This is a genomic window from Streptomyces sp. 3330 (assembly GCF_031456635.1).
Taxonomy (GTDB): domain Bacteria; phylum Actinomycetota; class Actinomycetes; order Streptomycetales; family Streptomycetaceae; genus Streptomyces.
The window spans coordinates 228,992-341,182 of record NZ_JAVDVA010000006.1; the positions used below are offsets into that span (position 1 = coordinate 228,992).

Annotated in this window: 104 protein-coding genes and 1 pseudogene (2 of these 105 only partly in view); 62 read left to right on the top strand and 43 right to left on the bottom strand. The window is 73.7% G+C overall.

Going from position 1 to position 112,191, the window contains the following annotated elements; all coding sequences use genetic code 11:
- Positions 1–279, bottom strand: the start of a protein-coding gene (locus J2X68_RS13045) for a ferric reductase-like transmembrane domain-containing protein (RefSeq protein ID WP_310432659.1). 1,074 nt of this gene lie to the left of the window's left edge; 279 of the gene's 1,353 nt are visible here — the first part of the coding sequence; it begins with the start codon at positions 277–279; its stop codon lies off the left edge, out of view.
- 235 nt (positions 280–514) lie between these two features.
- Here J2X68_RS13045 and J2X68_RS13050 point away from each other — a divergent pair, with 235 nt between their 5' ends.
- The 4 genes from J2X68_RS13050 to J2X68_RS13065 all read left to right on the top strand — a co-directional run bounded on the left by J2X68_RS13050 (position 515) and on the right by J2X68_RS13065 (position 4,497).
- Positions 515–1,264, top strand: coding sequence for a response regulator transcription factor (locus tag J2X68_RS13050; RefSeq protein WP_310432660.1), 750 nt, complete (start codon positions 515–517; stop codon positions 1,262–1,264).
- Between the two features lie 86 nt (positions 1,265–1,350).
- Positions 1,351–2,802 (top strand): sensor histidine kinase, encoded by a 1,452-nt coding sequence (locus J2X68_RS13055; protein ID WP_399039894.1) that lies wholly within the window; start codon positions 1,351–1,353, stop codon positions 2,800–2,802.
- Between the two features lie 388 nt (positions 2,803–3,190).
- Positions 3,191–3,391, top strand: coding sequence for a hypothetical protein (locus J2X68_RS13060; protein WP_310432662.1), 201 nt, complete (start codon positions 3,191–3,193; stop codon positions 3,389–3,391).
- A gap of 191 nt (positions 3,392–3,582) precedes the next feature.
- A complete protein-coding gene (locus tag J2X68_RS13065; RefSeq protein WP_310432663.1) occupies positions 3,583–4,497 on the top strand; it encodes a universal stress protein in 915 nt (304 codons plus the stop codon).
- Positions 4,498–4,844: 347 nt separating this feature from the next.
- On the opposite strand, the gene J2X68_RS13070 is transcribed toward J2X68_RS13065, so the two are convergent.
- From J2X68_RS13070 to J2X68_RS13080, 3 genes are all read right to left on the bottom strand, one after another.
- Complete coding sequence (locus tag J2X68_RS13070; protein ID WP_310432664.1) at positions 4,845–5,501, bottom strand: CBS domain-containing protein; 657 nt, start codon at positions 5,499–5,501, stop codon at positions 4,845–4,847.
- A 208-nt stretch (positions 5,502–5,709) separates the two neighbouring features.
- Positions 5,710–5,931, bottom strand: a complete 222-nt coding sequence (locus J2X68_RS13075; protein ID WP_310432665.1) for a hypothetical protein — start codon at positions 5,929–5,931, stop codon at positions 5,710–5,712.
- Between the two features lie 61 nt (positions 5,932–5,992).
- Positions 5,993–6,718 (bottom strand): CBS domain-containing protein, encoded by a 726-nt coding sequence (locus J2X68_RS13080; RefSeq protein WP_310432666.1) that lies wholly within the window; start codon positions 6,716–6,718, stop codon positions 5,993–5,995.
- A gap of 194 nt (positions 6,719–6,912) precedes the next feature.
- On the opposite strand from J2X68_RS13080, the gene J2X68_RS13085 reads away from it, so the two are divergent.
- From J2X68_RS13085 to J2X68_RS13110, 6 genes are all read left to right on the top strand, one after another.
- Positions 6,913–7,785, top strand: coding sequence for a universal stress protein (locus tag J2X68_RS13085; protein WP_310432667.1), 873 nt, complete (start codon positions 6,913–6,915; stop codon positions 7,783–7,785).
- 28 nt (positions 7,786–7,813) lie between these two features.
- Positions 7,814–7,990 carry a hypothetical protein gene (locus J2X68_RS13090; RefSeq protein WP_310432668.1) on the top strand — a complete coding sequence of 59 codons (177 nt, stop codon included), beginning with the start codon at positions 7,814–7,816 and terminating at the stop codon, positions 7,988–7,990.
- Positions 7,987–10,356, top strand: a complete 2,370-nt coding sequence (locus J2X68_RS13095) for a glycosyl hydrolase family 65 protein (protein WP_310432669.1) — start codon at positions 7,987–7,989, stop codon at positions 10,354–10,356. The genes J2X68_RS13090 and J2X68_RS13095 overlap by 4 nt, the downstream gene beginning before the upstream one ends.
- Positions 10,357–10,477: 121 nt before the next feature.
- A complete protein-coding gene (locus J2X68_RS13100) occupies positions 10,478–11,380 on the top strand; it encodes a universal stress protein (protein ID WP_310432670.1) in 903 nt (300 codons plus the stop codon).
- Positions 11,381–11,410: 30 nt separating this feature from the next.
- Positions 11,411–12,307, top strand: coding sequence for a universal stress protein (locus J2X68_RS13105; RefSeq protein WP_310432671.1), 897 nt, complete (start codon positions 11,411–11,413; stop codon positions 12,305–12,307).
- Between the two features lie 38 nt (positions 12,308–12,345).
- Positions 12,346–13,350 carry an Acg family FMN-binding oxidoreductase gene (locus tag J2X68_RS13110; RefSeq protein ID WP_310432672.1) on the top strand — a complete coding sequence of 335 codons (1,005 nt, stop codon included), beginning with the start codon at positions 12,346–12,348 and terminating at the stop codon, positions 13,348–13,350.
- 45 nt (positions 13,351–13,395) lie between these two features.
- Here the strand turns inward: J2X68_RS13110 and J2X68_RS13115 are convergent, their stop codons facing one another.
- Positions 13,396–14,313, bottom strand: coding sequence for a DUF1918 domain-containing protein (locus J2X68_RS13115; protein ID WP_310432673.1), 918 nt, complete (start codon positions 14,311–14,313; stop codon positions 13,396–13,398).
- A 430-nt stretch (positions 14,314–14,743) separates the two neighbouring features.
- Between J2X68_RS13115 and J2X68_RS13120 the strand changes: the two genes are divergently transcribed.
- Positions 14,744–15,568 (top strand): universal stress protein, encoded by an 825-nt coding sequence (locus J2X68_RS13120; RefSeq protein WP_310432674.1) that lies wholly within the window; start codon positions 14,744–14,746, stop codon positions 15,566–15,568.
- Between the two features lie 187 nt (positions 15,569–15,755).
- On the top strand, positions 15,756–18,119 hold the full coding sequence (locus J2X68_RS13125; RefSeq protein ID WP_310432675.1) for a heavy metal translocating P-type ATPase: 2,364 nt from the start codon (positions 15,756–15,758) through the stop codon (positions 18,117–18,119).
- Positions 18,120–18,206: 87 nt separating this feature from the next.
- Here the strand turns inward: J2X68_RS13125 and J2X68_RS13130 are convergent, their stop codons facing one another.
- Positions 18,207–19,232 carry an Acg family FMN-binding oxidoreductase gene (locus tag J2X68_RS13130; RefSeq protein WP_310432676.1) on the bottom strand — a complete coding sequence of 342 codons (1,026 nt, stop codon included), beginning with the start codon at positions 19,230–19,232 and terminating at the stop codon, positions 18,207–18,209.
- A 291-nt stretch (positions 19,233–19,523) separates the two neighbouring features.
- On the opposite strand from J2X68_RS13130, the gene J2X68_RS13135 reads away from it, so the two are divergent.
- The 4 genes from J2X68_RS13135 to J2X68_RS13150 all read left to right on the top strand — a co-directional run bounded on the left by J2X68_RS13135 (position 19,524) and on the right by J2X68_RS13150 (position 23,158).
- Entirely contained in the window at positions 19,524–20,342 is an 819-nt protein-coding gene (locus J2X68_RS13135; protein ID WP_310432677.1) for a universal stress protein, read from the top strand.
- Positions 20,343–20,447: 105 nt separating this feature from the next.
- The gene (locus J2X68_RS13140; RefSeq protein ID WP_310432678.1) at positions 20,448–21,800 is read left to right on the top strand and encodes a nicotinate phosphoribosyltransferase; all 1,353 of its coding nucleotides are present in this window, start codon (positions 20,448–20,450) and stop codon (positions 21,798–21,800) included.
- A 95-nt stretch (positions 21,801–21,895) separates the two neighbouring features.
- Positions 21,896–22,213 (top strand): DUF1876 domain-containing protein, encoded by a 318-nt coding sequence (locus tag J2X68_RS13145; protein WP_310432679.1) that lies wholly within the window; start codon positions 21,896–21,898, stop codon positions 22,211–22,213.
- A 246-nt stretch (positions 22,214–22,459) separates the two neighbouring features.
- A complete protein-coding gene (locus J2X68_RS13150; protein ID WP_310432680.1) occupies positions 22,460–23,158 on the top strand; it encodes a CBS domain-containing protein in 699 nt (232 codons plus the stop codon).
- Between the two features lie 17 nt (positions 23,159–23,175).
- Here the strand turns inward: J2X68_RS13150 and J2X68_RS13155 are convergent, their stop codons facing one another.
- The 4 genes from J2X68_RS13155 to J2X68_RS13170 form a co-directional block, all read right to left on the bottom strand.
- Positions 23,176–23,925 (bottom strand): SDR family oxidoreductase, encoded by a 750-nt coding sequence (locus J2X68_RS13155; protein ID WP_310432681.1) that lies wholly within the window; start codon positions 23,923–23,925, stop codon positions 23,176–23,178.
- A 184-nt stretch (positions 23,926–24,109) separates the two neighbouring features.
- On the bottom strand, positions 24,110–24,991 hold the full coding sequence (locus J2X68_RS13160; protein ID WP_310432682.1) for a universal stress protein: 882 nt from the start codon (positions 24,989–24,991) through the stop codon (positions 24,110–24,112).
- 129 nt (positions 24,992–25,120) lie between these two features.
- Positions 25,121–25,726 (bottom strand): hypothetical protein, encoded by a 606-nt coding sequence (locus J2X68_RS13165; protein WP_310432683.1) that lies wholly within the window; start codon positions 25,724–25,726, stop codon positions 25,121–25,123.
- Between the two features lie 176 nt (positions 25,727–25,902).
- Positions 25,903–26,055 (bottom strand): hypothetical protein, encoded by a 153-nt coding sequence (locus J2X68_RS13170; RefSeq protein ID WP_310432684.1) that lies wholly within the window; start codon positions 26,053–26,055, stop codon positions 25,903–25,905.
- Positions 26,056–26,085: 30 nt separating this feature from the next.
- Between J2X68_RS13170 and J2X68_RS13175 the strand changes: the two genes are divergently transcribed.
- From J2X68_RS13175 to J2X68_RS13210, 8 genes are all read left to right on the top strand, one after another.
- Positions 26,086–26,955, top strand: coding sequence for a universal stress protein (locus J2X68_RS13175; RefSeq protein WP_310432685.1), 870 nt, complete (start codon positions 26,086–26,088; stop codon positions 26,953–26,955).
- Positions 26,948–28,468: an AAA family ATPase gene (locus tag J2X68_RS13180; RefSeq protein WP_310432686.1), complete on the top strand. Its 1,521-nt coding sequence runs from the start codon at positions 26,948–26,950 to the stop codon at positions 28,466–28,468. The genes J2X68_RS13175 and J2X68_RS13180 overlap by 8 nt, the downstream gene beginning before the upstream one ends.
- 89 nt (positions 28,469–28,557) lie before the next feature.
- The gene (locus J2X68_RS13185) at positions 28,558–29,586 is read left to right on the top strand and encodes an alcohol dehydrogenase catalytic domain-containing protein (protein WP_310432687.1); all 1,029 of its coding nucleotides are present in this window, start codon (positions 28,558–28,560) and stop codon (positions 29,584–29,586) included.
- 86 nt (positions 29,587–29,672) lie between these two features.
- Complete coding sequence (gene acsA / locus J2X68_RS13190) at positions 29,673–31,463, top strand: acetate--CoA ligase (RefSeq protein ID WP_310432688.1); 1,791 nt, start codon at positions 29,673–29,675, stop codon at positions 31,461–31,463.
- Positions 31,460–32,587 (top strand): pyruvate dehydrogenase (acetyl-transferring) E1 component subunit alpha, encoded by a 1,128-nt coding sequence (gene pdhA, locus J2X68_RS13195; RefSeq protein ID WP_310432689.1) that lies wholly within the window; start codon positions 31,460–31,462, stop codon positions 32,585–32,587. The genes acsA and pdhA overlap by 4 nt, the downstream gene beginning before the upstream one ends.
- Positions 32,588–32,589: 2 nt before the next feature.
- Positions 32,590–33,588, top strand: a complete 999-nt coding sequence (locus J2X68_RS13200) for an alpha-ketoacid dehydrogenase subunit beta (protein WP_310432690.1) — start codon at positions 32,590–32,592, stop codon at positions 33,586–33,588.
- A gap of 2 nt (positions 33,589–33,590) precedes the next feature.
- Entirely contained in the window at positions 33,591–35,102 is a 1,512-nt protein-coding gene (locus J2X68_RS13205; RefSeq protein ID WP_310432691.1) for a 2-oxo acid dehydrogenase subunit E2, read from the top strand.
- Positions 35,099–35,350: an acyl carrier protein gene (locus tag J2X68_RS13210; protein ID WP_310432692.1), complete on the top strand. Its 252-nt coding sequence runs from the start codon at positions 35,099–35,101 to the stop codon at positions 35,348–35,350. Before J2X68_RS13205 ends, J2X68_RS13210 begins: the two co-directional genes overlap by 4 nt.
- A 19-nt stretch (positions 35,351–35,369) precedes the next feature.
- Here J2X68_RS13210 and J2X68_RS13215 read toward each other — a convergent pair whose 3' ends face one another.
- The 5 genes from J2X68_RS13215 to J2X68_RS13235 all read right to left on the bottom strand — a co-directional run bounded on the left by J2X68_RS13215 (position 35,370) and on the right by J2X68_RS13235 (position 41,098).
- Entirely contained in the window at positions 35,370–36,026 is a 657-nt protein-coding gene (locus J2X68_RS13215; protein WP_310432693.1) for an NAD-binding protein, read from the bottom strand.
- Entirely contained in the window at positions 36,023–36,682 is a 660-nt protein-coding gene (locus J2X68_RS13220) for a TrkA family potassium uptake protein (protein WP_310432694.1), read from the bottom strand. The genes J2X68_RS13215 and J2X68_RS13220 overlap by 4 nt, the downstream gene beginning before the upstream one ends.
- Positions 36,679–39,438, bottom strand: a complete 2,760-nt coding sequence (locus J2X68_RS13225) for a cation-transporting P-type ATPase (RefSeq protein ID WP_310432695.1) — start codon at positions 39,436–39,438, stop codon at positions 36,679–36,681. The genes J2X68_RS13220 and J2X68_RS13225 overlap by 4 nt, the downstream gene beginning before the upstream one ends.
- A 278-nt stretch (positions 39,439–39,716) precedes the next feature.
- Complete coding sequence (locus J2X68_RS13230) at positions 39,717–40,589, bottom strand: universal stress protein (protein WP_310432696.1); 873 nt, start codon at positions 40,587–40,589, stop codon at positions 39,717–39,719.
- A gap of 203 nt (positions 40,590–40,792) precedes the next feature.
- Positions 40,793–41,098 carry a hypothetical protein gene (locus J2X68_RS13235; RefSeq protein ID WP_310432697.1) on the bottom strand — a complete coding sequence of 102 codons (306 nt, stop codon included), beginning with the start codon at positions 41,096–41,098 and terminating at the stop codon, positions 40,793–40,795.
- A 354-nt stretch (positions 41,099–41,452) separates the two neighbouring features.
- On the opposite strand from J2X68_RS13235, the gene J2X68_RS13240 reads away from it, so the two are divergent.
- Positions 41,453–42,478, top strand: a complete 1,026-nt coding sequence (locus J2X68_RS13240; RefSeq protein ID WP_310432698.1) for a 6-phosphofructokinase — start codon at positions 41,453–41,455, stop codon at positions 42,476–42,478.
- Between the two features lie 108 nt (positions 42,479–42,586).
- Here J2X68_RS13240 and J2X68_RS13245 read toward each other — a convergent pair whose 3' ends face one another.
- The 4 genes from J2X68_RS13245 to J2X68_RS13260 all read right to left on the bottom strand — a co-directional run bounded on the left by J2X68_RS13245 (position 42,587) and on the right by J2X68_RS13260 (position 45,502).
- Positions 42,587–43,474: a universal stress protein gene (locus J2X68_RS13245; RefSeq protein WP_310432699.1), complete on the bottom strand. Its 888-nt coding sequence runs from the start codon at positions 43,472–43,474 to the stop codon at positions 42,587–42,589.
- 165 nt (positions 43,475–43,639) lie between these two features.
- Positions 43,640–43,792, bottom strand: coding sequence for a hypothetical protein (locus J2X68_RS13250; protein ID WP_310432700.1), 153 nt, complete (start codon positions 43,790–43,792; stop codon positions 43,640–43,642).
- Between the two features lie 57 nt (positions 43,793–43,849).
- Positions 43,850–44,527, bottom strand: a complete 678-nt coding sequence (locus J2X68_RS13255; protein WP_310432701.1) for a CBS domain-containing protein — start codon at positions 44,525–44,527, stop codon at positions 43,850–43,852.
- 453 nt (positions 44,528–44,980) lie between these two features.
- A complete protein-coding gene (locus J2X68_RS13260; RefSeq protein WP_310432702.1) occupies positions 44,981–45,502 on the bottom strand; it encodes a GNAT family N-acetyltransferase in 522 nt (173 codons plus the stop codon).
- 125 nt (positions 45,503–45,627) lie between these two features.
- Between J2X68_RS13260 and J2X68_RS13265 the strand changes: the two genes are divergently transcribed.
- From J2X68_RS13265 to J2X68_RS13285, 5 genes are all read left to right on the top strand, one after another.
- Complete coding sequence (locus J2X68_RS13265) at positions 45,628–46,455, top strand: hypothetical protein (RefSeq protein WP_310432703.1); 828 nt, start codon at positions 45,628–45,630, stop codon at positions 46,453–46,455.
- Positions 46,456–46,572: 117 nt separating this feature from the next.
- Entirely contained in the window at positions 46,573–46,851 is a 279-nt protein-coding gene (locus J2X68_RS13270) for an FCD domain-containing protein (protein ID WP_310432789.1), read from the top strand.
- Positions 46,852–47,082: 231 nt separating this feature from the next.
- Positions 47,083–48,882: a RecQ family ATP-dependent DNA helicase gene (locus tag J2X68_RS13275; protein ID WP_310432704.1), complete on the top strand. Its 1,800-nt coding sequence runs from the start codon at positions 47,083–47,085 to the stop codon at positions 48,880–48,882.
- A 76-nt stretch (positions 48,883–48,958) separates the two neighbouring features.
- The gene (locus tag J2X68_RS13280; protein ID WP_310432705.1) at positions 48,959–49,249 is read left to right on the top strand and encodes a hypothetical protein; all 291 of its coding nucleotides are present in this window, start codon (positions 48,959–48,961) and stop codon (positions 49,247–49,249) included.
- 201 nt (positions 49,250–49,450) lie between these two features.
- On the top strand, positions 49,451–51,535 hold the full coding sequence (locus J2X68_RS13285) for a SpoIIE family protein phosphatase (RefSeq protein ID WP_310432706.1): 2,085 nt from the start codon (positions 49,451–49,453) through the stop codon (positions 51,533–51,535).
- A gap of 54 nt (positions 51,536–51,589) precedes the next feature.
- Here J2X68_RS13285 and J2X68_RS13290 read toward each other — a convergent pair whose 3' ends face one another.
- A complete protein-coding gene (locus tag J2X68_RS13290; protein ID WP_310432707.1) occupies positions 51,590–51,988 on the bottom strand; it encodes a hypothetical protein in 399 nt (132 codons plus the stop codon).
- Between the two features lie 355 nt (positions 51,989–52,343).
- On the opposite strand from J2X68_RS13290, the gene J2X68_RS13295 reads away from it, so the two are divergent.
- The 3 genes from J2X68_RS13295 (at position 52,344) to J2X68_RS13305 (ending at position 54,522) form a co-directional block, all read left to right on the top strand.
- Complete coding sequence (locus tag J2X68_RS13295; RefSeq protein WP_310432708.1) at positions 52,344–53,690, top strand: protein kinase domain-containing protein; 1,347 nt, start codon at positions 52,344–52,346, stop codon at positions 53,688–53,690.
- Between the two features lie 28 nt (positions 53,691–53,718).
- A complete protein-coding gene (locus J2X68_RS13300) occupies positions 53,719–54,225 on the top strand; it encodes an RHS repeat domain-containing protein (RefSeq protein WP_310432709.1) in 507 nt (168 codons plus the stop codon).
- An 81-nt stretch (positions 54,226–54,306) separates the two neighbouring features.
- Positions 54,307–54,522 (top strand): hypothetical protein, encoded by a 216-nt coding sequence (locus J2X68_RS13305; protein ID WP_310432710.1) that lies wholly within the window; start codon positions 54,307–54,309, stop codon positions 54,520–54,522.
- A gap of 188 nt (positions 54,523–54,710) precedes the next feature.
- Here J2X68_RS13305 and J2X68_RS13310 read toward each other — a convergent pair whose 3' ends face one another.
- Genes J2X68_RS13310 through J2X68_RS13325 form a run of 4 tightly spaced genes read right to left on the bottom strand, consistent with a single transcriptional unit; the run spans position 54,711 to position 59,651 of the window.
- The gene (locus J2X68_RS13310) at positions 54,711–55,721 is read right to left on the bottom strand and encodes a DUF5914 domain-containing protein (protein ID WP_310432711.1); all 1,011 of its coding nucleotides are present in this window, start codon (positions 55,719–55,721) and stop codon (positions 54,711–54,713) included.
- Entirely contained in the window at positions 55,718–56,761 is a 1,044-nt protein-coding gene (locus tag J2X68_RS13315; protein WP_310432712.1) for a phytoene/squalene synthase family protein, read from the bottom strand. The genes J2X68_RS13310 and J2X68_RS13315 overlap by 4 nt, the downstream gene beginning before the upstream one ends.
- A complete protein-coding gene (locus J2X68_RS13320) occupies positions 56,758–58,299 on the bottom strand; it encodes a phytoene desaturase (protein WP_310432713.1) in 1,542 nt (513 codons plus the stop codon). Before J2X68_RS13320 ends, J2X68_RS13315 begins: the two co-directional genes overlap by 4 nt.
- Positions 58,296–59,651, bottom strand: coding sequence for a polyprenyl synthetase family protein (locus J2X68_RS13325; protein WP_310432714.1), 1,356 nt, complete (start codon positions 59,649–59,651; stop codon positions 58,296–58,298). Before J2X68_RS13325 ends, J2X68_RS13320 begins: the two co-directional genes overlap by 4 nt.
- A gap of 428 nt (positions 59,652–60,079) precedes the next feature.
- Between J2X68_RS13325 and J2X68_RS13330 the strand changes: the two genes are divergently transcribed.
- From J2X68_RS13330 to J2X68_RS13340, 3 genes are read left to right on the top strand one after another with little or no spacing between them, the layout of a single operon-like run.
- A complete protein-coding gene (locus J2X68_RS13330) occupies positions 60,080–61,273 on the top strand; it encodes a lycopene cyclase family protein (protein ID WP_310432715.1) in 1,194 nt (397 codons plus the stop codon).
- A 44-nt stretch (positions 61,274–61,317) separates the two neighbouring features.
- Positions 61,318–62,049 carry a methyltransferase domain-containing protein gene (locus J2X68_RS13335; RefSeq protein ID WP_310432716.1) on the top strand — a complete coding sequence of 244 codons (732 nt, stop codon included), beginning with the start codon at positions 61,318–61,320 and terminating at the stop codon, positions 62,047–62,049.
- Entirely contained in the window at positions 62,046–63,605 is a 1,560-nt protein-coding gene (locus J2X68_RS13340; protein ID WP_310432717.1) for an FAD-dependent oxidoreductase, read from the top strand. Before J2X68_RS13335 ends, J2X68_RS13340 begins: the two co-directional genes overlap by 4 nt.
- A gap of 348 nt (positions 63,606–63,953) precedes the next feature.
- On the opposite strand, the gene J2X68_RS13345 is transcribed toward J2X68_RS13340, so the two are convergent.
- Positions 63,954–64,568: a helix-turn-helix domain-containing protein gene (locus tag J2X68_RS13345; RefSeq protein WP_310432718.1), complete on the bottom strand. Its 615-nt coding sequence runs from the start codon at positions 64,566–64,568 to the stop codon at positions 63,954–63,956.
- Between the two features lie 186 nt (positions 64,569–64,754).
- On the opposite strand from J2X68_RS13345, the gene J2X68_RS13350 reads away from it, so the two are divergent.
- The 3 genes from J2X68_RS13350 to J2X68_RS13360 are packed head-to-tail and all read left to right on the top strand — an operon-like array spanning position 64,755 to position 67,836.
- Positions 64,755–66,071, top strand: a complete 1,317-nt coding sequence (locus tag J2X68_RS13350; RefSeq protein WP_310432719.1) for an MFS transporter — start codon at positions 64,755–64,757, stop codon at positions 66,069–66,071.
- A 20-nt stretch (positions 66,072–66,091) separates the two neighbouring features.
- Positions 66,092–67,369, top strand: a complete 1,278-nt coding sequence (locus J2X68_RS13355) for a family 1 glycosylhydrolase (protein ID WP_310432720.1) — start codon at positions 66,092–66,094, stop codon at positions 67,367–67,369.
- Between the two features lie 8 nt (positions 67,370–67,377).
- The gene (locus J2X68_RS13360; RefSeq protein WP_310432790.1) at positions 67,378–67,836 is read left to right on the top strand and encodes an alpha-L-rhamnosidase N-terminal domain-containing protein; all 459 of its coding nucleotides are present in this window, start codon (positions 67,378–67,380) and stop codon (positions 67,834–67,836) included.
- Between the two features lie 76 nt (positions 67,837–67,912).
- Here the strand turns inward: J2X68_RS13360 and J2X68_RS13365 are convergent, their stop codons facing one another.
- Positions 67,913–68,566: a DUF1326 domain-containing protein gene (locus tag J2X68_RS13365; RefSeq protein ID WP_310432721.1), complete on the bottom strand. Its 654-nt coding sequence runs from the start codon at positions 68,564–68,566 to the stop codon at positions 67,913–67,915.
- 197 nt (positions 68,567–68,763) lie between these two features.
- On the opposite strand from J2X68_RS13365, the gene J2X68_RS13370 reads away from it, so the two are divergent.
- Positions 68,764–69,591, top strand: a complete 828-nt coding sequence (locus J2X68_RS13370; protein ID WP_310432722.1) for a DUF2182 domain-containing protein — start codon at positions 68,764–68,766, stop codon at positions 69,589–69,591.
- Between the two features lie 109 nt (positions 69,592–69,700).
- Here J2X68_RS13370 and J2X68_RS13375 read toward each other — a convergent pair whose 3' ends face one another.
- Positions 69,701–70,285, bottom strand: a complete 585-nt coding sequence (locus J2X68_RS13375) for a TetR family transcriptional regulator (RefSeq protein WP_310432723.1) — start codon at positions 70,283–70,285, stop codon at positions 69,701–69,703.
- An 81-nt stretch (positions 70,286–70,366) separates the two neighbouring features.
- On the opposite strand from J2X68_RS13375, the gene J2X68_RS13380 reads away from it, so the two are divergent.
- Positions 70,367–71,572, top strand: a complete 1,206-nt coding sequence (locus J2X68_RS13380; protein WP_310432724.1) for an FAD-dependent monooxygenase — start codon at positions 70,367–70,369, stop codon at positions 71,570–71,572.
- Positions 71,573–71,662: 90 nt separating this feature from the next.
- On the opposite strand, the gene J2X68_RS13385 is transcribed toward J2X68_RS13380, so the two are convergent.
- Positions 71,663–72,295 carry a type III effector protein gene (locus J2X68_RS13385; protein WP_310432725.1) on the bottom strand — a complete coding sequence of 211 codons (633 nt, stop codon included), beginning with the start codon at positions 72,293–72,295 and terminating at the stop codon, positions 71,663–71,665.
- A 127-nt stretch (positions 72,296–72,422) separates the two neighbouring features.
- Between J2X68_RS13385 and J2X68_RS13390 the strand changes: the two genes are divergently transcribed.
- The 3 genes from J2X68_RS13390 (at position 72,423) to J2X68_RS13400 (ending at position 73,863) form a co-directional block, all read left to right on the top strand.
- Complete coding sequence (locus J2X68_RS13390; RefSeq protein ID WP_310432726.1) at positions 72,423–72,854, top strand: Hsp20/alpha crystallin family protein; 432 nt, start codon at positions 72,423–72,425, stop codon at positions 72,852–72,854.
- 99 nt (positions 72,855–72,953) lie between these two features.
- A complete protein-coding gene (locus J2X68_RS13395; protein WP_310432727.1) occupies positions 72,954–73,349 on the top strand; it encodes a DUF2267 domain-containing protein in 396 nt (131 codons plus the stop codon).
- A 70-nt stretch (positions 73,350–73,419) separates the two neighbouring features.
- Complete coding sequence (locus tag J2X68_RS13400; protein ID WP_310432728.1) at positions 73,420–73,863, top strand: DUF2267 domain-containing protein; 444 nt, start codon at positions 73,420–73,422, stop codon at positions 73,861–73,863.
- Positions 73,864–73,919: 56 nt separating this feature from the next.
- Here J2X68_RS13400 and J2X68_RS13405 read toward each other — a convergent pair whose 3' ends face one another.
- A complete protein-coding gene (locus J2X68_RS13405; RefSeq protein WP_310432729.1) occupies positions 73,920–74,870 on the bottom strand; it encodes an alpha/beta hydrolase in 951 nt (316 codons plus the stop codon).
- A gap of 718 nt (positions 74,871–75,588) precedes the next feature.
- Here J2X68_RS13405 and J2X68_RS13410 point away from each other — a divergent pair.
- Both J2X68_RS13410 and dnaK read left to right on the top strand, forming a co-directional pair.
- Positions 75,589–75,909 (top strand): ANTAR domain-containing protein, encoded by a 321-nt coding sequence (locus J2X68_RS13410; RefSeq protein ID WP_310432730.1) that lies wholly within the window; start codon positions 75,589–75,591, stop codon positions 75,907–75,909.
- 550 nt (positions 75,910–76,459) lie between these two features.
- A complete protein-coding gene (dnaK, locus tag J2X68_RS13415; protein ID WP_310432731.1) occupies positions 76,460–78,310 on the top strand; it encodes a molecular chaperone DnaK in 1,851 nt (616 codons plus the stop codon).
- Between the two features lie 54 nt (positions 78,311–78,364).
- On the opposite strand, the gene J2X68_RS13420 is transcribed toward dnaK, so the two are convergent.
- Positions 78,365–79,126, bottom strand: coding sequence for a ZIP family zinc transporter (locus J2X68_RS13420; protein WP_310432732.1), 762 nt, complete (start codon positions 79,124–79,126; stop codon positions 78,365–78,367).
- A gap of 50 nt (positions 79,127–79,176) precedes the next feature.
- Here J2X68_RS13420 and J2X68_RS13425 point away from each other — a divergent pair.
- Positions 79,177–79,620: pseudogene (locus tag J2X68_RS13425) on the top strand (aldo/keto reductase); the annotation flags it as partial.
- A 105-nt stretch (positions 79,621–79,725) separates the two neighbouring features.
- On the opposite strand, the gene J2X68_RS13430 reads toward J2X68_RS13425, so the two are convergent.
- On the bottom strand, positions 79,726–79,953 hold the full coding sequence (locus tag J2X68_RS13430) for a DUF5133 domain-containing protein (protein ID WP_310432733.1): 228 nt from the start codon (positions 79,951–79,953) through the stop codon (positions 79,726–79,728).
- 352 nt (positions 79,954–80,305) lie between these two features.
- On the opposite strand from J2X68_RS13430, the gene J2X68_RS13435 reads away from it, so the two are divergent.
- Positions 80,306–80,701: a hypothetical protein gene (locus tag J2X68_RS13435; RefSeq protein ID WP_310432734.1), complete on the top strand. Its 396-nt coding sequence runs from the start codon at positions 80,306–80,308 to the stop codon at positions 80,699–80,701.
- A gap of 218 nt (positions 80,702–80,919) precedes the next feature.
- Here J2X68_RS13435 and J2X68_RS13440 read toward each other — a convergent pair whose 3' ends face one another.
- Complete coding sequence (locus tag J2X68_RS13440; protein WP_310432735.1) at positions 80,920–81,360, bottom strand: hypothetical protein; 441 nt, start codon at positions 81,358–81,360, stop codon at positions 80,920–80,922.
- A gap of 315 nt (positions 81,361–81,675) precedes the next feature.
- Between J2X68_RS13440 and J2X68_RS13445 the strand changes: the two genes are divergently transcribed.
- A complete protein-coding gene (locus tag J2X68_RS13445; RefSeq protein ID WP_310432736.1) occupies positions 81,676–83,325 on the top strand; it encodes a protein kinase domain-containing protein in 1,650 nt (549 codons plus the stop codon).
- On the top strand, positions 83,322–84,092 hold the full coding sequence (locus tag J2X68_RS13450; RefSeq protein WP_310432737.1) for a hypothetical protein: 771 nt from the start codon (positions 83,322–83,324) through the stop codon (positions 84,090–84,092). The genes J2X68_RS13445 and J2X68_RS13450 overlap by 4 nt, the downstream gene beginning before the upstream one ends.
- A gap of 84 nt (positions 84,093–84,176) precedes the next feature.
- On the opposite strand, the gene J2X68_RS13455 is transcribed toward J2X68_RS13450, so the two are convergent.
- Positions 84,177–84,614 carry a DUF6233 domain-containing protein gene (locus J2X68_RS13455; protein ID WP_310432738.1) on the bottom strand — a complete coding sequence of 146 codons (438 nt, stop codon included), beginning with the start codon at positions 84,612–84,614 and terminating at the stop codon, positions 84,177–84,179.
- A gap of 497 nt (positions 84,615–85,111) precedes the next feature.
- Here J2X68_RS13455 and J2X68_RS13460 point away from each other — a divergent pair, with 497 nt between their 5' ends.
- Positions 85,112–85,609, top strand: coding sequence for a roadblock/LC7 domain-containing protein (locus J2X68_RS13460; protein ID WP_310432739.1), 498 nt, complete (start codon positions 85,112–85,114; stop codon positions 85,607–85,609).
- A 19-nt stretch (positions 85,610–85,628) separates the two neighbouring features.
- On the opposite strand, the gene J2X68_RS13465 is transcribed toward J2X68_RS13460, so the two are convergent.
- Complete coding sequence (locus J2X68_RS13465) at positions 85,629–86,252, bottom strand: hypothetical protein (protein WP_310432791.1); 624 nt, start codon at positions 86,250–86,252, stop codon at positions 85,629–85,631.
- A 190-nt stretch (positions 86,253–86,442) separates the two neighbouring features.
- On the opposite strand from J2X68_RS13465, the gene J2X68_RS13470 reads away from it, so the two are divergent.
- Positions 86,443–88,092, top strand: a complete 1,650-nt coding sequence (locus J2X68_RS13470; protein WP_310432740.1) for a serine/threonine-protein kinase — start codon at positions 86,443–86,445, stop codon at positions 88,090–88,092.
- Between the two features lie 11 nt (positions 88,093–88,103).
- On the opposite strand, the gene J2X68_RS13475 is transcribed toward J2X68_RS13470, so the two are convergent.
- The 5 genes from J2X68_RS13475 to J2X68_RS13495 form a co-directional block, all read right to left on the bottom strand.
- Positions 88,104–89,699 (bottom strand): serine hydrolase, encoded by a 1,596-nt coding sequence (locus tag J2X68_RS13475; protein ID WP_310432741.1) that lies wholly within the window; start codon positions 89,697–89,699, stop codon positions 88,104–88,106.
- A gap of 199 nt (positions 89,700–89,898) precedes the next feature.
- Complete coding sequence (locus tag J2X68_RS13480; protein WP_310432742.1) at positions 89,899–90,864, bottom strand: DUF1152 domain-containing protein; 966 nt, start codon at positions 90,862–90,864, stop codon at positions 89,899–89,901.
- A 135-nt stretch (positions 90,865–90,999) separates the two neighbouring features.
- Positions 91,000–92,364 carry an FAD-dependent oxidoreductase gene (locus tag J2X68_RS13485; RefSeq protein WP_310432743.1) on the bottom strand — a complete coding sequence of 455 codons (1,365 nt, stop codon included), beginning with the start codon at positions 92,362–92,364 and terminating at the stop codon, positions 91,000–91,002.
- A gap of 132 nt (positions 92,365–92,496) precedes the next feature.
- Positions 92,497–95,193, bottom strand: a complete 2,697-nt coding sequence (locus tag J2X68_RS13490; RefSeq protein WP_310432744.1) for a SpoIIE family protein phosphatase — start codon at positions 95,191–95,193, stop codon at positions 92,497–92,499.
- A gap of 51 nt (positions 95,194–95,244) precedes the next feature.
- Positions 95,245–97,842, bottom strand: a complete 2,598-nt coding sequence (locus J2X68_RS13495) for a SpoIIE family protein phosphatase (protein ID WP_310432745.1) — start codon at positions 97,840–97,842, stop codon at positions 95,245–95,247.
- Between the two features lie 123 nt (positions 97,843–97,965).
- On the opposite strand from J2X68_RS13495, the gene J2X68_RS13500 reads away from it, so the two are divergent.
- On the top strand, positions 97,966–98,817 hold the full coding sequence (locus J2X68_RS13500) for a DUF72 domain-containing protein (protein WP_310432746.1): 852 nt from the start codon (positions 97,966–97,968) through the stop codon (positions 98,815–98,817).
- A 110-nt stretch (positions 98,818–98,927) separates the two neighbouring features.
- Here the strand turns inward: J2X68_RS13500 and J2X68_RS13505 are convergent, their stop codons facing one another.
- Complete coding sequence (locus J2X68_RS13505) at positions 98,928–99,590, bottom strand: lipoprotein (RefSeq protein ID WP_310432792.1); 663 nt, start codon at positions 99,588–99,590, stop codon at positions 98,928–98,930.
- 210 nt (positions 99,591–99,800) lie between these two features.
- Between J2X68_RS13505 and rpmG the strand changes: the two genes are divergently transcribed.
- The 3 genes from rpmG to J2X68_RS13520 all read left to right on the top strand — a co-directional run bounded on the left by rpmG (position 99,801) and on the right by J2X68_RS13520 (position 102,294).
- On the top strand, positions 99,801–99,965 hold the full coding sequence (rpmG, locus tag J2X68_RS13510; RefSeq protein ID WP_307166823.1) for a 50S ribosomal protein L33: 165 nt from the start codon (positions 99,801–99,803) through the stop codon (positions 99,963–99,965).
- Between the two features lie 144 nt (positions 99,966–100,109).
- Positions 100,110–100,646, top strand: a complete 537-nt coding sequence (locus J2X68_RS13515; protein ID WP_310432747.1) for an isochorismatase family cysteine hydrolase — start codon at positions 100,110–100,112, stop codon at positions 100,644–100,646.
- Positions 100,647–100,866: 220 nt separating this feature from the next.
- Complete coding sequence (locus tag J2X68_RS13520; protein WP_310432748.1) at positions 100,867–102,294, top strand: alkaline phosphatase family protein; 1,428 nt, start codon at positions 100,867–100,869, stop codon at positions 102,292–102,294.
- A 21-nt stretch (positions 102,295–102,315) separates the two neighbouring features.
- Here the strand turns inward: J2X68_RS13520 and J2X68_RS13525 are convergent, their stop codons facing one another.
- The gene (locus J2X68_RS13525) at positions 102,316–102,723 is read right to left on the bottom strand and encodes a cupin domain-containing protein (protein WP_310432749.1); all 408 of its coding nucleotides are present in this window, start codon (positions 102,721–102,723) and stop codon (positions 102,316–102,318) included.
- A 363-nt stretch (positions 102,724–103,086) separates the two neighbouring features.
- Between J2X68_RS13525 and J2X68_RS13530 the strand changes: the two genes are divergently transcribed.
- The 5 genes from J2X68_RS13530 (at position 103,087) to J2X68_RS13550 (ending at position 110,253) form a co-directional block, all read left to right on the top strand.
- On the top strand, positions 103,087–103,983 hold the full coding sequence (locus tag J2X68_RS13530; RefSeq protein WP_310432750.1) for a hypothetical protein: 897 nt from the start codon (positions 103,087–103,089) through the stop codon (positions 103,981–103,983).
- Between the two features lie 196 nt (positions 103,984–104,179).
- Positions 104,180–106,192: a DUF1996 domain-containing protein gene (locus J2X68_RS13535; protein WP_310432793.1), complete on the top strand. Its 2,013-nt coding sequence runs from the start codon at positions 104,180–104,182 to the stop codon at positions 106,190–106,192.
- A 257-nt stretch (positions 106,193–106,449) separates the two neighbouring features.
- Positions 106,450–108,231 carry a hypothetical protein gene (locus J2X68_RS13540; protein WP_310432751.1) on the top strand — a complete coding sequence of 594 codons (1,782 nt, stop codon included), beginning with the start codon at positions 106,450–106,452 and terminating at the stop codon, positions 108,229–108,231.
- 59 nt (positions 108,232–108,290) lie between these two features.
- On the top strand, positions 108,291–109,682 hold the full coding sequence (locus tag J2X68_RS13545; protein ID WP_399039870.1) for a diacylglycerol/lipid kinase family protein: 1,392 nt from the start codon (positions 108,291–108,293) through the stop codon (positions 109,680–109,682).
- Positions 109,675–110,253 carry a phosphatase PAP2 family protein gene (locus J2X68_RS13550; RefSeq protein WP_310432753.1) on the top strand — a complete coding sequence of 193 codons (579 nt, stop codon included), beginning with the start codon at positions 109,675–109,677 and terminating at the stop codon, positions 110,251–110,253. The genes J2X68_RS13545 and J2X68_RS13550 overlap by 8 nt, the downstream gene beginning before the upstream one ends.
- 21 nt (positions 110,254–110,274) lie before the next feature.
- Here J2X68_RS13550 and J2X68_RS13555 read toward each other — a convergent pair whose 3' ends face one another.
- On the bottom strand, positions 110,275–110,970 hold the full coding sequence (locus tag J2X68_RS13555; protein WP_399039872.1) for a class I SAM-dependent methyltransferase: 696 nt from the start codon (positions 110,968–110,970) through the stop codon (positions 110,275–110,277).
- Between the two features lie 149 nt (positions 110,971–111,119).
- On the opposite strand from J2X68_RS13555, the gene J2X68_RS13560 reads away from it, so the two are divergent.
- Positions 111,120–111,293: a hypothetical protein gene (locus tag J2X68_RS13560; protein WP_171401266.1), complete on the top strand. Its 174-nt coding sequence runs from the start codon at positions 111,120–111,122 to the stop codon at positions 111,291–111,293.
- A gap of 10 nt (positions 111,294–111,303) precedes the next feature.
- Here J2X68_RS13560 and J2X68_RS13565 read toward each other — a convergent pair whose 3' ends face one another.
- Positions 111,304–112,191, bottom strand: partial view of a cytochrome P450 gene (locus J2X68_RS13565; protein WP_399039875.1) — the 3' portion only. 312 nt of this gene lie beyond the right edge of the window; the window shows 888 of its 1,200 coding nt (coding positions 313–1,200); its start codon lies off the right edge, out of view; its stop codon occupies positions 111,304–111,306.

The window sequence follows — 112,191 nt, forward strand, 5'->3', positions numbered from 1 at the left end:
GCGGGTCACCCGGTCCGCCCCGATGCGCCGCTCCAGGAGCGGGACGCGCGCCATCAGCCCGACGAGGACGGCGCAGGCGTACCCGCACAGCAGTCCCGCGATCCGCCCGGCCCCCGTCAGCCAGCCCGCGGCGCCCACGACCGACCCGGTGTCGAGCCACCACAGGGCGACCACGGCCGCGGCGCCGCCCCACAGCAGGGCGAGCACCGGGCCGACAGGGGAGCGCCGGGGGGCGGGGGGCGCCGGGGCCACCCCTCGCCGCGCGTAGGCCGTCGTCATCCGCATGTCCCTTCGCCGTCCGTACGACCGGCGTTCTTCGGCCGTCCGGGACGACACTGTGCCGACACAACCTCTGAGCCGGCTCTCAGCGCCCGGGGGCCGCGGGCGGTCCCGTCGCAGGTGGGAAGGGCCGCCGGGGCGACCGGCGCCGGGAGGCGGCACGGCGCACTCATAGGGAACTCAGAGGTCGAGAAGGCGGCCCCCGCCGCGGGGAGACCGCATCCTGGTAGCTGAGATGAACACTTCCCGCCCGCGCGGCCCAGGCCGCCCCGTGCTGACCCGGACCGACGGCGCCCCGCTCCGGGTCCTCGTCGTCGACGACGACCCCGACCTCGCCGAGGTGCTCTCCGGCGCCCTGCGCTACGACGGCTGGGAGGCGCGCACGGCCGGTGACGGCGTCTCGGCCGTCGCCGCGGCACGCGAGCTGCTGCCCGACGCCATCGTCCTCGACGTCATGCTCCCGGACACCGACGGCTTCGCCGTGCTGCGCTCCCTGCGTGCGGTGCGGCCCGACGTCTGTGTGCTCTTCCTGACCGCCAGGGACGCGGTCGAGGACCGTATCGCGGGCATCACGGCGGGCGGCGACGACTACGTGACGAAGCCGTTCAGCCTGGAGGAGGTCGTCGCCCGCCTGCGCGGACTGCTGCGCCGGGCCGGCATGGCCCGGCAGCTGGCGGACGGACCGCGGCTGACCGTCGGCGACCTGGTCATGGACGAGGAGGCCCGCGAGGTCACCCGCGGCGGCGAGCTCGTCGAACTCTCCCCGACGGAGTTCGAACTGCTGCGCTTCCTGATGCGCAACCCGCGACGGGTCCTCAGCAAGGCGCAGATCCTCGACCGCGTGTGGTCCTACGACTTCGGCGGGCAGGCCCATGTGGTCGAGCTGTACATCTCCTACCTGCGCAAGAAGGTGGACGCGGGGCGCCCGCCCATGATCCACACGGTGCGGGGCGCCGGATACGTGCTCAAGCCGGTGGCTCGGTGAGGGCGCTGGGGAGAGCGACGGCGGGGCTGCGACAGCGCCTCGCACGACGTCCCCTCCGGCGCGCGGCGGGGCGATGGGCGGCCCGGCTGCCCCGGCCGCACACCTTGCGGGCCAGGCTCACCGCCGGCCTCGTGGTGCTGCTCGCGGTCAGCTGCGCGGCCGTCGGGGTGGCCGCGGTGGTGGAGCTGAACGGCTTCCTCACCGGCCGCCTGGACCAGCAGCTGCGCGAGGCGGGCGAACGGTTCCCGGCGAGCCTGGAACACGGCGGGGACCGGCCCTCCGACCACGACGGCGACGGGGACGGCGACACCCGTCGGCAGACCGTCGGGACCTTCGGGGCCCGGCTGGTCGGCGACACGGTCACGAACGCCGCGGTGGTGGGCTCCGGCACGGGCGCGGTGGACGTCACGCTCGGCGCCGCGGACCGCGCCACGCTCGCCGCGGTCCCGGCCGACGGCAAGGGACACACGATCGATCTCTCGGCGCTGGACGACTACCGCGTGATGGCGGTCCGGGGCAGGGACGGCGACGTCCTGATCACCGGACTGCCCACGGAACCCGTCGAGGCCACCGTCCACCGGCTGGAACTCGTCGCCGCGGTCGTCTTCGGCGCCGCGCTGGTCCTGGCCGGCTTCGCGGGGGCGGTGTGGGTGCGCTGGTCGCTGCGGCCGCTCAGCAGAGTGGCCGCGACGGCCACGAGGGTCAGCCGCCTCCCCTTGTCCAGCGGCGAGGTGGGCCTCTGGCCGCGCGCGCCCGAGGCCGACCCGCGCAGCGAGGTCGGACGGGTCGCCGGCGCCTTCAACACGATGCTCGGCCACGTCGAGGACGCGCTGACCAAACGGCACGCGAGCGAGGAGCGGCTGCGCAGCTTCGCCGCCGACGCCAGCCATGAGCTGCGTACGCCCGTCGCGTCGATCCGCGGCCACGCGGAACTCGCGCTGCTGCACCCCGGCCCGGTGCCGCCCAAGGTGGCGCGGGCCCTGGAACGCATCGAGGCGGAAGCGGCCCGCATGGGCGAGATGGTCGACGACCTGCTGCTGCTCGCCCGCCTCGACGCGGGCCGCCCGCTGGAGCGCCTTCCCGTCGACCTGACCCGGCTGGTCCTGGACGCGGTGACGGACGCGCAGGCCGCGGGCCCCGGACACCGCTGGACGCTGGAGCTGTCCGAGGAGCCGGTGACGGTGGCGGGTGACGCCCACCGGCTCCATCAGGTGCTGGCGAACCTGCTGGCCAACGCCCGCCTGCACACCCCCGTCGGCAGCACGATCACCATCTCGCTGGCGACCGAGGACGGCACGGCGGTGCTCAAGGTGCACGACGACGGCCCCGGCGTCGCCGCCGACGTCCGGCCCAGGGTCTTCGAGCGCTTCACCCACGGGGACCGCCGCCGCGCGGAGGGCGTGGAGAACGGCACCGGCACCGGGCTCGGCCTGTCGATCGTGGCGGCGGTGGCGGAAGCCCACGGCGGCGGCGTCGCCCTCGACAGCGTCCCCGGCTCGACGACGTTCACGGTGCGGATCCCCGTCGGCGACGGCTGACCGGACGCCGACGCCCCGCCCGGCCGTGGCACGGCGAGGGCGGGAAGGACGCCATCCGCTTCTCGCGGATCCTGATTGCGCGGTGCGCGGCTTTCGAGGGCCGCTCCTCCGCGCCTCTGCCTGGTCCTTCCCGCCGCGTCCAGCACACCACCCGGACCGCCCGGCCGCCAGGGCCGATCGGCCCCACCCCGGGGAAGAGCGGACGCCGTCGGACCACCGGGGGGTGTCGTGTCCCGTTTCCCGGCCCCGTCGACCCCGCCGTGCCCGGGCGGCCCCACGCATCAGGGACCTTGCGCGTCGCCGTCCGGCCCCCTCGGCTCATGCGACCGGGCCGGCGGGGGAGTTGGCTGGTGGCAGGAGAAGGATCCGACCAGGGAGGGCGAGCACAGTGGGTACGAGTCTCACACCGGAGTTCTGGGAACGGTTCGCGGCGCTGCTCGTGCCGGCCGTGGGCCTGACGTGCGTCCTCACCGCGGCGCTCGAACGCCTCGCCGCCCTGCTGCCGCGGCGTCCGGGCCGCCGGACGCCGTCACGGACGACGCCGTACCGGCCGGAGCGCAGCGAGCACGGCATGCCGGTGCACTCCTGACGCACCCGGCGGACGACGTTCTCGTGCGGCCGGCGCGGCTGTCGTGGGCCGGGGCCCGCTCCCCGGCGCGTCGTGCCGGACCGCGGCGCCCGCGCCCGGGCCGGTCGGCTCCCCGGCCGGGACCTCTGGCCCCTCCTGCGGAGCGTGCGGGGCCCGGAGACTGACGTTGCATCCCCGAAGGAGGACCGCACATGCCCGCCATCATCGTCGGTCTCGACGGCTCGCCGGAAAGTCTGGCCGCCGCGGACTGGGCCGCCCGCGAAGCGACGCAACGAGAGGAACCCCTGTGCCTCCTGCATGCCGGAGACCCGCTGGGTTCCCTGTACATCCCTTACATGGGGGTTCCCGCGCCGGGCGCGGTCGAAGCGCTGCGCGACTGGTCGGCCCACCTGCTGCGCGAGGCGGAGTCCCGGCTCACCGAACGCCACCCCGGTCTGCGGATCACCACCCGGCAGTCCGAGGCGGAGGCCGTCCCGGCCCTGCTGGCCGCCGCGGAGGAAGCCGGACTGCTGGTCCTCGGCTCGCGTGCGCTCGGCACGGTGACCGGCTTCCTGCTCGGCTCCGTCGCCCTCGCGGTGGTGGCGCGCACCGACCGGCCGGTCGTCCTCGTACGGGCCGGTGAGCAGGCCGAGGACGAGCATCTCCCGGACGCCGCGGGCGCCGCGACGGACGCCACTCCGTACCGTGACGTGGTGCTGGGACTGGACATGGAGGAACCGGGCGACGCCGTCGTCGAGTTCGCCTTCGAGACCGCGCGCCGACGCGTGACCGGTCTGCGGGTCGTCCACGGCTGGAATCCGGCGGCCGCCTACGGCTACGGCGCCTTCGTCGACTCCGGACTCGCCGCCGACATGGCCGAGGAGACCCGGCACGGCCTGAGCGACGTCCTGCGCCCGTGGAAGGAGAAGTTCCCCGAGGTGGAGGTGCGCGCGCAGGCCGTCGTCGGCAGCGCGGGCCGCCATCTGGTGCACGCCTCGCGGGACGCGTCGCTGGTGGTCGTCGGGCGCAAGAGGCGCCACGCGCTGGTCGGCAGCCATATCGGCCCGGTGGCGCACGCGGTGCTGCACCACGCGTCCGCGCCGGTGGCGGTGGTGCCGCACGACTGACGTCCGGGCCGGGACGCGCGGACGTCGCGGAGACGTCCGCGGAGTTTCCGGCACGGTGCCCGGGACCGTCACGGTCCCGGTCCCCGGGGGGTGAGGACGGGGGCCGGGACCACTCCGGGATGCGGCGCGGCTGCGGCAGGGCGCGCCGGCCGCATCGGGTGTGCGCGGCCGGTGATTCCGCCGGCCGCGCACACCCGCTGTCCGCCCACACCGCTGTCCGCCCGCACCCGCTGCCCCGCTCGGCGGCCTCCGGTCCCCGCGGGCGGGGAGTTCAGTGCCGCGCGGACGACGGCGGCGCCGGGTGGCCGGCGGGCGGACCGGGGCCGGGCGTGGGCCCCGGCGTGCCGCTACCCGGCGCCGCTCGCGCCGGCCAGGTGGCAGCGGACGTCGACGATTCCCTCGACGGCCCGCGCCAGCCGCTCGGCCACCGGTATCAGCTCCGCGCCGTCCACCCATCCCGTGAGGGTCACGACCCCTTCGGACACGTCGACCCGGACGTGGTCGGCGGACAGCGGGAAGAGGCGGTCGACGACCTCGTGACGCACTTCCCCGGTGAGGTCCTCGTCGTCCCGCAGGAACACCTTGAGCAGATCCGAGCGGCTGACGACGCCCTCGAGCTTGCCCTCGCCGTCGATGACGGGCAGCCGCTTGACGCCGCGCCTGGCCATGATGCGCGCCGCCTCGGCCAGCGTGGTGGTGCCGTGCACGGTGACCGCCGGGCTGCTCATCGCCTCCTCGGCGGTCAGCGCACCGGCCCTCGCCAGGTCGGACAGGCGCCGCCGCTGGGTGAACCGGTCCGGAACGCCCTCCCGGAACTCCTCCTTGGGCAGCAGGTCGGCCTCCGAGACGACCCCGATCACCCGGCCCTCACCCTCCAGTACGGGCAGCGCGCTCACCTCCCACCGCTCCATGAGCCGGACGATCTCCTTGAACGGCGCGTCGCGGCCGACGGCGACGACGGCACGTGTCATCACGTCGCTCACGACGTGCGGGCTGGTCTGCATGGTCTCCTCCTCCAGGCGATCGGGTGAGGACGGCTGGGCGGGGCGGGTGCCGGGACGTCACGTGGACGGGCGAGGGCCCGTCCCCGCCAGGATGCGCGAGGGCCCGTCCCGCCGTCGCGTCGCCTCCGAGGGCGGGACGGGCCGGAGGGCGCCGCACGTCCGGTCGCGGACGCGGGCGCCGCCCGTGACGGCCGGCCGACGGTGGCGGTCACTTCCGGAACTCCCGGTGGTCGTCGTTCTTGCCGAAGTAGTGCCGTTCCTCGACGAACTCCCGCTCACCGGGGCGCAGGACCGTGCCCGGTGTCGACAGGAAGGCGACGAGCCCGAGCACGCCGACGGCCATCAGCGCGAAGCCGACGACGAACGAGCTGTAGCCGAAGACCAGGCAGGCGCCCAGCACGGCGGCCGCGATCAGAAGGATGGGGATCATGACCGGTGTCCTTTCTCCCCGCTGTGAACGTGCGAGGTGACCGGCGCGGCGGAGCGCCGGTTCAGAGCTTGCGCAGCCAGTCGTCGGCGACACCGTGCACGGCCAGACCGGCGGGTTGCGGGTGCTTGTCGTCGAGGCGGTAGGAGAGGTGGTCGACGACGTCCACGACGCCGTCCAGCCGCCGCGTCATGCCGACGGCGATGGGGATCTCACTGCGCCGCTCCAGTTGACCGGTGAGGGTGACCACACCGTCCCGGACGGTCGCCTCGACGGTGTGCGGGGCCAGCCAGAGCGTGTTGACGAAGACCTCCTGCCGCACGTCCCGCCGGATCTCCTCGTCGGAGCGCAGGAAGACCCGGAGCAGGTCGCCGCGCGTGACGATGCCCACCAGCGAGCCCTCCTCGTCCACCACGGGCAGCCGCTCGACGCGGTGGCGCGTCATGAGCCGGGCGGCCTCGGAGACCGTGGCGTCGGCGCGTGCGGTGACCGCGGGGGCCGACATCATCGCGCCGGCGGTCCGGGCACGGCTCCCGGCGGCGTGCCGGGCACGGCCGCCGAGCAGACGCCGCAGGCGGGCCCCGATCCCGTCGGACCCCGGCCGGTGAGCCTGACGCAGCACGAGGTCGGACTCGGAGATCACACCGATGACCTTCCGGTTCCCGTCGACGACCGGGAGCCCGCTGATGCGGTGCTCTTCGAGCAGACGCACCACTTCCTTGAACGGCGTGTCGCACCGTGCGGTGACGACGTCGCCGACCATGAGAGCGCCTGTCCTCGTGGGCTTCATGGCTGAGCCTCGCTTTCCTGGGCGGTCGTGGTCACGCACCCCGTTCCGGGGCCTCGCCCCCAGCTTCCGGCGAGGGCCGCGCGGTCCGCATGGGCCGATCGTCCCCTCCCGGGGCCCATCCGCCTCTCGTGCGGACGGCCGACCGGTGCGACGGTGAAGTGGACCCCTGCGCGGCATGGAAGGCGGTGAGGACCATGACACTTCCCCTGGTCACGGGCGTCGACGGATCCGACGCGAGTCTGACGGCGGTCGACTGGGCGGTGGACGAGGCCGCCCGGCACGGTCTCGCGCTGCGGCTGGTGCACGCCTCGCGCTGGGAGAGGTACGAGAGGGCAGCGTCCCGCAGCCCCGGCCGCCCGGCCGGGCGCGTCCTCGCGGAGAACCTCGTCGCCACCGCGGCCGAGCGCGCCGGACGGCGTCACCCCGAGGTGAAGATCACCACCGATGTCGTCCCGGACGACGCGGCGGACGCGCTCCTGCGGGCGGGTGACGACGCGTTCGCCCTGGTCACGGGCGCGCGCGGCCGCGGGGAGCTGAAGGGCATGCTCCTCGGCTCCGTCGGCCTGGCCGTGGCGGCCCGCGCGCACTGCCCGGTGATCGTGGTCCGGGGCGACGAGGCGGGCCTGGCCGGCTCGCGCCGGCGGATCCTGCTGGGCGCGGGCGAACCCGCGACCGGGGCCGAGGCCGTGCGCTTCGCCTTCCGCGAGGCCGAGGCGCGTGACTGCCCGCTGGACGTCGTCCGCGCCTGGCGGTGCCCCGCCCACGAGAGCGCGGACGACCCCGCGCTCGCGAACGAACCGGTCCGCCGGCACGAGGAACGCGCCTCCGCCCTGCTCGACGAGCTGCTGCGGGAGGAGGCGGCGGCCCGTCCCGGTGTCCGGGTGCGCGCGGTCACGGCCGAGGGACCGGCCCACAGCGTCCTCGTGCGCCGTTCGGAAGCCGCCGACCTGGTGATCGTCGGGGCCCGGCGCAGACACGGCCGCCTCGGACTCCAGCTCGGCCGGGTGAGCCACACCCTGCTCCACCACGCGCGCTGCCCGGTGGCGGTCGTACCGCAGGCGGTGTGAACGTGGTATCCACCGGCCCCGAGGGGGAATGATGACCGCCGCCCGGTCCCGTGAGGTGCTCGCGCCCGAACCGAGGGGCGTCGAGGCGCCCGTGTGCGACACCGGGTCGGTGATCACCGACCCGGCGGAGGCGCACGCGTGGCACGCGGCCGACATCGTCGTGCGCGAACCCGGGGAGTGCCTCGGCGCGGGAGCACGGCGGTGACGGGCTGGACGTGGGAGTACCACGGCTACGACCCGGCGCAGGAGAGCCTGCGGGAGTCGTTGTGCGCGCTCGGCAACGGCTGCTTCGCGACCCGCGGAGCGCTGCCGGAGTGCAGCGCGGACGGCGTGCACTACCCCGGCACCTATGTGGCGGGCTGCTACGACCGGCTCACCACGGAGGTGGCGGGGCGCCGCGTCGAGAACGAGGACATGGTCAACCTCCCGAACTGGCTGCCGCTGCGGTTCCGCCTCGAAGGCCGGCCGTGGCTCACCCCCGACACGGCCGAGGTGCTGGAACACCGGCAGGTGCTGCACCTGGCCTCGGGCCTGCTGGAGCGCCGCACCCGGTTCGGCCTCGGCGAGGGGCGGGCGCTGGCGGTGCGGCAGCAGCGCCTCGTGCACATGGCCGACCCCCATCTGGCCGCCCTGCGCACCGAGTTCACGGCCGAGGGTTTCACCGGCGAGCTCGACGTGGAGGCGGCGCTGGACGGCGGCGTCACCAACTCGGGGGTCGCCCGCTACCGGGACCTGGACGGCCGGCACCTCACCCGGCTGCACACCGGGTCCGTCGAGCCCGACACGGTCTGGCTGCGCTGCCGTACCCGCACGTCCGACGTCCGCATCGGCATGGCGGCCCGGCTGACGGCCGACGTGCCGGTCACCGACCGGCACGAGGAATCACGCGTCGGCCAGCGGGTGCGGCTGAGCCTGCGTCCCGGCCGGACCGTCACCGTCGACAAGACCGTCGCCCTGCACACGTCCCGCGACCCCGCGATCAGCGACCCGCTGGACGCCGCGATCGACCGCGTCGGCGCCGCGCCCCCCTTCGACGAACTCCTCGAAGGGCACCTGACGGCCTGGGACCAGCTGTGGCGGCGGGCCGGACTGGACGTCCCCGGCGAGGCAGGCGACATCCTGCGGCTGCACCTCTTCCACGTGCTGCAGACCCTCTCCCCGCACACGGCGGACCTGGACGCCGGCGTCCCGGCCCGCGGGCTGCACGGAGAGGCGTACCGCGGCCATGTCTTCTGGGACGAGCTGTTCGTGCTGCCGTACCTGGACCTGCACTTCCCGGAGGTCTCCCGCGCGCTGCTCCGCTACCGGCACCGCCGCCTCGACCGCGCGTGCGCCGCGGCCCGTGCGATCGGCCGGCGCGGCGCGCTCTACCCCTGGCAGAGCGGCAGCGACGGACGCGAGGAGACCCAGCAGTTGCACCTCAACCCGCGGTCGGGGCGCTGGCTGCCGGACCACACACGGCTCCAGCGGCACGTCGGCTCGGCGGTCGCGTACAACGTGTGGCGGTACTGCGAGGCCAGCGGCGACGCCGAGTTCCTGCACACCAAGGGCGCCGAGATGCTGCTGCAGATCGCCCGCTTCTGGGCGGACTCGGCCACCTGGGACGAGGGACTCGGGCGGCACCGCATCCGGGGCGTGATGGGCCCCGACGAGTACCACGACGCCTATCCCGACGCGCGGCGGCCGGGTCTCGACGACAACGCGTACACCAACGTCACCGCCGCCTGGGTGCTCGCACGCGCCCTGGAGGTCCTGCGGATCCTGCCCGAACCGCGGCGGCGCGAACTCGCCGAGCGCACCGGCCTGGACGACGGCGAGCTCGAACAGTGGGAGGACGTCTCCCGCACGCTCCACGTGCCCTTCCACGACGGTGTCATCAGCCAGTTCGAGGGCTACGGCGACCTCGCCGAACTCGACTGGGAGGGCTACCGCCGGCGGTACGGCGACATCCGGCGCCTGGACCGGATCCTGGAGGCCGAGGGTGACACCGTCAACCGCTACAAGGCGTCCAAACAGGCCGACGTCCTGATGCTCGGCTTCCTCTTCTCGCCCGCCGAACTCCGCGGTCTCCTCGAGCGGTTGGGCCACCGGCTGGAGGACGACGCCTGGCACCGCACGGTCGACCACTATCTCCTGCGCACCAGCCACGGCTCGACGCTCAGCGGGCTGGTGCACGGCTGGGTGCTGGCCCGCGCGCGCCGCGCCGAGGCATGGGCGTACTGCCAGGAGGCCCTGCGCGGCGACATCGCCGACCTCCAGGGCGGCACCACCGGCGAGGGCGTCCACCTGGGCGCCATGGCCGGCACCCTGGACCTCGTCCAGCGGGGACTGACCGGACTGGAGACCCGCGAGGGCGCGCTCTGGCTCGACCCGGTGCCGCTGCCGGAGCTGTCCTCCTACGGCTTCTCCCTCCGCTACCAGGGGCACTGGGGCGTGCGGCTGCGGCTGGAGCGCGGCGGGCTCGAGGTGACGGTGCCGCCGTCCGACCGCTCACCGATCGACATCCGGCTGCCGGACCGCTCGGTCAGCGTGCAACCGGGCGAGACATGTCACCTGTTCCTCCCGGACTGACGGCGACGACCGCGGAGAGGGGCCGGACGGCCCCCGGAGGGGACCGGGCAGCCTCTGCCCCCGGACCGGCCCCGGAGCGACGCTGGTACCGGACGACAGACCGAGCGCTGGAGGTGCCGACATGCTTTCGCCCGTTGTCGCAGGAATCGACGGATCCGCCGAGAGCCTGGCCGCCGCCGCATGGGCGGCCCGCGAGGCCGAGCGGCGGGACCGGCCGCTGCACCTGGTCCACGCCTGGGACTGGCACCCCCGCCGGCAGGAGGGCGAGATCGCGGGCGCCGCCCAGCGCCATCTGGCCCGGCGTTCGCTGCACCGGGCGGAGCAGCGCGTCCGCGCCGAGTGCCCCGGCGTCCCCCTCAGCGACGAGCAGACGGAGGGCCCGGCCACGGCCGCCCTGCTGAAGGCGGCGGACGAGGCCGAGCTGATGGTGCTGGGCTCACGCGGGCTGAGCGGCTTCACGGGGTTCCTCGTGGGTTCCGTGGCGCTCGGCGTGGTCGCGAAGGCGACCTGTCCCGTCGTCCTCGTCCGGGCGGACGAGGAGGCGGCCGACGAACACCTGCCGGCGGCCGACGGGGGCGCCTCGACGGACTCGGGCTACCGGGACGTCGTGCTCGCCGTCGACCTCGACGAGGCCTGTGACGAGGTCATCGAGTTCGCCTTCGAGGCGGCCCGGCTCCGGCACGCACGCCTGCGGGCCGTGCACGCCTGGCACACGGCCCCGCCCGTCGGCCTGGGCCCCGGCGACATCGGACTGGTCAAGGAGACCTGGCAGGGCGAGGAGTGGCTGGGGTTCCTCAAGGCCGTGCTCCAGGTGTGGCGCGACAAGTACCCCGACGTGGAGGTCCTGGAGACGGTGGTGGACGACCGGCCCACGACCGCGCTCGTGCGGGCCTCGACCGGGGCGGGTCTCCTCGTCGTCGGCCACCGCCTCGCCGAACGTCCGGTCGGACCCCGCACCGGACCCGTCACCCATGCCGCGATCCACCACGTCGGCTGCCCCGTCGCCGTCGTTCCCCATCTCTAGATCCCGTCCCCGGACAAGGAGGTGAAGGTCATGACAAGGCCAGTCGTGGCCGGTCTGGACGGTTCGAGGGAAAGCCTCGCCGCAGCCGACTGGGCGGCCAGGGAAGCCCTCCGCCGCGGTCTCCCGCTCCGTCTGGTGCATGCCTGGGAGGGCCTGCCCGACGACGACGGCGACGCGGGACTGCCCGAGATCCGGGCGCCGCAGTACCACGCGCGCAGGGTGCTGCGCGGAGCCCTCGACCTGCTGACCGCACGGTATCCGCGGCTGTACGTCGCGGCCGAGCAGGTGCGCAGGCAGCCGGGTCCCGCGCTCGTCGCCGAGGCGCAGGACGCGGAGCTGATGGTCGTCGGGTACCAGGGGACGGGCAGCGTCGGCGGGTTCCTGACGGGATCGGTCGCCCAGCACGTCGTCGCCCACGCCGACCGGCCGGTGGTTCTCGTCCGGGCGGGCGAGACGGTGGCGGACGAACACCTCCCCGACGGTTCGCACAAGCCGTCGGCCGCCACCCCCTTCCGTGACGTCGCGGTCGCGGTCGACACCGGCCCGCCGTGCGACGACGTCCTCGACTTCGCGTTCCACGCGGCCGAACTCCGCAGGGCGCCGCTGCGCGTCGTGCACGCCTGGCACGTGCCGCTCGCCAAGGGCGTCCCGGGCGTCGAGGAGCGCACGCGGATCCGGACGGCGGCGGAGCGCGAACTCACCGAACTGCTCGCGCCCTGGCAGGAGAAGTACCCCGGCGTCGTCGTCCGCGAGAACCTGCACGAGGGCCGCGCCGCCCACGTCCTCGTCCGCGCGGCCGGCGGGGCCGGGCTCCTGGTGGTGGGCCGTCGCCGGCGCCGTGCCGCGGTCGGCACGCACACCGGGCCGGTGGCGCACGCGCTGTTCCACCACGTGCGCCGGCCGGTCGTGTCGGTCCCGCACGACTGAGACCACCGCGCGGATCTCGAGGAAGGCTGGTCCCGATCGTGTCCGACGTCCGTGCGCACCCCTGTCACGCGTCCGCCTACCTGGTCCGGGCCGCCGTCACCGCTCCCTCGCCGTACAACACCCAGCCCTGGATCTTCGTCGCCGAGGACGAGGACAGGGGCGTGGAGGTGCACGCCGACGCGGCCCGGAGACTTCCCCTCGCCGACCCCTTCGGCCGGGAGCTGGTCATCAGCTGCGGCGCCGCCCTTCTCAACATCCGGCTCGCCGTGCGCCACCTGGGATTCGACCCGGTCGTCGAGCACTTCCCGCGCCCGGCGGACCCGGCGTACCTGGCCCGGGTGGCGTGGGGGGCCTACCGGCGCCCCACGGCCGAGGACGAGCGCCTGTTCCGCGCTCTGCCGCGCCGCCACACGGCGCACGGTCCGTTCCTGGCGGAGCGCCTTCCGCCCTCGCTCGCCGACGACCTCCGGGAGCACGCGCACCGGGCGGGTGTCGCGCTGGACTTCGTCACCGACCGGGCGGGCCGACGGCAACTGGCCGAGCTGGTCCGGATCGCCGAGGACGCGCACCGGTCCCGTCCGGAGTTCGCCGCCGAACAGCGCCGGTGGACCCGCTGGCCCGGCGCGGCCCGGAGCGACGGGATCCCCGTCGACGCCGGCATGGCGCACCCGGACGGCACGCCCCTCGCCGGGCGGGACCTCGGCGGCCTCACGCGGACGTACCCCGAGCCGCCGCGGCGACGCTCCCCGCGGACCGGAGCGGTCGCGATCCTCGGCACGGTCCGGGACGACCCGGCCGCCTGGCTCCGGGCCGGCGAGGCCCTCCAGGGGCTCCTGCTCGAAGCGGCGGACCAGGGCGTCATGGCGGCCTTCCACACCCAGCCCCTGGAGATCCCGTCCCTGAGGACGGCGATCCGCAGGACCCTCGGCGCCGGGGCCTTCCCGCAGATGATCCTCCGCCTGGGCTATCCGCCGTCCGTCCGGGCGCTGCCCCGGCGCCCGGTCGCCGAGGTCCTCAGAACGGCCGGGACCGGCCGCGCCTGACGCGCCGTCGGTCCCGGCGGGCGGCGGCCCCGCCCGGTCACCCCGTCATCCGTCGGCCGGAGTGATGCGGCGGCCCGTGAGCTGTGCGGGCCGGATCGACACCCACATCTCGCGCCCGGCGCCCGGCCACGGGGTGGTGTGGGCGAGTTCGCTGAGCCGGTGTACGGCCCGGGGCTCCGTCACGACGCTCGCGGGGCCGACGGCGAGGACGCTCCAGCCCCGGCTCAGGGCCTCGTCCATGTGGTCGACCTCGAAGGCGACCTCGCTTCCGACGGCCGCCGCGGGAGTGGTGTGCGGAGCCGTCCGGAAGACGATGGTGCCGTCGATGACGTCGTAGTTGACCGGCACGACCGCCGGGCGGCCGTCGGGCGTCGACACCGCGATGCGCCCCACGCCGTGGGTGGAGAGCAGGTCGCGGCATTCCTCCGGGCCGATGTCGCGCAACGACGGGTGCAGCAGCGCCTGTCCTCGGCCGGCCGGCAGATCCATGCCCCCGCCGCGCAGCGCGGTGACGGTGGTGCCCAGCACGTCGGCCAGTCTGATCAGCGTCGCCATGGTCGGGTCCGCGGGCTGCTCCTCCAGGTAGGCCAGGTAACCGGGCGCCATGCGGGCGCGGCGCGCCGTCTCCTCCCGGCTGAGGTTGCGCCTGCGGCGTTCCACGGCCACGCGTCGGCCGATGTCACCGGGGCCGGGGCCGGGGCCGGGGCCGGGCGGAGCGGACTCCGCTGCCGCCGAGCCGGGGGCGGAGGGGGCGTGCGAGGTCACGGGCCGTCCGTGTTCGAGGTGGTGGATGTGCGCGTCGGGCCCGGGGAACACGAGGGTCACCTCGTCCGTGTCCGACCAGCGCACGTCGTAGGGCGGTGTTCCGTCCTCGTGGTGGAGTCCGACGATCTCGCCGTCGCGCTTGGTGGCGCCGGTCGTCGTGCGTTCGATGACGAGTTGATCGCCGAGGTGAGCCTTCATGACCTTCGCCCTCTCCTCAGAGTCGTGCTGTATCCAACGTGCCACGGGCGACGGGCGGCCGCACGGGGCCGAACGGCCCATCGCGGCGATGGGGGGAGACGGAGAGGGAGCCGGGCGGCGGTTCCGAAGGATCCCCGAGGATCCCCGAGCGAGGCGTTCGGCGCCTTCAGCGCCTTTCGCGGGCGGGGGCGCCGGTCCGCGGTCATCGGTCCGCGTTCGCCGACCCGCTGTCGCGCCGGACCCGGGTCCTCCGTCACCTCGGTCCTCGGGCCGGACGGGGTGCCTCAGGGACCGACCGGCCCCTGTCCGCGGGTGCCGGGCGCGGACACCGTGGAGGCGAGGGAGACCGGCAGCACAGGGCTGCCCGCCCTGGCGACCGGGGAGCAGCAGCCCCCGGTCGCCGGATGCCCGAGGGGAAGGGGGAGCCGTCATGAGCGGCCCCGTACTGGTGGGAGTGGACGGCTCGACGACGAGCATGGCCGCCGCGGAGGCAGCCGCACGGGAGGCCGACCGTATGGGGGCGGAGCTCCGGCTGGCGTACGCCTGCGCGTGGCCTTCCGCCTCGGTGACGCCCGGTGTGGCCCCGTGGGATCCGGGCGGGACCCGGGGACACGACGCGGCGAACCGGGCGCTGGCGGAGGCCGAGCGCCGGGCTCGCCGTGTCGCGCCCGGCCTGCGCGTCACGCGCACGGTCCTCATGGGTGAACCCGCGGCGGTACTGGAGACCGAATCCCGTCGCGCGTCGCTCACCGTCGTCGGCAGCCGGCCCGCCGGCCGGTCCGGCGGTGGACGGCGCGGCTCGGTCGCCACCCGGCTGGCCGGCCACGGCGGTTCCCCGGTGCTGATGGTCCGGGGCGGCCCTGACCCGACCGGTCCGGTGGTGCTCGTCGGCGACGACGGGCATCTCCGCCGGTCCGCGGCCGAGTTCGCCTTCGGCGAGGCGGCGGCCCGCGGGGCGGACCTGCTGGTGCTGGACGGGTCCGCGGCGCGCAGCGGGCGGGTCCAGGACCGGCCCCGGGACCCGCTGGCAGCGCTGCGGGAGCGGTACCCCGACATCACCGTGCGGCGCCCCCGGGTCCGGGGCGGGACGCGCCGGGCGGTCATCGAGGCGAGCGGGTTCGCCCAGCTCGTCGTGGTCGGCGCGCGGTGCCGGAGCGGCCGGACGGTCGTCCTGCCGCCCACGGTCGGCCGAGCGGCCCTCCGGCATGCGGTCTGCCCCGTCGCGGTGATCCCCGAGGAGCGGGAGCCCCGGTGACGGGCCGACGGTGTTTCACAGCCGGGGTTCCCCCGCGGTGCGGGCCGGGCGGGGTGGCGGGTGGACGACGGCCGAACGGCCCTGGTGAACCGGGCCGTCCGTCCCCTGCCGCGCAGGCCGGACACGCGATCTGATGGAGGGAGGGGCGAAAGCGAAGGTCGTCATGCCGGACGGACCGAGGAGTGCCATGGACCGCGTCACCACCCTTGCGGCACGGTTGCGGCGGCTGACGCTGAAGATCGTGCACGCGCACCACGAAGCCACGCTCCTGACCGTCACGACGGTGGCTCTCGCGGCAGGCGGTGCGGCCTGGACCGTCGGGGCGGGTTCCCTCGCGGATCTCTTCTGGGCTCTGGGGACGGTGGCCGCCGTCGTGCCGGCCGTCCGGTGGGTGTTCGCGGCGCTGCGGAAGGGCGACGTCCGGGTCGACCTCGTCGCCGTGCTCGCCCTGGGCGGCACGCTGGCCGTCCAGGAATACCTGGCCGGCGCCCTGATCGCGGTGATGCTCGCCACCGGCCGCGCCCTCGAGTCCGCCGCGCAACGGCGGGCCTCCCGCGACCTGCGCGCGCTGCTGGAGCGTGCCCCGCGCTCCGCGCGCCTGCGCACGGCCACCGGTGTGCGGGTGGTGCCGTCGGCCGAGGTCCGCGTCGGCGACCTGCTCGTCGTGGCCCCCGGTGAAGTGGTCCCCGTCGACGGCAGGGTGGAGAGCGCGAGCGTCGTCCTCGACGAATCCGCCCTCACCGGCGAGCCCCTCCAGACGGAGCGGTCACGAGGGGAGACCGTGCGCAGCGGCGTGCTGAACGCCGGCACAGCCTTCGAGCTCCGCGCCACCGCCACCGAGCGGGACAGCACCTACGCCGGCATCGTGCGACTCGCCCAGGAGGCGGGCGCGGAGTCCGCTCCCGTCGTGCGGCTCGCCGACCGCTTCGCGGCGTGGTTCGTGCCCCTCACGCTGGTGATGGCGGGTCTGGCCTGGCTCGCCGGCGGCTCCGCGGTCCGGGCGGTCGCCGTCCTGGTCGTCGCCACGCCGTGCCCGCTGCTGCTCGCCGCGCCGGTCGCGATCGTCTCCGGGCTCTCCCGTGCCTCACGCCTCGGCGTGGTCGTGCGCGGCGGCGCCGCTCTGGAGACTCTGGGCCGGGTCCGCACGCTCCTGCTGGACAAGACCGGCACCCTGACCGCGGGCCGTCCCCGCGTGCTGGACGTGATCGCCGCGCCGGGCCGCAGACCCGCGGAGGTCCTCCGCCTGGCGGCATCGCTCGACCAGTACTCGCCGCACGTCCTCGCCCGGGCCATCGTCGACACGGCGCACCGCCGCGAGCTGGTGCTGTCGGTCCCCGCGGACGTGACCGAGGAACCCGGACGGGGCGCCTCGGGCACGGTCGACGGCCACCGCGTCTCGATCGGCCGCGTCGCCGCCGGGGAGACGCGGCCGCCCTGGGCCCGGGCCGTCGGCAACCGCGCGCTCCTCGACGGCGCGGCCGTCGCCTGGCTGACCGTCGACGGCCGGCCGGCCGGCGCCGTCCTCCTCCAGGACCCCGTCCGACCCGACGCACCCCGCACGCTGCGCCACCTGCGGGCCGCCGGCATCGGACGGCTCCTGATGCTGACCGGGGACCGCGCGGAACCGGCCGGGGAAGTCGCGGCCGTCCTGGGCCTCGACGGCGTGTGTGCCGAGCTCAGCCCGGCCGGCAAGGTCGCGGTGGTGCGTGCCGAGCGCGAACGCGCGGTCACCGTGATGGTGGGCGACGGCGTCAACGACGCCCCGGCCCTGGCGGCCGCCGACGTCGGCGTCGCCATGGGCGCCCGCGGCTCCACCGCCTCCTCCGAGGCGGCCGACGTCGTCCTGACCACCGACCGCGTGGACCGGCTGGCCGACGCCGTCTCCATCGCCGTACGAGCCCGGCGCATCGCCGTGCAGAGCGCGTTGGGCGGCATGCTGATGTCACTGGCCGCGATGGGCGTGGCCGCGTTCGGTCTGCTCCCCCCGGCCGTCGGCGCCCTGCTCCAGGAAGGGATCGACGTCGCGGTCATCCTCAACGCGCTGCGCGCCCTGCGGGTCGACCGGGCCGCACGGCCGGCGCTCACCCCGGCCGCCGAGGCGCTCGTCCGGCGTTTCGCGGCGGAACACGACGATCTCCAGGACGTCCTCGACGCGGTGCGCGGCGCGGCGGACCGCGTCTCCGACAGCCCCGGCCCCGAGGCGCTCGCGGCGGTGGAGGAGGCGTACAAGCTGCTCACCGAGCGCCTGCTGCCGCACGAGGACGCGGAAGAGCACGAGCTGTATCCGGCTCTCGCCCCCACGCTCGGCGGTCCCGAGGCCACCGCCACCATGAGCCGCGCCCACACGGAGATCGCGCGTCTCGCCCGGCGGGTCGCCACCCACCTGGCTCTCTCCCGCACCGCCGGAGGCCTGGCTCCCGACCAACTCGACGACCTCCGCTCCTGCCTCTACGGGCTGAACACCGTCCTGCGGCTGCACTTCGTCCAGGAGGAGGAGAACTACTTCTCGCTGGCGTCCCCTCCGGCCGAGGGAGGCCGTCCGGGCCCGTGAGGGGGCACCCGGGCTCACACGGGCTCACGGGCTCACGGGCTCACGGGCTCACGGGCTCACGGGCTTACGACTCACGGGCTCACGGGCTCACGAGATGGCGAGCACCTCGTCCACGGGACGGCGCGGCGTGCCGGGGCCCGCGGGCCCGTATCCGAGCCGGAGCACCATCTGGACGAACCCCATCGCCGACTGCGGGTCGCGCACGGCCCACCGGAGTTCGGGCCATTCGAGGGCCTGGGAGGTGAGTGACGTGGCGAGCCCGTCGAGGGTGGCCTGGAGCAGGACGCGTTCCATCGCCTGGCCCGCCATCAGCCAGTCCCGGGGACCGTCCCGCACGGTGCCCAGCACCGCGAGCTGAGGCGCCTTCTCGAACACGGCGGTCTCCCGGCCGGGACCCATACCCCTGCCGGCGAAGTCCCGCACGGGCCCGCTGCCGTAGAGCTTGCGGGGGCCGAACGCGTACTCGGGCACTCCGTCGTTCGCCTTCTCCGACTCCTCCGCGCCCACCCGGGTCCAGCGCCGCAGCTCCTCCGACGCCGCGGCGTCCAGGGCGTCCCGGCCCTCGGCGTCGTGCACCAGGTCCAGCAGGGTGTGCACATGCCACGCGTCGGGGAAGAGCAGCCGCACTCCCTCCAGCAGGGCGGCGGCGCTCAGGGCGTCCTTGATGGCCTGGGGTATCGCCTCGTCGGTGAACGGCCGGCGGCTGGTGTGGCGGCGGCGGATCGCCGGATACAGCGGGACGAGATCCTCCTCGACGCCGTTCCCGGTCGCGTCCTCGGCCCCGTCCCCGGTGAACTCCGGGGAGGCCAGCCGCACCCGCGCGAGCAGGCGCGGCTCCGTGGGGTCGGGCAGCAGCTCGGTGCGCGCGGCCCAGCCCGCGTGGGCGGCGGCGACCCGCAGATTGAACAGGGCGGCGGCGCACCCCAGATGAAGACCGCGGGTGGTGGGATCGGCGCGGGGCATGGCCCGTTCGAGATCCGAGTACACCTGGATCGTGCTCTCGGCCCGCAGGAACCGGAATCTCCACGGCTGCGCGTTGTGCATGGATGGAGCCGCCGTGGCGTCTTCGACCAAGGCTGTCACGGTCGTCGTCTCGAGCGCGTGTACGGACACCGGACCTGTCTCCCTTCAGGGCCGACCGGCCTCTCACGGAAGGGCGATTCCCGCCACCTCCACTATTCCACGGCGGCCCCCGGCGCGTGCGGTGACGGCCGTGACGGCCCACCCGGCGTTCCGCGCGCACCGCACGGTCCCGGGAGGACGGCCGCCGGACCCGCGGCGAGGGCCGCTGCCGTGGCGACCGCCCCCTTCTCGTACCAAGCTGGAGGAGAGATGAGCGTCGTCATCGGTCCGGAGGCGACGCCCACGCGGGGGCCGAATCCCCAACGACGGAGGTGGGCGGCGGTGACGCTTCCCCTGGTGGTCGGCATCGACGGGTCCGAGGCGAGCCTGGAGGCGGTGGACTGGGCCGCCGACGCGTCGCTCCGGCACGGAGTGCCCCTCCACCTCGTGCACGCGGCCGTGTCCGGCCGCGAAGCGCCCGACCTGGTCGCGGTCGCCTCGGAGCGGGCCAGGCGCCGCGCACCGGCCGTCCGGCTGTCCGACGAGGTGGTGCACGAGGAGGCGGCGTCCGCCCTGGTCGGGAAGGGGCGGAACGCCTTCGCGCTCGTCCTCGGGTCCAGGGGCCTCGGCGATCTGGCCGGGCTGCTCCTGGGCTCGGTCAGCCTGGCCGTGGCCGCCCACGCGGACTGCCCGGTGGTCGTCGTGCGCGGCGGGGCCGCCCACCGCCCCGGCCGGTTCGGGAGCGTCGTCGTCGGCGTCGAGGACGGGGAGGGCAGCGACACGGCCCTGCAGTTCGCCTTCCGCGAGGCCCACCTGCGGCAGAGCCGCCTGATCGCGGTGCACGCCTGGACCGTGCCGGTCGGGAACCCCGGGCCACCCGGCCTGTCCGGCTACGCGCTGCAGGCCGAGCGCCGACCGCCGGCCGAGGTGCTCGCCGACAAGCTGGCCGGTCCCGCCGAGCGGTATCCCGACGTCGCGGTGAGCAGCGAGGTGGTCGAGGGCTCGGCACGGCACGCGCTCCTGGACGAGGCGTCCCGAGCGGATCTCCTCGTCGTCGGGGCCCGTCGGCGCCATGGGCACGTCGGACTTCAACTGGGACTGGTCAACCACGCGGTGCTGCACCACGCGCCGTGCCCGGTCGTGGTCGTGCCGCGGCTGTGACCGCTCCGCAGGTGCCCGGTGGGACGCCGGACGGGAGCGGGCCGAGCCCATGTGGTCCGCACGTCTGCCCAGGTGACGGCCCCAGACCCGAGAGAGGTGTCCACCATGTCGGAGGCGACGACCACCGACCTCTACGAGGTCACGATGGCGCTCACCTACCTGCGGGAGGGCATGACCGCGCCCGCGACGTTCAGTCTCTTCGCCCGTGACCTGCCGCCCGACCGGGGCTTCCTGGTGGCGGCCGGCCTGGAGTCGGCGCTGGACTTCCTGTCCGGCTTCCGCGTCGGCGCCGACGACGTCCAGGCCTACGCCTCGGCACTGCACCGGCCCGCCGAGGATCTGGAACCCTTGCGGGGCCTGGAGTTCACCGGTGAGGTGCGGGCGGTGCCGGAAGGCCGGATCGTCCTCGCCGGGGAGCCGCTGCTGGAGGTGACCGCCCCGCTCCCCGAGGCTCAGCTGGTGGAGACGTACGTGCTCAACCAGGTCAACCACCAGACGACGGTCGCCTCGAAGGCGGTGCGCTGCGTGCTGGCCGCGGCGCGGCGCCCGGTCGTGGACTTCTCCCTGCGGCGCACCCATGGCACCCAGGCGGGGTTCCAGGCGGCCAGACTGAGCGCGATGGCGGGCTTCGCCGGGACGAGCAACGTCGCCGCCGCCGTCGCCGAAGGGCTGCCGGCCGTCGGCACGATGGCCCACTCGTTCATCGAGGCGTTCGCCACGGAGGAGGAGGCGTTCCGGGCCTTCGCCCGGGCCCACCCGGGTCCGGTCACCTTCCTGGTGGACACCTACGACACCGAGCAGGGCGTCCGGGTCGCGGCGCGTGTCCTGCGCGACCTCGACCGCGGGCCCGGATCGGCCGTACGGCTGGACAGCGGGGACCTGGGAGCGCTCGCGATCCGGGCGCGGACCCTGCTCGACGAGGCGGGCCTGCCGGACGTGCGGATCGTCGCCAGCGGCGGTCTCGACGAGTACGCCGTGGACGAGCTGGTCCGCTCCGGGGCGCCGATCGACGTCTACGCCGTCGGCACCCGCGTCGGAGTCTCGGCCGACGCCCCGTTCCTGGACTCCGCCTACAAGCTGGTCGAGTACGGAGGCCGGCCGGTGATGAAGCTGTCCTCCGCGAAGGTGACGGCCCCGGGGCAGAAGCAGGTCTTCCGCCGCCCGGGACGGCCCGACGTGATCGGTCTGCGGGACGAGCGGCCGCCGCAGGCGGGCGTGCCGCTCCTGGAGACGGTGATGCGCGGCGGCCGGCGCACCGCGGAGCGCCCCGCCCTGACGACGGGCGCGGAGCGGCTTCTCGCCGATCTGGCCTGGCTGCCGCCCGAGGCCCGCCGGATCCGAGCACCCGTCGCGCCGCGGGCGGTGACCTCCGAGCGCCTGGCCGCCCTGGCCGAGGAGGTCCGCCACCGTATCGACGAGACGGTCCTGGCCTCGCTCCGCGGCCATGCCGGGCCATGAGCGCGACACCCGTGCACCCCAGGACACCTGGCCCTGGCCCCCTGGCCCCCGGCCCCTGGACCTCAGCGATCAGTCTCGACGTGAGGAGCAGAACGATGCCGCATACCGAGGAGTGGAAGGTCCGGCTCTACCTCTTCGAGGAAGACGACAGGACCAAGGCACGCGTGGTGCTGGACACCGGCACCACGGAACTCACCGGCCACGGAGCCGCGCACCGCAATCCCGCCGACCCGGACGTACCGGAGATCGGTGACGAGCTGGCGGCGGGCCGCGCCCTCTACGACCTCGGCCGGCAGCTCGTGGAGGTGGCCGACCGCGACCTCGAGGGAATGAACCCGCCGGAGGACGGGCGCAGCGCCGGTCCCTCGGCCGGCCGGATCGCGCCGGCGCCGGAGCACGTCCGGCGGGGATGACACGGAGCACCGGCGCCGCGGCGCCTCGACGGGGGGGCCGGGCGTGTGCCCCGGGGCCTTCCCGCCCGAGGTCCGCAGGACCCGTCGGCCCGCCGTGAGCTGCGGCCCGCCGTCGGTCCCGGACCGCTCGGAGCCGTACGGCCCCCCAGGGCAGGACCTTGGGGACCGACCGGCCCATGCGTTTCGCGGGCACCGGACGGAGAGTGGAAGCAGGCACGTACCCGACAGGATGAGGAGGCGGGAGTCATGTGGCACCGGATGGTGAGCGACCTCATGACCACGTCGGTCGCACGGGTGAACCGGGACACCGGGTTCAAGGAGATCGCCAAGCTGCTCGCCGAACGCGACATCACCGCCGTACCCGTCGTGGACGACGACGATCGCCCGTTGGGCGTGGTCTCCGAGGCTGACCTGCTGCGCAAGGAGGCGGCGCAACTGGATCCTGCGGGCCTGCTGCCGGTCCTGCACGCCGGGCCGACGGACCGGGCGAAGGCGGAGGCCACGACCGCCGAGGGACTGATGAACAGCCCCGCCGTCACCGCACGGCCGCAGTGGACGGCGGTGGAGGCCGCCCAGGCCATGGAGCGACACCATGTCAAACGGCTTCCGGTCGTCGACGAGGCCGACCGGCTGGTCGGGGTGATCAGCAGAGCCGACCTGCTCCGCGTCTTCCTGCGCAGCGACAGCGCGATCCGTGAGGAGATCTCCGGGGAGGTCCTCCTGCGCACCCTCGGGATCGCCCCCGACGCGGTCGCTGTCCGGGTGGTCGGTGGACGCGTGTCGCTGAAGGGCACCGTCCAGCGCAAGTCGGCCGTACCGGTCGTCGTGCGCCTGTGCCAGGGAGTGGACGGCGTGGTCGACGTGTCCGCCGAACTGCTGTACCGGGACGACGACACCGCCACGACGCCGGAGGCCACCTCACGCCGCGCCGGACTGGCCACCTGACCGGCCGTCGGACCCGGTCAGCTGTCGGGTGTCAGCGGGGTCGGCGGGCCGGCGGTGACGCCGCCGTCCAGGACGAACTCCGTGCCGGTGGAGTAGGTGGCGTCGGCGGCGATGAAGAGCACCATGCGGGCGACCTCCTCCGGTTCTCCGAACCGGGGGAGGGGTTGTGCCGCCGTGAAGGAGTCGTCGAAGCCGGCCGTCATCGGGGTGTGCACCGCGCCCGGATGGACCGAGCAGACCCGGACCCCGTCGGGGGCCAGCTCCAGTGCCGCCGTCTTGGTCAGGCCGCGCAGAGCCCACTTGCTGGCCACATAGGCCCCGATGCCCGCGTAGCCGGTGAGGCCGGCGAGCGAGGAGATGTTCACGATCACGCCTCCACCCGCCCGACGCAGGCAGGGCGCGGCCGCCCGCATGCCCAGCCAGGCGCCCTGGAGGTTGACGTCGATGACGCGGCGGAAGGACTCGAGGGACTGTTCCTCGATGGTGCCCCAGTCGAGGATGCCGGCGTTGTTGACCAGCACCGAGACCGGGCCCAGTTCCCGCTCCGCCTCCGCCAGCACCGGCTGCCAGCCGTCCTCGGCGCTGACGTCCAGGTGCGCGTACCGGGCGCGGCCGCCCAGCCCGGCCGCCAGCTCAGCTCCCTCGGCGTCGAGGACATCGGCGGTCATCACCGCCGCGCCTTCGCCGGCGAACAGCCGTGCCACGGCGGCGCCGATCCCTCTGGCTCCACCGGTGACCACCGCGACTCGCTCATCCAGACGTCCCATCACGACCTCCTGAAGCAGTGTTCGACGAAGCTCGGCGGCTGCGCGCCTCCTGCGCGCTCTACCCTGCGCAGGCGTACGCCGGGGTGGCGCCCGCCCAGGTGCCGCAGGGCGGTGTACTCGCCCGGGCCCCGCGGGCGGGCGTTTCGGATTGCAGCCGAGGCCGCAGGTGCGCGCGGGGCGCGTCTCAGATCCGGTGCGGCACGACGGCGACCGGGCACGCCGAGCGGTGCAACAGGGTGTGGGCGACGGTGCCGAGCTGCAGACCGAAGTGACCGTGCCGGCGCAGGGCGCCGACGACGATCAGGTCGGCGTCGGCCGATGCCTCCAGCAGGACACGGTGGGCGGGGCCCTCGACCGCGCGGAGGCCGACGTCGACCTCGGGATGCTCCCGCGCGACCTCGCGCAACGCGTCCTGGAGGTGGGCCGAGGCCTGCTCCTCGGGCGCCACCGCCGCCTCCGCCGCGGCCCGGTCGTCCCCCGTGACGGACGGCTCGTGAGCCGGACTGCGCCAGGCCCGCACGGCGGTCAGCGCGCAGCCCCGCGCCGCCGCCTCGCGGGCGGCGAACCGTACGGCGCCCGCGCCGCCCGTCGCGTCCCCGACCCCCACCACGACCCGGCCCAGGGACCCTTGGACGTTGCGTTCCTCGCCGCGGACGACCACGACCGGGCAGGCGGCGCGGGCGGCCACCGTGAGGCTGACCGACCCCAGTAGCAGCCCGGTGACCTCGCCTCGCCCCCGGGCGCCGGTGACCAGGGCGGACGCCTCGGATCCGGCCCGCAGCAGGGTGGACACCGCGTCGGCGGCCAGGATGTCGCCCGACACCTTCACCTCGGGGTGGCGAAGCCGGGCGCGTTCCGCGCAGGTGGCGACGATGTTCTGCGCCAGGACCTCCCCGGCCGGGCGGTCGGTGCTGAACGATGGCCGGACGCGTTCGTAGCGCTCCCACAGGGAGGCATGGACCAGCCGCAGGGGCAGTCCATGACGTGCCGCCTCGTCCGCCGCCCAGTCGACCGCCAGCAGACTGGAGTCCGACCCGTCGACGCCCACGACCAGCGGAAGTGCCATCGGGGCCACCGCCTTCCGTCCCGTTGCTGACAGACCCCCTGTGAATACCGTCGCACCGCCCGCGCGCCGCCGCGACATGCGGGCCGACGCGCGGATCGGGGCTGTCCGCCCGGCCCCGGGGGCCGTCCGTCACCGGCGGAAGCGCGCGGACCACCGCGGTTCCACCTGCTCCCACTCGGCGTCCCACTGCGCGTACCTTCTGCGGTCCAGGACCAGGCGCACACCCGTCCAGACCGCGGAGGACGCGGCCGCCACGCCGAAAGCCGCCATCCCGCCCATGAGCCAGCCACTGGCCGTCGCGTTGAGCGTGCTCGTCGGGGCGGTCGTGACGGTTCCGTCCTTCGTCACCCAGACCCGCACGGCCGCGCCCTTCGGGGTGCCCGGCTTCACGAGGGCCGCTCCGGTGTGCACGGTGCCGTCGGTGTCGGTCCAGCGGATCTGCGCGGGCCGCTTCGTCCAGTCGTCGCCCTGCCTGACGGACGAGGTCAGGCGGGCGGTGACCTGGTGCCGTTCCGCCGCCTGGGTCCGCACGGTGCGCATCGACGCCTCGTATGCCGTCACCCCCGCGCCGATCGCCGCTGCGGGCAGTCCGAGGACGAGCAGGACCAGCAGAACGCGACGGAACCAGCATTCGATCCTGTCGGATCCACGTCTCAGGGAGTTCGCGGCACCGGGCTTGTGATCGCCGCGCCCGGACGGCGGACCTGATGCGTACGGCGAACCTTGTGCGCTCATGAGCCGGCCTCCAGCAACTCGCCGCCGTCCCCCGCCATCGCTTCCCACCGTCGGACGGCGGCGGGTCCGGGGCACAGGGCCGAAGGTCCCTGCCGGTCCGGTTTCCGGCCCAGGGCCGTCTCCGCGGAGCACGGTCGTGCGGTCCGCCCGGAGGAAGCGGCACCGCGCCGGTCTCCTCACGTGGCGGGCGCGGCCCGTCCGGCCTCCTGCGGCACGGCTCCACATGCGCCGGAGCGGGGATTGGGGTACTCCTCGAAGGAGACACGCACCGCGCCCGGCATGTCGGCGACGTCCGGAGCCTGCACGTCACCGGACTCGTTCATCGTCATACCGCTTCGTAGGAGACGGAGGCCGCCGCCATGCAACCAGTCGTCACCGTGGGTCTCGACGGTTCACCCGAGAGTCTTGCCGCCGCCCGCTGGGCCGCCGACGAGGCCGAGAAGCGCAGACTCACGCTGCGCCTGCTGCACGCGTGGCCCCTGCTGGCGCCGGAACCCGCGCACGCCGCTTCCGAGGTCGATCAGAACTACTGGGCGAAGCGCCTCGTGCACACCGCACGGGCGGAGCTGCAGGCGCGGCACCCCGGCCTGACGGTGGTCGGCAGCCTGGTCGCCGACGACGCCCAGAACGCCCTGCTCCAGGCGGCGACGGAGTCCGAGATGGTCGTGCTCGGTTCTCGGGGCCTGGAGTCCGTGGAGAGCTATTTCATGGGCGACATCAGCATGCCGGTCGTGGCCCGGGCGGAGCGGCCGGTGGTCATGGTCCGGGCCGGATTCCCCGGGGAGGGAGCGCGCCCGGCGCCCGTGAGCCCCGTGGTCGTGGCCCTGAAACTGCACGCGCCCTCCGACGACCTGCTCGACTTCGCGTTCCACACCGCGGCGGCGCGCGAGGTGCCGCTGGTGGCCGTGCACGGCCGCAGCGTGCCGCTCCACGCGCGCGTGCCCTGGGGCGTGGACCACGCCGTCACCGAGGAGATGACCCGGGACGCGCACCACGAGCTGGGCAAGGCGCTGCGTCCCTGGCGCGAGAAGTACCCGCAGGTGGACGTCGCCGACAGCATCCGTCTCACGAGCCCCGCGAAGGCCGTCGTGGAGGCCGCCGAAGGCGCCGCGCTGCTGGTCGTCGGCCGCCGGGCACACCGGCACGGCGTGGCGCCCCACCTGGGTCCGGTGGCGCACGCCGCCCTCCACCACGGACGCTGCCCCGTCGCCGTCGTCCCCCATGGCTGAGCCCGGCCACCAGGAGCCGGAGCCGCCGCGCGCGCAGGTGTGCGAGACCCATACGGCGATCGTGTTCTTCGCCGGGGAGCGCGCCTACAAGGTCAAGAAGCCGGTGGACCTCGGGTTCCTCGACTACACGACGCGTGCGGCGCGTCGGCACGCCTGCGAACGCGAGCTCTCCCTCAACCGCCGCTTCGCGCCCGACGTCTATCTGGGCCTGGGCGAGTTCAGCGGCCCGGACGACGAGGCCCCCGAGCCCCTCGTGGTGATGCGCCGCATGCCCGCGGACCGGCGTCTGTCCCGGCTGGTCCGGGAAGGGGCCGTCCTGGACGACGTCCTGCGGTCCGTCGCCCGGCAGCTCGCCGCCTGGCACGCGGAAGCCCCCCGCGGCCCGGAGACGGACGCCGAGGGCACGCGCGACGCCCTGTCGTCGCGGTGGGAGGCGAGCTTCGCCCAGGTCCACGCCCTGGCCGAGGACGGCCCCGTGCCCGAGGGGACGACGGAGACGGAAGACCTGGTGCGCCGCTATCTCGCGGGCCGTGAGGGGCTGTTCGCGTCGCGCATCGCGCAGGGACGGGTGGTCGACGGCCACGGGGACCTCCTCGCCGAGGACGTCTTCTGCCTCGACGACGGCCCCCGCGTCCTGGACTGCCTGGAGTTCGACGACCGGCTGCGCTACGTCGACGGCCTGGACGACGCGGCCTTCCTCGCCATGGATCTGGAGCAGCTCGGCGCCCCGGAGGCGGCCGCCTGCTTCCTCGCCCGGTACGGCGAGTACTCGGGTGACCCCGCCCCCGCGTCGCTGTGGCACCACTACGTCGCCTACCGCGCGTTCGTCCGTGCCAAGGTCTCGCTGATCCAGGCCCGCCAGGGCGCGCCGGGCGCCGAGGCGGCGTCACGCAGGCTCGTCTCGACGACGTTGCGGCACCTGCGCACCTCCGCCGTCCGCCTGACCGTCGTCGGCGGACTGCCGGGCAGCGGGAAGTCGACCCTGTCCGGCGCGCTGGCCGACCGGCTGGGCGTCACGCTGCTCAGCAGCGACCGCGTCCGCAAGGAACTGGCGGGCCTCCCCGCCGAGCAGTCCGCGGCGGCGGGCTACCGCGAGGGCCTGTACACACCCGAGTGGACGGCCAGGACCTACGCCGCCCTCCTCGACCGTGCGGCCGCGCTGCTGTCCGCCGGCGAGTCGGTCGTCCTCGACGCCACCTGGTCGGACGCGGACCAGCGTGAGGCGGCACAGCGTGTGGCCGAAGCCACCAGCGCCGACCTGGTGGCCCTCCACTGCAGTGTTCCGGACGAGGTCTCGGCGGCCCGGCTGGGCACGCGCGCCGCGGGCCCGTCCGACGCCGACGCCGGCGTCGCCGCCGCGATGGCGGCCGCGGAACCCTCGTGGCCCGAGGCGGTCGCCGTCGACACCAGCGGCCCGCTGGAGTCCGCGGTCGCCCGGGCGCTCGCGGCCGTACGCCCCTGGGGCACCGGCCAGGCCCCGGTCTTCCGCCGCCCCTACATGGAACCGGACTGACGCGACCCGCACGACGGCGCGGCGGTCCGTGTTGCCGGGGTGTTCCGCCGGGGTGACCGTGGAGGTGGGGGAGCGAGGAGTGACCACCAGTGCGAGCGCTCGTCTACCACGGCCCGGGCCACATCTCCTGGGACACCGTCCTGGCCCCCACGATCGAGGAGGCGACCGACGCCGTCGTGCGCGTCGACGCCACCTCCGTCTGCGGCACCGACCTGCACATCCTGCGAGGAGAGCTGCCCGAGGTGAAACCGGGGACGATCCTCGGCCACGAGGCCGTCGGCGAGGTCATGGACGTCGGCCCCGGCGTCCGGGGTCTGCGCCCCGGCCACCAGGTGATCGTGTCCTCCGTCTCGGCCTGCGGTCGCTGCCAGGCGTGCCGGGACACCAGGCGTGGGCAGTGCGGCGGAGGCGGCGGGTCGCTCCTGGGGAGCCGGATCAACGGAACCCAGGCCGAGTTCGTGCGCGTTCCGTTCGCGGACCACTCCACCCTCCGACGGCCTCCCGCGGTCCCGCTCGACGAGGCTCTCCTGCTGGCCGAGGTGCTCCCCACCGCCTACGAGGTCGGCGTACGGAACGGCCACGTCGGTCCCGGGGACACCGTCGTCGTGGTGGGCGCCGGTCCCGTCGGTCTCGCCACGGTGGCCGTCGCACGGCTGTACTCCCCCCGCCGGATCGTCGTGGTGGACCTGTCCGGGCCCCGGCTGGAGGTCGCCGCCCGCATGGGGGCCGATGCCGCCGAGCTGCCGGGGAAGATGATCGCCGAGCTGTCGGAAGGAGCGGGCGCCGACGTCGCCATCGAGGCATCGGGCGACCCGGACGGCTTCGCCCTGTGCGTCCAGGCCGTCCGGGCGGGAGGGCACATCGCCAACATCGGGACGCACGGCAGACCGGTCACGCTCCACCTCGAGTCCCTGTGGCGGAAGAACATGACGATCAGCACGGGCCAGGTGGACACGTCCTCCACGCCGTGGCTGCTGGAGCTGCTGAGGTTCGGACGCCTGTCCGTCTCCCCGCTGATCACCCACACCTTCGGCCTCGACCGCATGGCGCACGCCTACGAGGTGTTCTCCCAGGGCGCCACCACGGGTGCGCTCAAGGTCGTACTGCACCGGGAGTGAGGAGGGCGGGGAAGCAGGAGGCGGAACGGGCCGGCCGGGCCACCGGCCGGCAGCGGGCGGGGCCGCAAGTGCCGGGAGGAGCACCGATGCACCGGGAAACCATTCGCAAGGACACCGCACCGGTCGTCCCGCCCCGTCTCGCCGACTACGACCGGGCCCGCTCGGACTTCGCGTGGGAACAGGCGCGCACCGAGCTGGCCGGGCTGCCCGGCGGGGGCCTCAACATCGCTCACGAGGCGGTGGACCGGCACCTGCTGACCGGCCGCGCGGACAAGGCCGCCCTGCGCTGCGTCGCCCGGGACGACTCCGTCTCCACCGTCACGTATGCCGAACTGGCCCGCCGCACGGCCCGCTTCGCGAACGTCCTGCGGCACCTCGGCGTCGGCCCCGGCGAGCGGGTGTTCACCCTGCTCGGCCGCTGCCCCGAGCTGTACACCACGGTGCTGGGCACGCTGAAGAACACCGGCGTGCTCTGCCCGCTCTTCTCCGCCTTCGGCCCCGACCCGGTCGAGCAGCGACTGCGCCTGGGAGACGCACGGGTCCTGGTCACCACCGCGGCACTCTACCGGCGCAAGGTCGCCGAACGCCGGGCGTCGCTTCCCGCACTGGAGCACGTCCTGATCGTCGGGCCCGGCGGTGATGATCTGCCCGGGACCGTCTCCTTCGACGCGCTGACGGCTGCCGCCCAGGACACCTTCACCGTCCCGCCCACCTCGCCCGAGGACATGGCCCTGCTGCACTTCACCAGCGGGACCACCGGCGCCCCCAAGGGCGCGGTCCACGTGCACGAGGCCGTGGTGGCCCACTACGCCACCGCCGCGTACGCCCTCGACCTGCACCCCGACGACGTGTACTGGTGCACCGCCGATCCCGGCTGGGTCACCGGCATGTCGTACGGGATCATCGCGCCACTCGTCCACGGCGTGACCGTGGTCGTCGACGAGGGGGACTACGACGCCCGGCGCTGGTACCGGATCCTCGGCGAACAGCGGGTCAGCGTCTGGTACACCGCCCCCACGGCCCTGCGCATGCTCATGCGGGCCACACCGCGCCAGGGCCCGTACGACCTGCCGCGCTCCTACGACCTGTCGGCCCTGCGCTTCATCGCCTCCGTCGGCGAGCCCCTCAACCCGGAGGCTGTCCTGTGGGGCAGGGACGTGCTGGGCCTGCCGGTGCACGACAACTGGTGGCAGACGGAGACCGGCTGCATCATGATCGCCAACTTCGCCGCCTGCGACATCCGGCCCGGCTCCATGGGGCGGCCGCTCCCCGGCGTCGAGGCGACCGTGCTGGAGCAGGGCGAGGACGGCCGGGCCCTCGTCACCGGCGGCCGGGTCACAGAGGTGCGCCGGGCCGGGGCCGAGGGCGAACTGGCGCTCCGGCCGGGCTGGCCGTCGATGTTCCGCGGCTACCTCCACGACGAGGACCGCTACGACGCCGCGTTCGCGGGCGGCTGGTACCTGACCGGTGACCTGGTCCGCCGGGACGTGGACGGCTGGTACTGGTTCGTCGGGCGCGCCGACGACGTCATCAAGTCGGCGGGCCATCTCATCGGTCCGTTCGAGGTGGAGAGCGCGCTGATGGAGCACCCGTCGGTGGCCGAGGCCGGTGTGATCGGACGGCCGGACCCGGTCGCCGGGAACGTCGTCAAGGCATTCGTGTCGCTGCGCCCCGGGGTTCCGCCGACTCCGGATCTGGAGCGGGAACTACTGGCCTTCGGCCGCCGCAAGCTGGGCCCCGCCGTCGCACCCAGGGAGATCGCGTTCGACCAGAACCTCCCCAAGACCCGGAGCGGGAAGGTGATGCGCCGGCTGCTGCGCGCACGCGAACTCGGCCTGCCCACGGGTGACGTGTCCACCCTGGAGGGATCCGCATGAGCCTGGCCCGACCCACCCGCACGCGGAAGGACCCGGCGTCCCGGAAGGCCGGAGAGAAGCCCACGCCGGCGCAGAAGGCGTCGAAGGGGCAGAAGGCGCAGAGGACGCCGAAGAAGACGAAGAAGACGACCATGAAAGCGATCGACGAGAAGGCGGGCGCCGGGCACCGCAAGGAGCTGCTGGAGGCCATGCTGCGCATCCGCCGCTTCGAGGAACGGTGCGTCGAGCTGTACAGCGCGGCGAAGATCCGCGGCTTCGTCCATCTGTACATCGGCGAGGAGGCCGTGGCCGTCGGCGTCAACGAGGCATTGACACCCGAGGACGCGGTGGTCGCCACGTACCGCGAACACGGCCACGCCCTGGCCCGCGGGATCACGGCCGACGCCGTCATGGCCGAGATGTACGGCAGGACGACCGGCTGCAGCGGCGGCCGGGGCGGATCCATGCACCTGTTCGACGCGAGCCGGCGCTTCTACGGCGGCAACGCGATCGTTGCCGGGGGCCTCCCACTGGCCGCCGGCCTCGCCCTCGCCGACCGCATGCGCGGAGAGAACCGCGTCACCTGCTGCTTCTTCGGTGACGGGGCCTTCGCCGAGGGGGAGTTCCACGAAACGGCCAATCTCGCGGCCCTGTGGCGCCTTCCTCTGCTGCTCGTCTGCGAGAACAACCTCTACGCCATGGGCACGGCACTGGAGCGGCACGAGGCGCAGACGGACCTGGCGATGCGAGCCGCCTCCTACGGAATGGTCGCCTGGGCCGTCGACGGGATGGACGTCGAATCCGTGGAGGAGACCGCCCGCCGGGCCGCCGAGGCCGTCAGGGCCGGTGCGGGGCCGCACTTCCTCGAACTGCGCACCTACCGCTTCCGCGCCCACTCCATGTACGACCCGGACCGGTACCGCGACAAGGCGGAGGTGGAGCGGTGGAAGGGCCGTGACCCGATCGTCCGTCTCGTCGATCGCATGCGCGCGGACGGCGACCCGGTCGACGAGGCCCTCGCCGTGATCGAGCGCCGGGTGGCCGCCGAAGTCGACCACGCCGTGGAGGCAGCCGAGCAGGCACCCGCGGAGCCGGTGGAGCACCTCTTGCGCCACGTCACCAGCGCTTCGGCGGAGGTGGGTTGACGATGGGCGACGGTGAGCGGCCGCAGCCGGCGAAGACGACCTACCGTGAGGCGCTGCGCGAGGCACTGCGCGACGCACTGCGGTCCGACGACCGCGTCTTCCTGATGGGCGAGGACGTGGGCCGCTACGGCGGATGCTTCGGCGTCAGCCTCGGCCTGCTGGAGGAGTTCGGCCCCGAACGCGTCCGCGACACCCCGCTGTCGGAGTCCGCGTTCGTGGGTGCCGGCATCGGCGCCGCCCTGGCCGGTCTGCGGCCCGTCGTCGAGATCATGACCGTCAACTTCAGCCTGCTCGCTCTCGACCAGATCCTCAACAACGCCGCCACGCTGCTGCACATGTCGGGCGGCCAACTGCCCGTGCCGATCGTGATCCGCATGACCACGGGTGCCGGACGCCAGCTCGCCGCCCAGCACTCGCACAGCCTGGAGGGCTGGTACGCGCACATCCCCGGCATCCGCGTGCTCGCCCCCGCCACCCTCGAGGACGCGCGTCGCATGCTCGCTCCGGCGCTCGCCGACCCCGACCCCGTCCTGATCTTCGAGCACGGAAGTCTCTACAACGTCTCCGGCGAACTCCTCCCGGCCACCGCGCCCGTCGACCTGGACCGCGCCGCGATCCGCCGGTCCGGCACCGAGATCACCCTGATCACGTACGGAGGTTCGCTGCCCAAGACCCTCGCGGCGGCGGACGAGCTGGCCGCCGAGGACATCAGCGCCGAGGTGATCGACCTGCGCACGCTCCGGCCCCTCGACTCCGCCACCGTCGCCGCCTCCGTGGCCCGCACCCATCGTGCGGTGGTCGTCGACGAGGCGTGGCGCACGGGGAGCCTTGCCGCCGAGGTGTCCGCCCGCATCGCCGAGGAGTCCTTCTACGATCTGGACGCGCCCGTGGAGCGGGTGTGCGGCGCGGAGGTGCCGATGCCCTACGCCCGGCAGCTGGAGGAGGCCGCTCTGCCGCAGACGGCCGACATCGTCGCGGCCGCCCACCGGGCGGTGGACTGACCATGGCCGAGTTCACCATGCCCTCCCTGGGCGCCGACATGGACGAGGGCACGCTCGTGGAGTGGCTGGTGGCGCCCGGAGCACTCGTCCACAAGGGCGATCCGGTCGCTGTCGTCGAAACCGCGAAGTCGACCATCGAGGTGGAGTGCTTCGAAACGGGAACCATGGCCGAGCTGCTCGTCGAGCCCGGCACGACCGTCCCGGTGGGCACGCCGCTCGCGCGGATCGGGGCGACGGAGAAGAAGCCTCCCAAGGCCGGCGAGGCGAGCAAGGCGGGTAGGGCGACCAGGGCCGGCAGGCTGGAGGAAGCGGAGAAACCAGAGAGATCGAAGAAACCAGAGAAACCAGAGAGATCGGGGAAGGCGGAGAAGGCGGGGAAGAGACGACGGGCTCGTGGCGCGGCGACGAAGGCCGAGCCCGTCAAGCCCCCGTCCCCGTCCGTCAATTCCCCGTCCCCTTCCCCGCTTCCCGAACCCGCGAGCATCGCGGGCCCGGTGGCGTCCGGCGCGCGGCGGCACACGGAGGTCGGCCCCCTGATCCGGCATCTGGCGGAACACAGCGGTGTCGACCTGGAGACGCTGCACGGTTCCGGGCCCGGGGGACGCGTCACCCGAACCGACGTCGAGGAAGCGGCGGCCGACCGGCGTCCGCGCCTGCGGGTGACCCCGTTGGCCCGGAGGCTGGCGGCGGAGACGGGCGTCGACCTGGCCATGGTGCAAGGGACGGGCAAGGACTCGGCCGTCCGTGCCGCGGACGTGCGCCGGGCGGTCCGCGGCCCTGCGGCCGAGCCCCGGTCCGCGACGGTCGGCACCGCCACCGCAGGGCCGTCCCGGCAGCGTCCCGCGGACCGGGGTGCGGCCATGCGGCAGGCGATCGCGGGTCTGATGAGCCGCGCCAACAGGGACATCCCCCACTACTACCTGTCCACGACCGTGGACATGGCCGCCGCGATGGAGCGGCTGCACGAGCACAACCGGCGCAGCCCCGTCGGTGAACGCCTGCTCCCCGCCGCCCTCCTGCTCAAGGCGGCAGCCTTGGCGGCCCGTGAGGTCCCCGAGCTGAACGGCCACTGGACCGACGACCGCTTCACGGCCGGCGAGGGCGTCCACCTCGGCGTGGCCGTGTCGCTGCGCGGGGGAGGGCTCGTCGCCCCCGTGCTGCACCACGCCGACGAGCTGGCGCTCCCGGAGTTGATGACGATCCTGAAGGACCTGGTCACCCGGGCGCGTACGGGCAGACTGCGGGGCTCCGAGGTGTCGGGGGCCACGATCACGGTCACCAACCTCGGAGATCAGGGAGTGGAGGCCGTGTTCGGAGTGATCCACCCGCCGCAGGTGGCCCTGGTCGGTTTCGGGCGAGTGGCCGACCGGCCGTGCGCCGTCGAGGGCATGCTGGGTGTGCGGCCCGTGGTCACGGCGACCCTCTCGGCCGACCACCGAGCGACCGACGGCGCCGTCGGGGCGCGCTTCCTCACGGCGGTCACCCGCCTTCTGCAGAACCCGGAGCAGCTGTGAACATCGACCGGACCGACGCGCTGGACATGGTGAGGGAATCGCTCGCCCGGGTCGTCCCGGACGCGGACGTCGCCGCCCTGGGGCCCGACGAGGCGTTCCGTGACGTGCTGGAGATGGACTCCCTGGACTTCCTGAGTTTCGTGGAGGTCCTCAGCGAACGCGCCGGGGTCCGCATCGAGGACGAGGACACTCCCCGGCTGACCACACTGTCGGGCAGTGCCGACTTCCTCGTCGCCCGAGCGGGATGACGGTTCCGCCGGCGAGCGGTCACTGGAACGCGGCGTGGATCTCCTGCTCGGTCGCGGTGTGCGAGACGAGCAGGATCTCGTCGCCGGGGCGGAGCCGGAGCGCCGGATCCGGCACGGTCGGCTGTCCGTCGCGGACGATGGTCGCGACGACCGTCCCCTCGGGCAGTTCCACATCCCGCAGGGCGCGTCCCACCGTCCGGGACCGCGGCGTGATGGCCGTTTCGATGACGTCGACGCCGGCCTTGCTGAGCCGCAGCAGGGCGACCGTGTCGGTGGCCCCGGTGGCCTCCTCGATGAGGGAGATCAGCGGGGTGGCCGCGGGCACGGCGACGTCGACGCCCCAACGCCCGTCGAACAGCCAGGTGTTGTCGGCGTCGTTGATGCGGGCGGCCACCCGGGGCACCGAGAACTGCCGTTTGGCGAGCAGGCTGATGACGAGGTTGTCCTCGTCGTCCCCGGTGGTGGCGATGACGAGATCGGCGCTCAGCGCCCCCGCGTGTTCCAGGAGGGAGGGCTCACAGGCGTCCCCGGCGACGAGCCGCACGGGGACGCGCCCCTCCAGGGCGGCGACACGGTCGTCGTCGGCGTCGATCAGCGTCACGTCGTTGTGGGCGGCGGCGAGGACCTGGGCGATCTGGGTGCCGAGCCGCCCCGCTCCGGCGACGATCACGTTCATGTCCCCAACTCCTTGTCGAGGAAGCCGCGCAGCCTGCCGAGCGCGGTCGCGGCGACGGCGAACGTGACCAGGTCGCCCGCCCGCGCCTGCGTGCCGTGCGCGGGGATCAGGGAACGGCCCGCGCGGGTGACCTCGACGACCCGGATCTCGCCGTCGACCTCGAACCCGGTCAGCGGCCGCCCGGTCAGATAGGCCGGAAGCTCGGAGCGGTAGAGGAGCGTCTCGCCGTTGCCGAAACTGATCTCGGGGGAGAGGTGGCGGTGCAGCAGCATCTGGTGGATCTGATGGACCGTCCAGCGGACGCTGGCGATGGTGGGGATGCCGAGTTCGCGGTAGATGTCGGCGCGTCGGGGATCGTAGATGCGGGCGAGGACCCTCGGTACCCGGTAGGTCTCCTTCGCCGTGCGCGCGCTGACGATGTTGCTGTTGTCCCCGGAGGTGACGGCCACGAAGGCGTCCGCATGCTCGATGCCGGCGGCTTCGAGCACGGCGCGGCTGTAGCCGTTGCCCACGTGGAAGCTGATGCGGGGGCTGTCGGGCAGCCGCCGGGCCGCCTTCGGGCTCCGGTCGACGACCCGCACGTCGTGTCCTTCGGCGGCGAGCAGCCCGGCGAGGGTGGTGCCCACCCGTCCGCAGCCGACGACGATCACTTTCACTGTCGCGCTCCCTTCCGGTGACCGGCACGGCGGCGCAGCCATCCCTTGCGGACCTCGTCGGCGATCAGGGGCAGGGTCCCGAGCCCGGTCAGCAGCGCCCAGTCGGCGGCGTCGAGCGCGGCGGTGCCGAAGACGGCCTGGAGCAGCGGCACATAGCTGATCGCCGCCATGAGGGCGATGCCGAAGCCGCCCGCCACCAGCAGGGCCGGATTGGACAGCAGCCCCACCTTCAGGATGCTCTGGCGTTCGGTGCGCACCGCCAGCGCGTTGAAGAACTGGCTGAGCACGATCCCGGCCTGGACCATGGTGATCGCCTCCCGGTAGACGGGCGTGTCCTTGGTGAAGTCGTCGAAGGGGATCCCCGAGGACCCGACGTGCCAGAAGAAGACGGCGGTGACGCACAGCGCCTGGATGCCGCCGAGGAACAGGATCCGTCCCACCACCCCGGCCGAGAACAGCCGCTCCCGGCGGGCGCGCGGCGGACGCTCCATCACGTCGGGCTCGGGCGGCTCGGCGCCCAGCGCCAGAGCGGGCAGGACGTCGGAGCCCAGGTCGATCGCCAGGATCTGCACCGCGCTGATGGGCACCAGCGGGAACCCGGCGAAGGTCGCGGCCAGGATCGGGACCAGCTCCCCGATGTTGTGGCTGAAGAGGTAGACGAGGAACTTGCGGATGTTCTGGTAGACCGCCCGGCCGAGCCGCACGGCCACGGCGATCGAGGCGAACGAGTCGTCCAGGAGCACCATCGAGGCCGCCTCCCGGGCCACGTCGGTGCCCGACGCGCCCATCGCCACCCCGATGTCGGCGTGCTTGAGGGCGGGAGCGTCGTTCGCGCCGTCCCCGGTGACGGCCACCACCTCGCCGCGCCGCTGGAAGGCGGTGACGACCCGCATCTTGTGCTCGGGGCTGACCCGGCACAGCAGCAGCTCGGACGGTTCGGCGAGCAGCGCGTCGAGCGACGTCCCGTCCATCGCGTCGAGCCGGGCGCCCGTCACCACGACGGGATCCGGCCCCCGCACGATCCCCACCCGCCGCGCGACGGCCTCCCCGGTGAGCGGGTGGTCCCCGGTGACCATGACGATGCGGATGCCGGCCCCGCGGCAGGCGGCGACCGCGTCGGCGACCTCGGGACGCGGCGGGTCCAGCATCCCGACCAGCCCGAGGAACGTGAGGCCGGACTCCGCCTCGTCCTGCGCGGGGCGGGGCCGGTCGAGGTCACGCCGTGCGACGGCCAGCACCCGCAGCGCCTGCGAGGCCAGCGCGTCGCCCGCCGCGAGCGCCGTCGCCCGCTCCCGCTCGGTCAGCGGGCCCCGGCGCCCCTCCCACTCCACGTCGGTGCAGAGCGCCAGCACTTCCGCCGGCGCTCCCTTCACACACGCCCGGTAGCCCGTGCCGTCCCGGTGCACCGTGGTCATCAGCTTGCGGTCCGAGTCGAAGGGGAACTCGGTCACGCGGGGAGCCGCCTGCTCCTCGGCGACCGGGTCGAGACCGGCCTTGGCCGCGACGACGAGCAGCGCGCCCTCGGTGGTGTCGCCGAGCACCCGCCGGCGCCGGGCGTCCTGGGACGGCACGAGCCGGGCGTCGCAGCACAGGGCCGCCACCCGCAGCAGCTCGCGCACCGGCGCGGCGTCGGCGACCTCGCCGCCCGGGGTGTAGCCCACACCGGTCACCGCGTGCGGCGCGCCCCCGGCCCACACCCGGGTGACGGTCATCTCGGCCTGGGTGAGCGTCCCGGTCTTGTCGGTGCACACCACCGTGGTCGATCCGAGTGCCTCCACCGCCAGCAGCTGCTTGATCAGCGCCCGGCGGCGCGCCATCCGGCGGACGCCGATGGCCAGGGACACCGAGAGGGTGGCGGGCAGCCCTTCCGGCACCATCGCCACCATCACCCCCAGCGCGAACACGAACGCGGGCAGCAGGGACTCCCCGGTGGGCAGGCGCACGGCGAACATCAGGGCGCCGATCCCCAGGGCCGCGGCCGCCACCCGCCGGGCCATGGAAGCCACCTGGTGCTGGAGGGGGGTCTTCTGCTGCGGGGCGGCCGCGGCCAGCCGGAAGATCCGCCCGAACTCGGTCCCCGCACCGGTGGCGAAGACCACGGCCCGACCGGACCCGGCGACGACGTCCGTTCCCATGAACACGCAGTTGCGCGCCTCCAGCGCGGGCCCGGCCGGCACCGGATCGGCCGTACCGCTCACGGGGTCGCTCTCCCCGGTCAACGGCGCGTTGTTGACCCGAAGTTCGTGCGCCTCGACCACCCGGCAGTCCGCAGGCACGGCGTCCCCGGCCTCCAGCACCACCACGTCCCCCGGCACCAGATCCCGGGCGGGCACCTCCAGCCGCCGGCCGTCGCGCAGCACCCGGCAGGCGTGGGGGACCATCGCCTCCAGCGCCTGGGCCGTCCGCTCGGCCGAGTACTCCTGCGCGAACCCGATGGCGGCGTTCAGCACCACGACGCCGAGGATCGCCACCGCGAGCTGAAGCGTGCCCGCATCACGTGGGTCCTGCAGTGCGTAGGCCAGGAAGGTGATCGACGAAGCGACGAGCAGCACGACCGCGAAGAGGTCCGTGAACTGCGCCCCCAGCCGCCGCCACACCGGGCGGCGCGCCGTACGGGGCATCTCGTTGGGCCCGTACCGCTCCCGCTCCGCCCGTGCCCGGTCCGCGGCCAGGCCGCGCCGTGAGGTGTTCAGGGCGGTGTAGACCTCGCCGGGGGCGAGTTCCCGCAGCGGGGGAAGCGGACCGGACCCGGGCACGGCGTCGACCGTCGCGTCCGTCCCTCCGCCCGGTGCGGGCGGGTGCGGGCCGGTGCGCATCATCCGGACCCGTACGACGCCGGGGTCCCCGGTCCCGGCGGAACCGGTCGGACCGCGCGGAGGGCCTTGCGAGAGGCTTCCATCTCGGACTCCAGTGAGTTCGGCGGGCGTCCCGCCGGGGTGCCGGCCCCCGGTGGACGGCGCCGTTCCTCATCGTGTGACGGGGCCGTCGGCTCCACCAGGGCCGGACGGGGCAGGGAACCGGGCCGTTCGGCGCCTCACACCGGGACCGTGATGACGGGGCAGCGGGCGTGGTGCAGCACTCCCTGGCTGACCGACCCCAGGAGCATGCCGGTGAAACCGCCGCGCCCGCGGGTTCCCACGACCAGGCCCAGCGCGTGTTCCGAGGCGTCCGTCAGGACCCGCACCGGGTGGCCGAGGACGACCTCGTGGTGCAGTTCCACTTCCGGGTACCGCGCGATCCGGCCCGCGACCGTCTCGGACAGCACCTGGCGGCACTCCTGCACGGCGGCGTCCTCGTTCAGCACGCCGAGGAGCGGCTGATGCCACACGTACAGGGCCCGCAGGACCGCCCCGCGCAGGGCCGCCTCCTCGAACGCCACGTCCACCGCCGCGGCGGAGTGCGGGCTGCCGTCGACGCCCACGACGACGTACCCGGGCTCCTGCGTGATGTGCTCCGGCTCCGGGACGACGACGACCGGGCAGGGGGAGTGGGCGGAGAGCGGGAGCGACACGGAGGCGGAGCCGAACAGCTGGCGCCGGGTGCTCAGATGCCAGGAACCCACCACGACCAGGGAGGCGTTCCGTGCCTCCTCGCTCAGCACCCACGCCGGCTCTCCCTCGGCCAGCAGTGTGGACACCTCCACCGCCGGCTGCCGGGACGCGACGAAGGCGGCCGCCTCCTCGAGCACCTCGTTACCGGCCACGTGCAGAGTGCGGTTCCACTCCTCCCAGGACGGTCGTACCTCGCCCGTGCGGTACCCGGCGGTCGGCACACCCTGGGCGTGGACGAGCCGCACCGGCAGCCCACGGCGCTCCGCCTCGTCGGCGGCCCAGGCGAGTGCCAGCCGCTTCGAAGGATCGGGATCGACGCCCACGACGATCGGCTCACGCCCGTCCGCACTGTTCATGGCGCCTCCAGGAGATTCCGTTGCCACCCGTCGGTTTTCGCTGTCCTCCCAGCCTGACCCCGGCCGTCCGGAGCCGCCACGGAACGCTGTCGCGTGGTGGCCCCGGCCGTCGTGGGACCGGACGGATCACCGTCGTCGGGCCCGGGCGGGCTCTCGGGCGGCGGTCCGGGCGGGGAGGCGTCCCCGTCGTCCTCCGTCGCGGATCACGTCATGTAGGCCGGTCGGCCGACCCGTTCGTACCGCGGAACGGTCGCGCCGCCACCGGCCCGCACGGCCTCCACCACCGCCTGGTGCAGTTGCCTGCTGTCCCGCTCGGACGGGCAGGGCACCGGGCTTCCGGCGAGGGCGTGCCAGTGGGAGGTGCCGGTGTACCGCACCACCACTTCGGCCTGCGCTCCGTCCCAGATCGTGCGCAGGGTCAGGTTGCCGGTCATCACCCCGCCCTCGCCCGTGCGGGCGCCGCCCCGCCCGGCGAACACGTCCGGTGTGGTCCATATCGCTCTGGCCATGACGTCGTCCCTTCGCCTCGGATCGCGAGCGGAACTGTCGACAGCGTCGGACCGGCCGGTACTTCTGTCGCACGAGGCCGGCCGCGGGCCGTCCGCCGCGGATCTTCTTGCGGTGTCCCGCAGGCCCTTTCTTCGAGCATGCGCCTCGGTCCGACTCGCGCACTGGGCCGATCGGGCACTCATGGGGTCCATGTGGGCCGAGTGGCCCCCGGGCCGGCCCCCGCCCGCGCCGAGTGGCCACCGCGGTCGGAATGGAGGGAGGCTGGAGGGGAGCTCATCCGTGCTCCCCGACAGCGGTTTCGACCGCCGGGAAGGCTGCCACCAGGTCGGGTGCCCAGCTGATGGGAGAAAGCCATGAGGGTCGGATTGCTGACCGGCGGCGGTGACTGTCCCGGCCTCAACGCCGTGATCCGCAGCGTCGTCCGCAAAGGCGTCCAGGAGTACGCCTTCGACTTCGTCGGTCTGCGGGACGGCTGGCTCGGGGCGCTCCAGGACAAGGTGGTACCGCTGGACATTCCCAGCGTGCGCGGCATCCTCCCCCGCGGCGGAACCATCCTCGGCTCCTCCCGCACCAACCCGTTCAAGCACGAGGACGGCCTGCGGCGGGTGCGGGACACCCTCGCCGCACACGACGTGGACGCGCTCGTCGTGATCGGCGGCGAGGACACGCTCGGGGTGGCCGCCGAGCTGAGCCGTCAGGGGGTCCGGCTGGTCGGGGTCCCGAAGACCATCGACAACGACGTCTCCGGCACCGACTACACCTTCGGGTTCGACACCGCCGTCGGCATCGTGACCGAGGCGATCGACCGCCTCCACACCACTGCCGAGTCGCACATGCGCACCCTGGTGGTCGAGGTGATGGGCCGGCATTCCGGGTGGATCGCACTGCACGGAGGTGTCGCGGGCGGGGCCAACGTGATCCTCGTCCCGGAGCGGCCCTTCGACATCGACCAGGTCTGCGAGCAGGTGAAGAGCCGGTTCGAGACCAACTACGCGCCGATCGTCGTGGTGGCCGAGGGGGCCGTCCCCCGGGAGGGACAGCTGATGGTCAAGGACCGCATGCTGGACGAGTTCGGCCACGTCCGCCTGTCCGGCATCGGGGAATGGCTGGCCCGGGAGATCTCGGAACGCACGGGCACGGACGCCCGCACCACGGTCCTGGGGCACGTCCAGCGCGGCGGCACGCCGAGTGCCTTCGACCGCTGGCTGGCCACGCGCTTCGGGCTGCACGCCATCGACGCGGTCGCGGAAGGCGACTTCGGCGTGATGGTGGCGCTGCAGGGCACGCAGATCGTCCGCGTCCCCCTCGCCGAGACCACGGAGAAGACCAAGGGGGTCGACCCGTCGCTGTACGACGAGTTCGAGGTGTTCTTCGGCTGACTCCCGGACGCTCGCGGCACAGCCGTCCGACCCATCAGACCCGTCCGACCCATCAGACCCGTCCGACCCGTCCGACCCATCAGACCCGTCCGATCTGCCGGCCCGCCATCATCCGACGTGCGGCACGACCGCCACCGGACAGGCTGCGTGGTGCAGCACGCCCTGGGCGACGAACCCCAGCCTGCCCTCGGCCGCGCCCGGATCGGCACGGCGGCCCACGACGAGCAGCCGCGCACCGCGGGACGCGTTCAGCAGCGCCTCCGCCGGGTGCAGCAGCACCACATCGGGACGGACCGTCACCCGCGGATACCGCTCCCGCCACGCACGCAGGGCGTCGGAGAGCCGTACGACCTCCTGGTCCTCCCAGGCGGCACGGTCCTCCTCGGTCACCGCAGGCGTCCGGGAGGACACGGACTCGGCGGGCAGGGCCCAGGCCTGGACCACCCGCAGATCCGCGCCGCGTGCCTCGGCGGCCGAGAACGCGAAGTCCGCCGTTTCGCCGACCGGGTGATGCGCGTCGAACCCCACCACCACCTGGGCGGCGTCCCGTGCCGCGGGCATCCCCGCCCCGGCGCCGACGGGACGCCGGGGCACCAGGACGACGGGGCACGGGGCCGCCATCGCCGCCCGCAGCGCCACCGAGCCGACCGCGAGCGCGTCGAAGCCGCCCGTGCCCCGCGTGCCGACGACGAGGAGCCCGGCGGTGCGCGCGGCGGCGAGGAGGGCCGAGGCGGGCGGGTCGTCCGTCTGCTCGCCCCGTATCTCCAGCCGGGGGTGGCGGTCGCCGAGGTCGGCCGCCGTCCGCGCGAGCATCTGCTCACCGAGGTCGCGCAACCTGTCCGCCGCCGGCAGCGGCACGGCGGCGCCCGGCAGCGAGGGAGAGGCGTGGACCAGGTGCAGCGGAACGCCACGCGACGAGGCCTCTCGCGCCGCCCAGTCGGCCGCCACCGAACTGTGCGCGGACCCGTCGATACCCACCACCACCGGGTGACTCATCGTGTGTCCTCCTTCGCCCGGCGCGGACCTTCCCGGGAACCGCTCGGCCCGTGCCGTGCCACTCCTCCTCCACTGTTCCACGGCCCCACGACGGCGGCGTCCGCACCCGGCGCGCGCCGGACTCGGGGGCTGCTCGACGCACGAGCTGCTGACCTGCCCGAACAACTACGACCAGATCATGTGCGGCAGTGCCGAGCAGTGCTGCGGCCTCGGGGCCGCCCGGGTCGGCGCCACGGTCGTCCCATCACCGGCCGCAAGGCGTTCCCACGGCCCGCCGACGACGGCGTGGAGCTCCTCCGCGCCGTCCTGGACGTCCATCTCGACGACGGTGTCACCGTGGCCTGACGGGACGCCCGTGGGCCGCACCGGCGCAGTTCAGCCCGCGTCTCCCCGCCCTGCCGCCCCGGCGGATGCGCCGGTGAGGTGGGGCTCGACGTCCACGACGCCCTCCACGGCGCGCACCAGGCGCGCGGCGACCGGGATGAGCGAGGTGTCGCGGATGCGGCCGCGGAGGGTGACCACACCGTCGTGCACCTCCACGTGGACGGCGTGGCTGAAGGCCGGGAAGAGGTACGACACCACGGTGCGGCGGACCTCCTCCTCGATGTCCTCGTCCGACCGCAGGAAGACCTTCAGCAGATCGGCGCGGCTGACGATGCCCTGGAGGATGCCGACGTCGTCGACCACGGGCAGCCGCTTGACGTGCCGGACGGCCATGATCCTGGCCGCCTGGGCGAGGGTGGCGCCGGGACGGACCGTCACGGCGGGGGTGCTCATGAGGTCGCCCGCCGTCGCCGCCCCGGCCTTGGCGACGTCGGACAGGCGCCCGCGCTGGTCGAAGAGGCTCGGGTCGCTGTCACGGAACTCCTCCTTGGGCAGCAGGTCGGCCTCGGAGACGACACCGATCACACGGCCTTCGCCCTCCAGGACCGGAATGGCGCTGACGCTCCACTGCTCCATGGTCCGGACGATCTCCTTGAACTGCGCGTCGCGTCCGACAGCCACGACCGTCTGCGTCATCACATCGCTCACGATGTGCGGGGTCTGCGGCACTTCGAAGCACCTCGTCTCCACCTCGTCAGGAAACCTCGCCCGCCCCTGGGGCGCGCAGCGGCCCGGCGGTCGCACCCCGCCCGCCCTTCGGGGGCGTACCGGCCGGGCGGGTGGCCGACGGGTCGCACCCGGGCCGACCCGAGCCGGCGCGCGAGCACGCCGCGGGCGCACGGCCGCGCAAGCTCCCGGGGCGTGGCGCGAGCCGGCCCCGGGCCCCGACGACCACCGGCCGTCCGTCACACGACGGCGGGGGAGGCAGGCCGGGCGGTGTTCCGCTCTTCGGCCGCATGACTCCACCATCGCCGCAAACCCGCGGGACGCAACCCGGACGGCGGCCGCGGTCCCGGGCGGTGGTTCCGGGCGGTGGTTTCCGGCCGGGTCGTACGAGGGCGCGGTCGCCTCGGCCAAGGCGCTCAGCGGCTCGGACGTGCCGGGGACGAGCCCCTCGGGGGATCACCCCCCGGAGCCGCCGCCGGGTGCCGTCGCCGTGGCGGGCGGGATGAGGAACTCGAATCGGGGGCGGTCCCACACCACGGCCGGAGGGTTCGCCGGCGCGGTGCCCGTGCGCACCGCCCCCGCGGTGCGGTAGAAGCCCTCGGCGGGCGGATGCGACACCACCAGGACGCGGTCGAGCTCGGCGGCGCGGGCCTCGGACTTCATGTGCGCGACGAGCAGGCGGCCGATGCCGCGGCCCTGTGCCGCGTCGGCCACGAACAGCAGGTCGAGCTCCGGCGGGGCGAGGACGAGCGAGTAGAACCCGAGCACGGGGGAGTGCTGTTCGTCGGCGGCGACGGCCACGAAGACGCGGTGGGTCTCGATGTAGTCGGGGCCCACCCGGTAGCCCGCGACCATGGGCGCGTACGGGCCTTCGTAGGAGCGCGAGCCACGCACGAGCCGCGTGAGCCGCTTGGCGTCCCGCGCGACGGCCCGGCGGATTGTGATCGACCCGCCTCCGGGCGTCAGGCCTGAGTTCATCAGGCGAGTATCACGCATCGCGAAGCGGCTTCTTGCGACGGGCCGGGCTGAGGGCGGGGAAACGTATTGACCAGCGAGTTCGTGTGGCTGAGAGTGGCCCTGTTGATCAACTGGGGGCGGGACGGATGACACACGAAGAATATGCCGACCCCTGCGAGGAGCTCTTCGCGGTGGGTGCTTTCCCGAAGGTCCGGAAGCTCGCCGCATCCGGCTTGGCGGACCTCGGACCCGATCCGGTGCTCTACCGGTGGCTGGGCCTCGCGCACGCGGCGGAGGACGAGGACGATCACGACGCCGAGGCCGAGAAGGCCTACCAGGCCGGACTCGCCGAGTGGCCCGACGACCTCGGGCTGCTCGTCTCCTACCTGGAGCTGTGCCTGCGGGCCGACGCGTGGACGTACCCCGGGCGCAGCGCTCGGGCGGGCCTGCTCAAGGAGCGGATCGCCGTGCTGGCTCCGGCCGGGTCGCCCGAGGCGGCACGGGTGGAGGACGCGCTCGGCCGGGCCGGCCGGGGCTACTGGCAAGACGTGCGGGAGCGCACGGCCGCCGCGCGGGCCGAGCAGGCGGCGCTGACGTCGCACGGCGCCGACGTCGCCGAGGCGCTGCAGCGGGGCGGCCCGCCGGCCGCGCATCCGGAGGACCTGCGGGCCGCCGAGGTGGCCGCCGCGTTGGAACTGCTGGCCGGCCCGTGGCGGGCCCCGCTCCGGCTGCTGGTCCGCCACCGGGTGGCCGCGTACGTCGCCACCTTCGTGCTGGTCCTGGCCACCAACAAGGCGCTGGTGCTGAGCGGGACCGTTTCCTTCAGCGTGTGGGGTTGGATCTGGTACGCGCCCGTTCTGCTGGCCGACGCGAAACTCAGGCAGGCCCGTCGGCTGGCCCGGCAGCGGGTGATCGACGCGATGGAGGCACGGCACGCCGAGACCGCCGCCGCGGGCCGCGGGATCACATCCTGAGCAGGGCTGAAGCGGGGGACCCGGCCGCTGCGCGTGCGGTGACCGCCGCCCCTCCCACGAGGTCGGGCGGGCCAGGCGGAACAGGACCCGGGGGTACACCCCAACGACATCGTCGAGCTGGCCGGCAACCCGCTCCTCACCGGACTCATGCGCCCCCTGGAGGCGCGCACCCACTGGCTGTTCCGGCTCACCGCGCAACGCGACCCCACCCAACAGTGCAGCGAGCACGAGGAGTTGTACCAGGCCATCGCCGCAGGCGACGGCGACCGCGCCGCGTCCCTCGCGCACGACCACATCACGGCGGGGCGGCAGGTGAGCGTGGCCCTGGCCGCGGAGTGGACCGACCCGGAGATCGACCCGGAAGCGGTGGCGGCCCGCCGCCGGCGCCGCCGCTGAGCCGCGCCCCGGGGGAGGGATCCCCGGCTGCCCGACGGCAGCGGACGGCGACGCCACCGGACGGCCGCCGCACCCGGCGGGACGGGCCGTCGCCGTCGCGACGGGCGCACACGCACGTGCCGGGGGGATCGGGATCCTGACGTCCGCGACCGAATCGTGAGGCGATATCCCGGCGAGCCGGGGTAACCGCCAGACACACGGCGGTTGGACGCCAGGCCTTCAAGGAGAACCATGCTCGCACTCACGTCCCGCCGGCTGCGCGGCATCGCCCGCCGGGTCTTCGGCTGGCAGCAGTTGCGCCCGGCCCAACTGACCGCGATGAAGGCCGTGATGAAGGGGCGTGACGTACTCGCCGTCATGCCGACCGGCGCGGGCAAGTCCGCCGTGTACCAGGTGCCCGCGGTCCTGCTCGGCGGTCCGGTCGTCGTCGTCTCGCCGCTGATCGCGCTGCAGCGGGACCAGATGCAGAGCCTGCTCGGATCCGGCGCGCTGCGCGCCGCCGTCATCAACTCCGCGCAGCGCCGCAGCGACAACGAGACGGAGTGGGCCCGCATCAGTGCCTCCTCCGTCGACGTGGTCTTCCTCGCGCCCGAGCAACTCGCCAAGCCCGACGTCACCGACCGGCTCGGCGCTGTCCGGCCGCGGCTGCTGGTGGTGGACGAGGCGCACTGCGTGTCGTCCTGGGGGCACGATTTCCGGCCGGACTACCTGCGGCTGCGCCACGCGCGCGAGCGGCTCGGCAACCCGCCGGTGCTCGCCCTGACCGCGAACGCGGCGGCCCCGGTACGCCGGGACATCGCCGAACGTCTCGGCATGGACGACCCGGTGGAGATAGTGGCCGGCTTCGACCGCCCCAACATCCACCTGGACGTGACGACCTTCCAGGACGCGGCCGCCAAGGAGCGGTTCGTCGTGGAGCGGGCGGCCGTCGAGGAGAAGCCGGGCATCGTGTACGCGGGAACCCGGCGGGCGGCGGACAGCTACGCCGAGCAGCTGAGCGACCTGGGACTGTCCGCCGCGAGCTACCACGCGGGCCGGTCCGCCACCGAGCGCAGCCGCACCCAGGACCGCTTCAGCTCCGGTGAACTCGACGTGGTCGTGGCGACCTCGGCGTTCGGGATGGGCATCGACAAGGCGAACGTACGGTTCGTGCTGCACGCCTCCGTCCCCGGCTCGCTCGACGCCTACTACCAGGAGATCGGCCGGGCCGGCCGCGACGGGGCACCGGCCAGGGCGATCCTCGCCTACCGGCCGCAGGACCTGGGCCTGCAACGCTTCTTCGCCGCCGGCGCTCCCGACGCCGACGCGCTGCGCCGCGTCGTCGAGCGGCTGCGCGCCGAGAAGGGCGCCGTGGGCGCGACCCGGCTGCGGGCCGACTGCGCACTCGGCCCGACGGCGCTGTCCGCCGTGCTGAACCTGCTGGAGGAGGCCGGGGCCGTCCGTACCGGACGGGACGGCAGCCGCTTCACCGGCGCGACCGGCGCCGACGGCGCCTCCGCGGACGACGAGGTCGACGCCGCCGTGCAGAGCGCCCTCGCCGTCCACGCCACGCACCGCAAGCTCGAACAGTCCCGGGTCGACATGATGCGCGGGTACGCCGAGACGACCGACTGCCGGCGGCGGTTCCTCCTCGGCTACTTCGGCGAGTCCGTCCCCGTCCCGTGCGGGGCGTGCGGCATCTGCGCGGGCCCGGCGGCCGAGCCCGCGACCGGCCCGAGGCGCGAGCGGTCCGAGGAGGCCGGACGGCCGCACAAGGCGGCCACGCGCCGGCGCCGCTGGACCCGGGCCCGCGGGGAGGGCCCCGCGGCCGCCGTCCGGGCGGCGGAGACCGTCGCACGTCCCGCGGCGGACGACCACCCCTACCTGCCGGGCGTCAGCGTGCGCCACGACCGGTGGGGCCAGGGAGAGGTCATGAGCGAGGGCGACGGCAAGCTCACCATCCTCTTCGAGTCGGTCGGCTACCGCACCCTGTCGCTGGCCGTGGTGACGGACAAGCGCCTGCTCGCCCCGGTGCCCGACTCACTCCACTGACACCGTCCCCATGGGTCCGGCACGCCGGGAGCCGGCCGGGTGCCGGGTGGTCGTCCGTGGGTGGCAGGCTGGGGCGATGAGCCCCCGGAACACCTCCGCCGAGGACGCCCTGCGGCATCTGCTCGACGAGTGGGATCCGATGGGCGTCGCCGACGACGTCCAGGACGAGTACGACTGCATGCTCGCTCCTCTGTTGCAGCGGCTTCGCTCCGGCGCCGACCGGACTGGGATCGGTACGTTTCTGCGGCGCGAGCTGGAAGATCACTTCGGCCTCGATCCGCTGGGTCTGCGGCCGGAAGCCATGGCTGTCCGGGTGATCGACTGGTGGGCGTCGTCCGGCCCCGCCGAAGGTGTCACCCGCGCGTGAGCGCTGTCCGCCGATCCTCCGGCCGTAGGTCCGGGTGTGCCGCGACCGGCGGAGCGGACACGCGTCCGGCGCCGGGCGCCCGCTTCTGCCCCGGACCGGCCGGGGGCCCCGGATGTCGCGTCGCGGTGCGGTCCCCGCGCGCCCTGCCACGGGGAATGGGATCAAATAGGTCTCGTACGTCCCCTGTGTCGCGTACGGAGCATGGAGGTGATCTCTGTGGCGCACGGCGATACCGGTCGGCAGGTGGACGAACAGGCGGCTTCCATGCTGGAGGCGCTGTTCACACGGTCGCCGATCGGGCTGCACCTGCTCGACACGGACCTCAGGGTGGTGCGGGTCAACACCGCCACCCCAGTCATGCAGGGCGTGTCCCTGTCCGAGCTGAGAGGACGGCCGCTCCGCGAGGTGTACGACATGGCCGACGACGACCTGGAGCCGCTCCTGCGCGAGGTGCTGGACACCGGTGTGCCCCTCCTTCAGCACATCGTGCCGGCGCTGATCGACGGCGAGCCGCCCCGGCGGCGGCAATTCGAAGTGAGCGCGATGCGCCTGGCGGGCCACGGCGAGTCCGCCCTCGGCGTGGCCGTCACGTCGGTCGACGTCACCGAACGCGAGCGGACCCGCTCCCGCGCCACCATGCGTGAGGCCGTCCGTGACCAGGTCGGACGCACGCTCGACCCCGTCGTGACCGGCGAGGAACTCGTCTCGGCCGTGGTTCCCGTCTTCGCCGACATCGCCATCGTCGAGGTGGTCGACGCGGTGCTGCGCGGCGACGACCCCCCGCCCGCCCCCCTGCCCACCGGCACTCCCATGATGCGAACCGCGTTCCGCAGCGGGTCGGCCGACCCGCCGCAGGCCCACCGGGTGGGAGACATCCGACGGCTGCCCGTGCCGACGCCCTTCACCCAAACGCTGACCGATCTGCGTCCGCGGCTCGTGGAGCTGCGCGCGACGGATTCCTGGCTCGCGCACGATCCGCCGGTCGCGGAGGCGATCCGCTCGTCCGGCGCCCACTCCCTGCTCGCCGTGCCGCTCGTCGTGCGTGACGCCCCGCTCGGCGTGGTGAGCCTGTACCGCACGGGCGACACACCGCCCTTCGACGAGGCCGATCGCGACCTGGCGGCGGAACTGGCCGCGCATGCCGCGCTGTGCGTGGACAACGCGCGGCACCACATGCGCGAGCACACCATCGCGGCCATGGTCCAGCGCCAACTCCTGCCCCGCCGACCCGAGACCCACGCCTCCCTGGAGAGCGCCTACCTCTCGGTCACCGGCACCGATCCGGGTGCCTGGTACGACACGATCGCGCTGTCCGGCGGCCGCACCGCCCTCGTCGTGGGCAGCGTCTCGGGACGCGGTCTGCACGCCGCCGCGACGATGGGGCAGCTGCGCACCGTCATCCGTTCCCTGGCGGCCTTCGACCTCGCTCCGGACGAGCTGCTGGCCCGCCTGTACGACACGGCCGGCCAGCTCGCCGCCGAGCGGTCACGGCTGCCGCTCGGCGACCCGTCGCGCCGGGAGCCGCTCGCCGCTGAGTGTGTGTACGCGGTCCACGACCCGCTGACCGGCACGTGCACGCTGGCCTCGGCGGGCCGGCTGGCGCCGCTGCTGGTCAGCCCCGACGGCAGCGTGGCCCTCGTGGACGCGCCCTCGGGTCCCCGGCTCGGCACGACGGAGGGGGCGCCCTTCGCGACCACGGACATCAAGGTCCCGGACGGCAGCGTCCTGGTGTTCACCAGCGATCCGCTGCTGACCGGGTACCTCGCCGAGTCCCCGGGACCGCTGCCCTCGGCGCCGGACTTCTGCGACCGTCCGATCCAGGATCTCTGCGACGCCCTCGTGTACGCGCTCCCGGAGGGGCTGGGGGCGGGCGACGCGGCGGTGATCGTCGCCCGCACCCGGGCCTTTCCCGCCGACCGCTTCGTGGTGTGGCCGCTCGACCCGGTCCCGGAGGCCGTGCGCGAGGCCCGGCGGCGCACCCGGCGGCAGCTGGCCGAGTGGCGGGTCGACGAGGACACGGCGTTCAACACCCTGCTGATCGTCAGCGAGCTGGTCACCAACGCCGTGCGGTACGGCAGCCCGCCCCTGGAACTGCGCTTGATCCGCGACCGCACCCTGACCTGCGAGGTGCGGGACGCCGGATCGGCCGCCCCTCACCTGCGGCACGCCGACACGGTGGACGAGGGTGGCCGGGGCCTGTTCATCACCGCGCAGCTGGCCCAGGCGTGGGGGACGCGCTACACGACGCAGGGCAAGACGGTCTGGACCGAGCAGACGCAGTCCTGACCCACGGCCCGCGGGGCGCCGATGCCGTCGCTCCGGGCCGGCGTGCTCGCACGTTCAGGTCCCGAGTGCGGGAGGCACGGCCCGGTCGAGGGGTTCCAGGTCCCCGTACAGGGCAGCGTGCAGCGCGGCCGCGAGGTCGCGGGCTCGTTCTTCGCTCGACACGTTGTGCATCATGAAATAGATCGGTCCCGCGTAGGCGTCCGCGCCGACTTCACGACGGTCGACCAGACGGGCTATCGCCGCCCGGACGGCGTCGTTCACGGCCTCCTCGACGAGGTGTCCGTGGCCGGCGGTGAGCGTGTCCGCTTTCACGGTCCACCGCGGGCCGTCGGACTCGACGGCGACGAACACGGCCCGGTGTTCCATGGCCTGTCTGTACGCCCTGTGGAAGGCCTCGGTGCCGGAGGCGTCCGGGACGAGAGAGGCGGGGCAGGGAACCGGCAGTGGCTGCATGAGGGGATTGTGCGCGAAGTCGGGAACGTACAGGTCCGTTGACACTCGATGAGCGATGGTCGGGCGGTGGCATCGGGTCCGGCAACCGCGACGATCGCCTGGCCAGAACGCCACAAGCCCCCGGCCGACCTGCGGTGACGGGGCCGGGAAGCCCGGCCGGCCTGAGCCGGTCCTGCGACGGGAGGCGCTACGGGTAGCCCGGTGCCTTGCGGGTACCCGCGGCCGGAGGCCCGCCGGAGCGGGCGTACGCCGGAAGCGTCCTTCAGGGAAGTGGGAGAAGACATTGGGGTTCCGTGAGTCGGGTTTCGCACTGGCTTCCCGGTGCTCCGCCCGGATACTGGCAGGCCGATACCGTGTGGACGCGCTCATAGGCTCAGGTGGGGCCGCGGACGTCCATCGGGGGTTCGACCTGCGGCTGCGTCGGCCGGTGGCGGTCAAGCTGTTCCGGCCGGACACCGGTTTCGACACGGAAGAAGCCTTTCTGAGCGAGGCCATGATCCTGGCCCGGCTGCAGCATCCCGGGCTGGTGACCGCCTACGACGCAGGGCGGCACGACGGTGACGCCTATCTGGTCATGCAACTGATCGAAGGCCACACCCTCAAGGCGCGCATCGCCGATGGGCCCCTGTCCCCGCGCGCCACCGCCACTCTCGGCGCCGGCCTCGCCGATGCCCTGGCCCACGCGCACGAGGCGGCGGTCGTCCACCGTGACGTCAAGCCGTCCAACGTCATCCTGGACGCATCGGACCACCCCCACCTCACCGACTTCGGCATCTCCCGGCTGCTCGACGCCGCCACCTGCACCTCCACCGGCACCCTCATCGGCACGGCGGCCTATCTCGCGCCCGAACAGGTCCTGGGCCGGCCCGTCGGCCGCCCGGCCGACGTCTACGCCCTGGGCCTGCTGCTTCTCGAATGCCTGACCGGCAGGCTCGAATACGACGGCGGTCCGTTGGAGGCGGCGATAGCGCGGCTGCACCGCCCGCCCGCCCTCCCGGACTCCCTTCCCGCGGAACTCGCCGCCCTGCTGCGGGACATGACCGCGCTGGACGAGCAGGCACGCCCGACCGCACACGACTGCTCCCGGACACTGGCCGCTCTGTCCACCGGGACGGCCCTCCCGTCCCACCTGCCCGCAACCCGTGTCACGAGCCTCGCCGCAGGTCGGCAGCTCACGGAGGGCGGCACGAGCACCCGCAGGAAGCCGCTGGCCGCCCCGGCGCGGCCCGTTTCCGCAGCGACGCCCCGAACCGCTTCCGCACCTGTCCGTACCCGGAGCCGCGTCCTGATGGCCGGGGCGACCGCCGCACTCGCCGCCGCGATGGCCGCCACCCTCGCCGTCGCCGACGGTTCCTCGCAGCAGGGCGCCGACAGCAGTGCGGCCCGTCCCGCCGACGGTCCGGCCGTGACCTCCCCGGCTCCCGGCGCCTCGGAGGACGGCGCCGACAACCCCGGCGCTTCGGCGCCGCAGCCGTCCGCCAGTGTCATCGGTTCTGCCCCCGCGCAGAGCGTCCGCCCGGTATCGGGAAGCCTGGCCCCGACGGCGGGCGCCGCCGCCCCCCGCCCGGACGCGACCGGCGCCACAGTGCGCGCGAAGGCGAAGAAGGCGGGCGGACCGTCCGACCGGGCGGAGAAGAAGGCGTCCAGCGGCAAGGCCAACGAACAGAGCGCGGAAAAGGCGACGAAGGGCGAGAAGAAGTAGCCGCGCGCAGACCATCGCCGGCGGGGACGTGCCCCAGGACTCCACCAACCCGGACGGCGAGAAGACCGCCTTCACCTACGACACGGCAGGCAACACCAAGTCCGTGGCGCAGACCGGCACCGGCGGAGGCAGCGTCACCTACGACTACAACCCGGCCACCGTCACCTGCGGCGGCTTCGAGGGCCAGCGCTGTGCGCAGAAGACGAAGATGACGGCCGCCAGGACGGTCACCACCGGCTTCCACTACGACTCCAAGGGCAACCTCGAGTGGGCCGAGGGGCCGGCGCCGCTGGGGAGGACGACGTACACCTACGACGGGCTGGGCCGCACCAGGACCGTCACCGACGCGCGCGGCCTCACCGTCACCTACACCTACGACAACCTCGACCGCGTCCGTACCGTCACCTCGCCGAACACGGTGAAGGTCGAGTACTGGTACGACGGGGACGGATCCCCGACGGCGAGCCTCAGCGGCGGGTTGGGAACGTACGCCTCGACCCCCACCTGCAGCGGTGGGCTGCAGATCCAGTTCTGACATCGACCTCGGGTGCACGGCACCTGTACTCGTCCCGTACCGGGCGAGTGCAGGTGCCGTCCGGAAAAGCAGGAGGCTTCAATGAGGATATTCGTCTCGGTCGCCGCGACTCTCGCCGGCCTGGGGCTCATTCTTTACAGCAAGAGGTTCGCGCGCCAAGCCGTGGGCCAGGACAACGTGTTCGGGAGAGCGAACGCGGCGGCGGGGAAGTCCACCGTCCGCTGGGGACCCCTCATCATCGGCGTCTTCCTCATCGTCATCGGCGTGCTCGCGGCCACCGGCCTTGTCGGGGTCTAGCCGGTCGGTGACGCCGCCCGGCAGGCCGCGGAGGCCGCCACCGGCGCGGTCGCCCCGGCGCCGAGCCCGTCGGACGTCCGCGGTCGAAAGGCTCTCGGATCCGTAGGGCGGGCTGACCCGCGCGGACGCCCCGCGGGCCGTGATCGGGCCCGCGGGGCGTCCGCGGCCGGGGAGGGCGGGCGGCGGGTTCAGCCGGGGAAACGTCCCGTGGAGCGCAGCTCCCAGCGACGCTCGGCGTACGCCAGGTCGTCCCGCCACAGCCGGCCCGCCGCGGCGCGCATGAGGGGCCGCAGCACCGGGGCGAGCCCGCGCGCCGCGGCGAACCCGCGGCGGTCGGAGGCCGCCACGACCGCCTCGACGACGGCGGTCCGGGGCCGGCCCCGGTCGTCGGAACCCAGGGGGGTCGCGTGTGTCTCGACGACGGAGCCCGCCCCTTCGCCCCGCGTGATGTGCATGACGACCGTGCGGGGCTCGGGAGCGGTGAACACCGCCCGCACCGGCACGACGAGCCGCCCCGCCACCTTGAAGGAGACGTCGACGGCGAACCCCTCGTCGGGCTCCCCGTCGGCGGGCGCGTCGACGACGGTGAGGTCGACGAAGGAGTACGGGTGGAACCAGGCTCCGTGCCACGGGTCGAGCCGGTTGGCGACGACATCCTCCGGCTCGCAGGTCCCCGCGCCCTCGTACACGGCCGACACCGCGTCGGCGAGGTCCGGCCTGACCGGCACCACCGGCGCGTCCAGCGGGGGCTCGCCGCCGACGCCGTCCAGCCGCACCCACACCAGCAACCCGTCGTCGTGCACGGGCAGCGGTTCCCAGCCGGCGAACGGGGAGCCTTCGAGGGCGAGTCCGTGCCAGTGGCACACCAGCGTGCCGCAGCGCACGGGGCTGTCCCGCAGGGGCGCGCCGAGGTGCGGGCAGACCCCGGGCCCGGCGACCAACCGGCCCTCGGCGTCGCGCCAGACGACGACCTCCTGCCCGGCGACGGTCCGGCCGAGCGGCCGGTCCACGGGGACGTCCCGGGTGGCGCCGATGACGTACCAGTTCCCGGAAGGGCGTGCCTGAGCCCGCTTGAGCGCCTGCGTGATCACGGAGGGCCTGGCCTCGCGCCAGGTCGGCCGCTGGCGATCCCAGGGCACCGGCCGCCTGCGCAGCGACAACGGGACGCGTCGGCGGGGAGCGGAACGGTCGGAACTCACGAGGCCTCCTCATGAACCAGCTCGGGCGCGGGCACGGGCACGGGCACGGGGTGGGTGCCGGGCAGGTGCCGCCCCGGTGCCGTGGGAGAGGACCTGCGCGCACGGACGCGCGACCGTGCCCGGGTGGCCAGCACGGTCAGCAAGCCGTTCAGGGCCACCGCGGCGCGGCGCCGGCGGGGGACGACGGCCCGCCGGTGGACCGCCGCGTACCCGTCCTCGGCGACCGCGTCCAGGATGCCTCCGTAGAGCACGAAGGCCGTCCGGATGCACGGGCGGGAGACCGGGTCGAGCATCGCGATCCCCGGGGCCGCCGTGCGGTAGACACCGCGGGTGAGGTCGGCGGCCGCGCGCAGCGCCTCGGTGATGCGCGGGTCACGGTGACCGGTGCGCCTGCTCCAGTGCAGCAGGTCCCGGTCGACCCCGTGCGCCGCCAGCAGGTCGCCGGGCAGATAGACCCGTCCGCGGTCGAGGTCCTCTCCCACGTCCCGGAGGAAGTTCGTGAGCTGGAAGGCGACGCCCAGGGCTGCCGCGTGCGGCGCCGCCACCTCACGCGGGACCACCGTCCCCAGGACCGGCAGCATCTGGAGCCCGATGACCGCGGCGGAGCCGTGCATGTACTCCCGGAGAGCGTCGTACGTCGGGTAGTCCGTGACGTCCAGGTCGCTGCGCATGGAGACCATGAAGTCGCTGAAGTGCCGGTGGTCGATGCCGTACCTGCGGGCCGTGTCGGCGAGCGCGAGGACCACCGGCTCGCTGCTGCGGCCGTCCCGCAGTCCCTGCTCCAGGCTCTCCTGGAGGCGGGTGAGTTCCGCGCGGCGCCGGTCCACGGTGACGCGGGTGTCGAGGGAGTCGACGATGTCGTCCGCCCAGCGGGCGAAGCCGTAGAGCGCGTGGACGGCAGGCCGGCGGTCGACCGGCAGCAACCGGGTGGCGAGGAAGTACGTCTTGCCGTGCCGGGCGTTGAGCTGCCGGCAGCGGGTGTACGCCTCGCGCAGCGCCGGGTCGGTGATGCCCGCCGCGTCGAGTTCGCGGTCGGTCATGAGCGGGTTCCTTCCGAAGTGGTGTGCGCCGTGCGCGAAGGCCCCGGCGTGCGGTTCATGCGTCCGGTGATCCGGGCCGCGGCGAGCTTGCCGGACACCAGCACGGTCGGCACGCCCACGCCCGGCGTGGTGCCGCAGCCGGCGAGCACGGCGTTCTCGGTGCCCCGGACGAGGTTGCGGGGGCGGAAGGGGCCGGTCTGCGCGAAGGTGTGCGCCGCCGAGAAGGGGGTGCCCGCCGCGTGGCCCTGCGCCTGCCAGTCGGCGGGCGTGACGAGACATTCCTCTTCGACGGCCGCGCCGATGCCGTCGAGGCCGCGCTGATCGAGTTCCTTGAGCAGGCTGTCCCGGTAGCGCGGCGCCAGGTCCCCCCAGGCGGCGGCGTCCGGCCCGATGTCGGTGTTCGGGCAGGGGGCGAGGATGTAGTGCAGGTGGTGCCCGGGCGGCGCGAGGCTCGGGTCGGTGGCTGTCGGACGGGTGATGAGCAGGGACGGGTCGCTCATCAGTTCGCCGGTGCGGGTGAGCTGGTGGAACGTGCTGCGCCAGGCCGCGCCGAAGGAGATCGTGTGGTGGGCGAGCCACGGCCAGGTCCTGTCGGTGCCCAGGTGCAGGACGACGGCCGACGGCGAGTTCCTGATCCGTGCGGGCCGACGGGGCGTCCGGCCGAGGAGACCGTACGTGACGGGCAGGTCCGGGGTGAGGACCACGGCGTCACACGGGATCCGGTCGGTGTCGGTCACGACGGCGGTGACACGGGCGCCGGAACGTTCCAGCCGGACGACGTCCTGCCCGAAGCGCAGATCGGCCCCCGCCTCGGCGGCGGCGTCGGCCATCGCCTGGGGCAGGGCGTGCATACCGCCGCGCGGGAAGTACACGCCGGCGACGGTGTCCATGTAGGCGATGACGGCGTAGGCGGCCAGTGCCCGCTCCGGCGGGACACCCGCGTACAGCGCCTGGAAGGAGAAGACGCGGCGCAGACGCTCGTCCTTGAGGAAGGTCCCGATGCGCGAGTCCAGCCGGCCGAAGCCGCCCAGGGCCGCGAGCCGGGCCAGGTCAGGGGTCAGCAACTGGAAGGGGGAGTCGAAGTTGGCGTCGATGAAGTGCCGCATCTGGGCCCGGTACAGCCGCTCGAGCCACCCGCGCAGCCGCCTGTATCCGGCCGCCTCGGCGGGACCGGCGAAGCGCTCGATCTCCGCCTCCATGGCGGCGGCGCCGGTATGCACGTCGAGACCGCTGCCGTCGGCGAAGCGGGCCCGGTAGGCCGGATGCAGAGGGACGAGGTCGACCCGCTCGCGCAGGCTGCTGCCGACGGCCGCGAAGGCCTCGTCGGCGAGTTCGGGCATCGTCAGCACGGTCGGGCCGGTGTCGAGGAGGTAGCCGCCGCGCACCAGGCGTCCGGCGCGGCCGCCCGGCAACGGGTCGCGCTCGACGACGGTGACCCGGCGTCCCGCGCCGAGCAGGTGCAGCGCGGCCGACAGCCCGGCCAGCCCGGCGCCGACGACGACGACATGATCCGTGCGTCCCGGGATGCTCCTGGTCATCGAGCGGCTCCTTCCCTGGCGGCGGTGATGAGCAGGGACAACGGCAGGCCGTCCGTGGCGCCGTGCGCGTCGCCGCCGCGCGCCGGGGCGGGCGGCGGTGCTCCGGCGGCGGAGTGCAGCAGTTCACGCAGCCGCCGGCGGCCGACCGGTTCGAGGACGGCGGACCCCAGATGGCGCATGCCCTGCGCCACCAGTCGGTCGATCCTCGTCTCGACCGTCTCGCGTGCCCCGGTGGAGACGAGGACGTCCCGTACCCGGGCCAGCTCCGCCTCCGACAGGTCGGCGCGGCCGACGGAGCCTCCCAGCACGGCGAGGGCCCGGCGGTCGCCTGCCGCCTCGGCCCGGGCCCGGGCCACGGCGACGAGGTAGGTGGGCTTGCCCGAGCGGATGTCGCCGCCCGTGGGCTTGCCGGCCTGGCCGGGACCGCCGAAGACGTCGTGCAGGTCGTCGCGGAGCTGGAAGGCGATGCCGATGCACCGGCCGGCCGAGCACAGGGCCTCGGTGGCCGTGGCGTCGGCGCCCGCGAGGGCGGCGCCGAGAGCCAGCGGCCGCTCGACGGAGTACAGGGCGCTCTTCAGACAGGCCGTGCGGATCGCCTGCACCAGCGACCGCGACGACGTGGTCTGGCCCTGGATGTCCAGGTACTGCCCGGCCACCATCTCCATGCGCATGGAGCTCCACAGGCCGCGCACCTGGCGCGCGGTGTCCGGGGCGAGCTCCGTGTCCGCGAGCACGTCGTCCGCCCACGCCAGGGCGAGGTCTCCGGCGAGGATCGCCGCCGCCTCCCCGAAGTGTGTGCTGCCGGGGGAGCGGGCGGCGGTGGCGTACTGGGTCTCCACCTCCGTGTGCAGGGTGGGCCGCCCGCGACGCACGCGCGAGCCGTCCATCACGTCGTCGTGGACCAGAGCGCAGGTCTGGATGAGTTCGAGGGCGGCGCCGACGCGCAGGGCGGCCTGCGCGTCGGCGGGCGTTCCGGCACAGGCCCGAAACGCCCACCACACGAACTGGGAGCGGGTCCGCTTGCCGCCGTCGAGGGTGAAGCGGGCGACCCGTTCGGCGAGGTCGTGGGCGAACACCGCGTCGAGGGCGGAGGCCTGCCGGGTGCATTCGGCCAGCAGGTTCTCCAGGAGGCGTCCTACCGCCGCCGGGACGTCGTCGTCGACCGCGCGGAGGTCGTCGAGGCCGGCGGCGGGAGGACGGACGGGACGACCCTCCTCGGCTCGCCGGCCGACCGGGGGCGGGGGCTCGGCGCGGCGCGGGTCCTCCAGGGGGGAGGAGGCCCGCCGGGGCGTGCAGGAGGGGCTGGGGGATGGCCGTGTCGCATGGGGCTCCCTCTGCTCGCTGGGACGCATCCCGGTTCCTCTCGTCTTGATCGGAGCTGCTCCTTCTAGACGCATTCCGCGCGGGTGGCTGCCTCGGATGCGCCATCCGAGGGGTAGGTGGCCTCACTTTCCCGTCGGACGGCGGTTGCGTGCCGGATTGCCCGGATATCCGACGCGGATGCGAGGCGGAATTCCGGACCGAGGCATGGCTTCGCCGGGGCGAGGCGCGAGAGGGGTGAGGGCGGGAGGGGCGCGGCAGCTGTCCGGATCGCCCGCGCCGCGCGACCGCGGGCACCGCGTCCGGGGCCGCCCGAGTCATCGTCCGGCCGACCGGACAGCGTGGCCTGCATCCGGAAGGGCCCCTCGGTTGGAATGCTTCCGACGGCGGTCACGCGAAGGCGTCGCCCGGCGACCGGCGCCGGCGGAACCTGGTCGCCTGCGCGGAAGGAAGGAAGGCCGTGAGCGAGGCGGACGTCGCCATCGTCGGAGCGGGAGCCGCGGGACTGACCCTGGCTCACCGGCTGTCGTCCCCGGCGCCCGGGGCCCGGCGGCTCTCGGTGCTCCTGGTGGACGCCCCGGCGGGCCCGCTGCGTCCACCCAGCCGCACGTGGTGCTTCTGGGAACGCGGCCGGGGCCGGTACGACGCGGTGGTCACCGCGGAGTGGCAGCAGCTGAGGGTGCGTACCCCGGCCGGGCAGGTGATCCAGGACGACATCGCGCCCCTGCGGTACAAAATGATCCGCTCGGACGACTTCGAAGCCCTGATCGGCCACGACCTCGCGCACAGCGAGCGGGTCCAGCGGCTCGAGGCGACCGTCGACACGGTGGAGCCCGTGCCGGACGGCGCCCGGATCCACGCCCACGGCGTCGACGGACGTCCGTTGACCGTGCGGGCGCGCTGGGTCTTCGACTCCCGCCCGCTCGGCAGCCTTCCCGCGGCCAGGACCACGCTGCTGCAGCACTTCCACGGCTGGTTCGTCCGTTCGGACCGACCGGTGTTCGACCCCGGCACGGTCGAACTCATGGACTTCCGGACACCGCAGCCGTCACGAGGCCTGTCCTTCGGCTACGTCCTGCCCACCGGCCCACGCGAGGCGCTCGTCGAATACACCGAGTTCTCCCCCCGTGTCCTGACCCGGCAGGGCTACGAGACCGCGCTGCGCCACTACACCGAAGAGGTCCTCGGCCTGCGCGGCCTCCGGATCGTCGCGGCCGAGACCGGCGTGATCCCCATGACCGACGCGCCGTTTCCCCGCCAGGCCGCGCCCTCGGTCTTCCGGATCGGCGCCGCCGGAGGCGCGACCCGGCCGTCGACCGGCTACACCTTCGCCGCCGTGCAGCGGCAGACGCGGGCCATCGCCGCAGCCCTGGCGGCCGGACGCCGTCCGTTGCCGCCACCGGCCCATTCGAGCCGGTCCCGCGCCATGGACGCCGTGATGCTGCGAGCCCTGGACAGCGGCCGGGTCGACGGCGCGGCCTTCTTCTCGCGGCTGTTCTCGCGCGTGCCGATGGAACGACTGCTGCGGTTCCTGGACGGCCGCACGCATCTGGTGGAAGACCTCGCCGTCGGGGTCCGCGCCCCCGTGCTGCCCATGCTGCGGTCGGCCGCCGAACTCACGTACCTGCCCCGCCGCCCCTTTCCCGGTCCATGACCGTGCCCTGCGCCCAGCGCACGTCCCCCGAACAAGGAGACCGCATGAACCTGCTGCGTGACGCGGACCTGGCCGCCGCGTTCGACCACGCCGCTCGCAGCTACGACACCCTGGTGGCAGCCAATCCCGGCTACCACGCCCATCTGCGCCGCTCGGCGCGCCGCCTCGGTCTGGCGAACGACGGGCGCGGCATGCGGGTGCTGGACCTCGGCTGCGGCACCGGCGCCTCCACCGCCGCCCTGGCGAGCGTGCTCCCCGCCGCCGAGATCACGGCGGTGGACGCGTCCGCCGGCATGCTGGAGCGGGCGGCGGCGAAGCGCTGGCCGGCCAACGTCACCTTCGCGCACGCCCCGGCGGAACGGCTGGCCGAGGCGGGGGTCGGGGGACCGTACGACGCGGTGTTCGCCGCCTACCTGTTCCGCAACGTGGCCGATCCCGACGGCGTGCTCGCGACCGTGCGGGACCTGCTGGCGCCCCACGGCCGGCTGGCGGTGCACGAGTACACCCTGAGCGGCCGCGCGGTCCACCGCGCCGTCTGGACGGCGGTGTGCGGCGGCCTCGTGCTCCCCGTGGCCACCGCTCTCGGCGACGGCGGCCTGTACCGCCATCTGTGGCGCAGCGTCGTCGAGTTCGACACGGCGGGCGAGTTCGCGGCCCGTGTCCGGTCGGCCGGGTTCGACTCCGTACGGGTGCTGCCGTTGCCGGGGTGGCAGACCGGCATCACCCACACCGTGGTCGCCCGGCGCACGGTCCTCTCGGCGGTGGGCGCCCGATGAGCGCCCCGGAGCGGCGCAAGGCCGCCCGGCGCGGCCGGGACCGGCGTGCCCGGACGCTCCACCCCCGGCCCGGTACCCCGCGCTTCGACGGGGAGCGTCCACCGACGACCGCCGTCGTGGGCGGCGGCATCGCCGGACTGGCCGCGGCGACCGCCCTGGCCGAACGAGGGGTGCGTGTCACGCTCTACGAGCGGGAACCGGCGCTCGGCGGACGTCTGGCGGGGTGGCCGGTTGACCTGCGCGACGGCACCACGGCGACGATGAGCCGCGGCTTCCACGCCTTCTTCCGTCAGTACTACAACCTGCGCGGACTGCTGCGGCGGACCGACCCGGGGCTGGAGCGCCTGACCGGCCTCGCCGACTACCCCCTGCGCCACAGCGGGGGACTGGAGGACAGCTTCCGCCGGGTCCCGCGGACCCCGCCCTGGAGCGCCCTCGGGTTCGTCGCGCTGAGCCCGACCTTCGGCGCCCGGGACCTGCTCCGCATGAACCCGGTCGCCGCTCTTCCGCTGCTCGACGTCCGGGTCCCCGAGGTGTACGAGCGGCTCGACACCGTCAGCGCCCACGACTTCCTGGAGTCCGTGCGCTTCCCCGAGGCCGCGCACCATCTCGCGTTCGAGGTCTTCTCCCGCAGCTTCTTCGCCGACCCCCGGGAACTGTCGGCCGCGGAGATGGTGCTGATGTTCCACATCTACTTCCTCGGTTCCGCGGAGGGACTGCTCTTCGACGTGCCCGACGAGCCGTTCCCCGAGGCCCTCTGGGAACCCCTCGCCGACTATCTGCGCGGTCATGGCGTCGAGATCCGCACCTCCACACCCGTCGAGCACATCGCGTCCACCGCGGACGGCGGCTTCCGTGTGCTCACCGCGGACGGCGAGCGGGAATACGACACCACCGTCCTGGCACTGGACGTGGCCGGCCTGCGGTCGGTGGTCGGACGTTCCGCGGACCTCGCCGACGCGTCGTGGCGCGAGCGGGTGGGCCGGCTGCGCAACGCGCCGCCGTTCCTCGTCTCGCGGCTCTGGCTGGACCGGCCCGTCGCCGGCGACCGGCCCGGTTTCCTCGGCACCAGCGGCTACGGGACCCTCGACAACGTCAGCGTGCTGGAGCGATGGGAGGGCCAGGCCGCCCGCTGGTCGGCGCGCAGCGGGGGATCCGTGGTCGAACTGCACGCCTACGCGCTGCCGGGCGAGGCGGACCGGGGGGTGGAGCAGAAGCGTCTGATCGAGCAGCTGCACGCCGTGTATCCGGAGACGCGCGCGGCGACGGTCGTGGACGAGCGGCACGAGTGGCGGGCCGACTGCCCCCACTTCCCGGTCGGCGGCTACGGCGACCGTCCGACGGTCCGCACCAGCGATCCCGGCCTGGTGGTGGCCGGTGACCTGGTGCGGACGGGGCTCCCCGTGGCACTGATGGAGCGGGCGGCGACGAGCGGATTCATGGCCGCCAACGCTCTCCTGGAACGCTGGGGAGTGCGCGGCCAGACCCTCTGGACCGTCCCCGATCAGGGCCGCAGCGCCGTCCTGCGGGGCTTGGCACGGTGGGGACGGGACTGACGCGGGGCCGTCTCGCGGACGGGCCGGGTGCGGGCGGCGTCGGCCTGTCACCCGGCCGGCGGGCGAGGCCGCGGGGCGCTGCTGCGCGACGTCGAGGAGGACGAGGTCGGCGGGCGACCGGCGCGCCGACCTCGGCGAGCGCGGCGGCCGCGCCCGGCGCAGCGTGCGTCGAGGCGCTGTGGCCGAAGGCCCGCCCGGCGGAGGTGCTGGCGGACGCGGCCGGCGGACCTGCCGCCTGAGCCGGCCGGCGGTGCGCAGGAGCGCCGGCCTTTCCCGGCCGGCACCCTCTCCCGGCCGGAGGGATCCTGCCCGGCCGCTGTGCCCAACGGCCGCTGTGCCCAACGGTGCTCAGGTCTCCGAGGAGATCAAGGCCATGAACGCCTCGAGGTGGCCGGCCATGTCGATGGACTCGTCGTAGAGCCAGGCCGCCTGGATCCCCTCGATGAGGGAGGTGATCTGGCGGGCGACGACCCGTACGTCGAGGCCCGGCTTGAGGCGGCCTTCGTCGCGTTCGTGTGCGAGTTCCGCGCGGACCGAGTCGACGAACTCCGCGTCCCGGCGGCGTATGAACCCGTGCGCCGGGTGATCCGGACTGTCGGCCTCCGCGCGCAGTGTCATGTCGAGCCGGATGACGCCGCGGATCGCCTCGTGGTGGCGCATGACCTCCGGCACGGCACGCAGGAGACCCTGCTTCTCGATGAGTGAGTGGCGCCATGGCCGCTCGATCTCCTCGCGGCGCATGAGCACGGCCTCGAGCAGCGCTTCCTTGCTCCCGAAGTGGTGCAGCAGGAGGCTGTGGCTGGTGCCGACACTCTCCGCGATCTGCCGGATCGAGAGTCCCTGGTAGCCCTTCTCCGCGAAGGCCCGGAAGGCGGCGTCCACCAGTTCGGCGCGCTTGCGCTCACCGTTCGTGTAGGGCCCGCGCTTGCCCCTGCGGGCCGGGGCCTGCGTCCCCTCCGTCATGCGGCGCTCCCCTCACGGCCATGGCCTGCCCAGACGATAGCGCACTCGATTCTTTGCCACAACGGTAAATAAAACGAGTTCAACATGTTCCATTGTGGTGAACTTTCATCTACGTTCCTGCTCCGAGGCAGGTGCCTCAGCGGTCACCTCGAGCCAACGGCGGCTCCGGTCCAAAGGAGGATCCACATGAGTGACCCCACCCTCGCGACGAAGGCGGACGACCCCGCGCACCACGGGTCGGCGCTCCGCACCGCAGAGGACCCCGCGGGCGCTCCGGCGCCGGCGGTCGCGGGTTCGCCGCGCAAGATCATGGCCCTGGTCATGGTCGCGGCGGTCGGGATGTACATCATGTCCCTCACCCTGAGCACCGCGTTGTCGCTGCGCCTGGCGAGCATCGACCCGGCGTCGAAGGACGCCACTTACAGCACGGCCGTCTCGATCAGCGCGTTCGGGCTGCTCATCGCCGCGCCCCTGGCGGGCGCACTGTCGGACCGGACCACCGGCCGCTTCGGCCGCCGGCGCCCCTGGATCGCCGGCTGTCTCCTCGTGGCGTTGCTGGGGTGCGCCGTGATCGGCACGGTGACCTCCGCGGCGGTGGTCGTCGTGGCGTACCTCGTCGCCATCCTCGGCGCGCAGGTCGGCTTCAACACCTACGCCGTGATCCCCGTCGAGGGACTGCCGGAACACAAGCGCGGCCGGGTCATGGGCGTCATGGGCATGTTCGGCGCGCTCGCCTTCTCGGCCGGCTCCTACCTGGCCTCCGGGCTGGTCGGCGTCCCGCTGCTGATGATGACGGTCCCGGTCCTGCTCGCCATCGCGTTCAGCCTGCCGCTGCTGTTCCTCTACAAGGACCCGGTGAAGTTCCGCGGCGAGCTGCCCCCGCTGGACGTCAAGGCCATCGCGCGCACCTTCGTGGTCAACCCGCGCCGGCACCCGGACTTCGCCTGGGTCTGGCTCTCGCGGCTCCTCGCGGGCATCGCCATGACGGCCATGTTCTCGTACTTCGTCTACTTCATGATGGACGGCCTGCACATGCCGATCGCGGAGGCGGGCGCGAACGCGGGCACCCTCTCGCTCATCTCGGCCCCGGTCAGCATGCTGTTCTTCACCGGCTCGGGATGGCTGGCCGACAAGACCGGCCGCCGCAAGCCGCTGGTCGCGATCGCCGCCGTGCTGATGGCACTCGCCCTCGTCATCGGCGCCACCTCGACCACGTTCGCGCAGTTCACCGTCGCGTGGGTGGTCTTCGCGGTCGGCCAGGCCACCTACCTGACCACCGACCTCGCCCTCTGCGCCGCGGTCCTGCCCGACGCGCGCGACACCGGCAAGGACATGGCCGTGTTCGGTCTCGCCCTCAACATCCCCAACATCCTCGTGCCCGCCGCAGCGCCGACCGTCCTCGCGCTCGGCGCCGGCCACAACTACCGGCTCCTGTGGTTCGGGGCGGCCGCCCTGTGCCTGCTGGGCAGCATCACCGTCACCTTCGTCAAGGGCGCCCGCTGAGCGGGTTCCGAGAGGACACCATGAACGCCACCCCCCACGCCCCCTTCCCCGACGGCTTCCACTGGGGCGTCGCCACCGCCGGCCACCAGGTCGAGGGCAACAACGTCAACAGCGACACCTGGCTCCTGGAGAACGTTCCCGGCACGATCTTCGCCGAGCCCTCCGGAGACGCCATCGACCACTACCACCGCTACCGCGAGGACATCGCGCTGCTGGCCTCCCTCGGCCTCACCAGCTTCCGCTTCTCCCTGGAGTGGGCGCGGATCGAGCCCGAGGAGGGGCAGTTCTCGGCGGCGGCCCTCGCCCACTACCGCCGGGTCCTGGAGGCCTGCCGGGAACACGGCCTGAGGACCGTCGTCACCTACCACCACTTCACCTCGCCCGCCTGGCTGCTCGCGGCCGGTGGCTGGGAGGACCCCGGGACGCCCGCGCGCTTCGCCCGCTACTGCGAGGCGGTGACCGAGCACCTCGGCGACCTCGTCGACGTGGCCTGCACCCTCAACGAGCCGAACCTCCCGGCGCTGCTCGCGGCGATCGGCATCGGCGGCGAGGCCCCCGAGCACCGGGCGTCGGTGCCGATGTGGGCGGCGGCCGCCGAACGCCTCGGCATCGAGGCACGACGGGTGGCGCCGTTCCAGTTCACGGCGTCCGAAGCCGGCTTCGAGGTGAAGCTGGCCGCGCACCGCGCGGCCGTGACGGCGATCAAGTCCTCCCGTCCGGACCTGATGGTCGGCTGGACGCTGGCGAACTCCGACATCCACGCGGCCCCCGGCGGCGAGGAGCGCGCCGCGACGGTGCGGCGCGAGGTCAACGAGCGCTATCTGCTTGCTTCCCGGGGCGACGACTTCGTCGGCATCCAGACCTACGGCCGCCATGTCTTCGACGCCGACGGTCTCGCCCCCGCCCCGGCGGGCGCGCCCGTGAACCAGCTCGGCGAGGAGATCTACCCGCAGGGACTGGAGGCGACCGTCCGGGAGGCGGCGGCCGTCGCCGGGGTGCCGGTCCTGGTCACCGAGAACGGCCTCGCCACCGAGGACGACACCCAGCGCCTGGACTATCTGCGCGCCGCGGTGGCGGGCGTCTCGGCGTGCCTCGCCGACGGGATCGACGTCCGCGGCTACATCGCCTGGACGGCCTTCGACAACTTCGAGTGGATCTTCGGCTACCGTCCGAAGTTCGGTCTCGTCGCCGTCGACCGCGACACCCAGACCCGCACGCCCAAGCCGAGCGCGCACTGGCTCGGCGACACCGCGCGGTCGAACGGCGCGGGGATCGGTCCGGCCGCCCTGCCCGCTTGATCCGCCCAGTGCCGGGGACCGGCACTCCGGACCCTCCTGACCGGGTCCCGGAGTGCCGGTCCCCTCAGCGGTACCCCCTGCCGCCGCTCTTCCCTCACCCCCGGCACCCCTGGAGTTCCCCCACGCCCCTGGCGCGCCCGTCCGATCACCCCCGACGACGAGTTCGGCGGAGCCCCCCCCTGCTGCGCGGAGAGGTCCGGCTGGCCGAGGGACACGGGGAGGTCGTCTCGGCGACGCTGTACCTGTCCGCCCTCGGCGTCGTCGAGGCGTGGGTGAACGGACGGCGCGCCTCCGAGGACCTGCTCACCCCGGGCTGGTCCAGCTACGCCGACGGGATCTGCACGGTCGCGGTCACCGTGCCCGAGGGCGCCGAGGCGGTCCTGCGGCTGCCGGACACGGCGGAGGAGACCGTCGGCGCGGGCCGACACGTACGCCAGGTGGCGTCCGGGCGTCCGGGACCGGCGTGAAGGGACGGGGGACCACCGCCGAGCGGGCGACGATCCGATGATCCGAAAGGGTGGCCCCGACGATCTGAAGAGTCGTCTAGTCGGGCCCGGCCCAGTCGAAGGTGATGTGTTTGCTGGACCGGCCCTCGCGGCTCCAGAGGAAGCCGTGGGCATCGGCGCTGTCCACCGTCGAGCGGCCCCAGGTCGCGACCTGGCCCGGTCCGGTCTCCGCTCCGGGCAGATTGGTCGACTGGACGCGCGCTCCCTCCGGGGTCGTGGGTCCCGTGAGCGCGACCGCACTCGCCTCCACCCGGTCCGGTACCACGGCCCGCCAGCTCGCGAGGTCGTCGGCGACCTCGATCTCGATGGGGGCGAACTCCATGCCGCGCATCTCGGCGCCCATCATGCTCACCATCTCGGCGGGCCAGCTGCCGGCCTGCCCACCGAAGATCATCTGAAGCGCCTCGCGCTGGGGGCCGTCGGCGCGCTCGTCGACGAAGACCGCGGCGTACACGTCCGTGTGCTCGGCCCAGATGTTGCCGACGAACGAGGCCAGCATCAGTACGTTCAGGCCGTCCAGCCGTACGTCGCCGTAGCGGCCCTCGCGGATGTGCCAGGCCAGGATGCCGTCGCAGTCGCCGTGGGTGGGCTGCTGCGCGAACGAGCAGGGGCAGGGCACGTCGCACTTGCAGGTGTCGAACCAGTCGCCCGCCGCGTGCCACCGGGGAACGGCCGCCATCGTCTCGGACATGTCCCTGCCTCCTCGTGACCCTGCCGGGACGTCGGTCTCGGGAGGACGGCAGAGCCCCCGGGAACCGTCTCCGGCCCACGCCCGGCGCGTACGCGTGTCCACCTCCATTGTCCCACCGCGGGGATCGACCGGGCAGGTGCGTTCCGCGCCCCGCGTCCCCGCGCGCACGCGCAGGTCCGCCGTGATGTGCTGGAGGTGTGCGCCTCGACCGGAAGGCCCTGTCACCCCCACTGCGTCCGGCGAATCTGCAGTCGGCCCGGCAGCTCGCGCTCGCCTGGTCCGTGATGGCGTCGATCGCCGTCCTCGCGTGGGTGCTGGTGGTCGACCAGGCCCGGGACATGGGGGTCGAGCCGGGAACCATGGGTATGGGCGTCCCGCTGTTCCTGCTGCTGTGGCTGGTCATGATGATCGCCATGATGTTCCCGTCGGTGGCCCCGGTGGCCCTCACCTGGGTGCGGGCCATCGGGCGCCGGTCGCCCACGGGCCTGGTGCGGGTGGCGCGTACCGCCCAGTTCGCCGGCGGGTACCTGCTGGCCTGGACGGCCTTCGGCCTGATCGCCTACGGGCTCCTCGCCGCGACCGGGGCCCTGGTGGACGAGCACCCGGGCGCGGGGCGCTGGATCGGCGCCGGGGCCTTCCTGATCGCCGGGCTGTACCAGTTCGGTCCGTGGAAGGACCTCTGCCTGCGGCACTGCCGGAGCCCGATGGGCCAGCTCGTACGCTACGCGGGCTTCCGGCCCCGGGCGCGCGACCTGCGGGTCGGGGCGCATCACGGGGCGTACTGCGTCGGCTGCTGCTGGGGGCTGATGGTCGTGCTCGTCCCGCTGGGCGTGATGAACGTCCTGGCGATGGCCGCGGTGGCCGTGGTGATCTTCGTGGAGAAGCTCTGGCGGCTGGGCCCCGTCCTCTCGCAGGTCGTCGGTGCCGCCTTCGTCGTGCTCGCGGTGCTGAGCCTGTTCCAGCCCTGGCTGCTGCCGGGGCTGATCCCGCCGCCTTCGCCCATGACGGACATGCTCCGCCCCTGAGCCGTCTTCCCGCCCCCAGGGCAGTCCTTCAGCAGCGCATGCCGGGCGCTTCCTCCTTCCCTGGCACGCCTCCAGGGCACGGTCACACGTGCCAGGTCGTCGAGTCCGGTCAGGCGGGAAGCGCGGCCTCGATCATCCGGCGGGCCGTCGAGGTCAGTTCGGTCACGTCGGGCACGGCGCGGGTCGCGGCCGGCGCCCCGGCGAGCCGGTCGTACAGCAGGCCGTCGGTCCAGGCGACGAGCAGCTCCGCCGCCCGCTGCGGACGGGGAGCCCCGAGCGCGGACAGCAGGGCGGTGGCCCTCGACCGTGCGGCGAGGCCCGCGGTCTGCAGTTCGGCGCGCAGCTCCGGCCGGCGGGTCGCCTCCAGGCTGAGTTCGAACCGGGCGAGCTGCCTGTCGCGCGCCGTCGTCAGCCAGTGGTGCAGCAGCGTGGCCAGTGCGGTTGCGGCCGAGTCCAGGTCCGGCGGCCCGTGGTCGACGGCCCATCGGTCCACGTCCGCGACCGAGAGCGCGGCCAGGCGGAGGTAGCAGGCGCCGATCAGGGCGCTGCGGGTGCGGAAGTAGTACGACGTGCTGCCGGCCGGCAGACCAGCGGCGGCATCGACCGCGCGGTGGGTCAGGCCGCGCAGCCCGGCGGTGGCCACGGTGCTGATGGCCGCATCGGCGATCAGGTCCCGACGGTCAGGGATGGACATGCCCGCACTCTACAGATGTAGAGTGCGGGCATGTCGCCTCTACAGATGTAGAGGTGTGGGGTGCGGAGGGAGACGGTCGCCATGAAGGTGCGTCATGCCGTTGTGGCCGGGGGCGGAATCGGGGGCTTGACCGCGGCGGTGGGCCTGAGCCGCCTCGGATGGCGCGTCACCGTGTGCGAACGGGCCTCCGCGCTCACGGGCGCCGGCGCGGGCATCGTGCTCGCCCCGAACGCACTGCGCGCCCTGGACGCGATCGGCGTCGGTCCCGGCCTCCGGGCGGGTGACGCCCTGCCGGGTCAGGTCGGGCTGCGGACGCCCGACGGCGCTTGGCTGAGCCGGTCCGACGGCGGCGCCGTGTCCGCGCGCTACGGGCTCTCCGCCATCGCCGTGCATCGAGGCTTCCTGATCGACACCCTCGCGGCCGCGCTGCCGGACGGCGTCGTGCGTCTGGGCGTGTCGGTGACCGGCCTGGACGACACAGGGGACGGCGTGACCGTGCGTACGTCGGCAGGAGAGCTGCGTGCCGACGTCGTACTGGCGGCAGACGGCATGCGCAGTGTGCTCCGCGGGCAGCTCTTCCCCGATCACCGCGGGGTACGTCATGCCGGTGAAGCCGGGTGGCGGGCGGTGCTGTCCGGGGCCGGCCTGCCTGCCCAGCAGGCCGCCGAAACCTGGGGGCGAGGCGAGCGGTTCGGCGTCGTTCCCCTCGCCGACGGCCGTGTCTACGTCTACGCCACCGCCGTGTCCGGCCCCGGCGCGAAGCCGGTGACCGACCATCGCGCGGAGCTGACCCGGCGCTTCGGCGCGTGGCACGATCCGATACCCACCCTGCTGGACCGGCTGAACCGACGGGACCCGGACCCGGTCGGCATACTCCACCACGAGTTCCACGATCTGGCCGTGCCTCTGCCCCGGATGCACGTCGGCCGGGTGGCCCTGCTCGGCGACGCCGCCCACGCGATGACCCCCAATATGGGCCAAGGCGGTTGCCAGGCGATCGAGGACGCCGTGGTCGCGGCGCATCTCCTCGCGCCTGCCGCGGACGTGCCGACCGCGCTCGCCGCCTATACGAAGGCCAGGCACCGCCGGACCACCCGGATCAGTCGCCGCTCCCGGCGCATCGGCGAACTCGCCCGGCTCTCCCACCCGTTGGCCGTGTCCGTCCGGAACCTGGCCCTGCGGGCGACGCCGCAGGCGCTGTCGCTGAGGGCCCTGGACGCGGTCCTGGGCTGGCAACCGCCCTCCGCTCCCGCCGCCGAGTCCGTTTCCATCGCGCAGCGGCGGTGAGCACATTCCGGTCCCCGCCGCCGAGTGGACTCCACCGTCCCTCCGGGCTCCACCCCGACGGCCCGACGGCCCTCATCCGGGCCGTCGGGGTCACGGGGGTGTGAGGGTGTCGAGCCGGGCGGCGAGGTCGGGGTGGGCGGCGGCCAGGTAGGGGCGGGTGGCGGTCAGGGGGGCGATGAGGTCGGCGGGGTCGTCGTGGGCGAGGGCCGCGTGGAGCTTGTCGAGCCGACGGCCGGCGGCGGCGGGCAGATCGGTGAGGGCGGTGATCTGGCCCGCGACGCGGCGCAGGTCGGCGGCGTTGGCGCGGGCCCAGGCGGCAGTGGTGCGTTCGGCGGCACGGGCCTGCCGGGTGGCCGTCACGCGCTGCTCGCCGGTGGTCCCGGCGGGGCCGGGGCGGCCGCGCAGATAGCGGCGTTCGGCTGCCTGGCGGCTGGCGACGCCGAGGGGATGGGCGAGGTCGGCCCAGCTGGCGCCCGCGTCGCGGGCGGTCTCGATCAGGCCGGTCTCCCATCCGGCGAGCCGCTCGCGCACCTGGCGCAGCAGCATCAGGGAGGCCAGCGCCTGCTCCGGCCCGGGACGGGGACCGTCGGGCGGGCCCGGAGCGTCCCGCTGGGCGTCGCGCAGGGCGTCGTCTATGGCGTTCAGGGCCGCCACGGCGGCGAGGAACGACGCCGGGCCGTGGGCGCTCGTGGTGGTCGTGGACGGCTGGTCGGCTGCGGTCACGGACGCCTCCCTCGGGTCGTCATCATGGAGACGACATCGTGTTTGTCATCCATTGGATGACATGTTACAACGGTGTCAGTGAGCGCATTGGCAGCAACTGCCTGGAACTTGCTGGAGGTGCTTTCCGATGTTGATGCGCACTGACCCCTTCCGTGAGCTGGACCGGCTGACGCAGCAGCTGACGGTCCCGGCCACCTGGTCGCGGCCGTCGGCGATGCCGATGGACGCCTACCGCGAGGGCGACGAGTACGTCGTGGCCTTCGACCTCCCCGGTGTCACCGCGGACGCGATCGACATCGACGTCGAGCGCAACATGCTCACCGTCAAGGCCGAGCGCCGGCCGGTGACGAAGGCCGACGACGTGCAGATGGAACTGTCCGAGCGCCCGCTGGGCGTCTTCTCCCGCCAGATCGTGCTGGCCGACTCCCTCGACACCGAGCGGATCCAGGCCGACTACGACGCGGGCGTGCTCACTCTGCGCATCCCGATCGCCGAGCGGGCCAAGCCCCGGAAGATCTCCGTCGGCGCGGGGTCCGGCCGCAAGGAGATCTCCGGCTGACATCGGCCGGACCGGTGCGGAGAACGGGCACGTGGTCTCCCCCTCACCCGCTCTCCGCGCCCCCGTGGGCAGTCCGAAGAGGAAAGGGGCGGCGGCGAAATGGCTCTGCGACGCGAAGTGTTCCTCGACCATGTGAAGGAACGCGGTGAATACGGCACCGCGGAGGAAGCCGAGCGCGCGGCGCGCGTGGTGCTCGCCCTGCTCGGCGCGCACCTGGTCGGCGGAGTCCGCGCCCAGCTCGCGGCGCGCCTGCCGGAGGGCTTCGCCCTGATCCTGCTCAACCCGCTCCAGAGCGCCGAACCGCTCTCCCCGGAGCGGTTCGTCCGGGCGACCGCCGCATGGATCGAGGGCGCCACCGAGCAGACCGCGGCCTGGGACGTCAGCGCCGTGCTGTCCACCGTCGCCGACGCCGTCGACGAAGACCTGCTGGGCCAGATCCTGCTCCAGCTCCCCGCCGGCTACGACCTCCTCTTCGGCCGCCCCCGGACCATCTGATCATGACCGCCGGTGCCGAACTCCCGGCACCGCCCCACCCATTCCGGTTCCACGAAAGGCATGCACTGCAGTGATCTCCGACGTGCGCGTACCGCTTGAGCACCAGCAGCCGTACGGAGCGGCGTACGAGCAGATGCTGGAGAAGGTCCGCTACGAGGGCGCCTACCCCACGCGCGAGCGAGCCGACGAAGTCGTCCGCCTGGTCCTCGCGGGACTCGGACGCCAGGTGACCGGCGACGAACGCGTCGACCTGGCCGCCTGCCTGCCTCTGGAAGCCGCACGCGTGCTGACCGCGCAGATCCCCGACACCCGGCCCCTGACCGGCTGGGCGTTCGTGAAAGACCTCGCCGCCCGCAACGGCGCCTCGCTGGCCACCACCCGCTGGGACACCGGATCCGTCCTGTCCGCCGTCGCCGCCCATGCCGGCCCCGACCTTGTCACCCGCATCCTGAGCCGGCTCCCCACCGGCTACGCCCTGCTGTTCGGCCGCGCCGAACTCACCCCCGCCGCCTAGCCGGCGGCCGGTGACGTGCGGGCTCAGGGGGGCGGCGGCGTGAACGCCGCGACCGGCTATGTCCGGATGCCGCGCAGTGTCCCGGCGAGGTGGTCCACCGAGAGACGCACGACGGCCGACACGTCGGCGCACCCGGAGAAGATGTGTCCCGCCCCCGCGACGGGGACGAGCCGGACCGTGGCTCCGCACGCCGTCAGGGCGGCGGCGAGCGCCTCGCTCTGCGCGTAGGGCACGAGCCAGTCCGCGGTCCCGTGCACCAGCAGGAACGACGGTGCCTCGGGCGTGACGTGCGTGATCGGGCTGGCGTCGGCCAGGTCCCGCCCGTCGAGGCCGCGCACGAGCTGGTCCTCGGGCGGGGTGCGCAGTTCCTCCGGCAGTGCGGCGAGCACCTCGGCAGGCGCCGTCTGCCGGGGCATGGTGGACAGGTCGGACGGTCCGTACCAGTCGAGGACGGTGTCGACGGCGCTGGAGGGGCCGACGACACCGTGCGAGCCTTCCAGGTCGGGGCGGTGCGAGGTCAGGCCGACGAGGGCCGCGAGATGACCGCCCGCGGACTCGCCCGCGACCGCGACGCGCGAGGTGTCGATGCCGAGTTCCTCGGCGTGCGCGCGCAGGTAGCGGACGGCCGCCTTCGCGTCGTGCAACTGGGCCGGGAACGGCGCCTCCAGCGCGTGCCGGTAGTCGATCGTGGCGACGGCCAGGCCCGCGGCGAGCAGTTCGTCGAACATCTGGCCGGGGCGCAGTGTCTCGGGGAGGACGCGCCGGTCGCCGAACATCCAGCCTCCGCCGTGGATCCACACGACGAGCGACGGCCGTTCGGCGCCGACCGGCACCCAGAGGTCCAGCTGCAGCGGCCGGTACCCGAAGGCGACCGCGTAGGTCACACCGGCGTAGTGGCGGCTGCCGTCAGGGCGCACCAGGGGCTCGACCGGCGGCAGGAAACGGGGCGGCCCGGCCCACCCGTCCGTCCGTGCGTCGTCGCTGTCGGCGTGCTGGGTCGTGGTCATCGGTACGGCTCCGTCCGGACTCGTCGCGGAGGGCGCGCTGCACCGGCCCCGGAGCAGGGCGCCGCGTCCGCCGGGCGGACGCGCCTCGGCTCGTGCGGATGCCCCGGTCGCGAGCACCGCAGACACGCCTTGTGTCGTGCTGGTTCCGACACCCAGGTGATGATGAAGCCGAAAGACTAGTGGTTACTAGGTTTTCGTGGCATGGCCTGCGTCACACCGAGATCGCCCCGCCCTCCAACTCCGTGGCAGACCGCGAGCCCACCGCGCCGCACGAGCTAGCCGTGTCGGGCCTCGGGCCTGTCGCGGCGGGGTCGGCTCTGCCTCCTGCGCCGCCACCTCGCACCGGCCTCTCGGGCCCGGTCGTTCCAGTGATCCCGGACCCACCCCCACAGCAGCGCGACCGGCGCCGTCACCAGGGCGACCAGGAGCGAGTGGTCCCATGACATGCCCCCGCGCCCGTAACGGAACATCAGCACGAGCAACGTGTAGACGGCGACGCCGAGTAAGAGCACCTTCAACGGTTTCGGCAGATACATGCCGTGCGCCTACCCGGTGTCCGCCGATGAATCCGGCGCACCCTTCGTGCGAGCACCCTTCGTGCCGCGGCGATCTGCTCCCTCGGCCTCTGCGCGATCTTCGTTTCGGGTGCGGGGTGTCTGACGGTTTCGGGCCCGGGGTAGGTGTACGGGAGCACTGACCCCGGCATGGAGACCCGGTGATGACGACCTCTTCCCGCGACCGCGACCAGCGGCGACTTCCTGACGGCGCACGGAAGGCCACAGTGGCCATGGAGCAGGAGAACGCGCAGCTGAGGCAGGCGGTCGTTTCCCATGCGGTGGTCGATCAGGCCATCGGTGTGCTCATCGCGGTCCACCGGATCCCGCCGGACGCCGGGTTCGAGGTGCTGCGTGAGGTCTCCCAGCACGCCAACATCAAGCTGCACACGGTCGCTGAGATGGTGATCGGCTGGGCGCTGGGGGAGCCGCTGACTCAGCCGGTGGGCCCTGAACTGGATGCGGCCGTGCAACGGCGCTCGTGAGGTGGCGAGGCGGTCCTCCGCACCGCCTCCTCCTTCGCTCTCCCGCCCTGGCCTTGACAAGAGGGCACTCAAGTTTTATCCAGGCTAATAGGCAAGTCGGTCACGAAGAGCAGCTCGCAGCGTCGAGGAGGTGGCCTCGATGGAGACGCCGGACCTGTACGCGGTGCCGGGGGTGGAACCCTCCGCCACGGCCGGGAGGATCATCTCCGCCTACCGGCGTCGGGTGCGGGAACAGCCCCGACACCCGAGTGGACGCCCTCACCGCGGAACGGTTCGGACAGCTGCGCTCGGCGTACGAGACGCTGCACGATCCCCTTCGGCGCGCGGCCTACGACCGGCGGTGCCGGGGGACGTACCGCAGCCCGGTCGGGTCTGCGCGGGCTCCGGCGCCGCCCCGGCCGCCCCGCGCGGGTGCGTCGCCGTGCTCGGCGCCACAGCCCCCGCACCGCCATGGCGCGCGGGTGCGGTCCGATGGGAGCCCCACAGGTGAACGCCCCGCAGGTGAACAAGGCCCTGGCAGGCAGGGCAGGAACGAGGAGGGAGATTCCAGATGGCGCGTCCGGTCGGCATCGACCTCGGTACGACGAACTCGGCGGTCTCGGTCCTGGAAGGCGGCGAGCCCACCGTCATCACCAACACGGAGGGGGCACGGACCACGCCGTCGGTCGTGGCCTTCGCCAAGAACGGCGACGTTCTCGTGGGCGAGGTCGCCAAGCGGCAGGCGGTCACCAACGTGGAACGCACCGCCCGCTCGGTCAAGCGGCACATGGGGGACCGTGCGTGGGCGTTCCCGGACCACGGTGACATCGACGGCAAGCGGTACACCGCGCAGGAGATCTCCGCGCGGGTGCTGCAGAAACTGAAGCGGGACGCGGAGGCGTACCTCGGTGAGGACGTCACCGACGCCGTCGTCACCGTACCGGCCTACTTCGACGACTCGCAGCGGCAGGCGACGAAGGAGGCCGGTGAGATCGCGGGTCTGAACGTCCTGCGGATCATCAACGAGCCCACGGCGGCGGCACTGGCCTACGGGCTGGACAGGGAGAACGACCAGACGGTCCTCGTCTTCGACCTGGGTGGCGGCACCTTCGACGTGTCGTTGCTGGAGATGGGAGAGGGCGTCATCGAGGTGAAGTCCACCAACGGTGACACCCACCTGGGCGGTGACGACTGGGACCAGCGGATCGTGGACCACCTGGTCCAGCAGTTCAAGAACGGTTACGGCATCGACCTGTCCCAGGACAAGATGGCCGTCCAGCGGCTGCGCGAGGCGGCGGAGAGGGCGAAGATCGAACTGTCCAGCTCCTCGGAGACCGACGTCAACCTGCCGTACATCACCGCCTCCGCGGAAGGCCCGCTGCACCTGGACGAGAAGCTCACCCGCACCCGCTTCGAGCAGCTGACGTCCGACCTGCTGGAGCGCTGCAAGGGGCCGTTCCACAACGCGATCAAGGACGCCGGGATCAAGGTGTCCGACATCGACCACGTGATCCTGGTGGGCGGTTCGACGCGGATGCCGGCGGTGACCGAGCTGGTCAGGGAGCTGACCGGCAAGGACCCGCACAAGGGCGTCAACCCGGACGAGGTCGTCGCCGTGGGCGCCAGCCTGCAGGCCGGTGTGCTCAAGGGCGAGGTCAAGGACGTCCTGCTGCTCGACGTCACCCCGCTGTCCCTCGGCATCGAGACCAAAGGCGGCATCATGACCAAGCTGATCGAGCGCAACACGACGATCCCGACGAAGCGTTCGGAGACCTTCACCACGGCCGAGGACAACCAGCCGTCGGTGCAGATCCAGGTCTTCCAGGGCGAGCGCGAGATCGCGTCGTACAACAAGAAGCTCGGCATGTTCGAACTCGCCGGTCTGCCGCCCGCGCCGCGCGGTGTCCCGCAGATCGAGGTGGCCTTCGACATCGACGCGAACGGCATCATGCACGTCTCGGCGAAGGACCTCGGCACCGGCAAGGAGCAGAGGATGACCGTCACCGGCGGCTCGGCGCTTCCCAAGGACGACATCGACCGCATGATGCGGGAGGCGGAACAGCACGCGGAGGAGGACCGCAGGCGCCGGGAGGCGGCGGAGACCCGCAACCAGGCCGAGCAACTCGTCTACTCGACGGAGAAGCTCATCAAGGACAACCCCGAGAAGATCCCGGCCGACGCCAGATCCGAGACCGAGACGGCGCTCGCCGACCTGAAGGAGACGCTCAAGGGCGAGGACGCAGCGGCGGTCCGCCAGGCCATGGACCGGGCGGCGCAGGCGGCGCAGAAGATCGGCACGGCGATGTACGAGCAGGCGCGCACCCAGCAGCCCTCCGGCGCGCAGACCCCGGGCGCCCCGGGAGCGGAGGACGAGGTGGTGGACGCCGAGATCGTGGACGACGAGAAGAGGAAGACCGGCTGACCGTCGAGGCATCCATCCGAGCCCCTCGCCGAGCGCGGCTCCCGGTCGGCGTGGTCAGGCATGGGAGAGGGCGAAGGACACGAGGAAGCCGCTGACGGTGATCAGTCCGATGGCCAGATGGGCGTCGTCGAACGCCTCGGGGATCATCGTGTCGGCGACCATGGCGAGGATGGCCCCGGCCGCCAGCGCGGTCACCGCGGCGATCACGGCGGGGGAGAAGGAGCCGACCACGGTGTAGCCGAGGACGGCCGAGACCGTGCTGGCGGCCGCGATCGCCGCCCAGACACCGAAGACGTATCCCTTGGTGCGGCCGGCCTTCTTCATCCCCGCGGAACTGGACAGCCCCTCGGGGACGTTGCTGATGAACACCGCGGCCACGGTCACCAGACTGACCGCGCCGCCGTCGAGCAGGCTCACGCCGATCACCGCGGATTCCGGTACTCCGTCGAGCAGGGCGCCCAGCGCGAGCGCCGTCCCGGACCCGCCCTGTTCGGCCTCCGAGGGCTGCGCCTGCGTATGCGCGTGTCCGGAGCGCTTGCGGTGGCGGGCGCCCCGACGGGCCAGCCACACGTTGCCGCCGGTGTAGGCGACGGCGCCGATGAGGGTGCCGACGACCGCGGGAGCGAGCCCCGCCTCCTCGTAGGCCTCCCCGACCAGTTCGAAGGACACCGCTGAGATCAGCACCCCGGCCCCGAAGGCCATCACGGTGGCGATCACCTTCTGCGGCACCCGCAGCCCGTACCCCAAGGCGGCACCGAGCAGCAGCGCCGAGCCCGCCACCAGCCCCCACAGTCCCGCTTCCACCACGTCAGCCATGCCGGTTCCTCTACCCGCTGTGGAATGTGGATCAACGGACGGGCGGCCGGCGGATCGGGAAACTGGCCGAGGAGACGGCCGCACTGCGCCAACAGGGACTGATCCGCCACCTCGGCCTGAGCGGCGTGTCCGACACGCAGCTCACCGAGGCGCAGGCCATCGCTCCCGTCGTCACCGTGCAGAACCTCTACGACCTGGCCCACCGCGCCGACGACGCACTGGTGGACCGCTGCGCCGCCGAGAACATCGCCTACGCCGCGTTCTTCCCGCTCGGCGGGTTCAGCCCCCTGCAGTCACAGGAACTCACCACCGTCGCCGAGCGATCGGGCGCTTCCCGGCAGCAGGTCGCCCTGGCATGGCTGCTGCAGCGCTCCGCCTCCATGGTTCTCCTCCCGGGCACCTCCTCACCGGCGCACCTGCGGGACAACAGCGCCGCCGCAGACCTGGCCCTGCCCGCCGACGCGGTCACCGCACTCGACGCCATCGGAACGTGACCGTCCCTGCGTCCCGCACCCCGGGTGGACACGCCTGCCGTGCGATCAGCGCTCCGGGCGCCCCGGCGCTCATGGCCGGCCGGGGCGAGGCGCGCGGGGCACTGGTCAGGCGGTGAGGAGGGAGTCGTCCTCGGCACGGGCTCCGTGCAGCTGGCGGTGTGCAGCGGTGAGGGCGGCGTCGACGGTGCGGGTGCCGGTGGACACGCACAGGGTGTAGGCGACGTCGTTCATCCGCATGCGTGCTTCCTCGCTGCCGTTCTCGGCGTGCCGGCAGCTCAGGGTCTCGTACTGCTCGACGAGGTTCTTCAGTACGGCCGGGTGTGCCATGAGCATCGGGAGTCTCCCTGGTCGCCACTTCACGCATGGGTCATACACGCACCCGTCTGCCCCAAGCCTCGTCGGCCATTCCCCCCGTCTTGGGCGGGCAACCGGGGGCGGACCCTGGGTGGCTGTCGGTGGTACGGAGCGGGGGGCCGGAACGTCGGCAGCGGCCCGCGTGCGATCCGGAGCGGTCCCGGCGTCCTCTTGGGTTCCCGTTCACCCGTCGCCCGGTGTGCCGCGATGGTCGACGGGGGCTTCGATCGGGTCGGGACCGCAGGCGAGGGGTGGGATGATCCTGTCCTCTCCGCTACGCCTGGCGGCGCCAGGCCCACCGGAACACACCGACGAGGAAGACGAAGGATCGATGACGCTGAACGTGGGCCAACGGGTGCGGCTGGCGGCCGACCTCCGGTTGGCCGGGTCGGTGACCCCGGCCGAGGAGCCCCAGGAGGAGACGGGCGCCTTCGCCGCCTCCGTGGCCCTGGCAGCAGGCATCGAGGGCACCGTCGAGCGGGTGGACGAGCACTACCGGCAGGAGAGCCACGAGGTCCGTGAGTACCTGCGCCTCAAGTCGCTCCTCGACGACTTCGGCCATCAGATGCCGCCCGAAAGCAGAAGGCAACTGGAGGAGCAGGTGGGGGCCTTGGAGGAGCACTGGGCCGCCCACCAGCGACGGAAGAACCGCGTCACGGTGCGCGTCCGGCTCGACAACGGTTTCGTCCTCGACGAGGCCCCCGAAGAGGCCTTCCTCCCCGCCTGACCGCGGATCGACCCTGACCGCGGATCGCCTCCCGACCTCGGATCGACCCCTGACCGCGGATCGACTCCCGACCTCGGGGCGGCTTCCGGGCCCCTGGCCGCCCGTCCGGCGCCCGCCGCAGGCTTCGCCCCGTCACGTCGATGCGGATGCTGAAGCGACCGCATCGACCTGCCCGGCAGGCGGCTCCGGCAGTCGCGGGTCCGTACGGTGATCCCCGGTCAGCGGCGGCCGGTTGCCAGCACGACGAGGAACTGGCCGCCGCCCGCCTCGACGCCGGCGGTCACCGGCAGTCCCGGTACCAGTCGGGAGAACCGGTCCACCAGCCAGTCCGCCGCTTCCTGGGCGTCCTGCCTGGTCGGACAACGGCAGACCATCTCGCGGCCCCCCTTGCGCTCCAGTCTCGCGGCGACCGTGATCAGCGGCGCGGGTTCGACCACGTACAGACGGTCGGGCCAGGCGATGACCGCCTTGACCGCGCCCTTGCGGGTGTTGCACCCGCGGTGCGCGAGCCGCTCGGCGACCTTGGCCTTCCGGTCGGCCGTCCGGCTGTCGACGCTGGGCCCCTGCGGGTCGTTCACCGACTTGTCGGGGTCGACCGGTTCGTCGCACACCCAGCAGCGCCAGCCGTCGCGCTCGGCTACATCATCAAGGAGACTCACCCGAGCAAACTAGCCTGCCAGGCCGCCACCCCGCGCACCAGGGCCCCGGCGGTCAGGTGCGCCATGGCCCCTGTTGGGCCTGGACAACGCGAGGCCGGTCAGGTGCGCCGCCGGCAGGATCCCCGGCGGGCGGACCGGGCGGCCGGAGAACGTCGAGGGTCCCACCACCTGCGGTGGGGCCCGGCGGCATGCGGGAAGAACCGGGCACCGGGCGCCGTACCGCAACCGCGGTGGCCGGAAATGTGTCTCCCCTCGCGTGGCTCGGTGTCCCGGAGAGGCGGGAGACCGGCCGCACCACGGCCTTGGGGGGTTGGAATGAGCACATGGGCAGTGCCCGGATACACCGAGTCGCTGGAACTCGGGGCGGGAGCCAGCGGGCGCGTCGTGCTGGCCGTGCACGAGGAGACCGGCGTACCGGTCGCGGTCAAGTACCTCAGCGAGTCGCTGCGCACGAGGCCGGGTTTCGTGCACGAGTTCAGGGCGGAGGCGCGGCTCCTCGGCGGACTGGAGAGCCCGTACGTCGCCGGGCTGTACGAGTACGTGGAGAGCCCGGACGGCGCCGCCATCGTGATGGAGCTCGTGGACGGTGTCTCGTTGCGGACGCTGCTGACCAGGGCGGCCCCGTTCGACGCCGAGGCCGCGCTCGTGGTCCTCAAGGGGTCGCTGCTGGGTCTGGCCGAGGCGCATCGCCTCGGCGTCGTCCACCGCGACTACAAGCCGGAGAACGTCCTGGTCGAGCCGGACGGCTCGTCCAAGCTCGTCGACTTCGGGATCGCGGTGGACGCCGGCGCCAGTGCCGGCGCGGCGGGGACCCCCTCCTACATGGCCCCGGAGCAGTGGACCGGCGCACCCGCTTCTCCCGCCGCCGACGTCTACGCGGCCACGGCCACGTTCTTCGAGTGCCTGACGAGCCACCGCCCCTACTCGGGTGACAACCTCGCCGAACTCGCCCTGCAGCATGTCGACGCGCCCATCCCCGTCGACGAGGTCCCCGAGGCGGTGCGGGAACTGGTGCGGCGTGGCCTCGCCAAGGACCCGGCGGAACGCCCCGGACACGCCGAGGAGTTCGTCACGGAACTGGAGGCCGCCGCCGGCGCCGCCTACGGGCCCGACTGGGAAGAACGCGGCCGCGGCCGGCTCGCCGCGGTGGTGGCACTGCTGCCGCTGCTGCTGCCCTCGGCCCGCAGCGCCCCCCGGACCACCACGGACACCGCCCGCACGGTCCTGAGCCGGCAGCCGGGCCCCGGCCCGGTGCGGTCGTGGCTGCCCGGCCGCGCGGGGATGCTCGTGTCCGGTGCGGCCGTGGTCCTGGGCCTCCTCCTGGCCTACGGCCTCCAGCACAGCCCGGGAGCGGCTCCACAGCAGGCGGCGCAGGCCCTGGCCACCACCGGCGCCCAGGCCGCCGCGGACTCCGGGGAGCCCACCGCTCCCGCCGCGTCGTCCTCGGCACCCCCCTCTCCGTCCCCGACGTCCACCCCTTCCCCCACTCTGTCGGTCTCGGGCACGGCGACGCCCGGTACCGGCGAGCCCTCGGCGTCGGCGACCTCGGCTCCGGCGGGGGAGACGGCCACACCCGTCGAGCCGACCACCGAGGCGACGCCGACGGCGGCCTCACCCACCGTGTCCACGCCGTCTGCCCCCGCCGTCAAGGACGTCGCGGTGACGGGCTTTCGGCAGACGGGTTCGACGACCGGGACGGCGACCATCAGCGTCACCACGGACGGCACCGGCCCGCTGTCCGTGACCGTCTCGTGGTTCACGAGCGCCACCGGGAGGGGGCTCGGCACCGCGGACGGCGCGTCCCAGACCTTCGAACGCAGCGGCGCCACCCAGTACACCCTCACCGCCGACCACGGCTTCCAGAACCAGGGCTGCTACTGGGCGGTGCGGGTCACGACCACTCCCGCCTCCGCCGACGGCGGGGCCTCGCAGCAGATTCTGACCAGGCAGTGTGAGATCCGATGACCGATCCGAATCCGAACGACCGCGCCCCGGCGTCCGCCGACGACGGCGAGCCCACCCGTGTGCTCGCCACGACTCCGGCGGACGGGCACGCCGTCACGGTGCACCTGGCTCCGTCCGACGAGCCCGCCCCGACGGCGGACGGACACGGCTCCGACGACGCCGAGTACAGCGCCACGGTGCTGGCCAGTCACTGGATCCAGAGGCCCGAGCCGGAAGCCACCCTCGTCGCGCCGCCCGCCACGGAGGTCCTGCCGACGCCGACGCCGGATCGTGTCGAGGGCACCGTGCTGCGTTTCGGCCCCGGCGTGACCGCCGCCATCGCGCAACGCACGCACAGGACCCTGCCCGCCGTGCCGACGCCCGCCGCACCCTCGCGTCGGCGGCTGCGCAGACACGCCCTGCCGGCGATGGTGCTGGTCCTGGTCGTCGCGTTCCTCGCCTGGCAGCGCCTCGGGCCGTCCGTGGCGGTGCGCTCGGTGGAGGTCACGTCCCGGCCGACGGTTCTGGGGTGCGGCGGCACCGCGGACATCGTCGGCCTCGTCACCACGAACGGCCGTCCCGGCACCCTCACCTACCGCTGGACCCGAAGCGACGGCACCGCCTCGGGCGTCCTGCGGGAGGTGGTGGTCCGGGGCCAGCGTGAGGCACGGCTGCATCTGCGGTGGACCTTCCAGGGCCCGGGCCACTACGCGGCCCGGGCCGAACTCCACATTCTCTCGCCCCTCGACCGCACCACCACCAGCCACCTCTCCTACGACTGCTCCTGACGGATGTGGTCGCGGCGGACCGAGCCCATGGCCGATCGCGGCCCCGAACTCGGTGCGATGTGCCCGGCCGACGGCCCTGACCGGTCAGGCGAGGGTGCCGGCGAGGCGGTCGGTCGGTCGCCGGCCTTTCAGGGCCGAGGTCGTGCACCACGGGCAGAGGAGGGCCGGGAAAGCGCCGCAGGGTAAGTCGATGATGTCGAGCTGGGTGTCCGGGCGGCAGTGGGCGCAGGGTCGCAGGCCGTCGGCGAGCAGTCGGCGGGCTTCGTCGCGGCCGACAGGGCGTCGCCGCTCGCCCGTCATGTGGCAGTCTCCGGAGTGGACCTGGACCGGCGGGCGTCCGGCGCCGATGCCCAGCTCGACCGTCCATTCCGGCCGCTCGGGACGACGGCGCAGGCCGCGCTCGACTTCTGCCTGCCGTTGCTGAACCGCCGCGATCTTCGCGTCGATGCGGGCCAGCCACAGCGTGTGCCACACCCGCAGCGTCTCCAGACGGGGCAGGTCCTCCGGCAGGTCATCGAACACATATTTGATTCTAGGCGCAAAGGCCCGTCGTCTCGACGCGGGGACGCCCGTCCCGCGTCATCGAAGAATGCAGGGAACCTGGAGCGTTGTCGCCGAAGGCCGATCGGTGTCGCGTGGCGTCCCATCGATCAAGCAGGTCGGCCCCCACCGTTCCGTCGGCGGCGTCCGGGCGTCGCAGCAGCGCGATCGGCGCCGCTCCGACTGACCACAGCCTCGAAGAGATCATCGCTGTCCTCGCGGCGGATCGGTTCCATCACGAGCCTCTGCGTACGCAGGACGGGTCCGCTTGACCGGGCCACCCGGCAACTCCCCTCACCCGAGAACCGGAGGAGCGTACCGACACGCCCCGCCCCGGCCGCATGGCATGTTCCAAAGGAAAATGCCGGAGCCATCGCTTCCGGTCGCTGTGTTCCGTAGCCTCAGGAGTATCCGAACCACCGCGCGCCGCACCGCACTTGATCAGCGTCAGTCGACAACGCGCCGAAGGGGCAACGGTCATGGCCGTCGAGACCGAGGTTCTGAACGAACTGCACCGGCTGCGTTCCCGGATACCCGAGCTGACAGGGGCGCTCGCGGCCGGCGCCGACGGGCTCGTCCTCGCCGAGGACATGCCGGACGTGCAGCCGGAAGGGATGGCCGCGCTCACCGCGGCGGCGCTCGGCGTGGGACGCCGGATGGTCGACCTCGCGGACCGCGGCGAGTTCCGCGAGCTGCTGGTGCGCGGGGCCGGGGGCTACCTCGCGACGTACGCGGCCGGGCCGTCCGCCGTGCTGACCTTGCTCGCCGACGACCGGGCCAACGTCGGCCGTCTGCACCTGGAGGGACGGCGCGGCGGCGCGCGCATCGCCGAGCTGCTGGCGGGGCGGTCCACGGACGGCGGGCCCGACGTCCGGCCCGTCGTGCGGGGCGGCGGGCCACCGGCTCCGCAGTTCCGGGGCCGGATCCTCGGCGCCCTGCCTCTACGCATCCCGCCGCAGTCCCGGTACGAGCCCTGACCCACTCACCCGGAACCGTCTACGACCCCGACCCGGTGGTCCGGCCCCGCCGGCCGCCGACCCCCCGCCGTCGGCCGCCGCCCCGTTCCGGGCCTGCGCTCGTGCCGGACGCGGGGGCGCTGAACCCGCCGGGGACGAGACGCGGCGGCCCCACGGTCGGTGTCGAAGGTCCGGAGGGCGCCGGGCCCGTGCCCGCCCCCCGGCCGCCCGGCTCGGCGCCGGCGCCCGCCGCCGGGTCCGGGACGCGGGGCTGCGGAGGCGCCGCGCGGTTCAGCACGCGGGCGTGGGGCAGCAACGGGGCGCAGGCGGCGCAGACTTCGCTGAGGGTCCACACCTGGCCGACGGCCGGGTCGTGCCGCAGCACGAGGACGACGGAACCCGCGCAGGCGACCCGGGTGCCCTCGTGCAGCGCGCACTGCTGGCGACGGCACCAGCAGGCGGCGTCGTGATGGACCGCCGCCGCTCTGGCGTGCGCGGCCGCGTGGGCCACCGCGAAGCGGCGCAGGGCCGCGAGGTCCCGGGAGCGCGGCGGCATCACGCACGGAGAGGAGCAGGTGACCGACGCGGTGCGGTCCCGGTGCCCGACCACGCGGATCGTCCAGCAGCGGCCCGGACGGCGGGCCGAAGGGGCGTCAGGGTACATAAGAGCCAAAGCACATGTCCTTCGTGGGGGAGGGCGACGAGCGAAGGGGGGAGCGGTCCGGGAGGGGTCCCGCACGGCCCGGCGGAAGGTGACCTCGCTCACAGCATGCCCGGGGCTCGCGCGGACCATTCGCGTCGTGCCCCCTCTGGCCGACGCACGGCCTGTCGGTCCGTACCCCTAAGCTCCCCCCATGAGCACAGGGGAACCCCACAGACGCGTCGTCGACGGTCGTTTCGAGCTGGTCGGGCGACTCGGCGGCGGAGGCATGGGCCTGGTGTGGCGGGCCCATGACCTGGCGCTGCGCCGGGACGTGGCCGTGAAGGAGGTACGGCCTCCGGACCCGGACCTCGCCGAGTACGACCCCGAGGGCGCGCGGACGCTGCGTGAGCGCGTCCTGCGGGAGGCCCGCGCGCTGGCGCGCGTCCACCACCCCAACGTCGTCACGATCCATCACATCGTCGACGGCGGCGAGAACACGTATCCGTGGATCGTGATGGAGCTGGTCGAGGGCGGCTCCCTCCAGGACCGGCTCGACCGGGGAGTGATGACGCCGGCCGAGGCCGCGCGCCTGGGGCGCGAGGTGCTGTCCGCGCTGCGCGCCGCGCACGCCGTCGGCATCGAGCACCGCGACGTGAAGCCCGCCAACGTCCTGCTCCGCCCCGACGGTCGGCCCGTGCTCACCGACTTCGGCATCGCCTCCGTCCGCGAGTCCGCCGGTCTCACCGCCACCGGCGCCGTCATCGGCTCGCCCGACTTCATGGCGCCGGAACGGGTCAGCGGCAAGGAGGGAGGTCCCGCCGCGGACCTGTGGTCCCTCGGGATGCTGCTGTACGTCGCCGTGGAGGGCCACCATCCGCTGCGCAGGGCGAGCACCCTCGCCACGCTGGCCGCCGTGCTCGGTGAGGACGTTCCCGAGCCGCGCCGGGCCGGACCGCTGACCGGCGTCCTCACCGCGCTGCTCGTCCGGGACCCGCAGGCCCGCCCCGACGCGGCGGAGGTCGACCGGCTGCTCGCGGCCGTGACCGGGGACGCGCCGGATCCGTCGGGGTCGGCGCCCGCCTCGGGCGGGCACATTCCGCCGACCTCCTACCCCCTCGCCCCGCCCGCGGCCGCCGACGCCGCCTTCGCCCGGCCGCACACCCCGGCCCCGCCGCACAGCACCGCGCCGACCCGAGGGCGACGCGCCCGCGGGACGGCCGTCACCGGAGCCGTCCTCGGCACGGCCCTGGCGGGGGTTCTGGTGTGGACACTGCTCCCGGGCACGGACGGCGGCGGGACCGGCGGCGCGGCAACGCCGAAGCCGGCCGTGTCGCAGAGTGCCCGGCAGACGACCTCCGGCGCCACGTCCGGCGACTCCTCCGGCGGGGTCGCCGCCGCGGAGAAGGTCGACCTGCTCAGCGAGAAGGGCCTGAAGGCGGCCGTGGCCGAGCTGACCGCCGCCATGGGCGGGTCGAAGGTCACCAGCCTGGTCGTGTACGGCGAGTACGCCATCGCCGACGCCCCCGTCGCCGGTCACCCGAAGCTCTACGACCGGTACATGTACCGGGGCGGCGACGTGGCGGTGAAGGACGGGCCGGGCGGCACCGTCATGAGCGGCGCGATCCCCGTCGACCTGGACGTCTACGACTGGGGCGCCGTGCCGGCGCTGCTCGCCAGGGCCACCGAGGTGCTGGGCGTCGCCGAGCCGACCAGCCGCTACCTGGTGATCAACCCGGGGTCGTCCGTCTTCGACAGCGGGCCGACGATGAGCGTCTATCTGTCCGACGACTACGGCAGCGCCTACCTGAGGGCCGACGTGCGGGCCCGGGTGATCGAGACGCACCCGCGCGACGACGGCTGACTCCCGGCCGTCTACTCGCGGGTGAAGGTGCCCAGACCGGTCTCGTCGAACGCCTCCACGGTGACCTGGGTCGCCTTGCCGTCCCGGTCGCCGCGGAAGGTGACGCCGGACAGGCCGACGGCGTTCTCGCCCACCGTCCGGAAGCTGAACGTGTCGCCGTCGTAGTGGGTCAGCCGGAACGTCGTCGGCTTCGGGCCGAGCCGCATGGTCAGTGCGCCGCCGGACGCGGAGACGGTCAGCGGACCGTAGAAGCTGTTGGCGTACGTCCCGGTGCAGGCGGCGTCGGGGCGCGCGGCGGCCGCGTTCGCGGGCGGGGTGGAGTAGTCGGTGGGCGAGACCTCGGCCTGTTCCTGCTGCGCGTAGACCTTCCCGATCAGGTCGAGCCAGTCGGCCGTGGGCTTCCCGTGCCGGGCCGTGTCGAAGAAGCTCTCCGCGATGGCGTCGGGAAGCCCGAGCGGCTTGCCGTTGGTGAGGACCACGATGCCCAGTCGCTCGGCGGGAAGCATGGTGACGTTGGTGTTCGCGCCGAGGGCGAAGGCGCCCGAGTGGCTCAGCCGCAGGCGGCCCAGGTCGTCGTAGCCGACGTTCCAGCCGAGGCCGTAGAAGCCCGTGCGGCCGGCCGGCGTCTGCGGGGGATTGGAGACGATCGCGGGCACATGGGTGCGTTCGAGCGGCTCGGCGGGGATGATCTGCTCGCCGTCGAGTTTGCCGCCGGCCAGCTGGAGGCGCAGCCAGCGGGACATGTCGCGGGCGGAGGAACTGGCGCCGCCGGCCGGGGACTGGGCGTCGGCGTCGCGCACGAACTGGGCCCGCCAGGTGCCGTCGGGGGCCTTCACATGCAGGTCGGCCCGGTTCTTCGCGGCCTGGTAGTCGGCGAAGAGGGAGCTGGTGGAGTCCATCCCGGCGGGCTTGTAGAGGGTGTCCTCGGAGAGCTTCTCCCAGGTGGTGCCCTCGGCGTTCGCGACCGCCTGTCCGGCCGCCGTCGGGCCGTAGTTGGTGTAGGCGTAGGAGGCCCGGAACGGGGTCAGCGGCTCGTACCGGAGGTGGCCGAGGATGTACGAGCGGTCGTAGCCGAGGTCCTCCAGCAGATCGCCCGCGTGGTCGGGCAGCCCGCTGCGGTGCGCGAACAGATCCGCCATCGTGACGTTCCGCGTCACCCACGGGTCCTTGAGGGCGAAGCCCGGCAGATGGGCGGCCACGGGGTCGTCCCAGCCGATCTTCTCGTCGCCCTCGCCCACCGCTCCGGCGACCACGGTCGAGGCCAGGGGCTTGGACAGCGACGCCAGCTCGAACACGGTGTCGGGGTCGATCTTGGCGGGCCGGCCTGCGTGGCGGACGCCGAAGCCCTTCAGATACACGACCCGGTCCTTGTACACGACGGCGACAGCGACCCCGGGCACGCCTGTCCGCTTCATTCCGGCCCGCACGATCGAGTCGAGCTTCCCCACGGCCGCGTCCACCTCCGCCGCCGTCAGCTGCGCGGGCGGCTGGGGCGGAGGGGCGGCGGCGAGCACGCCTGGGACGAGCAGCAGCGCGGCCGCGGCCAGGGCCGCCCGGTACGTCCCCCGATGGCGTTTCGTCGTCTGCCGAACACCCATGCAGACCATTGAACGCCTCGTCGGGAACAGTGTCCTGCCGAGCCGTGCGTGTCCGTCCCCCGCCGAGGGAGCTGGTCGCCGGCTTCGCGGTCCGGGCGGCGGCCGTGCTGCTGCTGACCGCGGCCCTCGTGTTCGTCGGGCGGCCGCGTCCTCGCGGCCCGCTGACGACCGGCTCACCGCGCCGTGTACCGCGCTGCGGGGCGGGCCCTCAGTGCGGGAAGGCGCGGGGCTGCCGCAGTCGGGGGAGCCCGTCGCGGAACTCCTCGATGCGGGTGCTGATCTGCCGCATCAGCACCGTGCCGGCGAGACGGTCCAGGTAGAGGTTGCGGCGGGCCAGACCGGGCGCGTCGACGCAGAAGTAGAGCGCCATGAGCGGATTGACGAACAGTTCGCTGTCCTTGGTCCGCTCGGTGAACCGCACATCGCCGAAGGCGCCGCGCACGGCGGCGGCGACGGAACCGTTGACGATGCTCGGGTGACTCGGGGTGCGGGCCTGGGCGTCGGCCACGGCGTCCAGGTAGAGGGCGCCCTCGGGGCTCTGGTGCGACAGGGAGAACGCGCCGAGGTACGCGCCCTCGCGGTCCAGCGCGGCCAGGTTCTCCAGGACGAGGGAGTGGTTCACGCCGTGGTGGGCGTCGACACCGAAGCCGAGACAGGCCACCAGCCGGTGGGGGACGTCGTCGAGGGCGTCGACGGCGGCCAGACTCGCCATGTCCTCCTCGGGCGTGCCCAGTCCGTGCTCGTCGCCGCGCATCAGGATGTCGGTCCCGCCGTCCACCAGGACGACCGCGTCCACCCCGCCCAGGTGGTCGAGGAGCGCCCGGTAGGCGGCGCGCAGGGGCTCCACTCCGGTGCGCGGGAAGGCGTACACCGTGGCGGGCAGGTCGTGCCGTTCGAGCCAGCGGGCCAGGGTGCGCTCGGGGAAGTAGTCGCCGCGGGCGGGGATGCCGGGGTGGACGGCCGCGACGTCCGGCTGGAGCCAGACCTCGAAGGGCAGCCCGTGCAGGTCGGCGAAGGAGAGGCTGGCCAGATGGACCTCCTTGCCCGCCGCGCGCAGGGCGAGCATCAGCGGGAGGCCCGCGTACACGTCGAACCCGCCGCCCGCTCCGGCGACGAGCACCCGGCGCGCGTCGCGCAGCCGGGTGAACAGGGGAGGCTCGTGGAGGGAGAACACCCCGGGACGCTAGCAGGCGTCGATCACGCGGCCAACGGGATGACGTCGACCGAACTGCCACGCGGGCGGGTCGGGGTTCGGCCGGCCGATCGCCGCCGGAGCAGCCGGAGCGGTCCGGCCGAACCCGGGCCTGGACTACGCGCCGCTCTCCCGCAGCATGTCCTCACGCTCGACGATCTTCACGCGCTCGCGGCCCTGCGGCTCGCCCAGCGCCTTCTCGGCGGCGTCCAGCTTGTACCAGCCCTCCCAGGTGGTGAAGCGGATCTCGCGCTCGGCGAGGAACGCCTCCACGGCCTCCGGCTCGGGCGAGGCGGGCGTGTGCAGACGGCCGTTCGCGTGGTCGTCCAGCAGGTTCGACACCGTCTCGTTGGCGTCGCCCTTGGTGTGGCCGATGAGGCCGACCGGGCCACGCCGGATCCAGCCGGTGACATACGTCGACTGCAGGTGCTCGCCGGACTCCTCCATGACACGGCCGCCCTCGTCCGGGACGGTGCCCGAGTCGAGGTCCCAGGGCAGCTTCGGCAGCTTGTCGGAGAGGTAGCCGACGGCGCGGTAGACCGCCGTGACGTCCCAGTCCTTGAACTCGCCGGTGCCCTTGACGTTGCCGGTGCCGTCGAGGGCGGTGCGCTCGGTGCGCAGGCCGACGACCTTGCCGTCCTCGCCGAGGATCTCGGCCGGCGACTCGAAGAAGTGCAGGAACAGCTTGTGCGGGCGGTTGCCGACGTCGCGGATCGCCCAGTTCTCCAGCGTCTTGGCGACCATGTCGGCCTGCTTGTTGCCGCGCCGCGTGGCGATCGAGCCGTCGTCGTAGTCGATGTCCTCGGGGTCGACGATGACCTCGATGGTGGGGGAGTGGTCCAGCTCGCGCAGCTCCATCGGGGAGAACTTCGCCTGCGCCGGGCCGCGGCGGCCGAAGACGTGGATCTCCAGGGCCTTGTTGGCCTTGAGGCCCTCGTAGACGTTGGCCGGGATCTCGGTGGGCAGCAGTTCGTCCGCCGTCTTGGCCAGCACGCGCGCCACGTCGAGGGCGACGTTGCCGACGCCCAGGACCGCGACCTTCTCGGCCTCGAGCGGCCAGGTGCGCGGCACGTCCGGGTGGCCGTCGTACCAGGAGACGAAGTCCGCGGCGCCGTAGGAGCCGTCCAGCTCGATGCCCGGGATCGACATCTCGCGGTCGGCGGTCGCGCCGGTCGAGAAGATCACCGCGTCGTAGAAGGCGCGCAGGTCGTCCAGGCTGATGTCGGTGGGGTAGTCGACGTTGCCGAAGAGACGGATCTGCGGCTTGTCGAGGACCTGGTGCAGGGCGTTGACGATGCCCTTGATGCGGGGGTGGTCCGGGGCGACGCCATAGCGGATCAGGCCGAACGGGGCAGGCATGCGCTCGAAGAGGTCGATGGAGACACCCGGGTCGGCGGCCACGTCGGACTTGAGCAGCGCGTCGGCGGCGTAGATCCCGGCGGGGCCGGCTCCGACAATGGCTACCCGCAGGGGGCGGGGCATGATCAGGTTCCCTTCGAGTGGCGACAGATCGACTCGGGGGAAGCCTAAACTAAGGCAAACCTTACTCGGTACGCGGGTCCGGTCTATGGACTCATAAGCATCATTTATGAGTGGAAGGGCCGCCGACTCGCCTCACGGCAGCGGCTGTTCGGCCCAGATGACCTTTCCCTTGGCGGTGTAGCGGGTGCCCCAGCGGTCGGTCAGCTGCGCCACCAGGAACAGTCCGCGGCCGCCCTCGTCGGTCATGGCCGCGTACCGCAGGTGCGGAGAGGTGCTGCTGCTGTCGGCGACCTCGCAGATCAGGGTGCGGTCGCGCAGCAGCCGGACACGCACCGGGCCGCTCCCGTAGCGGATCGCGTTGGTCACCAGTTCGCTCAGGATCAGTTCCGTCGTGAACGACAGCTCCTCCAGGTCCCAGCGCGCCAGTTGCCGCACCACGGCCGCCCGCACCTCGCCGACCGCCGCCGGGTCCACCGGCACGTCCCACTCGGCGACCCGGTCGGCGCCCAGCGCCCGGGTGCGCGCGACGATCAGCGCGATGTCGTCGTTGGGGCGGGCCGGCAGGAGGGCGTCCAGGACGGCCTGGCAGGCGCCCTCCGGCGGATCGCCCGCGCCCCGCTCCAGGGCGGTGCGCAGCAGCTCCAGACCGGTGTCGATGTCCCGCTCCCGGTCCTCCACCAGCCCGTCGGTGTACAGCACCAGTGAGCTGCCCTCGGCCAGCTCCAGCTCGACCGTCTCGAACGGCAGCCCGCCCAGCCCGAGCGGGAGGCCGGCGGGCACCTCCAGGTACTCGACCCGGCCGTCGGGGTGCACCAGCGCCGGCGGCGGATGGCCCGCCCGGGCGATCGTGCAGCGCCGGGAGACCGGGTCGTAGATGGCGTAGAGGCAGGTCGCCCCGGAGACGGCCCCGTCGGCGCCGTCGTCCGCCTCGTCCTGGTCGATACGGGCCACCAGCTCGTCCAGCAGGCCGAGGAGCTCCTCAGGGGCCAGGTCCAGGGCGGAGAAGTTGTGCACCGCGGTGCGCAGCCGGCCCATCGTGGCCGCCGCGTGCAGCCCGTGGCCCACCACGTCACCGACGACGAGGGCGACCCGGGCCCCGGACAGGGGCAGCACGTCGAACCAGTCGCCGCCCACGCCCGCCTGCGCCGGCAGGTAGCGGTAGGCGATGTCCAGGGCGTTCTGCTCCGGCAGCGTGCGCGGCAGCAGGCTGCGCTGCAGGGTGACCGCCATGCCGTGCTCGCGGGTGAAGCGGCGCGCGTTGTCGATGGAGATGGCCGCCCGCGCGACCAGTTCCTCCGCGAGCACCACCTCGTCCGGGTCGAACGGATCGGGCCGTTCCGAACGCCAGAAGCTGACCACGCCCAGGATCAGGGACCCGGCCCGCACGGGCACGGTGATGAGCGAGTGGATGCCGAACTCCACGACCTGCTCGGTCCGTTCGAGGTCCTGGGCGCGCCAGCCCGGCGCCTGGGCGAGACGGGCCTCCAGCACCGCCCGCGCCTGGCCGAGGCTGCGGGCCTGCGGGGAGGAGTCCACGAACCGGATCCGCTCGCCCACCGCGTACAGCGGCGCGCCCTTGCGGATCGCGCTCACCGCCGTGCGCCGCAGCGTGCCGCGGGCCCCCGGTTCCTCGCCCTCCAGCACGGCGTCGAACAGATCCACGGACGCGAAGTCCGCGAACCGCGGCACGGCCAGTTCCGTCAGCTCCTCGGCGGTCCTGGTGACGTCGAGGCTGGTCCCGATGGCCACTCCGGCCGCGTACAGCATGTCGAGGCGCTCGCGGGTCGCCTCCGCCCGGCCCGACAGGGCCCGCAGCTCCGTGGAGTCGCGCAGGGTGGCGACGCTGCCGGCGGGGCCGCCCGCCAGGTCGGTGGGCCGCTGGTTGATCGCCAGCAGCCGTTCCCCGACCAGGTGCACCTCGTCGGAGACCATCCGCCCGGAGGCCAGCAGTTCGGCGGTGTCCCGGTCGAGCCCCAGATCGAGGACCTGGCGCCGTTCGGCGTCCGGGGGCAGGTCGAGCAGGCGTTGCGCCTCGTCGTTGGCGAGCAGCAGGTCGCCCTCGCCGCCGACGATGATCACGCCTTCCCGCACGGAGTGCAGGACCGCGTCGTGGTGCTCGTACATCCGGGTCATCTCGCGCGGGCCCAGGCCGTGGGTCTGGCGCAGCAGACGCCGGCTGACCAGCGCGGTGCTCGCCGTGGCCAGGGCGAGGGCGATGGCGGCGCTGCCGAGCACGAGCGGCAGCTGCCGGTCGGCGTTGCCGCCGACGTGGGCGGTGGTGATGCCGGACGACACGAGCCCGACCACGGTCCCGTCGGCCGTCTTCACCGGGACCACCGCCTGCACCAGCCGGCCGATGGTCCCGTTGACCTCCTCGACGACGATCCCGCCGTCCAGCGCCGGCTGGATGTTCCCGACGAACTTCTTGCCGATGCGGTCCGGTTTGGGGTGCGTGTAGCGGATGCCGTCGGTGTTCATGACGACGAGGAAGTCCATGTCGGACGCCTTGCGGGCGGCCTCGGCCTTGGGCTGGAGCACGGCTGTCGGGTCGGGCGCGTTCAGCGCCTCGACGATGCCCGGCGAGTTGGCGAAGGTCTGCGCGACCGCGACGGAGCGGTTGCGGGCCTCCTGGGTGGTGTCGTGACGCACCTGCAGCAGCAGCGCCACCACGGCGGCCACGACCAGCAGCAGCACGATGACCACTTGGAGGACGAACACCTGCGCCGCGAGACTGCGCCCGCCCAGTGCGGACTCAGGCGTGCGTCGGACGCGTGGGCCCCGGGGACGACGGGCCGGCCGGGCGTCCGAGCGCCCCAGGAGTCGGACCATGTGCCATGTCTACACTGCCGGGCCGCGCGAGGCGAGAGCCGTCACGCACGGTCACGGACCGTGTCCCCCTCGCCTGCCGTACGTGACTTCGGCCGTCCGCCGGGTGGCCAGCAGGAGTGCGATGTCGTCCGCCCGGTCCGCGGCCTGCCGGGCCGTCGCGGTGAGCCGGTCGGCGACCTCCGCGAGGGAAGGGCCGCCGGTCCCGTCGGGCTCGGTCCCGTCGGGCTCGGTCCCGTCGGGCTCGGTCCCGGCCGGCGGGCGCCCGGCCCCGGCCAGGGCCCGGCGCAGATCCGTGATGCCGTCGTCGATGTCGTGGCCGGGCCGCTCGACCAGCCCGTCGGTGTAGAGAGCGAGGATCGCGCCCGGGTCCAGCCGAAGCTCCGTCACCGGGTAGTGGGCGCGCGGGTCCACTCCGAGCACCACGCCGCCGGCCAGCTCCACGACCTCGGTCCGGCCGTCGGGGTGGCGCAGCAGCGGCGGCAGATGCCCGGCGCGGACCGCCCGGGCCCGCCCGGTGGCCGGGTCGAGCCGGACGTAGCAGCAGCTGGCGAACTGGCCGGGGTCGAGGTCGATCAGGAGGTGGTTCGTGCCGCCCATGACCTCCTCGGGCGGCCGGTCCCCCAGCGCGAACGCCCGCACCGCGCTGCGCAGCTGCCCCATGGTGGCCGCCGCCTGCACGCCGTGCCCCTGCACGTCCCCGATGACCAGGGCCAATCCGTCCCCCGCCTCCACGACGTCGTACCAGTCGCCGCCCACGTCCATGCCCTCGGTGCCCGGCAGATAGCGCCCCGCGGTCTCCACACGCGGGTGCTGGGACAGCCGCCGGGGGAGGAGGGCCTGCTGGAGCCCGCGGGCGAGGGCGGCCTCGGTGTCGTAGCGCTGGGCCTTCTCCATGGCGTGGGCGATGAGCCCGGCCAGCGCGGTCAGCACCGTGCGCTCCTCGGAGCTGAAGCTGCGCGAACGGTCGAAGCCGAGGATGCACGAGCCGACGGGGCGGCCCGAGGCGATCAGCGGGAGGAAGGCGCGGGCGCCCTCCGAGGCGTCGAGGTCGATGCCCGGATAGGCGGCCGCCAGCTGCTGCATCGAGTCGAAGAAGAGCGGCCGGCCCGTGGTGAGGGTCTCCACGCCGGGCAGCCGGGTGTCCAGCCCGACGCCTTCGAAGGGGGCCAGGAAACCCTCGGGGAAACCGGACTCCCATGCCAGATACAGATGCCGCTCCTGGAGCAGGTAGATGGCGAGCCGGCGGCCGCCGAACGCGGGCAGCAGCTCCTGCATCACCACCGCCGACACCTGGCGGGCGGTCACCGCCTCCGTCAGCGCGATGGCCAGGACGATGGGCCGGTAGAGCGAGGCGCCGGTGCCGGGGGCGGGGGTGTCCGTCTCCACGGGCTCGTGGGCCGACTCGTCGGGCACGCGGTTCGCCGGGACGGCCTTGCAGGTGACCAGATCCGCGCCCGGATACAGCGAAACCCGCAGCCAGTCGCCCTCGTACGGCCGGGGGACGGCGGAGGGGTCGGTGGGGACGGGAAGCCGCACATGGAAGTGCGCGGGTTCCGGCGACAGCAGGGCGCCGCGCAGATGCTCCTCGCACGTGGGCTGGTTCAGCCACGGCACGGCCTCCCACAGGGACCGCCCGACCAGCCGGTCCCGGGGCACCCCGAGGAGGTGCCCGGCCCGCGCGTTGGCGTAGACGACCAGCCCCAGCCGGTCGAGGCAGAACACCCCTTCCGGGAGGAGGTCGGCCGCTCCGTCGGCCAGGGCGCCGGGGCCCGGATCGAGGAGGACGCCGGCGATGGGGCGGGGCACGGTGGACGGGGCGTCGCCCGGCAGGGCCGCCACGCCCGTCGCGTCCCACAGTTCGAGCAGCCGCAGCCCGCCCTCGGTGGTGCGCACCTGGAGCGGCAGCGGCGGCGGCCGGCCGCGGGCCGTGCGGTGCAGCAGGCCCGGCAGCCGGTGGGCGTCCGTCGGGTCGACGGACCGGGCCAGGGCGTCCAGGGTGCCCGGGAAGGCGTCCGGGGGCAGACCGAGCAGGGTGCGGGCCTGTTCGTCGAGCGTGACGACGTCGGTCGTGGGGTCCCAGGCGAACCGTCCGACGCGCCCCGGGGCCGACCCGGCGGCCGGCGGCCGTACGCACAGCGGCTCCTCGTCCCAGGTGACGTCCCCGCCGTCCGCCCCGAGCCGCAGCAGGTCGGCGGCCAGGGCGTCCGCCACCGCCGTCAGCCGCTCCCGCTCCGCCTGCACCTCCGCCGCGTCGGCCGCCGACGGGCGCAGGACGGCCAGCACGCCGAAGGACCGTCCGTCCGCCACCACGGGCACGTAGAGCGAACCGAACTGGAAGGGCAGGCCCGCCGCGAGCTGCGCGTAGCGGCGCATCATCTCGGTGGCGTTGGCCAGCACCACCGGCACACCGGTCCGGTACACGTCGGCCACCGGGAACGGCCGGTCCATGTGCACCCGCCACCAGGGGCGGAACAGCTGACCGGGCAGCCCCGCGAGGACCGCGAGGCGCAGCAGCCGGGACGTGGTGGAGCACAGGTACACGCCACCGGTGCGGCCGTCGGTCGCCCGCAGCGCGTCCGTCACGGCCCCCGTCAGCAGCGCGGGCGGTGGCCCGGACGGCTTCCGCTCGTTTCCGGCGCTCCCAGTCATTCGGCCCTACCTCGTCCGTGCGCCGCCGCATGGGCGACACAGTAAGAATGCGCCACACCTGGCCGGATGTGCATCCGCGCGGCCTCGGGGGAGAACGCGTCCCGCCGGGGTAACCGGCACGCCATGAGTGAGATTCTGGTCGGCGCCTGCTCCTGGACGGACCGGGCGCTCGTCTCCAGCGGCTGGTATCCGGCGGGGCGGCGCGACGCGGAGGGGCGGTTGCGCCACTACGCCGAACGCTTCCCGGTCGTGGAGGTCGACGCGACCTACTACGCGCTGCCCGGCGAGCGCAACGGCCGGCTGTGGACGGAGCGCACCCCCGACGGCTTCGTCTTCGACGTGAAGGCGTTCTCCTTGCTGACCGGGCATCCCACCCGGTCGGCCGTGCTGCCGCCGGGTCTGCCCGCCGACGTCCGCGGCCCGAAGGCCCTGGACGAGGTGTGGCGGAGGTTCACGGACGGGATCGGGCCGCTGCGCGACGCGGGGCGGCTGGGCGCCGTCCTCTTCCAGTTCCCGCCGTGGTTCCGTCCCGGCGAGCGGGCCCGCGCGTTCCTCGGCCAGTGCGCCGAGCGCACCGCCGGGTGGCCGGTCTGCGTCGAGTTCCGGCACCCGGACTGGTGGCGGGGCGAGCGGGAGCACACGACGGCCGACCTGCTGCGGTCGTACGGCTTCGCCACCGCCGCCGTCGACATGGAGCAGTCCCTGCCGACCGCCGTGCCGCCCGTCACGCCCGTCACCTGCGGACGGCTGGCGGTCGTGCGCCTGCACGGCCGCAGCCCGGCCTGGGGCAGCGGCAGCAAGGAGGACCGCTTCCGGCACGACTACACCGACGCGGAGCTCCGCGAGTGGGTGCCGAGGGTCCGCGCGCTCGCGCGGCGGGCCGAGCGGGTGCACGTGCTGTTCAACACCTGCTGCGGCGACTCCGCGGTCCGCGCCGCCGAGCGCATGCGCACCCTGCTCGCCCCCGGCCGCTGACGGCCCCTCGCCCCGGCCCGGGCGTCCGGCTCGCCCGGCCCCTGCCGGGCCGCGCCGTCCGCTCGTGCGCGGCCCGGCAGGGGCCGCAGGGGCGGTCGGCGGAGCTGTCGTCAGCCGGCGGACGTGGTGCGCAGGGTGCTCTTGGCCAGTTCGTACGCCGGGAGCATCGCCTCGTGTTCCGCGGTGTCCATGCCGCCCAGATGCAGGACGACGGGGCCCTCGGGCGTGGTGACGGCCAGCGCGTGCTCCTTCTTCGTCTCGTCGAGGAGTTCGCTCGTCGTGACGTACGCGACCTCGGCGCCGGTGAGGTCGCCCGCCTTCACCGTGCTGTAGCGCGCCCCGCTCGCCCCCTGCTCGGCGGCCACGAAGTCCTCCAGCACGGCCCGCGCGTCGGTGTCGCCCGGCTCGCCGGTCCACACGCGCAGGAACCCGATCTTCCCCGCGGGCTTGGCGTCGACCTCACAGGCCATGGTGACCGGCCCCTGGCGCAGGAAGGCGTCCGCGAGATCGGCGAGGTCCCCGGTGGCGGCGGTCGCCCCGCCTGCGTCGACCGCCTCCGCCTTCCAGAACTCGGCGACGTCGAAGGTGACGGGAAGCTCGCACGCGGAACCGGAGGCCCCGACGGACCCGCCGCGCGCCGCTGTCTTGGCGGTCGTCGTCGGCTTCGCGGACGCCCCCGACGCCGCGCCCCCATCGGCCTCCTCGGCCGCGCAGCCGGTCATCAGCCCCGTCAGCAGAGCCGCCAGCGTCAGCCCCTGCCCCACGTTCCCCACGGTCCCCGCCCCGAAGCGCACTGCTGTGTCTCCTCTCGACGCCGGCGCGATACCGGCGGAGCACTGTAACCGAGGGGGGAGAGGCCTCCGCCACCGAGATACGCCGCCGGGGCGGATGCCGCCGGGAATGTCCCGGCCCCACCCCCTGTTGTAGCGCGTGACTGACATGCACCGATCAGTAGGTGCGAGTCGGTGCGAGAGGAGTTCCCCATGGCCCGCAGCACGGCGCGCCCCGTCATCACCCTGAGGTCCACCGCCGGCACCGGTGTCACCTACGCGACGCGCAAGAACCGCCGCAACGACGCCGACCGGCTGGTCCTGCGCAAGTACGACCCCGTCGCCGGCCGGCACGTCTCCTTCCGCGAGGCGCGATGAGGCAGGCGCCCGCCCGGTAGGGGCGGGCGGCGCCGACCACAGGCGGCACAGCGGCCGGGGTCCCGGAAAGGGACCCCGGCCGCTTCCTCGCGCGGACGAGTGACGTGCCGTCATCTTCGCGCTCCGCCGGGAACCCATAGCGGCATGAGCAAGACCGCGCTGATCGTCATCGACATGATCAACACGTACGACCATCCGGACGCCGACCTGCTCCTGCCGTCGGCCCGCAAGGTGGTCCCGGTGGCCGCCGGTCTCCTCGGCCGGGCCCGCCGCGCCGGCGAACACGTCGTCTACGTCAACGACAACTTCGGCCAGTGGCGCTCCCACCACGGCGAACTCCTCGACGAGGCCCTCGCCGGACCGCACGCCGGACTCGTCGAACCGCTGGTGCCCGACGCCGACTCGCTCTTCGTCGTCAAGGCACGGCACTCGATCTTCTTCGAGACGCCGCTGTCCTACCTGCTCCACCAGGAGGGCATCGGCCACCTGGTCCTGTGCGGCCAGGTCACCGAGCAGTGCGTCCTGTACTCGGCGCTCGACGCCCACATCCGCCACTTCGACGTGACCGTCCCCCGGGACGCCGTCGCCCACATCCACGCCGATCTGGCGGACGCGGCGCTGGTGATGATGGAGCGCAACATGGGCGCGCGCGTGCTCGACAGCGGCGAGCTGTGGACCTGAACGACCCGGCGCCGCAAGCCGCCGCACGGGCACCGCGTTCGCGCCGCGACCGCGGCCCCGCCCCGCCGGAGGGCGGGCGGCCCCCTGTACCTCGTGCGGGGCCCGGGCCGCCGCCTTCTCACCGCCCCCGCTTCCGCGGCCTCCCCTCCTCCGTCGTCTCCCCGCGTCCGCGCGTCCTGCGCGCACCCGCTTCCTCCGCTCACCAAGGGGCACACCACACATGGCCGAGTTGACCCGTCGCAGACTCCTGGGTTCGGCCGCGGGCGCGCTGGGCGCCGCCGCGGCGCTCTCCCTCCTCCCGCCGAGCGTGCAGAAGGCCGTCGCCGCCGGACCGTCCCGCCGGGGCTCACTCGCCGACGTCGAACACGTCGTCCTGCTGATGCAGGAGAACCGCTCCTTCGACCACTACTTCGGCACCCTCTCCGGCGTGCGCGGCTTCGCCGACCCCGACGCGCTGACCCTCGACACCGGACGCTCCGTCTTCTACCAGCCCGACACCGAGAACCCCGCGGGCCACCTGCTGCCCTTCCACCTCGACACCCGTGTCTCCAGCGCCCAGGCCATCCCGTCCACGAGCCACGCCTGGTCGGTGCAGCACGAGGCGTGGAACGGCGGCCGGATGGACCGCTGGCTGTCGGCCCACCGCGCGGCCGACGGCGCGAACGCCCCCTACGTCATGGGCTACTACACGCGCGAGGACATCCCGTTCCAGTTCGCCCTCGCCGAGACCTTCACCGTCTGCGACCACTACTTCTGCTCGGTCCTCGGCCCGACCTGGCCGAACCGCCTGATGTGGATGACCGGCACCATCGACCCCGAGGGCACCCGGGGCGGGCCCGTCGTCCGCAACTCCGCCCCGACGCCGTTCAGCTGGACGACCTACGCCGAACGGCTCCAGGCGGCCGGGGTCGACTGGAAGGTGTACCAGCAGGAGGACGACTACGGCTGCAACCTGCTGGAGCAGTTCGACGCGTTCCGGAACGCGCGCCCGGGTTCCGAGCTGTACGAACGGGGCGTGCGGCCGCAGCCGGAGGGCGCCTTCGAGGAGGACGCGCGAGCCGACCGGCTGCCCACCGTCTCCTGGCTGGTGCCGCCGGGGCACCAGTCGGAACACCCCGACCACCTGCCCGCGGCCGGCGCCGACTTCGTGGCCTCCAAGCTCGAGGCCATCGCGGACAACCCCGACGTCTGGCGCAAGACCGCCTTCATCCTCAACTACGACGAGAACGACGGCCTGTTCGACCACGTGCCGCCGCCGACGCCGCCCGTGGGCACGGCCGGGGAGTTCGTCGGCGGGCTGCCGATCGGCGGGGGCTTCCGGGTTCCCGCCATCGTCGTCTCGCCCTGGACGGTGGGCGGCTGGGTGGCCACCGAGCCGTTCGACCACACGTCGACCCTGCGGTTCCTGGAGAGACTCACGGGGGTGCTGGAGCCCAACATCAGCGACTGGCGGCGCGGCGCCTTCGGAGATCTCACCTCCGCGTTCCGCTTCGCGTCCACCAGCCCGCTCGCGCCGCCGCTGCCCGACGACACGGCGGAGCGGCTGCTGAGGGCGAAGGAGGAGGTCGCCACTCTGCCCAAGCCGGCCCTGCCGGGCGCCGAGCAGTCGTTCCCGCTGCAGGAGACGGGCCCGCGGCCGCGGCTCTGACCGGGGCGAGCGCACCCCCCCTCAGCGGTGGACGACCCGGACGGGCGGGTCTGCGCGCGTAGACAGCGGGCTGTCCCGCGGAAGGAAGAAGAGGGCGCAGATCCGCAGCGGTTCCGGCTCCCGGTTCTCCGCCCTGTGCACGCCCTGCGGCCCCACCGGTTCGACGATGCATCCGCCGGCGGGTGTCACGCACTCGGACCCGTCCGCCAGGGTCCGGGTCAGGACTCCCGCCGTCACCACGGCGACGACCCGGCCCTCGTGGTAATGCCAGGGGAGGGAGTGGCCCGGCGGGATCTCGTAGTCGGCGACCACGACCCGGGTGTTCTCCGGTGCGGTCAGGGCGAGCCGTTCGGTGAGCAGCCCGTCGGCGAGCAGGGTCGGCAAAAGTTCGGAGGCGGGGCGGGCCTCGACGGGCGACGATCGGTTCACGCGGCGGTCGCCCGGAGCGGGCGGGAGCCGGGGGCGCCGGGGCCGGTCGGGCCCGCTGGGCGGCCTGACCCGGCCGGGTCCATGTTCCGCTGGTCAGTGCGTTCCACACCGGTGACATTAACCCACTTGAGTGACGCAGAGGTGACCGGGTGTCATCGAGCGCGCCGATGGCCTGATGCCGCGTGCGCCCCTCCCGGATCCTTTCGTGCGCCCCTCCCGGATCCTTTTCGGCCGCGTGCCCGACCGGCCCGGCCGGAATGTGAGGTGGACGGTCCGTGCGGGAGTGATCCTCGCAAGCCTTCCGCGCGTCTTTCAGGACGTGAATCGCCAGGAAGACCATGCGACCAGTGCCGGGGGGAGACCTTGAGCATCCTGCGTCCCGACGTGGAGCGGCCGCGCGAACGCCGCGCCGGTGACGAGCCGCGCGCCGGCCGTGCCGATGAGGGGCCGCATGCCGGCGGGGCCGCGGACCGGACGCGTCGCAGCCGTGCCGATGACGGGCCGCGCGCCGGCCGTGCCGCGGACGGGCCAGTCGCCGGCCCTGCCGCTGGTGTGCCCGCCCGCGCCGCACGCTTCGCCGGCCGGACGCTGCGGGGAGAGTGGTACGGCATCGTCGTCGACCCCCTGCGGGAGTTGCGCCGGCGCGGGCCCGCCGCGCTGCTGCTGGCGTTCGTGGCCTGCGCGGGCGTGATCTTCTTCCACGCCATCGCCCAGCACCCCACGGGCGGGGCGGCGGTGCGGATCCTGGGCGGGGTCCGGGGCGATCTGCCGTTGTGGCTCGCCCTGTTGCGGACCCCCGTCTCCCTGTACGTCCCGGCCCTCGACCTGCCCGTCTGGGCCGGGATCACCCAGCTGTTCCTCGCCTTCGCCCTGGCCGAACTCGCCCTGGGCCGCCGCAGGACCCTGCTGATCGCCTACGCGTCCACCCTGGCCGGCACCCTCACCGTGCGGGTCATGCTGGCGATGGGGCCGGGACGGTGGGGCCTCGGACTGCCGCCCGAGGTCGGACAGGTGCTCGACACCGGCCCGTCCGCCGCGGTCGTGGGACTGTTCACCTATCTCTCGGTCGTCCGCCGCGCGCCCATCGTGTTCACGCTCACCGGCGGCTCGATGGTGCTGGAGTCGATAGCCGTACCCAACCTCGCGGGCCGCGAACACCTCATCGCGGTGGCCGCCGCCTTCGTCCTCGGGCTGCTGCACGAGAGGGGCCGCCACCGGCGGCGGACCGGCACGAACGCGCAGGACACCGCGTCCGCCTGAGATCTTGCTATGAATTCGTGGTGCGGTTGAACACTCCTGAGTCCGTCTGCGTATAGGGCCGGGGGATCTCATGCCCATGGCCGCCGACGACGAAGCGTAGGAGCACTCCTTGGTACAGAACAGGCGCAGACGCCAGACGGGCGGGCGACGCGCGACTTTCGCGGCGCTGGCGCTCATCATCGGCGGCGGTGGACTGATGGGGGTGAACGTCTATGCCTCGGCCACCGAAGACGGCTCGGACTCCGCACAGGGCGGCAACAGCGCCGTCACCATCGACTGCCCGGACGTCGGCGACAAGCTGACCAGCGTCCCCGAGCAGGCCTCGGCCGAGGTCGACGGCGAACTCGCCCGGCTGGACGAGCAGATCGCCGCCGCCTACCGCCAACTCCAGGAGTCGGCCGAGTCGGTGCGACAGGACGCCGACTTCGCCGACAACGCGGTCATGGACCCGTTGAAGGAGAAGCGCGGCGCGACGATCCAGCGCATCGCGGAGGCCATCGACCGGGCCGGTGACCGCCCCGAAGGCCTGGAGGACCTCGCCGCCTGCACCCTGCGCGCCAACGACGACCAGGCCGACGAGGGCGCCGACGGCAACGGGGACGAGAACCAGAACGGCGACCAGGGCGACGGCCGGAACGGCGACGGAGACCAGCAGGGCGACGACGGCCAGCAGGGCAACGGCGGTCAGGCCGGCAACGGCCCCGTCGCCGCGGACTACGCCGACATCAACGCCGTCCAGCCCGCGCAGCAGACCCCGGACCCCAGCTCGGGTCCCTCCCGCGGCACCTTCACCACCAGCTGCGGAGTGAACGCGAACGGCGTGTTCAACTCCGACAACGTGATCGTCGCCCCCGGCGTCAGCAACGGCGCCCACCACTTCCACGACTACGTCGGCAACCAGTCCAACGACGCCTTCGCCTCCGACGACGACCTGGCGAACGCCGGCACCAGCTGCGTCGACCAGGGCGACAAGTCCACCTACTACTGGCCCGTGCTGCGCCTCCAGAACGGCAACCAGGAGCAGGACGCGCAGAAGCCCGGCGGCGGCATCGAGGGCAACGCCGGTGAGATCGTCACGCCCAAGGAGGTCACCCTGACCTTCGTCGGCAACCCGCGTGCCAAGGTCACCGCCATGCCCCGGCTGCTGCGGGTCATCACCGGCGACGCCAAGGCCTTCGTCAACGGCACCGCCAACGCCAACGCGTCCTGGAGCTGCACCGGCTTCGAGGACCGGCAGCTGAAGGACAAGTACCCGCTCTGCCCGTCGGGCAGCGACGTGGTGCGCACCTTCCGCTTCCAGAGCTGCTGGGACGGCGCCAACATCGACAGCGCCAACCACCGCACCCACGTGGCCTTCGCCGCCGCCGACGGCACCTGCCCGAACGGCTTCGAGGCCGTCCCGCAGCTGGTGCAGCGGATCGTCTACGACGTCGACGCGCCGAGCCTCCAGGACGGCGGCAAGACGGTTCCGCTGTTCGCGGTGGACTCCTTCCCCGAGCAGCTGCACAAGCCGGTGACCGACCACGGCGACTTCATCAACGTCTTCGACGAAGGCCTGATGCGCGAGATGGTCGACTGCATCAACGAAGGCCGCACCTGCGGCGCCGGCACCGACCCGGGTTCCGACGACGGCGCCGGTGACGGCAACGGCGGCAACGACGACGGTTCCGGCAACGGCGACGGCGGCGACAACGGTTCAGGGAACGGCGGCGACAACGGTTCCGGCGACAACGGCGACGCCGGCAACGGGAACGACGACGGCAACGCCGGCAACGGGAACGACGACGGGAACGCCGGGAACGGCGACGGCGGCGCGGGCACGCAGGAGCCGTCGCAGGCCCCCGAGGAGCCCGCGACCACCGCGCCCGGCGGCAACGCGGGCGACAACGCTTCCGGCGGCGCCTCCGCGACCACCGAACCCCGCGTCTACACGAAGCCGTCGGCCAAGGCGGCCACCTCCGCGCCCGCCGCCGGCTCGGGCGGCGAGATCGGTTCCCCGGCCACCGCCGCTCCCGTGACCCCCCCCGAGCAGTCGCAGACCCCGGCCGGCACGGGCGCCGACACCACCGACCCGGACGGGACCGAACCCCAGGCGGTCCAGGGCGGTCTCGCCGAGACCGGCGCCGACCTCTGGCCCGCGGCGGCCGGCGGACTGCTGGTGATCGCGGGCTTCGCCGTCCTGTTCCGGAACGCACGCCGTAAGTACTGAGCGCGTCGCGTGCTGAGGGCAGTGCGCACGCAGACCCGGTGAGCGCCGGGACTCGCGCACTCAGCACGGAGAACGAGCACGGAGATCGAGCCACTCCGCCGAGGGCCCGTCGGACCGCCGACGGGCCCTCGGCGCGTCCCACCGGTCCCCGGGCCCCCGTACGGGTGCTCCCGCACCGAGCCACCGGCCTCGCGCCGGACCGCGCGGTATACGTCGTTCGAAGCGCGGTGGGAAGCGCGCGCGAGGATGGGAGACCCATGGAGCACACGGCGTCCGCAGAGCGACCCGAGCACCCGGCGTCCGGGGAGTACTACGACCTCGGCACCCACGGCCGGTCCGTGACGACCTCGTCCGCGGAGGCCCAACGGTGGTTCGACCGCGGACTGGTGTGGTCGTACGCCTTCCACCACGAGGAGGCCGTCGCCTGCTTCGAGGCGGCGGTCCGCGCCGACCCCGACTGCGCCATGGCCCACTGGGGCATCGCCTACGCGCTCGGACCCAACTACAACAAACCATGGGAGTTCTTCGACGACGAGGAGCTCGCGCGGACCGTCGCCCGTACGCACGAGGCCGTCGAACTCGCCCACCGCAAGGCCGCGGGCGCCACCCCCGTCGAGCGGGCCCTGATCGGCGCGCTGCGCGCCCGCTACCCGCGGAACCGCCCGGCCGAGGACTGCTCGGTGTGGAACGAGCCCTACGCCGACGCCATGCGGGCCGTCCACGAGCTCGACCCCGACGACCTCGACGTCGCCGCCCTGTACGCCGACGCCCTGATGAACCTCACCCCCTGGCAGCTGTGGGACCTGCGCACGGGCGATCCCGCGGAGGGCGCCCGCACACGGGAGGCGAAGGCGGTGCTCGACCGCGCGCTGGCGCAGGCGGGCGCGGCCGGGCACCCGGGCGTCCTGCACTTCTCCATCCACCTCATGGAGATGTCGCCCACTCCCGAGGCCGCCCTGCAGGTCGCCGACCGGCTGCGCGGCCTGGTCCCCGACGCCGGTCACCTGCAGCACATGCCCTCGCACCTCGACGTGCTGTGCGGCGACTACCGGCGCGTCGTCACGGACAACACCGCGGCGATCGCCGCCGACGAGAAGTACCGCGAGCGCTCCGGCGCCATGAACTTCTACACGCTCTACCGCTCGCACAACTACCACTTCAAGATCTACGGCGCGATGTTCCTGGGGCAGTACCGGACCGCCCTGGAGACGGCGGAACGCCTGGAAGCCTCCATCCCGGAGGAGCTGCTGCGCGTGCAGAGCCCGCCCATGGCCGACTGGCTGGAGGCGTTCCGCACCATGCGGTTCCATGTGCTGGTCCGTTTCGGCCGCTGGCAGGACATCCTCGACGTGCCGCCGCCCGCCGACCCGGCCCTGCACAGCGTGACGACCGCGATGCGCCACTACGCCCGCGGTGTCGCGCTCTCCGCCACCGGCCGGGTCCCCGAGGCCGAGGCCGAACGTGTCCTGTTCCGTTCGGCGGTCGACCGGGTGCCCGAGACGCGGATGCTGTTCAACAACACTTGCCAGGACATCCTCGCGATCGCGTCCGCGATGCTCGACGGCGAACTGGAGTACCGCAAGGGCCACCACGACCTCGCCTTCGCCGCCCTGGAGCGGTCCGTCGAACTCGACGACCGCCTCCCCTACGACGAACCCTGGGGCTGGATGCAGCCCACCCGGCACGCGTACGGCGCGCTGCTGCTGGAGCAGGGGCGGATCGAGGAGGCCGAGGCGGTCTACCGCGCCGACCTCGGACTGGACGGCACACTGCCCCGCCCGTCCCAGCACCCCGGCAACATCTGGTCCCTGCACGGCTACCACGAGTGCCTGGTCAGGCTGGGCAAGGACGCGGAGGCGCGGATCGTGGCCCAGCAGCTGAAGTTCGCCGCCGCCCTCGCCGACGTACCCGTCCGGGCGTCCTGCTTCTGCCGTCTCGACACGGACCCGGGGCCCGGCACGCACGGCGGTACGGACGCCGACACGGACGCCGGCACCGGGACCTCGGTCACATCCGGGTGCTGCGGCATGGACAATTGATCGAGATCGTCGGCGCGGTCGGCGCACAAGAGGGGGCCTCGGAGCATGGCGGGCGCACGGTGAACGAGTCACATGGGAAGAAGTGGTCGCTGCCGCACATCGGCCCGGCGCAGCGGGACGCCGTCGGCCGCGCGCGGGGCTGGGCGCGGCTCGCCCTGGTGCTGGTCGCCGCCTGTGTCGCGGTGGTGATGGCGGGCGCGGGATCCGGCGGCTGGCTGGTCCTGCTCATCGGGTTCGTCCTCCTCGCGCTGGCGGGGGCGGGCGTCTGGTGGATGCTGGCGCACCGGGGCGGCGCCCGGCTGCTCGGCGGGCTGGTCGCCGTCACCGCGCCGGTGGGCGTGGTGGTGCTGTACGCCCTGTCCGGGCTGTGGCCGGTGGCGGTGGGCGCGCTCGCGCTGTGGGCCGGGGCGCTGGGTTCCGCGCGGGCCTCGCTGCGCAGCGTGCGGCGTCCCAAGGGCATGCACGGCCGGAGGACCCCGCCCCCGCGCAGGCCGGTCCTGATCATGAACGTGCGTTCGGGCGGCGGCAAGGTCCTCAAGCACGGTCTCGTCGAGCGCGCCGAGGCGCTCGGCGCCCGGGTGGTGGTGCTCGGCGCCGACGAGACCTACACCGATCCGGAGGCGGAGGCCCGGCAGGCCGTCGCCGAGGGAGCGGACCTGCTCGGCGTCGCGGGCGGCGACGGCACCCAGGCGCTGGTCGCGGCCGTGGCCGCCGAGCACGACGTGCCGTTCCTGGTGATCGCCGCCGGCACCCGGAACCACTTCGCCATGGACCTCGGCCTCGACCGCACCGACCCCACCCTGAGCCTCGACGCCCTCACCAACGGCGTCGAACTCCGCGTGGACCTCGGGGACGTCGGCGGACGGGCCTTCGTCAACACCGTCTCCTTCGGGGCGTACGCGGAGATAGTGCAGAGCCCCGACTACCGCGACGCCAAGGCCGCCACCGCGCTCGACCATCTGCCCGACCTGCTCCAGGGCGAGGCCGGCCCGACCCTGGACGTCCAGACCGACGACACCCGTGTGCACGCGCCGCAGGCCCTGCTGGTCAGCAACAACGCCTACGCGCGCGCCGACCCGCTCGGCGGCGGACGACGGCCCCGGCTCGACGCCGGACTGCTCGGCGTGATCGGCGTCCGGGTGGAGGGCGCGGCCCAGGCCGCCGAACTCGCGCTGCTCGGCGAGCGCGCGGGCAGCATCACCTCGGTGACGTCCCGGCGCGTCGTCGTCGACGCGGACCGCGACCGCATCGCGGTGGCCGTCGACGGCGAGGCACTCGAACTGGCCACGCCCGTCGTGTGCACGGTACGGCCCTCCGTGCTGCGGGTGCGGGTGCCCCGGCACCGCCCCGGCGCGGCCTACGCGCCCCCCACGGTCGACTGGCGGCGCATCGTCCGCCTCGCGCTCGGCCACAACGACTCCCGTACGATCAAGGAGGCCTACGATGTCTGATTCCGACCGTCTGCCGAAGCTTCCCACCTCGCCTCTGGTCCGGGACCTCGCGACCATGGACCAGGCCTTGTACGAGACGGTCACGGTGACCAGGACGCCCACCCTGGACAGCGCGCTGCGCCGGCTGTCCGCGGCCGCCGACCACTCCAAACTGTCCTTCGGCGTCGCCGCCGGACTCGCCCTGTGCGGTCGCCGCCCGCGCCGCGCCGCCCTGCTCGGGGTCGCGGCGATCGGGGTCGCCTCGGCCACCGCCAACCTGCTCGGCAAGAAGCTCGTCCGCCGGCCGCGACCGCACCGCGCCGAGGACTCGCCGTTCCCGGGGCGGCACGTGCCGATGCCGCAGTCGGCGTCCTTCCCGTCCGGGCACACCGCCTCGGCCGTCGCCTTCGCGGCCGCGGTCGGCCCCACCCTGCCGGTCTCCGCGGTGCCGCTCGGTCTGCTCGCCTGCGCCGTCGGCTACTCGCGGGTCCACACCGGCGTGCACTACCCGGGCGACGTCGTGGCCGGGGCGCTGCTGGGCACGGGCTCGGCCGCGCTGGTTCTGGCGCTCACCGCCCGTAAGGGCTCCTGAGCGAGCCGAGGGCCGCGCGGGCTACTCCGCGGCCTTGGCGCAGTGGAGGAAGAGGTGGGGCTCCGGGACGGCCTCGGGATGGTCGGGGGTGAACAGCACGTTCTCCTCGGCCAGCACGGTCAGGCCCGCCCCGGTGACCACGTCGACGAGATCCGCGCCGGCGAAGCTGGTCACCCGCACCGGCTGCCCCATGAACACGGCGTCGACGCCCGCCACGTCCAGCGGCACGGTGGCCAGCGCGAGACTGCCGCCCGGCCGGAGCGCCCCGGCCAGCCGCCCGATCAGCTCGGACTGCTGCGCCCGGTCCAGCTGGAGCAGCGAGAAGTACACGCAGACAGCGTCGAACGAGCCGTCCTCCAGGGGGAGTTCACGTACGTCGAGACAGCGGAACTCGGCCTCGGGGACCTGCCGGGCGGCCAGCTCCACCATGACGGGGGAGACGTCGACGCCGAGCACGTGGTGACCCGCGCGGGCCAGCGTCTCGGCCGTCGGGCGCCCCGTCCCGCTGCCGACGTCCAGCACCCGGCTGCCCGGGGAGAGCCGCCCCAGCAGCCACTCCAGGGATCCGCGGTGCGCCTCCGAGTGCGCGAACGCCTTCTCGTACGCGGGCCCCAGCGCGTCGAACACCCGCGCCGCACGCTTCCCGCCGTCCTCGCCGGCCAAGTCGGTTCCCTTCGTGGTGGTGTGTGAGGTGGTGTGTGAGTCCCGCGCCGCCATGGTGCACCGGTCAGGGCGTCAGGTTCTCGGAAACGGCCGGAATCGCATTTTCCACTACCGTAAGTAACATGATCCAATCCTCTTGACGCGGGGCCTACTGGTGAGTAGCCAAGGCTCCCGGGTAACCGTCGCTTCGTTCGGAGGACCCCATGCCCTCGCTTGAGGACGCCCTGCAAGAGTCCCGTACCGCCTATGAGGAGCACGTACGCACCTGCCGCCAGTGCCACTTCGACATGTCGCCCTGCGCCGTCTCGAAGCACCTCCTGCGCGCCTACAACAACGCCCGGCGGGCCCAGGCGCGCCCGAACTCCGCCATGCGCTGAGCCGCTCGGTTCACCTCGCCCGGCTCGGCACGGTCACTGTCAGTTCCCGGATCTCGTAGCCGCCGATCTCGTCCTTGAACGACACCCGCGGCCGACCGGTCATCCGGATACCGTCCAGCGCGAAGAGGCGGCTGAGCAGGGCGTCCGCCTCCAGGACGGCGACGGCGGCGCCCGGACAGCGGTGGGCGCCGTCGCCGAAGGCGAGCCCCGCGGGCCCCGGCCCGACGTCCCGCAGCCGGCCGGGACGCAGCAGGCGCGGGTCGCTGCCCACGGCGTCCGGGTCCGCGTTGGCCTCGTCGACGAAGACGGTCAGCAGCTCACCCGCGCCGATCGACGCCTCGCCGACCCGCATCGGCGCGGTGGCCCGGCGGGCCAGGCGCCCCACGGCGGGCTCGAGTCGCAGGATCTCCCTGAGCAGATCCAGCCGTTCCGGCTCCCCGGCCGCGCGGTACCGGCCGAGCAGCTCGAGGTCGTCGAACAGATGCCAGGCGGCGACGCAGATGAACTCACGGGTGGTGACCATGCCCGCCGCCGCGTACGTCAGACACTCGCCGAGGATCTCCGCGCCCGAGCAGCCCTCGGCCAGCAGATGGGAGATCAGGTCGTCCCGCTCCCGTCCGCGGTGCGCGCGGATCGCCGGGCGGACGTCGGCGAGATGCATGCGCAGCCAGTCGGCGTTCTGGCGCAGCAGCCACCGCAGACCCCGGAGGGTGGTCAGGCCCGGCTGCCCGAACTCCTCGGGGAAGAAGCGCTCCAGCCGGGACTTCAGCCCCGGGCGGCTGTGCGTGAGCCCGATGATGTCGCTCACCACCTCGATCGCCATGGTGAAGCTCAGGTCGGACAGCTGCGCCGTACCGGCGGCCCGGACCACGGCGATCTGCTCCTCGGCGACCCGCGC

Bases quoted from the DNA above. Each gene is read 5' to 3' on its own strand.
- J2X68_RS13175 (WP_310432685.1), top strand. From the start codon at position 26,086: ATGCAACCAGTCGTCACCGTGGGTCTCGACGGTTCACCCGAGAGTCTT.
- J2X68_RS13555 (WP_399039872.1), bottom strand. From the start codon at position 110,970: ATGGCGGCGCGGGACTCACACACCACCTCACACACCACCACGAAGGGA.
- J2X68_RS13250 (WP_310432700.1), bottom strand. From the start codon at position 43,792: ATGGACGTCCAGGACGGCGCGGAGGAGCTCCACGCCGTCGTCGGCGGG.
- J2X68_RS13470 (WP_310432740.1), top strand. From the start codon at position 86,443: ATGAGCACAGGGGAACCCCACAGACGCGTCGTCGACGGTCGTTTCGAG.
- J2X68_RS13275 (WP_310432704.1), top strand. From the start codon at position 47,083: ATGCTCGCACTCACGTCCCGCCGGCTGCGCGGCATCGCCCGCCGGGTC.
- J2X68_RS13520 (WP_310432748.1), top strand. From the start codon at position 100,867: ATGGCCGAGTTGACCCGTCGCAGACTCCTGGGTTCGGCCGCGGGCGCG.
- J2X68_RS13105 (WP_310432671.1), top strand. From the start codon at position 11,411: ATGACAAGGCCAGTCGTGGCCGGTCTGGACGGTTCGAGGGAAAGCCTC.
- J2X68_RS13080 (WP_310432666.1), bottom strand. From the start codon at position 6,718: ATGAAGCCCACGAGGACAGGCGCTCTCATGGTCGGCGACGTCGTCACC.
- J2X68_RS13165 (WP_310432683.1), bottom strand. From the start codon at position 25,726: ATGAGCGCACAAGGTTCGCCGTACGCATCAGGTCCGCCGTCCGGGCGC.
- J2X68_RS13050 (WP_310432660.1), top strand. From the start codon at position 515: ATGAACACTTCCCGCCCGCGCGGCCCAGGCCGCCCCGTGCTGACCCGG.
- J2X68_RS13560 (WP_171401266.1), top strand. From the start codon at position 111,120: ATGCCCTCGCTTGAGGACGCCCTGCAAGAGTCCCGTACCGCCTATGAG.
- J2X68_RS13380 (WP_310432724.1), top strand. From the start codon at position 70,367: ATGAAGGTGCGTCATGCCGTTGTGGCCGGGGGCGGAATCGGGGGCTTG.
- J2X68_RS13200 (WP_310432690.1), top strand. From the start codon at position 32,590: ATGGGCGACGGTGAGCGGCCGCAGCCGGCGAAGACGACCTACCGTGAG.
- J2X68_RS13140 (WP_310432678.1), top strand. From the start codon at position 20,448: ATGTCGGAGGCGACGACCACCGACCTCTACGAGGTCACGATGGCGCTC.
- J2X68_RS13320 (WP_310432713.1), bottom strand. From the start codon at position 58,299: ATGACCAGGAGCATCCCGGGACGCACGGATCATGTCGTCGTCGTCGGC.
- J2X68_RS13430 (WP_310432733.1), bottom strand. From the start codon at position 79,953: ATGCTCATGGCACACCCGGCCGTACTGAAGAACCTCGTCGAGCAGTAC.
- J2X68_RS13495 (WP_310432745.1), bottom strand. From the start codon at position 97,842: ATGACTGGGAGCGCCGGAAACGAGCGGAAGCCGTCCGGGCCACCGCCC.
- J2X68_RS13450 (WP_310432737.1), top strand. From the start codon at position 83,322: ATGACCGATCCGAATCCGAACGACCGCGCCCCGGCGTCCGCCGACGAC.
- J2X68_RS13475 (WP_310432741.1), bottom strand. From the start codon at position 89,699: ATGGTCTGCATGGGTGTTCGGCAGACGACGAAACGCCATCGGGGGACG.
- J2X68_RS13085 (WP_310432667.1), top strand. From the start codon at position 6,913: ATGACACTTCCCCTGGTCACGGGCGTCGACGGATCCGACGCGAGTCTG.
- acsA (WP_310432688.1), top strand. From the start codon at position 29,673: ATGCACCGGGAAACCATTCGCAAGGACACCGCACCGGTCGTCCCGCCC.
- J2X68_RS13170 (WP_310432684.1), bottom strand. From the start codon at position 26,055: ATGACGATGAACGAGTCCGGTGACGTGCAGGCTCCGGACGTCGCCGAC.
- J2X68_RS13490 (WP_310432744.1), bottom strand. From the start codon at position 95,193: ATGGTCCGACTCCTGGGGCGCTCGGACGCCCGGCCGGCCCGTCGTCCC.
- J2X68_RS13120 (WP_310432674.1), top strand. From the start codon at position 14,744: ATGAGCGGCCCCGTACTGGTGGGAGTGGACGGCTCGACGACGAGCATG.
- J2X68_RS13375 (WP_310432723.1), bottom strand. From the start codon at position 70,285: ATGTCCATCCCTGACCGTCGGGACCTGATCGCCGATGCGGCCATCAGC.
- J2X68_RS13230 (WP_310432696.1), bottom strand. From the start codon at position 40,589: ATGAACAGTGCGGACGGGCGTGAGCCGATCGTCGTGGGCGTCGATCCC.
- rpmG (WP_307166823.1), top strand. From the start codon at position 99,801: ATGGCCCGCAGCACGGCGCGCCCCGTCATCACCCTGAGGTCCACCGCC.
- J2X68_RS13205 (WP_310432691.1), top strand. From the start codon at position 33,591: ATGGCCGAGTTCACCATGCCCTCCCTGGGCGCCGACATGGACGAGGGC.
- J2X68_RS13305 (WP_310432710.1), top strand. From the start codon at position 54,307: ATGAGGATATTCGTCTCGGTCGCCGCGACTCTCGCCGGCCTGGGGCTC.
- J2X68_RS13435 (WP_310432734.1), top strand. From the start codon at position 80,306: ATGACGCTGAACGTGGGCCAACGGGTGCGGCTGGCGGCCGACCTCCGG.
- dnaK (WP_310432731.1), top strand. From the start codon at position 76,460: ATGGCGCGTCCGGTCGGCATCGACCTCGGTACGACGAACTCGGCGGTC.
- J2X68_RS13235 (WP_310432697.1), bottom strand. From the start codon at position 41,098: ATGGCCAGAGCGATATGGACCACACCGGACGTGTTCGCCGGGCGGGGC.
- J2X68_RS13265 (WP_310432703.1), top strand. From the start codon at position 45,628: ATGACACACGAAGAATATGCCGACCCCTGCGAGGAGCTCTTCGCGGTG.
- J2X68_RS13445 (WP_310432736.1), top strand. From the start codon at position 81,676: ATGAGCACATGGGCAGTGCCCGGATACACCGAGTCGCTGGAACTCGGG.
- J2X68_RS13145 (WP_310432679.1), top strand. From the start codon at position 21,896: ATGCCGCATACCGAGGAGTGGAAGGTCCGGCTCTACCTCTTCGAGGAA.
- J2X68_RS13215 (WP_310432693.1), bottom strand. From the start codon at position 36,026: ATGAACGTGATCGTCGCCGGAGCGGGGCGGCTCGGCACCCAGATCGCC.
- J2X68_RS13420 (WP_310432732.1), bottom strand. From the start codon at position 79,126: ATGGCTGACGTGGTGGAAGCGGGACTGTGGGGGCTGGTGGCGGGCTCG.
- J2X68_RS13540 (WP_310432751.1), top strand. From the start codon at position 106,450: ATGGAGCACACGGCGTCCGCAGAGCGACCCGAGCACCCGGCGTCCGGG.
- J2X68_RS13180 (WP_310432686.1), top strand. From the start codon at position 26,948: ATGGCTGAGCCCGGCCACCAGGAGCCGGAGCCGCCGCGCGCGCAGGTG.
- J2X68_RS13465 (WP_310432791.1), bottom strand. From the start codon at position 86,252: ATGTACCCTGACGCCCCTTCGGCCCGCCGTCCGGGCCGCTGCTGGACG.
- J2X68_RS13365 (WP_310432721.1), bottom strand. From the start codon at position 68,566: ATGTCCGAGACGATGGCGGCCGTTCCCCGGTGGCACGCGGCGGGCGAC.
- J2X68_RS13335 (WP_310432716.1), top strand. From the start codon at position 61,318: ATGAACCTGCTGCGTGACGCGGACCTGGCCGCCGCGTTCGACCACGCC.
- J2X68_RS13550 (WP_310432753.1), top strand. From the start codon at position 109,675: ATGTCTGATTCCGACCGTCTGCCGAAGCTTCCCACCTCGCCTCTGGTC.
- J2X68_RS13500 (WP_310432746.1), top strand. From the start codon at position 97,966: ATGAGTGAGATTCTGGTCGGCGCCTGCTCCTGGACGGACCGGGCGCTC.
- J2X68_RS13535 (WP_310432793.1), top strand. From the start codon at position 104,180: ATGGGGGTGAACGTCTATGCCTCGGCCACCGAAGACGGCTCGGACTCC.
- J2X68_RS13240 (WP_310432698.1), top strand. From the start codon at position 41,453: ATGAGGGTCGGATTGCTGACCGGCGGCGGTGACTGTCCCGGCCTCAAC.
- J2X68_RS13350 (WP_310432719.1), top strand. From the start codon at position 64,755: ATGAGTGACCCCACCCTCGCGACGAAGGCGGACGACCCCGCGCACCAC.
- J2X68_RS13340 (WP_310432717.1), top strand. From the start codon at position 62,046: ATGAGCGCCCCGGAGCGGCGCAAGGCCGCCCGGCGCGGCCGGGACCGG.
- J2X68_RS13100 (WP_310432670.1), top strand. From the start codon at position 10,478: ATGCTTTCGCCCGTTGTCGCAGGAATCGACGGATCCGCCGAGAGCCTG.
- J2X68_RS13075 (WP_310432665.1), bottom strand. From the start codon at position 5,931: ATGATCCCCATCCTTCTGATCGCGGCCGCCGTGCTGGGCGCCTGCCTG.
- J2X68_RS13155 (WP_310432681.1), bottom strand. From the start codon at position 23,925: ATGGGACGTCTGGATGAGCGAGTCGCGGTGGTCACCGGTGGAGCCAGA.
- J2X68_RS13280 (WP_310432705.1), top strand. From the start codon at position 48,959: ATGAGCCCCCGGAACACCTCCGCCGAGGACGCCCTGCGGCATCTGCTC.
- J2X68_RS13460 (WP_310432739.1), top strand. From the start codon at position 85,112: ATGGCCGTCGAGACCGAGGTTCTGAACGAACTGCACCGGCTGCGTTCC.
- J2X68_RS13115 (WP_310432673.1), bottom strand. From the start codon at position 14,313: ATGAAGGCTCACCTCGGCGATCAACTCGTCATCGAACGCACGACGACC.
- J2X68_RS13245 (WP_310432699.1), bottom strand. From the start codon at position 43,474: ATGAGTCACCCGGTGGTGGTGGGTATCGACGGGTCCGCGCACAGTTCG.
- J2X68_RS13485 (WP_310432743.1), bottom strand. From the start codon at position 92,364: ATGCCCCGCCCCCTGCGGGTAGCCATTGTCGGAGCCGGCCCCGCCGGG.
- J2X68_RS13355 (WP_310432720.1), top strand. From the start codon at position 66,092: ATGAACGCCACCCCCCACGCCCCCTTCCCCGACGGCTTCCACTGGGGC.
- J2X68_RS13260 (WP_310432702.1), bottom strand. From the start codon at position 45,502: ATGAACTCAGGCCTGACGCCCGGAGGCGGGTCGATCACAATCCGCCGG.
- J2X68_RS13125 (WP_310432675.1), top strand. From the start codon at position 15,756: ATGGACCGCGTCACCACCCTTGCGGCACGGTTGCGGCGGCTGACGCTG.
- J2X68_RS13160 (WP_310432682.1), bottom strand. From the start codon at position 24,991: ATGGCACTTCCGCTGGTCGTGGGCGTCGACGGGTCGGACTCCAGTCTG.
- J2X68_RS13315 (WP_310432712.1), bottom strand. From the start codon at position 56,761: ATGACCGACCGCGAACTCGACGCGGCGGGCATCACCGACCCGGCGCTG.
- J2X68_RS13065 (WP_310432663.1), top strand. From the start codon at position 3,583: ATGCCCGCCATCATCGTCGGTCTCGACGGCTCGCCGGAAAGTCTGGCC.
- J2X68_RS13290 (WP_310432707.1), bottom strand. From the start codon at position 51,988: ATGCAGCCACTGCCGGTTCCCTGCCCCGCCTCTCTCGTCCCGGACGCC.
- J2X68_RS13405 (WP_310432729.1), bottom strand. From the start codon at position 74,870: ATGACCACGACCCAGCACGCCGACAGCGACGACGCACGGACGGACGGG.
- J2X68_RS13395 (WP_310432727.1), top strand. From the start codon at position 72,954: ATGGCTCTGCGACGCGAAGTGTTCCTCGACCATGTGAAGGAACGCGGT.
- J2X68_RS13345 (WP_310432718.1), bottom strand. From the start codon at position 64,568: ATGACGGAGGGGACGCAGGCCCCGGCCCGCAGGGGCAAGCGCGGGCCC.
- J2X68_RS13515 (WP_310432747.1), top strand. From the start codon at position 100,110: ATGAGCAAGACCGCGCTGATCGTCATCGACATGATCAACACGTACGAC.
- J2X68_RS13410 (WP_310432730.1), top strand. From the start codon at position 75,589: ATGACGACCTCTTCCCGCGACCGCGACCAGCGGCGACTTCCTGACGGC.
- J2X68_RS13070 (WP_310432664.1), bottom strand. From the start codon at position 5,501: ATGCAGACCAGCCCGCACGTCGTGAGCGACGTGATGACACGTGCCGTC.
- J2X68_RS13285 (WP_310432706.1), top strand. From the start codon at position 49,451: ATGGAGGTGATCTCTGTGGCGCACGGCGATACCGGTCGGCAGGTGGAC.
- J2X68_RS13325 (WP_310432714.1), bottom strand. From the start codon at position 59,651: ATGCGTCCCAGCGAGCAGAGGGAGCCCCATGCGACACGGCCATCCCCC.
- pdhA (WP_310432689.1), top strand. From the start codon at position 31,460: ATGAGCCTGGCCCGACCCACCCGCACGCGGAAGGACCCGGCGTCCCGG.
- J2X68_RS13090 (WP_310432668.1), top strand. From the start codon at position 7,814: ATGATGACCGCCGCCCGGTCCCGTGAGGTGCTCGCGCCCGAACCGAGG.
- J2X68_RS13390 (WP_310432726.1), top strand. From the start codon at position 72,423: ATGTTGATGCGCACTGACCCCTTCCGTGAGCTGGACCGGCTGACGCAG.
- J2X68_RS13150 (WP_310432680.1), top strand. From the start codon at position 22,460: ATGTGGCACCGGATGGTGAGCGACCTCATGACCACGTCGGTCGCACGG.